Origin of the sequence: Cohnella abietis, from assembly GCF_004295585.1 — a bacterium.
In the GTDB taxonomy this organism is placed as follows: domain Bacteria; phylum Bacillota; class Bacilli; order Paenibacillales; family Paenibacillaceae; genus Cohnella; species Cohnella abietis.
On record NZ_AP019400.1, the window covers coordinates 4485489 to 4600831 of the forward strand.

At 45.3% G+C, this 115343-nt stretch carries 108 protein-coding genes, 1 other RNA gene and 1 other annotated feature (2 of these 110 cut by a window edge); of the genes, 11 read left to right on the forward strand and 98 right to left on the reverse strand.

Going from position 1 to position 115343, the window contains the following annotated elements; translation table 11 throughout:
- The 5 genes in view from KCTCHS21_RS19780 to KCTCHS21_RS19800 are tightly spaced (at most 4 nt apart) and all read right to left on the reverse strand, a layout consistent with a single transcriptional unit that may run on beyond the window.
- Positions 1-576, reverse strand: partial view of an ABC transporter substrate-binding protein gene (locus KCTCHS21_RS19780; RefSeq protein ID WP_232057891.1) — the 5' end (the start) only. The gene continues 990 nt to the left of window position 1, outside the view; the window shows 576 of its 1566 coding nt (coding positions 1-576); the start codon lies at positions 574-576; the stop codon falls past the left edge of the window.
- Complete coding sequence (locus tag KCTCHS21_RS19785; protein ID WP_130612283.1) at positions 573-1463, reverse strand: ABC transporter ATP-binding protein; 891 nt, start codon at positions 1461-1463, stop codon at positions 573-575. Before KCTCHS21_RS19785 ends, KCTCHS21_RS19780 begins: the two co-directional genes overlap by 4 nt.
- A 4-nt stretch (positions 1464-1467) precedes the next feature.
- On the reverse strand, positions 1468-4356 hold the full coding sequence (locus tag KCTCHS21_RS19790; protein WP_130612286.1) for an ABC transporter permease: 2889 nt from the start codon (positions 4354-4356) through the stop codon (positions 1468-1470).
- 3 nt (positions 4357-4359) lie between these two features.
- The gene (locus KCTCHS21_RS19795) at positions 4360-5484 is read right to left on the reverse strand and encodes an efflux RND transporter periplasmic adaptor subunit (protein WP_331871367.1); all 1125 of its coding nucleotides are present in this window, start codon (positions 5482-5484) and stop codon (positions 4360-4362) included.
- On the reverse strand, positions 5447-6220 hold the full coding sequence (locus KCTCHS21_RS19800) for an ABC transporter ATP-binding protein (protein WP_130612289.1): 774 nt from the start codon (positions 6218-6220) through the stop codon (positions 5447-5449). Before KCTCHS21_RS19800 ends, KCTCHS21_RS19795 begins: the two co-directional genes overlap by 38 nt.
- Before the next feature lie 231 nt (positions 6221-6451).
- Between KCTCHS21_RS19800 and KCTCHS21_RS19805 the strand changes: the two genes are divergently transcribed.
- Both KCTCHS21_RS19805 and nagZ read left to right on the forward strand, forming a co-directional pair.
- On the forward strand, positions 6452-8104 hold the full coding sequence (locus KCTCHS21_RS19805; protein WP_130612293.1) for a glutamine--tRNA ligase/YqeY domain fusion protein: 1653 nt from the start codon (positions 6452-6454) through the stop codon (positions 8102-8104).
- A gap of 134 nt (positions 8105-8238) precedes the next feature.
- Positions 8239-9558 (forward strand): beta-N-acetylhexosaminidase, encoded by a 1320-nt coding sequence (nagZ, locus tag KCTCHS21_RS19810; protein ID WP_232057892.1) that lies wholly within the window; start codon positions 8239-8241, stop codon positions 9556-9558.
- An 831-nt stretch (positions 9559-10389) separates the two neighbouring features.
- On the opposite strand, the gene KCTCHS21_RS19815 is transcribed toward nagZ, so the two are convergent.
- Both KCTCHS21_RS19815 and KCTCHS21_RS19820 read right to left on the reverse strand, forming a co-directional pair.
- Positions 10390-11508 (reverse strand): ABC transporter permease, encoded by a 1119-nt coding sequence (locus KCTCHS21_RS19815; RefSeq protein ID WP_232057893.1) that lies wholly within the window; start codon positions 11506-11508, stop codon positions 10390-10392.
- A 1-nt stretch (position 11509) separates the two neighbouring features.
- The gene (locus KCTCHS21_RS19820; protein ID WP_130612296.1) at positions 11510-12439 is read right to left on the reverse strand and encodes an ABC transporter ATP-binding protein; all 930 of its coding nucleotides are present in this window, start codon (positions 12437-12439) and stop codon (positions 11510-11512) included.
- A gap of 281 nt (positions 12440-12720) precedes the next feature.
- Between KCTCHS21_RS19820 and KCTCHS21_RS19825 the strand changes: the two genes are divergently transcribed.
- The gene (locus KCTCHS21_RS19825; RefSeq protein ID WP_130612299.1) at positions 12721-13680 is read left to right on the forward strand and encodes a DUF2167 domain-containing protein; all 960 of its coding nucleotides are present in this window, start codon (positions 12721-12723) and stop codon (positions 13678-13680) included.
- Between the two features lie 116 nt (positions 13681-13796).
- On the opposite strand, the gene pyrE is transcribed toward KCTCHS21_RS19825, so the two are convergent.
- The 9 genes from pyrE to lspA all read right to left on the reverse strand — a co-directional run bounded on the left by pyrE (position 13797) and on the right by lspA (position 24659).
- On the reverse strand, positions 13797-14444 hold the full coding sequence (pyrE, locus tag KCTCHS21_RS19830; RefSeq protein WP_130612302.1) for an orotate phosphoribosyltransferase: 648 nt from the start codon (positions 14442-14444) through the stop codon (positions 13797-13799).
- Complete coding sequence (pyrF, locus tag KCTCHS21_RS19835) at positions 14441-15181, reverse strand: orotidine-5'-phosphate decarboxylase (protein WP_408621720.1); 741 nt, start codon at positions 15179-15181, stop codon at positions 14441-14443. Before pyrF ends, pyrE begins: the two co-directional genes overlap by 4 nt.
- Positions 15182-15265: 84 nt before the next feature.
- The gene (carB, locus tag KCTCHS21_RS19840) at positions 15266-18484 is read right to left on the reverse strand and encodes a carbamoyl-phosphate synthase large subunit (protein ID WP_130612305.1); all 3219 of its coding nucleotides are present in this window, start codon (positions 18482-18484) and stop codon (positions 15266-15268) included.
- The gene (gene carA, locus KCTCHS21_RS19845; RefSeq protein WP_130612308.1) at positions 18471-19616 is read right to left on the reverse strand and encodes a glutamine-hydrolyzing carbamoyl-phosphate synthase small subunit; all 1146 of its coding nucleotides are present in this window, start codon (positions 19614-19616) and stop codon (positions 18471-18473) included. Before carA ends, carB begins: the two co-directional genes overlap by 14 nt.
- A 12-nt stretch (positions 19617-19628) precedes the next feature.
- Positions 19629-20936: a dihydroorotase gene (locus KCTCHS21_RS19850; RefSeq protein ID WP_130612311.1), complete on the reverse strand. Its 1308-nt coding sequence runs from the start codon at positions 20934-20936 to the stop codon at positions 19629-19631.
- 37 nt (positions 20937-20973) lie between these two features.
- Positions 20974-21534 (reverse strand): bifunctional pyr operon transcriptional regulator/uracil phosphoribosyltransferase PyrR, encoded by a 561-nt coding sequence (gene pyrR / locus KCTCHS21_RS19855; RefSeq protein ID WP_130612314.1) that lies wholly within the window; start codon positions 21532-21534, stop codon positions 20974-20976.
- A gap of 262 nt (positions 21535-21796) precedes the next feature.
- Entirely contained in the window at positions 21797-23050 is a 1254-nt protein-coding gene (locus KCTCHS21_RS19860) for an LL-diaminopimelate aminotransferase (RefSeq protein ID WP_130612317.1), read from the reverse strand.
- Between the two features lie 120 nt (positions 23051-23170).
- On the reverse strand, positions 23171-24163 hold the full coding sequence (locus tag KCTCHS21_RS19865; protein WP_130616605.1) for an RluA family pseudouridine synthase: 993 nt from the start codon (positions 24161-24163) through the stop codon (positions 23171-23173).
- Positions 24129-24659, reverse strand: a complete 531-nt coding sequence (gene lspA / locus KCTCHS21_RS19870) for a signal peptidase II (RefSeq protein WP_130612320.1) — start codon at positions 24657-24659, stop codon at positions 24129-24131. Before lspA ends, KCTCHS21_RS19865 begins: the two co-directional genes overlap by 35 nt.
- A 185-nt stretch (positions 24660-24844) precedes the next feature.
- On the opposite strand from lspA, the gene KCTCHS21_RS19875 reads away from it, so the two are divergent.
- Positions 24845-25579: a TraR/DksA C4-type zinc finger protein gene (locus KCTCHS21_RS19875; RefSeq protein WP_408621722.1), complete on the forward strand. Its 735-nt coding sequence runs from the start codon at positions 24845-24847 to the stop codon at positions 25577-25579.
- A 188-nt stretch (positions 25580-25767) separates the two neighbouring features.
- Here the strand turns inward: KCTCHS21_RS19875 and KCTCHS21_RS19880 are convergent, their stop codons facing one another.
- From KCTCHS21_RS19880 to KCTCHS21_RS19920, 9 genes are all read right to left on the reverse strand, one after another.
- Positions 25768-26217: a DUF5665 domain-containing protein gene (locus tag KCTCHS21_RS19880; protein WP_408621724.1), complete on the reverse strand. Its 450-nt coding sequence runs from the start codon at positions 26215-26217 to the stop codon at positions 25768-25770.
- Positions 26218-26336: 119 nt separating this feature from the next.
- On the reverse strand, positions 26337-29429 hold the full coding sequence (gene ileS / locus KCTCHS21_RS19885; RefSeq protein WP_130612326.1) for an isoleucine--tRNA ligase: 3093 nt from the start codon (positions 29427-29429) through the stop codon (positions 26337-26339).
- A gap of 87 nt (positions 29430-29516) precedes the next feature.
- Positions 29517-29816 (reverse strand) — a binding site (T-box leader).
- A gap of 117 nt (positions 29817-29933) precedes the next feature.
- Positions 29934-30419, reverse strand: a complete 486-nt coding sequence (locus tag KCTCHS21_RS19890; RefSeq protein ID WP_130612329.1) for a DivIVA domain-containing protein — start codon at positions 30417-30419, stop codon at positions 29934-29936.
- Between the two features lie 83 nt (positions 30420-30502).
- On the reverse strand, positions 30503-31288 hold the full coding sequence (locus tag KCTCHS21_RS19895) for a YlmH family RNA-binding protein (RefSeq protein ID WP_179952626.1): 786 nt from the start codon (positions 31286-31288) through the stop codon (positions 30503-30505).
- A 15-nt stretch (positions 31289-31303) separates the two neighbouring features.
- On the reverse strand, positions 31304-31570 hold the full coding sequence (locus tag KCTCHS21_RS19900) for a YggT family protein (protein ID WP_130612335.1): 267 nt from the start codon (positions 31568-31570) through the stop codon (positions 31304-31306).
- Between the two features lie 7 nt (positions 31571-31577).
- Positions 31578-32033, reverse strand: coding sequence for a cell division protein SepF (locus tag KCTCHS21_RS19905; protein WP_130612339.1), 456 nt, complete (start codon positions 32031-32033; stop codon positions 31578-31580).
- 2 nt (positions 32034-32035) lie between these two features.
- On the reverse strand, positions 32036-32734 hold the full coding sequence (locus tag KCTCHS21_RS19910; protein WP_130612342.1) for a YggS family pyridoxal phosphate-dependent enzyme: 699 nt from the start codon (positions 32732-32734) through the stop codon (positions 32036-32038).
- 13 nt (positions 32735-32747) lie between these two features.
- Entirely contained in the window at positions 32748-33575 is an 828-nt protein-coding gene (pgeF, locus tag KCTCHS21_RS19915; protein ID WP_130612345.1) for a peptidoglycan editing factor PgeF, read from the reverse strand.
- A 67-nt stretch (positions 33576-33642) separates the two neighbouring features.
- On the reverse strand, positions 33643-33918 hold the full coding sequence (locus tag KCTCHS21_RS19920; RefSeq protein WP_130612348.1) for a YlmC/YmxH family sporulation protein: 276 nt from the start codon (positions 33916-33918) through the stop codon (positions 33643-33645).
- Between the two features lie 610 nt (positions 33919-34528).
- On the opposite strand from KCTCHS21_RS19920, the gene KCTCHS21_RS19925 reads away from it, so the two are divergent.
- Positions 34529-35452 carry a transposase gene (locus tag KCTCHS21_RS19925; RefSeq protein ID WP_130612351.1) on the forward strand — a complete coding sequence of 308 codons (924 nt, stop codon included), beginning with the start codon at positions 34529-34531 and terminating at the stop codon, positions 35450-35452.
- Between the two features lie 584 nt (positions 35453-36036).
- A complete protein-coding gene (locus KCTCHS21_RS31210) occupies positions 36037-36210 on the forward strand; it encodes a hypothetical protein (protein WP_162309353.1) in 174 nt (57 codons plus the stop codon).
- Between the two features lie 365 nt (positions 36211-36575).
- Here KCTCHS21_RS31210 and sigG read toward each other — a convergent pair whose 3' ends face one another.
- The 27 genes from sigG to KCTCHS21_RS20060 all read right to left on the reverse strand — a co-directional run bounded on the left by sigG (position 36576) and on the right by KCTCHS21_RS20060 (position 66937).
- Positions 36576-37358 (reverse strand): RNA polymerase sporulation sigma factor SigG, encoded by a 783-nt coding sequence (gene sigG / locus KCTCHS21_RS19930; RefSeq protein ID WP_130612354.1) that lies wholly within the window; start codon positions 37356-37358, stop codon positions 36576-36578.
- 124 nt (positions 37359-37482) lie between these two features.
- The gene (sigE, locus tag KCTCHS21_RS19935; RefSeq protein WP_130612357.1) at positions 37483-38205 is read right to left on the reverse strand and encodes an RNA polymerase sporulation sigma factor SigE; all 723 of its coding nucleotides are present in this window, start codon (positions 38203-38205) and stop codon (positions 37483-37485) included.
- Between the two features lie 16 nt (positions 38206-38221).
- Positions 38222-39184 carry a sigma-E processing peptidase SpoIIGA gene (gene spoIIGA / locus KCTCHS21_RS19940; RefSeq protein ID WP_130612360.1) on the reverse strand — a complete coding sequence of 321 codons (963 nt, stop codon included), beginning with the start codon at positions 39182-39184 and terminating at the stop codon, positions 38222-38224.
- Between the two features lie 278 nt (positions 39185-39462).
- Positions 39463-40599 carry a cell division protein FtsZ gene (gene ftsZ / locus KCTCHS21_RS19945; protein ID WP_130612363.1) on the reverse strand — a complete coding sequence of 379 codons (1137 nt, stop codon included), beginning with the start codon at positions 40597-40599 and terminating at the stop codon, positions 39463-39465.
- 52 nt (positions 40600-40651) lie between these two features.
- Complete coding sequence (gene ftsA, locus KCTCHS21_RS19950) at positions 40652-41905, reverse strand: cell division protein FtsA (protein WP_130612366.1); 1254 nt, start codon at positions 41903-41905, stop codon at positions 40652-40654.
- 221 nt (positions 41906-42126) lie between these two features.
- Positions 42127-42876: a cell division protein FtsQ/DivIB gene (locus tag KCTCHS21_RS19955; protein WP_130612370.1), complete on the reverse strand. Its 750-nt coding sequence runs from the start codon at positions 42874-42876 to the stop codon at positions 42127-42129.
- Positions 42877-43068: 192 nt separating this feature from the next.
- On the reverse strand, positions 43069-44343 hold the full coding sequence (murA, locus tag KCTCHS21_RS19960) for a UDP-N-acetylglucosamine 1-carboxyvinyltransferase (protein WP_130612373.1): 1275 nt from the start codon (positions 44341-44343) through the stop codon (positions 43069-43071).
- Positions 44344-44359: 16 nt separating this feature from the next.
- The gene (murB, locus tag KCTCHS21_RS19965) at positions 44360-45265 is read right to left on the reverse strand and encodes a UDP-N-acetylmuramate dehydrogenase (protein ID WP_130612376.1); all 906 of its coding nucleotides are present in this window, start codon (positions 45263-45265) and stop codon (positions 44360-44362) included.
- A 154-nt stretch (positions 45266-45419) separates the two neighbouring features.
- Positions 45420-46529 carry an undecaprenyldiphospho-muramoylpentapeptide beta-N-acetylglucosaminyltransferase gene (gene murG, locus KCTCHS21_RS19970; RefSeq protein WP_130612379.1) on the reverse strand — a complete coding sequence of 370 codons (1110 nt, stop codon included), beginning with the start codon at positions 46527-46529 and terminating at the stop codon, positions 45420-45422.
- A gap of 5 nt (positions 46530-46534) precedes the next feature.
- The gene (gene spoVE / locus KCTCHS21_RS19975; RefSeq protein WP_130612382.1) at positions 46535-47632 is read right to left on the reverse strand and encodes a stage V sporulation protein E; all 1098 of its coding nucleotides are present in this window, start codon (positions 47630-47632) and stop codon (positions 46535-46537) included.
- Positions 47633-47677: 45 nt separating this feature from the next.
- Entirely contained in the window at positions 47678-49111 is a 1434-nt protein-coding gene (gene murD, locus KCTCHS21_RS19980) for a UDP-N-acetylmuramoyl-L-alanine--D-glutamate ligase (protein ID WP_130612386.1), read from the reverse strand.
- A 63-nt stretch (positions 49112-49174) separates the two neighbouring features.
- Entirely contained in the window at positions 49175-50137 is a 963-nt protein-coding gene (mraY, locus tag KCTCHS21_RS19985) for a phospho-N-acetylmuramoyl-pentapeptide-transferase (protein ID WP_130612389.1), read from the reverse strand.
- A gap of 4 nt (positions 50138-50141) precedes the next feature.
- Entirely contained in the window at positions 50142-51551 is a 1410-nt protein-coding gene (locus tag KCTCHS21_RS19990) for a UDP-N-acetylmuramoyl-tripeptide--D-alanyl-D-alanine ligase (protein WP_130612392.1), read from the reverse strand.
- Positions 51548-53035, reverse strand: a complete 1488-nt coding sequence (locus tag KCTCHS21_RS19995) for a UDP-N-acetylmuramoyl-L-alanyl-D-glutamate--2,6-diaminopimelate ligase (protein ID WP_130612395.1) — start codon at positions 53033-53035, stop codon at positions 51548-51550. Before KCTCHS21_RS19995 ends, KCTCHS21_RS19990 begins: the two co-directional genes overlap by 4 nt.
- Before the next feature lie 87 nt (positions 53036-53122).
- A complete protein-coding gene (locus KCTCHS21_RS20000; RefSeq protein ID WP_130612398.1) occupies positions 53123-55051 on the reverse strand; it encodes a stage V sporulation protein D in 1929 nt (642 codons plus the stop codon).
- A gap of 88 nt (positions 55052-55139) precedes the next feature.
- Positions 55140-57368, reverse strand: coding sequence for a penicillin-binding transpeptidase domain-containing protein (locus KCTCHS21_RS20005; RefSeq protein ID WP_130612401.1), 2229 nt, complete (start codon positions 57366-57368; stop codon positions 55140-55142).
- A 30-nt stretch (positions 57369-57398) separates the two neighbouring features.
- Positions 57399-57806, reverse strand: coding sequence for a cell division protein FtsL (gene ftsL2 / locus KCTCHS21_RS20010; RefSeq protein WP_130612404.1), 408 nt, complete (start codon positions 57804-57806; stop codon positions 57399-57401).
- A 50-nt stretch (positions 57807-57856) separates the two neighbouring features.
- A complete protein-coding gene (gene rsmH / locus KCTCHS21_RS20015; protein WP_130612407.1) occupies positions 57857-58810 on the reverse strand; it encodes a 16S rRNA (cytosine(1402)-N(4))-methyltransferase RsmH in 954 nt (317 codons plus the stop codon).
- A 74-nt stretch (positions 58811-58884) separates the two neighbouring features.
- Positions 58885-59322, reverse strand: coding sequence for a division/cell wall cluster transcriptional repressor MraZ (mraZ, locus tag KCTCHS21_RS20020; protein ID WP_130612410.1), 438 nt, complete (start codon positions 59320-59322; stop codon positions 58885-58887).
- A gap of 127 nt (positions 59323-59449) precedes the next feature.
- On the reverse strand, positions 59450-60607 hold the full coding sequence (locus KCTCHS21_RS20025) for a DUF4349 domain-containing protein (protein ID WP_157994082.1): 1158 nt from the start codon (positions 60605-60607) through the stop codon (positions 59450-59452).
- Between the two features lie 93 nt (positions 60608-60700).
- The gene (locus KCTCHS21_RS20030; RefSeq protein WP_130612416.1) at positions 60701-61036 is read right to left on the reverse strand and encodes an antibiotic biosynthesis monooxygenase; all 336 of its coding nucleotides are present in this window, start codon (positions 61034-61036) and stop codon (positions 60701-60703) included.
- Positions 61033-61482, reverse strand: a complete 450-nt coding sequence (locus KCTCHS21_RS20035; RefSeq protein ID WP_130612419.1) for an ankyrin repeat domain-containing protein — start codon at positions 61480-61482, stop codon at positions 61033-61035. The genes KCTCHS21_RS20030 and KCTCHS21_RS20035 overlap by 4 nt, the downstream gene beginning before the upstream one ends.
- A gap of 229 nt (positions 61483-61711) precedes the next feature.
- Positions 61712-62974: an adenosylhomocysteinase gene (locus KCTCHS21_RS20040; RefSeq protein WP_130612422.1), complete on the reverse strand. Its 1263-nt coding sequence runs from the start codon at positions 62972-62974 to the stop codon at positions 61712-61714.
- Positions 62975-62998: 24 nt separating this feature from the next.
- Complete coding sequence (gene bshC / locus KCTCHS21_RS20045) at positions 62999-64642, reverse strand: bacillithiol biosynthesis cysteine-adding enzyme BshC (protein WP_157994083.1); 1644 nt, start codon at positions 64640-64642, stop codon at positions 62999-63001.
- Positions 64643-64862: 220 nt separating this feature from the next.
- Entirely contained in the window at positions 64863-65252 is a 390-nt protein-coding gene (locus tag KCTCHS21_RS20050; protein WP_130612428.1) for a DUF3397 domain-containing protein, read from the reverse strand.
- Between the two features lie 22 nt (positions 65253-65274).
- On the reverse strand, positions 65275-66198 hold the full coding sequence (locus tag KCTCHS21_RS20055) for a ketopantoate reductase family protein (protein ID WP_130612431.1): 924 nt from the start codon (positions 66196-66198) through the stop codon (positions 65275-65277).
- 94 nt (positions 66199-66292) lie between these two features.
- A complete protein-coding gene (locus KCTCHS21_RS20060; RefSeq protein ID WP_130612434.1) occupies positions 66293-66937 on the reverse strand; it encodes an RsfA family transcriptional regulator in 645 nt (214 codons plus the stop codon).
- 300 nt (positions 66938-67237) lie between these two features.
- Here KCTCHS21_RS20060 and KCTCHS21_RS20065 point away from each other — a divergent pair, with 300 nt between their 5' ends.
- Positions 67238-67474, forward strand: coding sequence for a DUF2626 family protein (locus tag KCTCHS21_RS20065; protein ID WP_130612437.1), 237 nt, complete (start codon positions 67238-67240; stop codon positions 67472-67474).
- A gap of 98 nt (positions 67475-67572) precedes the next feature.
- Here the strand turns inward: KCTCHS21_RS20065 and KCTCHS21_RS20070 are convergent, their stop codons facing one another.
- Positions 67573-68748, reverse strand: a complete 1176-nt coding sequence (locus KCTCHS21_RS20070) for a class I SAM-dependent methyltransferase (protein WP_130612440.1) — start codon at positions 68746-68748, stop codon at positions 67573-67575.
- A 106-nt stretch (positions 68749-68854) separates the two neighbouring features.
- Here KCTCHS21_RS20070 and KCTCHS21_RS20075 point away from each other — a divergent pair, with 106 nt between their 5' ends.
- Positions 68855-69937 carry a coiled-coil domain-containing protein gene (locus KCTCHS21_RS20075; RefSeq protein WP_130612444.1) on the forward strand — a complete coding sequence of 361 codons (1083 nt, stop codon included), beginning with the start codon at positions 68855-68857 and terminating at the stop codon, positions 69935-69937.
- Here the strand turns inward: KCTCHS21_RS20075 and KCTCHS21_RS20080 are convergent.
- On the reverse strand, positions 69934-71235 hold the full coding sequence (locus tag KCTCHS21_RS20080; RefSeq protein WP_130612447.1) for an extracellular solute-binding protein: 1302 nt from the start codon (positions 71233-71235) through the stop codon (positions 69934-69936). The genes KCTCHS21_RS20075 and KCTCHS21_RS20080 overlap by 4 nt on opposite strands.
- 262 nt (positions 71236-71497) lie before the next feature.
- Positions 71498-72829, reverse strand: coding sequence for a PhoH family protein (locus tag KCTCHS21_RS20085; RefSeq protein ID WP_130612450.1), 1332 nt, complete (start codon positions 72827-72829; stop codon positions 71498-71500).
- 194 nt (positions 72830-73023) lie between these two features.
- Here KCTCHS21_RS20085 and KCTCHS21_RS20090 point away from each other — a divergent pair, with 194 nt between their 5' ends.
- Positions 73024-73581 carry a YhcN/YlaJ family sporulation lipoprotein gene (locus KCTCHS21_RS20090; RefSeq protein ID WP_232057894.1) on the forward strand — a complete coding sequence of 186 codons (558 nt, stop codon included), beginning with the start codon at positions 73024-73026 and terminating at the stop codon, positions 73579-73581.
- A 61-nt stretch (positions 73582-73642) separates the two neighbouring features.
- On the opposite strand, the gene KCTCHS21_RS20095 is transcribed toward KCTCHS21_RS20090, so the two are convergent.
- From KCTCHS21_RS20095 to KCTCHS21_RS20125, 7 genes are all read right to left on the reverse strand, one after another.
- Positions 73643-73828 carry a PNPOx family protein gene (locus KCTCHS21_RS20095; protein WP_130612453.1) on the reverse strand — a complete coding sequence of 62 codons (186 nt, stop codon included), beginning with the start codon at positions 73826-73828 and terminating at the stop codon, positions 73643-73645.
- Positions 73829-73905: 77 nt separating this feature from the next.
- Complete coding sequence (locus KCTCHS21_RS20100; protein ID WP_130612456.1) at positions 73906-75003, reverse strand: LCP family protein; 1098 nt, start codon at positions 75001-75003, stop codon at positions 73906-73908.
- Positions 75000-75305 (reverse strand): hypothetical protein, encoded by a 306-nt coding sequence (locus KCTCHS21_RS20105; protein ID WP_130612459.1) that lies wholly within the window; start codon positions 75303-75305, stop codon positions 75000-75002. The genes KCTCHS21_RS20100 and KCTCHS21_RS20105 overlap by 4 nt, the downstream gene beginning before the upstream one ends.
- Positions 75306-75370: 65 nt before the next feature.
- Positions 75371-75688 carry a YlaH-like family protein gene (locus tag KCTCHS21_RS20110; RefSeq protein WP_130612462.1) on the reverse strand — a complete coding sequence of 106 codons (318 nt, stop codon included), beginning with the start codon at positions 75686-75688 and terminating at the stop codon, positions 75371-75373.
- Between the two features lie 106 nt (positions 75689-75794).
- Positions 75795-77636: a translational GTPase TypA gene (typA, locus tag KCTCHS21_RS20115; RefSeq protein WP_130612465.1), complete on the reverse strand. Its 1842-nt coding sequence runs from the start codon at positions 77634-77636 to the stop codon at positions 75795-75797.
- A gap of 203 nt (positions 77637-77839) precedes the next feature.
- On the reverse strand, positions 77840-78322 hold the full coding sequence (locus KCTCHS21_RS20120; RefSeq protein WP_130612468.1) for a hypothetical protein: 483 nt from the start codon (positions 78320-78322) through the stop codon (positions 77840-77842).
- Between the two features lie 162 nt (positions 78323-78484).
- Positions 78485-79147, reverse strand: coding sequence for a TerC family protein (locus KCTCHS21_RS20125; protein ID WP_232057895.1), 663 nt, complete (start codon positions 79145-79147; stop codon positions 78485-78487).
- 124 nt (positions 79148-79271) lie between these two features.
- Here KCTCHS21_RS20125 and KCTCHS21_RS20130 point away from each other — a divergent pair, with 124 nt between their 5' ends.
- Positions 79272-80003, forward strand: coding sequence for a TerC family protein (locus tag KCTCHS21_RS20130; RefSeq protein WP_232057896.1), 732 nt, complete (start codon positions 79272-79274; stop codon positions 80001-80003).
- Between the two features lie 61 nt (positions 80004-80064).
- On the opposite strand, the gene thiI is transcribed toward KCTCHS21_RS20130, so the two are convergent.
- The 5 genes from thiI to KCTCHS21_RS20155 all read right to left on the reverse strand — a co-directional run bounded on the left by thiI (position 80065) and on the right by KCTCHS21_RS20155 (position 84156).
- The gene (gene thiI, locus KCTCHS21_RS20135) at positions 80065-81285 is read right to left on the reverse strand and encodes a tRNA uracil 4-sulfurtransferase ThiI (RefSeq protein WP_130612471.1); all 1221 of its coding nucleotides are present in this window, start codon (positions 81283-81285) and stop codon (positions 80065-80067) included.
- Positions 81286-82464, reverse strand: a complete 1179-nt coding sequence (locus KCTCHS21_RS20140; protein ID WP_130612474.1) for a cysteine desulfurase family protein — start codon at positions 82462-82464, stop codon at positions 81286-81288.
- 118 nt (positions 82465-82582) lie between these two features.
- On the reverse strand, positions 82583-83260 hold the full coding sequence (locus tag KCTCHS21_RS31960) for a lytic transglycosylase domain-containing protein (protein WP_269472721.1): 678 nt from the start codon (positions 83258-83260) through the stop codon (positions 82583-82585).
- 103 nt (positions 83261-83363) lie between these two features.
- On the reverse strand, positions 83364-83576 hold the full coding sequence (locus tag KCTCHS21_RS20150; RefSeq protein WP_130612477.1) for a DUF1540 domain-containing protein: 213 nt from the start codon (positions 83574-83576) through the stop codon (positions 83364-83366).
- A 79-nt stretch (positions 83577-83655) separates the two neighbouring features.
- Positions 83656-84156, reverse strand: a complete 501-nt coding sequence (locus KCTCHS21_RS20155) for a YpuI family protein (RefSeq protein ID WP_130612480.1) — start codon at positions 84154-84156, stop codon at positions 83656-83658.
- Positions 84157-84366: 210 nt separating this feature from the next.
- Here KCTCHS21_RS20155 and KCTCHS21_RS20160 point away from each other — a divergent pair, with 210 nt between their 5' ends.
- Positions 84367-86226, forward strand: coding sequence for a S8 family peptidase (locus tag KCTCHS21_RS20160; protein WP_232057897.1), 1860 nt, complete (start codon positions 84367-84369; stop codon positions 86224-86226).
- 116 nt (positions 86227-86342) lie between these two features.
- Here KCTCHS21_RS20160 and KCTCHS21_RS20165 read toward each other — a convergent pair whose 3' ends face one another.
- From KCTCHS21_RS20165 to addA, 31 genes are all read right to left on the reverse strand, one after another.
- The gene (locus tag KCTCHS21_RS20165) at positions 86343-87830 is read right to left on the reverse strand and encodes an amidase family protein (protein ID WP_130612486.1); all 1488 of its coding nucleotides are present in this window, start codon (positions 87828-87830) and stop codon (positions 86343-86345) included.
- Between the two features lie 434 nt (positions 87831-88264).
- Positions 88265-88679: RNase P RNA component class A (gene rnpB, locus KCTCHS21_RS20170), an RNA gene on the reverse strand.
- A 91-nt stretch (positions 88680-88770) separates the two neighbouring features.
- Positions 88771-89886, reverse strand: a complete 1116-nt coding sequence (locus KCTCHS21_RS20175) for a Nif3-like dinuclear metal center hexameric protein (protein ID WP_130612490.1) — start codon at positions 89884-89886, stop codon at positions 88771-88773.
- Entirely contained in the window at positions 89862-90677 is an 816-nt protein-coding gene (locus tag KCTCHS21_RS20180) for a tRNA (adenine(22)-N(1))-methyltransferase (RefSeq protein ID WP_232057898.1), read from the reverse strand. The genes KCTCHS21_RS20175 and KCTCHS21_RS20180 overlap by 25 nt, the downstream gene beginning before the upstream one ends.
- Positions 90678-90679: 2 nt before the next feature.
- Positions 90680-91513: a hypothetical protein gene (locus KCTCHS21_RS20185; RefSeq protein ID WP_130612493.1), complete on the reverse strand. Its 834-nt coding sequence runs from the start codon at positions 91511-91513 to the stop codon at positions 90680-90682.
- 81 nt (positions 91514-91594) lie between these two features.
- A complete protein-coding gene (gene rpoD, locus KCTCHS21_RS20190) occupies positions 91595-92740 on the reverse strand; it encodes an RNA polymerase sigma factor RpoD (protein ID WP_130612496.1) in 1146 nt (381 codons plus the stop codon).
- Between the two features lie 33 nt (positions 92741-92773).
- Positions 92774-94591: a DNA primase gene (dnaG, locus tag KCTCHS21_RS20195; RefSeq protein WP_232057899.1), complete on the reverse strand. Its 1818-nt coding sequence runs from the start codon at positions 94589-94591 to the stop codon at positions 92774-92776.
- Between the two features lie 105 nt (positions 94592-94696).
- Positions 94697-95167, reverse strand: coding sequence for a YaiI/YqxD family protein (locus KCTCHS21_RS20200; RefSeq protein WP_130612502.1), 471 nt, complete (start codon positions 95165-95167; stop codon positions 94697-94699).
- A 434-nt stretch (positions 95168-95601) separates the two neighbouring features.
- Positions 95602-96408, reverse strand: a complete 807-nt coding sequence (locus KCTCHS21_RS20205; RefSeq protein WP_130612505.1) for a pyruvate, water dikinase regulatory protein — start codon at positions 96406-96408, stop codon at positions 95602-95604.
- Positions 96409-96445: 37 nt separating this feature from the next.
- Positions 96446-98527 carry a glycine--tRNA ligase subunit beta gene (glyS, locus tag KCTCHS21_RS20210; RefSeq protein WP_130612508.1) on the reverse strand — a complete coding sequence of 694 codons (2082 nt, stop codon included), beginning with the start codon at positions 98525-98527 and terminating at the stop codon, positions 96446-96448.
- Positions 98520-99407: a glycine--tRNA ligase subunit alpha gene (gene glyQ / locus KCTCHS21_RS20215; protein ID WP_130612512.1), complete on the reverse strand. Its 888-nt coding sequence runs from the start codon at positions 99405-99407 to the stop codon at positions 98520-98522. The genes glyS and glyQ overlap by 8 nt, the downstream gene beginning before the upstream one ends.
- A gap of 335 nt (positions 99408-99742) precedes the next feature.
- Positions 99743-100555 (reverse strand): DNA repair protein RecO, encoded by an 813-nt coding sequence (recO, locus tag KCTCHS21_RS20220; protein ID WP_130612515.1) that lies wholly within the window; start codon positions 100553-100555, stop codon positions 99743-99745.
- A 6-nt stretch (positions 100556-100561) separates the two neighbouring features.
- A complete protein-coding gene (locus tag KCTCHS21_RS20225) occupies positions 100562-100711 on the reverse strand; it encodes a YqzL family protein (protein ID WP_130612518.1) in 150 nt (49 codons plus the stop codon).
- 100 nt (positions 100712-100811) lie between these two features.
- Positions 100812-101714 carry a GTPase Era gene (gene era, locus KCTCHS21_RS20230; protein WP_130612521.1) on the reverse strand — a complete coding sequence of 301 codons (903 nt, stop codon included), beginning with the start codon at positions 101712-101714 and terminating at the stop codon, positions 100812-100814.
- Positions 101715-101736: 22 nt separating this feature from the next.
- Positions 101737-102162 carry a cytidine deaminase gene (gene cdd / locus KCTCHS21_RS20235; RefSeq protein WP_232057900.1) on the reverse strand — a complete coding sequence of 142 codons (426 nt, stop codon included), beginning with the start codon at positions 102160-102162 and terminating at the stop codon, positions 101737-101739.
- A gap of 24 nt (positions 102163-102186) precedes the next feature.
- Entirely contained in the window at positions 102187-102561 is a 375-nt protein-coding gene (locus KCTCHS21_RS20240) for a diacylglycerol kinase family protein (RefSeq protein WP_130612524.1), read from the reverse strand.
- A complete protein-coding gene (gene ybeY, locus KCTCHS21_RS20245) occupies positions 102558-103094 on the reverse strand; it encodes an rRNA maturation RNase YbeY (protein WP_130612527.1) in 537 nt (178 codons plus the stop codon). Before ybeY ends, KCTCHS21_RS20240 begins: the two co-directional genes overlap by 4 nt.
- Positions 103091-105361, reverse strand: a complete 2271-nt coding sequence (locus KCTCHS21_RS20250) for an HD family phosphohydrolase (protein ID WP_130612530.1) — start codon at positions 105359-105361, stop codon at positions 103091-103093. The genes ybeY and KCTCHS21_RS20250 overlap by 4 nt, the downstream gene beginning before the upstream one ends.
- A 34-nt stretch (positions 105362-105395) precedes the next feature.
- The gene (locus KCTCHS21_RS20255; protein ID WP_130612534.1) at positions 105396-106358 is read right to left on the reverse strand and encodes a PhoH family protein; all 963 of its coding nucleotides are present in this window, start codon (positions 106356-106358) and stop codon (positions 105396-105398) included.
- 30 nt (positions 106359-106388) lie between these two features.
- Complete coding sequence (gene yqfD / locus KCTCHS21_RS20260) at positions 106389-107567, reverse strand: sporulation protein YqfD (protein ID WP_157994084.1); 1179 nt, start codon at positions 107565-107567, stop codon at positions 106389-106391.
- Between the two features lie 116 nt (positions 107568-107683).
- Complete coding sequence (yqfC, locus tag KCTCHS21_RS20265; protein WP_130612541.1) at positions 107684-107974, reverse strand: sporulation protein YqfC; 291 nt, start codon at positions 107972-107974, stop codon at positions 107684-107686.
- Between the two features lie 158 nt (positions 107975-108132).
- Positions 108133-108648: a YqfB family membrane protein gene (locus KCTCHS21_RS20270; protein WP_130612544.1), complete on the reverse strand. Its 516-nt coding sequence runs from the start codon at positions 108646-108648 to the stop codon at positions 108133-108135.
- A 96-nt stretch (positions 108649-108744) separates the two neighbouring features.
- Complete coding sequence (gene floA, locus KCTCHS21_RS20275) at positions 108745-109743, reverse strand: flotillin-like protein FloA (RefSeq protein ID WP_130612547.1); 999 nt, start codon at positions 109741-109743, stop codon at positions 108745-108747.
- A gap of 74 nt (positions 109744-109817) precedes the next feature.
- A complete protein-coding gene (locus KCTCHS21_RS20280; RefSeq protein WP_331872376.1) occupies positions 109818-111194 on the reverse strand; it encodes an NfeD family protein in 1377 nt (458 codons plus the stop codon).
- A gap of 150 nt (positions 111195-111344) precedes the next feature.
- On the reverse strand, positions 111345-111635 hold the full coding sequence (locus KCTCHS21_RS20285; RefSeq protein ID WP_130612553.1) for a hypothetical protein: 291 nt from the start codon (positions 111633-111635) through the stop codon (positions 111345-111347).
- 222 nt (positions 111636-111857) lie between these two features.
- Entirely contained in the window at positions 111858-112301 is a 444-nt protein-coding gene (locus KCTCHS21_RS20290; RefSeq protein ID WP_130612556.1) for a GatB/YqeY domain-containing protein, read from the reverse strand.
- 15 nt (positions 112302-112316) lie between these two features.
- Positions 112317-112490, reverse strand: coding sequence for a 30S ribosomal protein S21 (rpsU, locus tag KCTCHS21_RS20295; RefSeq protein ID WP_115990702.1), 174 nt, complete (start codon positions 112488-112490; stop codon positions 112317-112319).
- A gap of 139 nt (positions 112491-112629) precedes the next feature.
- Positions 112630-112983 (reverse strand): histidine triad nucleotide-binding protein, encoded by a 354-nt coding sequence (locus tag KCTCHS21_RS20300; RefSeq protein WP_130612558.1) that lies wholly within the window; start codon positions 112981-112983, stop codon positions 112630-112632.
- A 162-nt stretch (positions 112984-113145) separates the two neighbouring features.
- The gene (locus KCTCHS21_RS20305) at positions 113146-113574 is read right to left on the reverse strand and encodes a hypothetical protein (RefSeq protein ID WP_232057902.1); all 429 of its coding nucleotides are present in this window, start codon (positions 113572-113574) and stop codon (positions 113146-113148) included.
- Positions 113575-114360: 786 nt separating this feature from the next.
- A complete protein-coding gene (locus tag KCTCHS21_RS20310; RefSeq protein WP_130612560.1) occupies positions 114361-114975 on the reverse strand; it encodes a hypothetical protein in 615 nt (204 codons plus the stop codon).
- 48 nt (positions 114976-115023) lie between these two features.
- Positions 115024-115343: the 3' portion of a helicase-exonuclease AddAB subunit AddA gene (gene addA / locus KCTCHS21_RS20315; RefSeq protein ID WP_130616614.1), read on the reverse strand. 3625 nt of this gene lie beyond the right edge of the window; the window shows 320 of its 3945 coding nt (coding positions 3626-3945); its start codon lies beyond the right edge, outside the window — the gene reads right to left on this strand; the stop codon is at positions 115024-115026.

The window sequence follows — 115343 nt, forward strand, 5'->3', positions numbered from 1 at the left end:
AGGGGGCTCGACGCCTGCTTTGGTAAATAGCTTTTTATTATAATATAAGGCAGATGGACTAAAGGTTGGCGTTAAAGCATATAAAAATCCGTTACCCTCGTCTTTAATCCCTTCAACAACAGCAGGTACAAATTCATTTATATCCATCTTTTCATTTTTAAGCAATGGATCCAGCTGCTTCAATAGGTTATTAGAAACCAATTGACTCAGCATGCTCATATCAAAAATCATGACGTCTACGGGATTGGATCCAGTCATAATAGCTTTGACTTTTTCAAGCGGATTAGGCTGCTCTTGCTGCTTAGACTGATCGTCAAACTGCATTTCTGAGTAATCGATCGCCGGTACTACCTCGATATCAATTTTATCATGAGTCAGTTCAAACATATCAGTAAATTGCTGACGGAAATATTGCTCATCCTGCTTGCTTCCGTACATCGTTCCAATACGTAGTGTATGTCTTGTATCGGAGTTTCCTCCTTTACTTGTGTTACATGCCGCTAGTGTTGGAACTAATAAAGATAGTGTTAGACCTGTCATGACCCATTTGTGGATACGTTTGTTTGGCTTGCTCATGCGGACTGATCCCCCTCTAATGATTTCGGTTTTGTAATAACAATTTTGTCTCCATCAAACTCCATGCTTGCCTTGTCACCAATTGCTAATGCCTGCAAGTATTCTTTAGGAATCTGCAAGCGCCCTACCCGGTCTACGACGATATAAGCTTCGTGTATTTCCTCAGCGTTTTGACCCTCTGATAAAGGTAAGGATAGATCAAGATTCGGATTTCTTTTAATAAATTCAGTACTAGTTAAGCCATCACGTATGGCGACAACCCGGTCTACTTTTCCTGCAAGTGACAAGTCATGAGTAACAATAACGATTGTTAGCCCTAATTCCCGATTAAATCGGCGGAAAATATCCATGATAACATCCGATGTACGAGAATCAACTGAGCCTGTCGGCTCATCAGCTAGCAGAAGCTGTGGTTTGTTTGCAAGCGAGATTGCAATGGCTACCCGCTGTTGCTCGCCTCCTGACAGCTGCTGAAGCTTGTTGTGCATCCGATCCTTAAGACCAACCCACTCTAGCAATTGCTTAGCATATACGCGGTCCAGCTTGCCCGAGAACATCATGGGCATCTCAACATTCTCCAGCGCAGTTAAGAACGGTAGCAGATTGCGGGCATTATTCTGCCAGATAAATCCAACCGTATCGCGCTTGTACTTCACCAAATCCTCATCATTAACCTTGAGAAGATTCCAAGGTCCGACTTGCACCTGACCAGCGGAAGGGCGATCAAGCCCTCCCAGTATGTTCAGGAGCGTGGATTTCCCGCTTCCGCTGTTACCGATAATGGCCATCATCTCTCCGGGTTTAACGGACAAATTCAGTCCTTGAAGAGCTACAACCTCCAAGTCATCGGCTTTGTAAATTTTGACTAGACCTTCACAATGAATCATGGACTTATCGCTCCTCTCCGAGCTTCACAGCCTGATGAACCTTAAGTCGCCTAATATGTGTAACAAGGAGAGCAATACCAATACACATCATGACGGCAACAACGATATACAGCTTCATTGTATCTGCTGCATCGAATACAACACGGAACGGCGGAACCTGGTTCGCAGAATTATCTGTCGTCTGCAGGAAAGGAAGGAATAGAATACTAGTTAGCTTTCCAATTCCAATCCCAAGACCAATGGATAATCCAGCGGTAAAGACTTGCTCTAATAACAGCATGCCGGTCAATTGCTTACGCGAAAGTCCCATCGCTCGCAATATCCCGATTTGTACAACTCTCCTTGAAAGGTTAAAGAACCAGAAAAGGATATAACCCGCTAAGGTAACAATGATTGTAACCATGAAGCCTAAGCTCAGAATGCCGAACACGCCGCCTCTAGCAGGATGCTTGCTTTGTGTAACGAGCTCACTTCTCATGCTGTCGATAGATGCAATTTCAATTCCTTTATCTTGAAGCACCGGAATGATATCCGGAGTCTTCGCCCCTGGCTCCATCTTCAGCCACACATCATAAGGCATGATAGGAACTTGATCATAAATATAATCAAGGTTAGCAATCAGGAAAGGAGACTGATCGGGATACTGACCAGGCCAATAAGGGATAATATCGAGAATAATAAACTCAATTAATTGCTCCTGTATAACCGTAGATACCGTATCTCCACGCTTCAGATCAAATTTCTTTGCTACATTGGAGGATATAAGTGCCCCCTCTGAAACCTTGCCCATCCATTCCAAATATTTATAAGGACTCGTTGGGTACATATCCTTACGTAACCAACCTACACGAGCAAAATCGACGTTATCTATTCCTACTATTGTCGCTTGACCAGCGGTTTTACCTGAAATGGTGAGACTGCTTTTGGTTTGAAGCACTCGAGCCGCGTGCTCTACTCCAGGCAAAGTACGGAAAATCTCAAAAGGGGGCTCACTATAATTGATCTTAGTCGGTGTAGGACGCGATCCTTGCCCGCCACCTCCACCAGATCCACCGCCTGAACCACCATTACCGCCACCAGAACCACCACCCGAGCCGCCATTACCTGGTGATTTAGTCGGATTCTTATACTCCCCTTGCCCAATCCATACCGTTTTCACAATTACATCTGAACCATATTTGTACATCGTTCGCTCTTCAGAGTTTAATCCGATTGTACGAGCAGCAGAAGAATTATATACCCCTAGCCCTAACGTCAGAATAAGTAAAATCATGAGCGGGTAGTACGATTTAGAAGAACGTGAAAGCTGAGTAAGCGTCAAATAAAAGGAAACCGGCAAAATTTTCTTCCACATTAAGTTAAACAGCTTAAGCAGAAGTGGAAATAATCTTAAGAACACGAGTCCTGCTGCAAAAATACTGATTGCCGGTACAAAAAATAGAAACGGCTGTACATTTAACTGGTCGGTAGTTGCTCCTGTTGTGAATGACACCATCTGCCGTTCATTAAATAAATACCAACCGTAGCCTGCTACTCCTAACATGACTACATCTAAATACCATCTTTGCCAGAACGGCTTGCGATCTCCGCGTGCCAATTGACGTTTGTAATCCACGATAGAAGTACGTGTAAATACCAACGCCGGAATAACGGCAGCACCTATTGCAACGATTACAGCTGCAGCACCTGCATAGATGCTATCGGTAGAGAACCCTACCGGAATAGACTCACGGTCCACAAACTGTAGGAACCCGCTAGCCGAGCCGATACTCTTAGCCATGAACCATCCTATGAAAGGTCCAACCAATAGCGCAATGATGCCAAGCAATGAGCCTTCCAGCAAGAACAACATAAATACTTGTCTTGTACTCGCACCACGACTCCGTAATACCGCGATATCGGAGCGTTGCTTCTCTAGCGCCTGCTGAGAGTTCATCGTAATGAAGTAGAACACCATTGCGATCATAGGCGCTGCAAGCGTAAATAAAAGCGTCTGAAGCTGGATGCTTTGACGGCGGAAATCATTTAACATATCTGCAAATGATAGCTCCAAATGCGTGTCCTTAAGCTTCTTGTATACTTCAATATCGACACGGTTTAATTGGCTTGTGAGCGGAGAAAGCTGACTCGTCTTGATTTCGCGAAGATCGTAAGCTGAATACCAGCTAGCAGTTTGCATAGGGATTTTCAGCTTGCCAGTCAAATCCTCCACGAACGCAGAATCAGCGATATACATGTTACTCATTAGCCCTTCGAAGCCTTGATACCAATAAGGGCTATTTTCGTCGGTCGCTTTGAAAGAACCTACGATTTGTACTCTGAGAGTGAGATTAAGTCCTCCAGATATCGGATAGAGTAGTACATCTCCTACGTGCAAGTCATTACGGAATAGCGCTTCTTCCAGCATGACTGCTTGAAGTGTACCATCGGCCTCGGCGTGATCGGCAAACCACTTACCGCCAGCCATCTCTATTTGATCTTTCAGTCCGCTAAAGGCTGCAATCGTCAGCTTACGCGTCCGGCTTGCATCTACCTTCTGCGGATCCTCAGGAGACACCTCTGCGCTGCGCAATGACAAGCTGCGTTGGCTTGCTTCTAAAGGAAAGCCGATATTGCTATTTACATCTTCAAGGATATACTTATCGACTTTAGTAAAGCCGTCCATATCTGTCTTACCATCAGTAGACTGATATCGGATTAGCATAGATCCTGCTGGTAGCCCTTCGCTATTTTCCTTAAGCGATTGGGAAACAACACGTTTGAGGGCACCGTCGGCGTACATGGGGATACTCGTTGTAAAAGCGACTGCAACGAATAATCCTGCGAGTGTGCTAAGTGTCAGCCACCGCGTATTCCACATTTTGCGAAAGAGAAACCGAATAAGTGCATTCATCGTTTAGCGTCCTACGACTTTCTGTCCCGTTGTCAAACCATTCAAAATTTCCGCATCCGTTGATGTCTGTTGTCCGACCTCTACATCCACTTCTCTCTTACTGCCATCGGCTTCAGCGACCTGAACATAAGTTCTAGCACCAACAGTTCTTAAAGCTGCAAGTGGAATAACAATTGCGTTTTCCTTACGATTAACGATAACAGTAGCAGATAACCTAGTTCCCCTAGTTACCGTCTTTGGCAAAGCGCCTACATCGATTAGCATATATTTGCTTGGACTTTCGACGGAACCACCAGGTCCATTACCCCCATTTCCACCGTTGCCGCCATTACCACCATTTTCATTTTCAGTGGAAGGTAGTGGAAGCTGCTTAATCTTGCCTTTTAACTGGCCCGCATTGTTGATATCTACCCGGACCTCCATCCCCACAGTGACCTTCTCTAAGTCATCCTTTGAGAAGCTTGCAGTTACAACCAATTGACTAGGATCCGCTATAACACAGATAGTATCATACGCTTTAATCGCAGCGCCTTCTTGCACAGCTACGGCTACAACCGTACCACTGTATGGTGCTGTAAGTACGGCTTTATTGATATCTTCCTGCATATCAACAAGCGCCTGCTTCGCTTCCTCGAAAGCGAGCATTTTCTGTTCAAACTCTGTCGCTTCCATCTCATCTTTCTTACGCAACGTATCCTTCATCGTTAACTCGGTTTGCTTAAAAGCCAAAGTTTGATTGCGAAGTGTTTTCTTCATGTCATCGACATCAAGCTCGGCAATAGCCTGGCCAGCTTTAACTGTTTCTCCAGATTGTATGTATAATTTCTTGAGTCTCTTGCCTTCTAATGTAAAATATAAAGTTTTCTCTTGCGTAGACATGACCTTGCCTGACCCTTGTACTGTCGTTTCCAATGTCTTGGTTTCGACGTCGTATTTAGGCCTCTCAGAAATCTTCGGCAGCTCAATAGCTGACAAATCTTCCTCTTCCGGTTCGCTCGGGAGCAAGCTACATCCAGTTATGGCAACAGATAAAGCCAATACTGCAATAACCCCCGCACTCTTCCGGCTTCTTCGCCTCATACTCGTCTGATTACTTGACGAATACGCCATCCACCATTTCATAGACATGATCAGCTACCTCCATAATTGTAGGGTCGTGTGTAGTCATACAAATCGACACATTTTCATTAGCAACGATTTCCTTAAATACCTGCATAATCTGTGCGGCCATTTGGCTATCCAATTCCGCCGTCGGTTCATCAGCTAACAGCAGGCTGGGCTTATGGGCAATCGCTTTGGCAATCGCTACCCGCTGCTGCTCCCCCCCAGATAGCTCGAAGGGACGATGATGCATTCTTTTCGATAAGCCTACCAGATCAAGGCAGGAGGTAATTCTTGCTTTCCACTCCGCTCGAGGTGTTTTCGCCATTCTTAGCGACAGCTCGACATTCTCGTAGGCGGACAATAAAGGCAATAAAGCATACGCTTGGAAAATAAAACCAATATCCTTGCGACGCACCTCTGTGCGCTTATCGTCATTCCAAGTATGAAATGGACGTCCATTGAAATCAATTTCACCTTCAGTGGGCGTATCCAGTCCTCCCATTAGATTCATAAGCGTTGTTTTGCCTGAACCTGATCTGCCCCTGAGCATGACGAGCTGACTCGGAAACAGTTCTAGGTTTATCCCCTTTAATACGCGGATTTTCTGGCTGCCAACATCGAATGATCGTTCTACATTGCGAACAGTCAACAGCGGCTTCTGCACCGATTCCTTGATTACCGCTTCTGTCTTCTCCCCAGGAGCTTCAACTTTTTCACTGAGCTTTTCCGCAGTGGAGCCTCGACCCAACCAGGTCAACATTCCTTTTCCTCCCTTACCAATCTCTTCATTGATTATAACGAGAGATTATTAAGAAAAGTTACGGAAATATTAAACCTTTATCATTTTTTTAGGAGAAAAACATAATTCAAGCCGAAAAAACCTCCTATTCCCTCCAACATTTCAACATTTTTTGTTGAACCCTTTATAAGCATGATGATTTTTGTGTATTATGAAAGGATATACTTGCTACTGTGAGGAAGGTTGGTCCGATTGGAAACAAAGACGTCGTCATCGAATTTTATTAAGAGCATCGTAACCGAGGATATCGCTTCTGGTAAGGTCAAGGAAGTCATTACTCGCTTCCCACCAGAACCGAACGGCTACCTTCATATCGGTCATGCCAAATCAATTTGCCTTAATTTTGAGCTCGCAGCCGAGTTCAAGGGTAGAACTAATTTGCGTTTTGACGATACGAATCCTGTAAAAGAAGACATCGAATATGTAGAGTCAATTAAGGAAGATGTTAAGTGGCTTGGATTTGAGTGGGACGGTCTATTCTTCGCATCGAATTATTTCGGAGAAATGTACGATCGTGCTCTTATCCTCATCCGCAAAGGACTCGCATATGTCGATGACCAAACCGCGGATCAAATCCGCGAGACACGCGGAACGTTAACCGCTCCAGGACAAGAAAGTCCCTACCGTAATCGTTCCGTTGAGGAAAACTTAGAGCTGTTCCAGTCAATGAAGCAAGGGAATATCCCCGACGGTGGGAAAGTACTGCGCGCCAAGATCGATATGGCTTCTCCTAACGTGAACCTGAGAGATCCGATTCTATATCGGGTTGTTCACGCTCATCATCACAACACTGGTGATGAATGGTGTATCTATCCGATGTATGCCTTTGCTCATCCGCTTGAGGATGCTATTGAAGGTGTCACCCACTCCATCTGTACGCTGGAGTTTGAAGATCAACGTCCATTCTACGACTGGGTTGTTCGCGAGTGTGAGATGAAGTGGACCCCGCATCAATATGAGTTTGCTCGCCTTAACGTCACAAACACCGTGATGAGTAAAAGAAAGCTAAAGCAGCTTGTCGATGAGAAAGCTGTAGACGGCTGGGACGATCCCCGCATGCCGACAATATCCGGTTTACGCCGTAAGGGTTATACACCTGAAGCGATTCGTACCTTCTGTCGTGAGATCGGTGTAACTAAGAGCTACGGAATCGTCGACGAACGGATGCTGGAGCATTTTATTCGAGAAGATCTTAAGCTTAAAGCACTTCGCACAATGGCTGTGCTTCAGCCCTTGAAGGTTGTCATTACGAACTACCCAGAAGGACAAACAGAATGGCTCGAAGCGGAAAATAATTCAGAAAACCCAGAAATGGGCAATCGTCAAATTCCGTTCTCTAGGGAAATCTATATAGAACGTGACGATTTCATGGATAACCCACCGCCGAAATATTTCCGCCTGTTCCCTGGTAACGAGGTTCGCCTCAAGCATGCTTATTTCATAAAGTGTGAAAAAGTAATCCATGATGACAACGGAAATGCTATTGAATTACATTGCACTTACGATATTGAGACCAAGAGTGGCTCCGGATTTACCGGCCGCAAAGTAAAGGGTACCATTCATTGGGTGGACGCTTCCCATGCTGTTCCTGCACAATTCAGACTATACGAGCCGCTCATTACGGAGGAAGCCGATGATGACGGCAAATCTTTCTTAGAGCATGTGAATCCAAATTCACTTGAGGTTCTGGAAGGCTTTGTAGAGCCGGGGATGAAGGAAACAGCTGGCGGAGATAAGTTTCAATTTTTCCGTCACGGATACTTTAACGTCGATCCTAAGGATTCAACACCTGAGCACCCTGTTTTTAATCGTATCGTATCTTTGAAGAGCTCCTTTGTAATATAACGTTTAATAACAAGCATAAACTGCTGACGCCGTCCTTTCATGGCGCTCAACGTTTATGTTTGAGAATTAAGCTCCTGTTGCCCCTTTATCGGGAATGCAGGAGCCTTTTGTTAAATAAGGAGGTTTCAGCATAAATGAAGTCTAATGTCATGCGATATGTGGGCGGTCTCAGTGTAAGTCTGCTTCTTCTACTAAACATAGGCTGTGGTTTGACTGGAAAAGGGGGCGCCACTGAATCCTTACCGAATTCTTCAGCAAGCCCTACTGAATCTTCAACAACGACTCCTTCCGCTACTCCTTCCGCTACTCCTTCGACATCCCCAACAGTCCCATCTGCTAGCCCAAAGCCCTCGGATCAGGATGAGATCGGGCGCATAATTAAGAAGATGACCCTAGAGCAGAAGGTCGGTCAAATGATTTTGGCAGGCATTGATGGGACAACTATCGATAAAAATATGAAAAAAATGATCGACGAGCAACACGTAGGTGGCATTATTTTTTACAAAAACAATTTTTCCGGCCTGAATGGCTCGGTACAATTGGTAAATGAGCTAAAAGCAGCCAACAAGGGAAATCCCGCTCCGTTATTTATGAGTGTCGATCAAGAGGGCGGCAAGGTGAGTCGATTACCGAAGGACTTCGTAGCCATTCCTGATGCAGCCAAGGTTGGACGTACCGACAATGCAGAGCTTGCAAAGGAAATGGGCGAGCTTTTAGCCAAGGAGCTACAGCTAGTCGGCTTTAACGTTAATTTCGCCCCTGTGCTTGATATTAACAGTAACCCTAAAAACCCTGTCATCGGTACCCGATCTTTCGGCAATAATGCCAGTATTGTCACGAAAATGGGAATTGCAGAGATGAATGGATTAAGAGAAAACGGCACTATTGCCGTCGTCAAGCATTTTCCAGGTCACGGAGATACCGCTGTAGATTCTCATCTTGATTTGCCAATCGTTCAGAAGACAACAGCCCAGCTCGAGAAGCTCGAGTGGATTCCCTTTCGTGCAGCAATCGAAGATAAGGCTGACGCTGTTATGGTCGCACACATCCTTTTCCCTTTAATCGATCCAGATGCACCTGCTTCTTTGTCTAAAGTCATCATTAATGACCAGCTCCGCGGCACACTCGGATATGACGGAGTCGTCATTACAGATGACATGACTATGGGTGCCATTATCGATAACTACGGTATTGAGGATGCTGCGATTTTGTCCGTTCAGGCAGGAAGTGACATCATCCTTATTGCACACGGCTACAATAACACGAAGAAAGTGTTTAACAAGCTTCTTCAAGCCGTCGCCACAGGTAAAATAAAAGAAGCAAAAATCGACCAAAGCTTACGACGAATCCTAACGTTGAAACAGAAATACGACCTTTCTGATTCCCCCATTCCTGTCCCGGCCAAAGATGAACTACCGAACGACGCTATACGCCAATGGCTGAAGAAGCTTTAGAATAGAGGGAGTGGCCTTTCAGGTGCAGCCGAGACCACTCCTCTCGTTTCGCTCACCGTCTGGCCACTATCCCCTTCTCTCATGCACGACCACTATCCCCTTCACTCACGTATGACCATTATCCCCTTCGATCATGTATAGCCATTATCCCCTTCGCTCATGTATGGCCATTATCCCCTTCGCTCATGTATGACCACTATCCCTTTGGCTCACGTATGACCATTATCCCCTTCGCTCATGTTTGGCCACTATCCCCTTCGCTCATGTATGACCATTATCCCCTTCGCTCATGTATGGCCATTATCCCTTTGGCTCACGTATGACCATTATCCCCTTCGCTCATGTGCGACCATTATCCCTTTGTCTCAGTACTGTTCGCTTAATTTCCATCTACTGTGACTGAGCGAAGGGGATAATGGCTATAGGCTCAGACTTCTTGCATCATATCCATCTGCTACAACTGAGCGAAAGGGATAATGGCTATAGGCTTCAGACTTCTTGCATAATCTTGCATAAACTCCATCTACTACAACTGAGCGAAAGGGATATTGGATATAGGCTCAGACTTCTTGCATCATATCCATCTACTACAAATGAGCGAAAGGGATATTGGATATAGGCTCAGACCTCTCGCATCATTTCCACCTACTTCAACTGAGCGAAAGGGATATTGGATATAGGCTTCAGACTTCTTGCACACTTTCCACCTACTTCAACTTAGTGAAAGGGATAAGGATATAGGCTATGGAATTCCCACAGATCCTTATAATGAAGTAGCCCGGCAAAGAAAAGCTGCCCAGGGAAATTCCCACTGGACAGCTTTTCTTTACTTTAACGAGCTTCGACCTTACCTTTCCGGAATATTAGTGCTCCAATACCGAAAGCAATAACACCCCAAGCGCCTAATATAGCTATACCCGTCCAGAATTCGCTTGTTGCAATTCCACTACCGTACACCAGTCCATCCCTCATCCCATTAACGAAGTAAGTTAGAGGAAGTACATGCGACACGGGAACTAACCATTCCGGGAACCCACTGGTAGGAAAAAATACACCACTAAGGAACATCATCAAGAAGCTAGCAATATTTGCCATTCCCATATAAGCCTCTATCGACTTGCTGAATGATGAGAATAAGTAACCTATCGCATTAAAGGCCAGCGCGCCTATAAAGAAAGATACGACAAGTGTTGAGACATCCACATGTAGGTTCGCTCCGAATCCAAATACTCCGATTACAGTAAGAATAGTAATTTGAACGATACCGAGCACGAAACGGACTAGCATCCCCCCTATTCCGAAAAGGCCCATTTTTACCGGAGTCATCCGTAACCGCTTCAGCAATCCTTTACGGCGCATATCCACCATATCTACCATACCGAACAATCCACCTTGAGCAACTGATAATGCAATCATACCCGTAAGGAGAAAATCCACATAAGTTAAGTCCTCGCTACCATTGGAAACGGCATTCATATTTAACTTAAAAGTGGGTTGCACTTTAGCTACATCGAAGTTTGTTTGTTGAATAAATTGATCCAAGATACCTCTTATCGCTTGTGCATCAGCCCCATGCTCGTTTTCCTTGTTCACGACTAGTTCAACAGCTTTAATATCTTCCGTCTTTGGGAGGACAATAACGGCATCAACGTCTTTATCCTTTATCCATTTGTCGGCTTGCTCTGCGCTAACAGGCTGCTCTGATTTCCATTCAAACACAGGTACCTGGCGTAGATGTTCCTCCAGCATATTTGAGGTAGCATTGGACTGCTCTTTGACAACTGCAATTTTTGCTTTGAACTCGCTCGAGCCTCCACCGCCAAAAATAATCATGAATAAGACCATAAGAATAATGGGGAAGAAAAGATTCCAAAACCATACCTGCTTCTCTCGAAACATCATTTTGATTTGCGCGCCGAACAATTTACCTAATTGCTTCCCATTGCTCACCTTAGTCCCTCCACTCTTTACCGGTAAAGGCAATAAATACGTCTTCCAAGCTCATCTCGCGAATAGATACCTGTTCCACCCGATAGCCCTTTTCCTTGGTGAAGCCAAATAAACCATATAGAGTCTCCTCTGGCTGGATAGACCACAGTTTCAGTGCCATGCCTTCCCTAACTGTGCGTACAACTGTCGGCTGGGTTTGAGCGTGAAGCTCAGTCTGTATGGCAGCATCTTCACCATCAATGAACGAAAGACGAACTTCACGCTCTTTCGTCAGACGATCAATAAGCGCTGCAGGTGTATCTGTCGTTACGATACGGCCTTGGTCGACAATACATACCCGATCACTTAACTTCTCCGCTTCTTCCATGTAATGCGTTGTCAGTATTGTCGTTTTTCCGAGCTCTTTGAGCTTAAGTACAATATCCCAAATGTTACGTCTAGCCTGGGGATCTAACCCGGTCGTTGGCTCATCGAGAAAAATAATCTGGGGATCACTTATCATCGCAAGACCAATTGCCAGCCGCTGTCGTTGTCCGCCGGATAACGACTTCACTCTCTTGCTGCGGTTATCGTTCATGCTGATCATTTCTAGAACTTCATCTACCTTCTTTGGCCGCAGATAGAAAGAAGCGAACAAATCAAGATTTTCTTCGACGGTTAAAAGCTCAAATAAAGCGCTTGATTGTGGCTGAACACCAATCTGATATTTAATTTTATCTGCATCTGTATCCCAGTTCAGTCCATTGATGATAATCGTGCCGGCATCTGGAGCTATTAAACCTTCAATCATTTCCAAAGTTGTCGTTTTACCTGCTCCATTGGGCCCTATAATCGTAAATACTTCTCCCGCTTTCACTTCAAAGCTGATTTCTTCGACTGCTTTAACAGATCCGAATGATTTACGTAAGCCCTTTACTTCTAATAAGGACAAATGAATTCCTCTCCTTCAATTTTCCAATTAATCTATCTCAGCGATATTGTAGCTCAGATAGCTGCTATTCTCGACAGTCTAAAGCATGCTTTTGTACTCCGTCTCAAGGAGGAGAAGCATCGTTTATACGTCCGAGCTAATTCTACATCTTCCTCCAAAATTCTTCTTGAATCTTACATAAATGAAGGTTATAATCCACTTGGTTCTTCTAATATTTGGTTTTCCTGATATTTGGTTCTTGCTCTACTATTTCATTAATTATTCATTGGGAGAGAATTCATTTGGCTAAGCTTAATCGTCTTGTATTCGCGTTTGTTTTGGTTTTTGTTCTGATTGCACCAGCCTTAGCCTATGCAGAAAAGGAAGAAGTAGAAGAAATCAACGGGGAGAACCCCTACAATGCTGTCGTTGGCTCGGGGCAGACGGTGTCCATCGGAGCAATTGCCGATCTCACACTCGACCCTTCCATGGCCTATTTGGACGCCGAGAACACTAGAAAATTTCTAGACGATAATGGAAACATCTCCTCCGATAGTGACATAGGAGCTGTTTACCCCATGGATTCCAATTGGATTGTTTATTTTCAATATTTTGATGATGGTCACATTAAAGATGATGAGAAGGACAACATTGATGCTGACGCATTGCTAGAGAGTTATAAGAAAGGAACAGAAAATCAGAATAGCAAGCTTGAGAATCCCACTTATCACCTGTTCGTTGAAGGATGGGAACGTGCTCCAGATTACGATGAAGTCCAGCGGGCGTTAACCTGGACTTTACGAATGCATACAAGTAATAACGAGCCTTTATTAAATCAAAATGTCCGCATCCTTACCCGTGAGGGAAACATGTCAGTCATTCTTGTCACCGACCCTGGGCATCTACAAGAGGATGCAGCTTCCATGAAGCAATTGGTATTGGACAAGCTTAACATCAAACCTGGTCAACGTTATGAGGACTTTAATGAGTCTACAGACAAAAAGGCTAGTTACGGATTAACGGGTCTTATCCTCGGGGGAGCTGGCCTTGTCGTCGCCAAAAAGGCCGGGTTAATCGCTGTAATTGTCGTACTTGTCAAGAAATTCGGAATCGTTATCGTAGCTGCTGTCGCAGGCCTCTGGCGTTTCCTGAGAGGGAAATCGAACACTAAAAATAATGACAATAGAAATAATGAGCCATCGAATACTAGCCCTGACCAATCTCAGGATACCTCCGTTCCATCAGAATCAAATCGTATGTAGGTGATCTGCGACTAAATAAGAGGTCCTATTAGCGCTAATAAAGTCCATACATTATGATCGCACAAAAAAAGGTTGTCCCGTTGGTGTATAACACCTAAGGACAACCTTTTTATGTATTACTTGCCGAATGTTTGCGGGCTTTCCCGCCAAGCTTGCAATAGAGCAACATCTGTTTCACTGATAGCGCCACGACGAAGTGCTTCATCAACTAAAGCAGTATAGTTAGACAGTGTTTGAAGCTCTATTCCTTCTTCTCGGAAAGCTTCCGCCGCTGAAGCGAATTGGTAAGTGAAGATGGCCAGCACGCTTTGTACGTCACCACCTGCTTCGATAACCGCAAGAGCTGCCTTAAGCGAGCTTCCTCCAGTAGAAATCAAATCTTCGATGACTACTACCTTTTGACCTTCAGTAATAATACCTTCAATCTGATTTTGCTTGCCATGTCCCTTCGCCTTGTCGCGAATATATGCCATTGGAAGGTTCAGCTTCTGTGCTACCCATGCCGCATGGGGAATGCCAGCAGTTGAAGTACCCGCAATAACCTCCGTGTCAGGAAAATGGGTCCGGATCACCGTAGCGAAGCCTTCCGCAATAGCTTCCCGAATAGCCGGGTAGCTCATCGTTAAGCGATTGTCGCAATAGATAGGGGAAATGATTCCCGAGGTCCAAGTAAAGGGATCGTTAGGACGAAGATTAACTGCCCCGATTTCAAGCAGATTGCCAGCTATCGATGCTGGTAATTGTTCTACAGATATATTGCTCATTGTTCAATCATCTCCTTCAGAATGTTATCCAGCGCTTCCGCTGGGTTGTGAGAGGCTGTTATTGGGCGTCCAATGACGAGATAATCGGTACCCCCATCAACAGCGTCTCTAGGCGTTGTAATGCGCGATTGGTCCCCAACATCTGCTCCACGCGGACGAATTCCTGGTGTAACCGTAATAAACCCTGTACCGCACGCTGCCTTTATAGCAGCAACCTCTAGTGGGGAGGCAACTACGCCTTGCAGTCCTGCCTCGCGAGAAAGCCTCGCGTAATGAACAACGGCATCTTCAAGTTGACCTGTAATACCGATTTCTTTATTAAGAACGATTTGACTAGTGCTTGTCAACTGCGTCACAGCAATGACAAGAGGAGCATGCTGTGCATCTCCTGCTTCAACTGCCTCTCTGACACCTTCAGCTGCTGCATACATCATTGCGACGCCGCCAGCTCCGTGAACGTTAAACAGGTCAACGCCAAGTCTAGTAATACTACGTGCGCCACCGCGGACGGTATTAGGAATATCGTGCATCTTCAAATCGAGAAAGACTCGAAAGCCCCGTGACTTCAAATCTCGTACTATGGATGGACCAGCTGCATAGAACAGCTCCATTCCAACCTTCATCCAGCAGTCTCTGCCCTGTAATTGCTCTGCAAGTGCCAACGCCGCTGCTGCATCCGGTTTATCCAGAGCTACCATGATTTTGTTCGCTGCTTCCTTTAGCGTTAGTATTGGCACTATGAAGCCTCCCTCATTGACTCAAAGTTCATACAGAAGCCCGATCTCCATACGCTTCGCAGGAGATCGGGCAGTATTACGATTTTAGCTTTGGAATGCTGGCATAGGCTCACTGGAGAAGCGAAGTGCCTGTAGCATTTTTAACAATGCACTTACTGTATCTAATGAAGTCAAGCAGACGACTCCGTTCTCTACAGCTTCGCGGCGAATACGGAATCCATCACGCTCAGGCTCTTTACCCTTAGTAAGGGTATTGACCACGAACTGTGCTTGGCCTGTACGGATCAGGTCGACGATATTAGGCGAACCGTCAGACAGCTTATTCACACGACGAACCTTCAGTCCCGCTTTAAGGATGGCATCCGCCGTACCGCCAGTGGCGATCAGCTTGTAACCGAGATTGTAGAAGCCTCTAAGAATTTCAATAGCTTCGTCTTTATCCTTGTCAGCAACCGTAGCAATGATAGCTCCCGAGGTCGGAATTTTCATTCCGGAACCAATTAATCCTTTATACAAGGCTTTCGCGTACTGACGATCGCGTCCCATAACTTCACCCGTAGATTTCATCTCCGGAGTCAGCGTAGGGTCAACACGGCGCAGCTTGGCGAAGGAGAACACAGGAACTTTAACCGAAACGAACTCGTCTTCTGGCCACAAGCCCTCTTGATAACCTAGATCCTTCAGCTTGATACCAAGAATAGCTTGAGTTGCCAGGTTAGCCATAGGAATCCGAGTAACCTTGCTCAAGAAAGGTACTGTACGAGAAGAACGAGGGTTTACTTCGATTACATAAACCTTCTCTTGCCATACAACGAATTGAATATTGACTAATCCAATCGTCTTGAGCTCTTTAGCAATCTTGATCGTAATGTCAATTGCTTGCTGCTTAATATCATCGGATAGGGATTGCGGAGGATATACAGCGATGGAATCGCCTGAATGGACGCCCGCACGCTCTACATGCTCCATAATTCCCGGGATAACAACTGTTTCTCCGTCGCAGATCGCATCGACTTCAATTTCTTTACCTAGCATGTAGCGGTCGATAAGTACCGGATGCTCAGGGTTAATCGTGACTGCAATCTCCATGTAGGATAGCAACTCTTCATCGGAGTAAACAATCTCCATTGCGCGACCGCCAAGAACGTAAGACGGGCGGACAAGTACTGGGTAACCAAGCTTATCAGCAGCACCTACTGCCTCTTCAACTGTAGTAACCGTTGTACCTTTCGGCTGTGGAATGTCTAGCTTGCTTAACAAAGCTTCGAATTTCTTACGGTTCTCAGCTTCATCAATGCTTTCAAGTGAAGTACCTAGAATGCGTACGCCAGCTTTGGACAATGGTGCAGCCAAGTTGATCGCCGTTTGACCTCCGAATTGTACGATAACACCAATTGGCTTCTCTTGCTCTACAACATTCATAACGTCTTCGAAGAACAGCGGCTCGAAGTACAATCTATCTGAAGTACTGAAGTCTGTTGAAACAGTCTCCGGGTTGTTGTTAATAATGACGGCTTCATAACCCGCATTGCGGATTGCCCATACAGCATGTACCGTGGAGTAATCGAACTCGATCCCTTGTCCAATTCGGATAGGTCCAGAGCCCAGAACGATGATTTTCTCCTTCGTGCTCGGAAGAACCTCGTTCTCAGTCTCATAAGTCGAATAATAATATGGCGTAGTCGCTTCAAACTCAGCCGCGCAAGTATCAACCATCTTGTATACTGGCTTAATTCCTTGCTCTAGGCGGTGAGCGCGTACGTCAGATTCGATAGTGAGCGCACTGCCCGGATGTCCTTCGCTACGAAGCTCAGCAATTGCGCGATCCGTAAAACCATTACGTTTCGCAGCAAGCAATGTTTCAGCGGTAAGAACAGGCTCACGGCGGATAACATCCTCGAACTGAACAATCCGTTCGATCTTATCCAAGAACCACCAATCGATATTGGTTAGGTCTTGAATATGCTGCAATGTCCAACCACGGCGGAACGCTTCCGCTACTAAGAAGATACGCTCGTCGTCCGGTTTAACTAGTCGCGTAGTAAGAACTTCATCTATAAGCTCATTTGCGCCTTTCAGATAGAGGCGATGAACACCGATCTCAAGGGAGCGAACAGCCTTCTGGATCGATTCCTCGAACGTACGACCGATTGCCATAACCTCGCCAGTCGCTTTCATTTGCGTACCGAGCTTACGGTTAGCTGATGTAAATTTATCAAACGGCCAACGTGGAATCTTCGCTACCAGATAGTCTAATGTTGGCTCGAAGCAAGCGTATGTTTGTCCCGTTACAGGGTTAACAATTTCATCTAGCGTGTAACCAACGGCGATCTTAGCTGCCATCTTCGCAATCGGGTAGCCCGTTGCTTTGGAAGCAAGTGCCGACGAGCGGCTAACACGTGGATTAACTTCAATGACATAGTATTGATAGCTCTGTGGGTCCAGTGCGAACTGAACATTACAGCCGCCTTCGATGTTAAGTGCACGAATAATTTTCAACGAAGCCGAACGAAGCATTTGGTATTCACGATCAGATAGCGTCTGGCTTGGAGCCACAACTATGGAATCGCCTGTGTGAACGCCTACTGGATCGAAGTTTTCCATATTACAAACTACGATACAGTTATCGTTCGCATCACGCATAACCTCGTATTCCACTTCCTTCAGGCCAGCAATCGAATTCTCGATTAGACATTGACCGATCGGGCTATAACGAATTCCGTTAGTTACCGTCTCACGTAATTCTTCTTCGTTCGCTGCAATACCGCCGCCTGTTCCACCTAGTGTATAAGCAGGACGAACGATAACCGGGTAGCCAAGTCCATTAGCAAACTCGACCGCAGCTTCAACCGTTGTAACGATAACACTCTCCGGTACAGGCTGTTCTAGCTCACGCATAAGCTCACGGAACAAATCGCGATCTTCCGCGCGTTCGATTGCATCAAGCTGTGTTCCTAGAAGCTTTACATTTTCTTGCTCAAGAACTCCTGCACGGGCAAGCTCAACCGCCATGTTAAGTCCAGTTTGTCCACCTAGTGTAGGAAGCAAGCCGTCTGGACGCTCTTGACGAATAATTTGGGACACGAACTCTAGATTAATAGGCTCGATATATACTTTGTCCGCAATGTTCGTATCCGTCATGATCGTAGCAGGGTTGCTATTAATTAAGATAACTTCAATTCCTTCTTCTTTTAACGCTTGACAAGCTTGCGTACCGGCATAATCAAATTCTGCCGCTTGTCCGATGACAATAGGGCCGGAGCCGATTACGAGAATTTTCTTGAGGTCATTATTTCTGGGCATACTGCAGCTCTCCTCTCAGCGTCTCCGACAATTGTGCCTGGCGCGGCCGTTCAGGGTTGGCGATCTTATTATCACGAATCATTTCTAGAAAACGGTCGAACAGATAGCTGGAGTCATAAGGACCCGGAGCCGCTTCCGGATGATATTGCACCGAAAAGGCAGGGTAAGTCTTGTGCTTCAGTCCTTCGATCGTTTTGTCATTGTTGTTGATATGTGTCACTTCAAGCTCAGTTCCGACAACGGACTCTTCTTTAACCGTATATCCGTGATTCTGGGAAGTGATGAAGCAACGTCCGGATTCCAATTCCTTAACGGGATGGTTACCACCACGATGTCCAAACTTCAGCTTATCCGTGTCCGCACCACAAGCTAGTGCGAATAATTGATGGCCTAAGCAAATGCCGAAAATCGGATATTCTCCAAGCAGCGAACGGATTGTTTCAACGGCGTGCGGCACGTCTTTAGGATCTCCAGGGCCATTAGAAAGCTGGATACCATCTGGGTGCAACCGACGAATTTCATCTGCAGTCGTATCTTGAGGAACGACGACAACGTCACAACCACGCTTAGTCAATTCGCGCAAAATACCGCTCTTCGCGCCGTAATCAACGAGTACAATACGTTCCTTTTCGCCAGGGCTGGAAAATACGCTCTTTGTTGAAGTACGAGCTACTTGATCGCGAAGCAACGCACTTGTTCCAAGACGTTCCTTCAGCTCTTCTATCCGCTCATTACCCGTTGTAAGAATCCCCTTCATCGTACCGTGCTGACGGAGAATCCGAGTAAGCATACGAGTATCGATGTCGCTAATGCCGACAATGCCGTATTCCTTAAGTAACTGATCAATTGTATATTGTGCCCTCCAATTGCTTGGCACTGTCTCATGGCGACGAACCACGAAACCGTGTATATAAGGACGAATGCTTTCGAAATCATCACGGTTAATTCCATAGTTCCCAATCAAAGGAAATGTCATCGTCACGATTTGCCCACAATAGGATGGATCGGACAATACTTCCTGATAGCCTGTAATTCCAGTGTTAAATACTACTTCTCCAACAGATCCGCCCTCAGCGCCAAAGCCCTGACCGGTGAATAACGTACCGTCTTCTAACAATAATCTTGCTTGCATCCCAATCACTCCTTAGCGGTTAATGCCGTTCTCTTCTGTCCAAACAATCTTGCCATTAACCATTGTTAATGTTGGCCAGCCATATAGCTTCCATCCGGTGAATGGAGTGTTACGGCCTTTCGTGAGAAACGTTGCAGGGTCTACTTCCCGCTCGTTCTCCAAATCAATAAGGATAAGATCCGCCGGTGCACCTACTTCCATCGTTCCATAAGGAAGACGGAAAACTCTAGCTGGGTCGCTAGTCATTCTGCGTAACAGGAAGTCCAGACTCCAGCGTCCTGTACGAACGAATTTCGTATATAGCAACGGAAACGCCGTTTCAAACCCAACGATTCCGAATGGCGCTCTCTCCATCCCCCGTGCCTTCTCCTCTTCACTATGAGGAGCATGGTCGGTTACGATAATATCGATCGTTCCATCCTCAAGTCCTTGGATACAAGCTTCCACGTCTTTAGGCGTACGCAGAGGAGGATTCATTTTCCAATTGGCATCCATGCTATCCGGTATATGTTCATCAGAAAGTAGCAAGTGATGTGGACATACTTCAGAAGTAACCTTAACTCCAACTGATTTGCCGAGTTTAATTAATCTAACAGACTGCTCAGTGCTCACATGACAGATATGATAATGTACGCCAGTTGCTTCCGAGAGAAGAATGTCACGGCCTACATGGATGGCCTCGGACTCGTTAGGAATACCTTTAAGTCCATGCTTGCGAGAGAACGCGCCTTCCGATACTGCCGCACCTACGACCAGCGTGTCATCCTCACAATGCGCGATAATCGGCATGTCGAGCGACTTAGCCAGCGCCATTGCGTCTTTCATCATTTGTGCGTTTTGTACGCCGACACCATCATCGGTAAATCCAATCGCTCCCGCTTCCTTCAATGCAGCAAAATCTGTTAAATCGCGGCCGAGCTCGTTTTTTGTAATTGCAGCATAAGGAAGCACTCTTACAACGCCTTCTGTTGCCGCTTTATCGAGCACGAGGTTAATGGTTTCAGGAGTATCCATAACCGGACGCGTGTTAGGCATAGGAGCAATAACCGTAAATCCGCCTTTAGCAGCCGATTCTGTTCCGCTTGCGATCGTTTCCTTGTATTCAAAGCCAGGCTCACGTAGATGTACGTGCATATCAATAAGGCCTGGTGAGATCAGCTTCCCCTGAGCGTCAATGATTTTTGCTCCTGCTGTATCGGGCAATTCAATTCCGTAATGCCACTCAGCGATTAAGCCATTGTCCACTCGTACGTGTGCTATTTCCGCTTCACCTGTATCTGCACTAAGCTTCTTTGCGTTAATAATCCAGGTAGTCGACATTCTCTTTGGCCTCCTCTTCTGTTGTTTAATTAAGATGTTATCGTCCGATTTCCGCTTCACGCGGATGCAGGATCATGACACAATCGTTGTCGTCAATTTCGCTTAACGAAACATCTATCTGTTCGTGCCGAGAGGTCGGCACATTCTTGCCAACATAATCTGGGCGAATCGGCAGCTCGCGATGACCCCTGTCAACAAGTACAGCCAATTGTATGGATTGAGGTCTTCCACAGTCCATAAGAGCATCTAGCGCTGCACGAATCGTTCGTCCGGTATACAGCACATCGTCTACGAGTATGATTCGTTTATCTTTTACCAAAAGTGATAATTCTCCACCCGGTATGACTCGGATATCTTCTTCCGAATAAGGACGATCATCTCTGTATCCTGTTATATCCAGCTCTCCGACCGAAATCGGGTGCCCTTCAATATCCAGAATTCGCTCTGCTAAACGATGAGCAATATAAATACCTCTAGTACGAATGCCTATTAGGACACAGCCCTGAATACCTTTGTTCTTCTCAACCATTTCGTGAGCGATCCGGGTAAGGGCTCGTCGCATAGCGGATTCATCCATGATGACGCGGGAGTCTGACATATCAACCCCTCCTTCATGCGATAATTGCACATAAAAAACCTCCCTGCGTGTACGCAAGGAGGAATCAGTCAGATGAGGATATTCTCAGATTCGCACAACATGTCCATAACAGCAATACATTACGACATGTTAGGTCAAATAACCCGAGATATATGTCAACTCTGCGCCACCTTGCCAGTCTCTCAGGACTGAGTTAAAGGTACCCGTTCATTAACAATTATTATCCCATGTTCGACAGGAAGTGTCAAGGAAATCTGGCCTGTTAAAATTCAAACTTTACATCAGTCAGCCGTCTCTTAATTTCGTCGATGACGCGCGCCTCTTCCGCTTCGCCTTCAGCGATGAACGTTACGGAGAAACGGACAAATTTACCAGCATCCTCCCAAGGCACGGTGGAGATGAGCTTCTCACGAATTAAATATTGCGAGAAGTCTTCAGCAGACTCAAAGCGCTGTCCACCTACGATCCCTTTAGGAGCCTCAACGTATAAGAAGAAGGAGCCTTTAGGTTTCTCAGCACTAAACCCGATTTCGTTAAGAGCTGCAACGAGCTTATTGTGCCGGCGGGAATACTTCTCCGAGATAGCTTCAGTAATTGCCGGATTGTCGAGGCCATATGCCGCAGCTTTCTGGATAGCAATAAATTGTCCGGAGTCACTGTTATCCTTGACATCCCCAAAGGCTTTAACAATTAATGGGTTACCAGCAATAAAACCAATTCTCCAACCCGTCATATTAAATGACTTGGACAAGGAATGCAGCTCAACGCCTACATCCTTCGCTCCTGGCACTGACAGAAAGCTGAATGGCTTAACACCATCATAAGTAAGTGCCGAGTAAGGTGCATCGTGCACGACGACTACACTGTATTTTTTCGCCCATACAATGACCTTCTCGAAAAATTCAACCGTAGCCACAGCTCCAGTAGGATTGTTCGGATAGTTCAGGTACAGAAGCTTAGCACGTTTAGCAATATCTTCAGGAATCGCATCAATGTTGGGAAGGAAATTATTTTCCTTCGTCAGCTTGATGTTATACACTTCTCCACCGAGATATTTTGTGTGGGTTCCCAATACCGGATATCCAGGCACAGTCATGATCGTTACATCACCGGGATTGATAAACACTGTCGGAAGCATGGCCAGAGCAGGCTTTGCGCCGATCGTGTGAAGAACATCTGTCTCCGCATCAATTCCATCAACAGAAAATACATTTTTCAGATACCTAGCTGCAGCTTCCTTGAATTCAGGAATACCATTGTCAGCGTAACCGCGATTTTCTGGCTTAGCCGCTTCTTCTGCAAGCTTGGCCAAGATGCCAGCGTCCGCCATCTCGTCAGGCTCACCAACACCCATGTCGATCAATTCAACATCTGGATGTGCTTTTTTCGCCGCAGCTTTAGCTCTTTTAATTTTTTCGAACTTGTAAATATTCGTATCCTTGCCATAGTCCGCTCCACCGATGCGGCTTGCGAATTGATTCTGAATAAAGGTCGCCTGATATTTTTCTACACTCACGTTACGACACTCCCTTAAGTCCAATAGTATTACATACTATGACTTAAAAATCCGCTATCCTCCATGGATTTTTACGCAGATCATTTGCAGAAATCATCGCCGCTAGTCTAGAAACAATATTTAGCGTGTTCTAAGAATATCTAGTGAATGCTGCATGTCTTCCGGAATCGGGGTTGTAAATTCTAAATACTCCCCTGTGCGCGGATGTTTAAAGCCTAGCACCTCTGCATGCAGAGCCTGCCCTTTCATCCCCAACGTTCGCCCGCTCTTGCCTCCGTACACGGGATCGCCCACCAAAGGAAAGCCAATATATTTCATATGTACTCGAATTTGATGCGTCCTGCCCGTTTCAAGCTTCAATTCAAGCAATGTGTATTCATCGAATCGTTCCAGAACGGCAAAATGGGTAACGGAATGCTTGCTGTTCTTTTCGGTAACGACGTAAAGCTTCCGGTCATGATTAGCCCGCCCGATTGGCGCATCTATAGTCCCTTTGTCATGATGCATAACGCCATATACCAATGCAAAATATTTCCGGGTAACGGTGTGCTCCTTAAGCTGCTCAGCAAGCGATGCGTGAGCCAAATCATTCTTAGCTACCATCAATAGCCCAGAAGTATCTTTGTCAATCCGATGCACGATACCGGGTCTCATTACACCATTAATGCCCGAGAGATCCTTGCAATGGTAAAGTAATGCATTAACGACTGTGCCATTCGGATGACCGACTGCAGGGTGAACGACCATTCCTCGCGGTTTGTTGATGACGATAACGTCACTGTCCTCGTACACAACTTCTAGAGGTATATTTTCTGGCTGTGCCTCTAGCGGCTCCGGCTCTGGCATAACAACGACAATCTGGTCGCCTTCAGCAAGCTTGGAGTTCGCCTTCACTTGATTCCCATTGACACTAATAGCACCTATGCGAATCCATTCTTGTACTTGGGAACGGGAAACAGATTGATCCGCCAATTCCTCAGCAATATGCTTGTCCGCTCTTACTCCAGCTTGATGCTCCTCTACGATCCATCCAACCTGGTTACTCTCGCCTTCTTCAATCGAACTTAATGCCAAATCCTCAGACGGTTGGTTGTTCTTGCTGTTGTTCTCCATTGTCATGCGGTTTATTCTCCTGTTTCATAGTCAGTAACGCATCCAAAATAACTAACCCTACTCCAATACATATTGCGGAGTCAGCAAGGTTAAAGATCGGGAATGTATACGAACCAAAATTAAATTGCAGAAAGTCTACGACTTCGCCAAAAAGCGCACGATCCAAAAAGTTTCCAATAGCACCGCCTAGAATCATCGCAAGCGAAAACATTAGCAATGCACTTCCTGTGCGATAAGAACGGTGTAAGTACCACAGAATTCCAACTACTACGACAACGGTAATGATGAGGAAAAACCACCGTTGCTCCTGTAGCATACCGAAGGCCGCACCTCTGTTGCGAATGTGAGTAATGATAAAGAAATCTCCCAATACCGGAATTCTTTCCGTATTGAGCTCAACCGTACGATCAATTATTTTTTTACTCACATAATCGATCAGAAATACGACAATTGCTACTACATAATAGGCCCATACCGGCCAAATACGACGTTGCATCGGCTTTTTCCGCCCTTCATCTGTTTCTCCTGCGTGTTGATTTTATCACATTGCGCTAAGGAGCGTCCATGAACTGCAAGTAAATTACGACAGAATCTCCAAACTTGCCCGCACCATGTCATACGTAAAACGAGCCAAACTCGAGAAAACTACATCCAGTCAGAAAGATGAAGGGAGTGGACATCTTGCCTATTCCGTTAGATCAAGAAAGAATTCAGGCGCTTAGACGCCGTTTGCTACAGGAGCGAAGCGACTTAGAAGAGCGTGTTAAAGGTAACGGGCACTTTGGCTTAGCTGCGTCATTTCGTGATTCAACTGGAGAGCTTTCCGGTATTGATAATCACCCTGCAGATGCGGGAACGGAAATGTTCGAGCGTAGCAAAGACTTGGCTTTATTGGAAAAGGAGGCGTTCCGACTAGAGCGTGTTGATGCTGCGCTGGAACGAATGGATACTGGTGAATATGGACATTGTGTAACCTGCGGCAAATTCATTCCATTAGATCGATTAGATGCTCTTCCCACAGCGATCTATTGCTTGGAGCATGAGCCAAGGCAAGAGCCCTCTAACAACAGACCTATCGAAGAGGAATTTCTTTCGCCCCCGTTCGGACGCACTAGTCTAGACGAGCGCGATGATCAGAATGGCTTTGATGGCGAGGACGCATGGCAAATTGTAGAGTCCTGGGGAAGCTCTAACAGCCCTGCTATGGCAGAAGGAAATAACATCGACAGCTATGATTCCATGAGTATCGAGGCCGATGAAAACGATGGATTCGTCGAGTCCCTTGAAAGTTTTCTCGCAACCGATATTACTGGCCATAATGTCACGGTCGTCCGTAATCGCGCTTATCGCCATTATATGGCAAGTAACGAAGGTGACCACCTTCTTGAGCCTGATGAGCTTGTGGATGAGCAGTGAAATTAGCCGTTTGAGCTTTTCGGATGATGCAGCCGGGTCGAAGTAAATATTTTTCTCGAAAAAGCTTGTGATCGCCTCTTGAAGCCCATTGCCACCTTCATCAGGGCAATGGGTGGAGAGGACTCGACTTGAGAGATATTTATTTGCGTAGATTCGGATTATATTGAGCATTCATTTGTTATTTGTTATCAATAGGGATTAATTTCAAGCTGCCGCTGAACGATCCGAACAATATCCGCAATGTAATCGCCCACAATAGGCAAATTAAGTGCCCCGAGGAACTGCAGTAAATAAACAATTGTCGCCGCAAAAAAGGTAAATCCTAACGCAATACCAACACCACGCGAAAGTCCAGAAAGGAAATTTTTCCAAATTAGCTGCCATGGTCGTTGCATTAAATTTACATATTCCTTTAGCTGGGCCTTCTCCATATCAACGGAAAGACGTTCAAGCTTTTTCGTCAAAAATCCTAACGTCCCTCGTAATTCTTCCGCTTCTTCTGCCAGCCGATCTGTCGACTCTATTGTAGCTTCGGGAGACAGCTTTACTTTCACTTGATTGTGCTTATCTTTATTGTGCTTATCTTGATTTGAATTATCGCCCATATGTGCACATCCCTTCAGGCGTCCTTTCCTCAATATACCACAATTTCCCTCATACAAAACGAGCTCCCCCCGTGCAGCTAATTAAATGCTGACTACTGGGAAAGAGCTCGTCTTATTACTCTCTTTATTAAGTTAACTTGTTACAGGCTAAATTATGCTTCTGTAACGATAGCAATTCCGATGGACTTCTCACCGGCTTGCACCGTTTCCATACCTTCTGCTTGACCGAAGGAAACATGATTAACTAGAACATTTTCCTTCAATACATTATCGAATGCTAGAAGAGCCTTCTCTAGCTCAGCATCAACATCAAGCACAAGATCAACACGCTTCTCGATTGGTAAGTCCAGCTTCTTGCGAGTATCCTGTACTGCACGGATGACTTCACGAACCCAGCCCTCCTGCTCAAGCTCTGGTGTAATTTCAGTGTTAAGCGCAACCGTCACCCCACCGCCAGAAGCAGCTGCAAAGCCCATTTTCGCTTCCTTCTCAACCAGAATTTCTTCCAGCTCAATCGTTAGCGTTTCACCTTCTGCGGAAGTGAAGCTATATTGACCCGTTTTGACAATGTTGCGAGTTTCTTCATTAGTCAAAGTCTTAAACGCACTTTGAATCGGCCCAACGTATTTGCCGTATTTTTTCCCTGCAACCTTAAGATTAAGCTTGAGGTTAAAATTAACGAACCCACTATCATCGTTAACGACACAAATTTTCTTAACATTGATTTCATCCTTGATGATATCATCGTAGCCCGCTAGATCGAATTCCCCGCTTAAGGAAACAAGCAGCTCAGACAGCGGTTGGCGTGTTTTAAGGCTTGCTTCATTGCGGATATTCCGTGCAAGCTCAACCATATTTTTTGCCGTTGCCATATCGCGCTCAAGCTCCACATCAATAGCTGATTGATCCGCTTTCGGATAATCCGCTAGATGTACACTTCCTTCTCCGCCTAGGTTGTTATAAATATCCTCAGAGACGAACGGTACATAAGGAGCAATTAACTTGGATAGGGTCAAGAGAACCTCACCAAGCGTTTGGTAAGCAGATAGCTTAACGTCAGTGAGCCCGCTTCCCCAGAAACGATCACGCGAGCGTCGAACGTACCAGTTGGACAGCTCATCAACAAAAACCTCGATTGCTCTAGCAGGATTCAAGAAATCGTTAGCTTCCAACCCACGCACAACTTCGTTGATCAAAGAATTCAATCGAGATAAAATCCAACGATCCAGCTTGTTGTCCGATTTAATTTTGGCATGCTCTGAAGCTACATAACCATCAATCGTTGCATATAAAGCATAGAAAGCATGTGTATTAACTAACGTATCGACGATTTTGGATTTTCCTTCAGCAACAATTCCTTTGGAAAACCTTTTGCTGTTCCACGGAGCACTATCTGCAAGCAACGACCAACGGAATGCATCTGTACCGAACTCGTTGATGATTTCCCAAGGATCAATAACATTCCCCTTGGATTTACTCATCTTCTGACCGCTCTCATCAAGTACATGGCCTGTTGAGATTACTGATTTATATGGAGCTTTACCGTTATAAAGCGTGGATACCGCTAGCAAGCTGAAAAACCATCCACGAGTCTGATCGATACCTTCACAAATAAAATCAGCTGGATACTGCTGTTCGAATTTCTTTTCATCCCCAAAAGGATGGAAGTATTGTGCGAACGGCATAGAGCCACTGTCGAACCAAACATCAATAACCTCAGATGCACGGTTCATCACACCACCACAGCCGCAACGTAAATGAATAGCATCTACGTATGGCTTATGCAACTCGATATCTTCCGAAACTTCGCCAATGGCGAGCGCACGAAGCTCAGCTATGCTATGAGGTGCTTTCTCTGTTCCACACGATTCACAGGTCCACACATTTAGCGGTGTGCCCCAATAGCGATTCCGACTAATGTTCCAGTCAACTAGATCCTCAAGGAACTTGCCGAAGCGTCCATCGCGAAGATGCTCAGGGTACCATTTAATTGTTTTGTTATTTTCAATTAATTGATCTTTAACTGCGGTTGTTTTGATGAACCAGCTCTCCGTTGCGTAATAGAGAAGCGGTGTTTTGCAGCGCCAACAGAACGGGTAGCTATGCTCCACTTTTTCTTTGTGGTACAGCAGGCCACGCTCGGATAGCATTTTGACAATATCAATGTCGCAATCCTTGACGAAACGTCCTGCCAAATCCGTTACTTCTGCAATATATTTACCGGCGTTATCAACAACCATAAGCATCGGAATGTCGTGCAAGCGCGCTACGCGATAATCGTCTTCCCCGTGAGCCGGAGAAATGTGAACGATACCCGTTCCGCTTGAATCAGTGACGTAATCCGCGTCTATGACTCGGTATGCGTTTTCTACCTTCACGTAGGGGAATAACGGCTCATATACCGCACCGACTAGCTCATGTCCTTTTACAGTGCTTAGCGTCTCGTATTCACCCTTCATGACCTTCTCAGCCAATGCTGCAGCGACAATATAAACTTCGCCTTCTTGAAGGACCCTAACATAGTCCAGCTTCGGGTTCACCGCAAGTGCTACGTTCGCAGGAAGTGTCCAAGGTGTTGTCGTCCAAGCAAGAATGTATTCTCCGCTATCCTTCAGCTTGAATTTAGCAGTAGCCGTCAAATCCTTAACGTCCTCGTAGCCCTGCGCAACTTCATGCGAACTTAGCGTCGTCTGGCAATCTGGACAATATGGACTTACCCGATGTCCACGGTACAGCAGACCCTTATCATGAATTGTCGCAAGAACATGCCATACGCTTTGGATATAATTATTGTCCAAAGTAATGTACGGATCATCCATGTCAATCCAATAAGCTATACCTTCCGACAGTTCCTTCCATTGTCGCTCATACTCAAACACGCTTTCCTTACATTTCGTTATAAATGGCTCAATGCCATAATTCTCAATCTCTTGCTTGCCCGAAATGCCAAGCTGCTTCTCAACGCCAAGCTCGACCGGCAATCCATGCGTATCCCAACCGGCTTTACGAACGACGCGGTAACCCGACATCGTCTTGTAGCGACCGACGAAATCCTTCATGACACGACCGAGAACGTGACCGATGTGTGGTTTGCCATTAGCAGTCGGCGGTCCTTCGTAGAAAACGAAATTCGGCTTGCCCTCACGATTTTCGATTGATTTACGGAACGTACCGTCCTTCTTCCATTCGTCTAAAATGCGCTGCTCGCGCGATCTTGCTTTTTCTTTAACGTCGACTCTTTGCATATTCCCTCTTCCTCTCTCCTGACCAAGTAAAAACGACTTCGCCGTCCTTTGGACGACGATAGTTTAAAATAAAAAAACCCATCCCTGGAAAGGGACGAGGTTAGCTCGCGTTACCACCCTTGTTCCGTCTAAGTTTTCCTAAAGAAAGCTAGACGACAACTCGAAACGCAAAGAAAGCTAAAGGCTTAAGCCTGTTTCGCAACTATGCGTGTTCCCTTTAACGGTGGACATCCGGCACTGCTTAGTATCTACTTGATTTAAGTAATCAAGGGGTTCAGCAGCGCATCTCGGGGACGATATTCAGCACATTCCTCATGTTGGCTCGCAGCAATCGCCAACTCTCTGGATTTCAGATACATGCTTACTGCTTCCCGTCTGCGACATTCATATGGATTAATCTTATATCCCTGTTATACTTTTTGCCGAAGCATTTGTCAAACCCACTTTTTCATGTAAACAAAAAAAGGACCCTCTCAGGACCTTTTTTTGACTTGCTTGGAGAGATTAGGCTTCAATACCTCTTGGCTCACGGTTATCCAAGGAATCCCAACCATCTTGTGTTAGAAGCTCCATTTGCGTCTCAATCAATGCACGGAAACGCGCACGGTAAATGGTTGCCTGCTTTTTCAATTCCTCTACTTCCAAAGCTACCTTACGGGACTTGGAAAGAGCATCGTTGATAATGCGGTCGGCATTTTTCTCCGCTTCCTTAACAATTAACTGGGCTTCCTTCTTCGCGTTGCCCCTTAGTTCATCTGCAGCTTCCTGTGCGACAATAATGGTTTTGCTTAACGTTTCCTCGATATTTGAGAAATGGCCAAGCTTGTCTTGCGAAGCGGCGACCTGGTTTTGCAATTCCTTATTCTCGCGAATAATGGCTTCGTAATCCTTGATAATCTGGTCAAGAAATTCATTGACCTGATCTTCGTCGTAACCGCGCAACCTGCGGCTGAATTCTTTGTTATGGATGTCCAATGGAGTAAGTGGCATTGGCGCACCTCCTAGAGTCTAATAACCACGTAGCTTGTTCATTGACTGAATTCGACGCAAGCTGTGGAAATCCTCCTAGACTTCTACACAAATTTACCGACTCGCACTCGAACTCTGCCACTTTTTGACACGCCTTCCACTTCGAGCACCTTAAATCGACCAAAACCCTTCATCGAAACCATGTCACCTTCCCTCAATTGAAAAGAGGGATCCTCTACCGGCTTCCAACTGACTCGGCAACGGCCTGCTTTAATCGGAGCAACAATTTTCGTTCTACTCAATCTGAAGACATCGCTAGCTACGCCGTCAAGACGCATAGAAGCAACAGAGAGCACTTGCTCCACAAGCTCCACTTTAACCTCTCGGAGGTCAGCCAGCGGCCTCACAGACACATTCACGTCTATACGGTGAGCTTGCTTCATATGCCCCAGTAAGAAATTGCCAATATCTTCAGCAATAAGAGCATGGCAGCCTGACTCACTAACGTGTAAATCCCCGATTTTATCTCGTTTAATACCAAGTCCGAGTAAAGCACCTAAATAATCTCCGTGATCCAACTCCGAAATTCGGCGGTCATCCGAAGAAATATCCAAGATTACTATACCCATATCGATATCATCCAGCACCTTATAATCCGGTGCTACTATAGCTCGTTGACGTTCAGCCTTTTCGCTACCGCCGTTAAGTAGAACCTGTGCATCTGGATGGCGATTTGCAAGTGTAAATAAAATATGCGCTTGGCGTGGATCGAGAAAATCGGTCCGCTTCGTCTCATGACGTTCAGCGGCACGTTCGACCCACTCCCAAGCGCGATCCACAAATGCTTTTTCATCCGGATGAAAATGCTCGTATATTTCTTTATGAGACATAATGCACCTTCAATCTTAGAAAACGATGTTCAGAACTGCGATTAGCCCTTGAGCAAGGAACCCTAATGCAAAGAAAGCAATAATCGGCGATATGTCTAACATTCCGCCAATTGGTGGAATTATCCGTCTGAAAGGCTTTAAGTAAGGCTCAACTAGCTTACCGAGAAGCTCTCCTACGAAGCTTTCTTTAACGGTAGGCAACCAGGACATAAGTACGTAAATAATTAACATGTAGCGATAGATGGTATACAAGATCCAAATATATTCTTCTATTTGTTCCAACCTGGTGTCACCTCATTTTGGCGTAGTCATCGGCTTCCTCTTTTAGCATTTCCGTTATCGTTCCCGACACTTCCACCGAATCCGGCGTGCAGAGGAAGATGTCTGAGCCAAGCTTAGAGATATTACCTCCAAGCGCATAAACGGTACCGCTTAAAAAGTCTACGATTCTTATTGCTTGATCTCTTCTTACACGCTGCAAATTCACAATGACAGAACGACGCGATTTTAATTGATCCGCGATTTCCTGTGCCTCATCGTATGAGCGCGGCTCAGTTAGAACGACTCGAGCATTTTTCTGCGAATGAATGCTTACAACATTGTTCTTTCCTGATTGTTTACGTGAATCAAACGTAGGGGTTTCAATTTCTTGTTCCTCTTGCCCAGCCAGTCGCTCACGTTCTTGCTCCTGCTCTTGTTCCTCCTGCAAACCTAAATAATTCAAGAAGCGATTCATAACACCCATAACTATCCCTCCTCCATCTCTTCTTTCCCTACCAATACCGTTCCCAAACGCACCGAAGTCGCTCCTTCTTCAATCGCGACCTCAAAATCATTTGACATTCCCATTGAAAGCTCTAACATTGGCTCATCAAGAATGGACAACTCATTTAGCTTGTCTCTAAGGTGTCGAAGCGCACGGAAGATTGTTCTTGTTGACTCTGGCTCACTTTCATAAGGAGCCATAGTCATTAATCCAATAGGCCGAATCCTGTCATAACGCTTGATATCAAGAATGAATTGCTCGACATTTTCTGGGACCAAGCCCTGCTTTGACTGTTCGCCAGATACATTCACTTGCAAGAAACAAGGAACTTGTATATCAAGCATCTGTGCACGGTTATGAATGGCTTCAGCTAAAGAAAGACGATCTAAGGAATGAATGTAATCAAATTTTCCGATGACATCCTTTACCTTGTTTGTTTGCAGGGAGCCTATGTAGTGAAAAACAGCTTGCTCCTTTAACGCTTCCCATTTCGTTTTAGCATTCGGCCAACGGTTTTCTCCGATGTGGGATATGCCTTCTCTCACAACAGCCTGAGCCGTTTCAAGCGAAACGTACTTTGTGACTGCAATTATCTGTATGTCTTCACGTTTTCTGCCGCTTCTTAAACAAGCTTGCTCCAGCCGATTTTCTACGTCTCGTAGACGGCTCTGTAATGTCACGAAACGATCACCTCTATTTCCTGCCTAGCCAGCTCATCATTCGTCCTGCTACACCATTTTCCTTACGGTGGGAAAAGAACAGATCTGTACGACAACTAGTACACCATGATGACATTTCGATGCGGCTCGGCAAAATTCCTGCTTTTATCATAAGATGTCGGTTTAAATGTTTCAAGTCAAGGAGCGCACGGTCACTTTGTGCCTGTGGCTTTATAATCTCAGAAGCATCTATTGTTTGCTCACTTGTCGAAAAAGAGTCCAACAATGGGCGCACATTTTTCAGCACGGATTCATCCACTTCATAACAACAACCACCTATAGACGGACCAATAGCCGCCAGTAAATTCTGTGGCTGAACTCCATAAACTGCTTTCATTTTCTCAACGGTTTTGACTGCAATTTCAGAAACTGTACCCTTCCAACCAGCATGGGCTAGTCCCATACTATCGGTTACAGGATCATAGAAGTACAGAGGAACGCAATCAGCGTAATACATCGCCAGCAGCACATTCGATTCGTTCGTTATTAACGCATCTGTATGTTGTATGGCACTTTCTCTGTTCGCCCGGCCTCTCCCTATGTCCTCAAGGGTTACGACGTGCACTTCATTGCTATGGACCTGCTCCGCACATGTGAATGCTTCAAAAGACCAGTCCAGCTGTTCCATGACGTTTCTGCGGTTGCTTATTACACCGTCGGGATCATCCCCAACGTGAAGTGCCGTGTTATCAGATTGCCTTGTTGTAAAACCTGCGGTTACACCATTCAGCTCGCACCAAGATTGTAGCAATAACAGTGATGAAGATTTTTCATTGTTTAGTTGCAATTGAAACGGTTCCAAGAGCTTACACCCCCGTTCCCAGTTTACCATAGCTTAGCAATAATCGGAAGAAAGGCGCCGTAGCGCACTATCTTCCGGAATGTTCCCCATCCTCAAGGCGATATACCTTAGCATCGTCCAGTCTAACCAACACAACGTCCGTGCCTATTTTCACAATATTCCTCCACGGAATCACAACATCGTTACCCCCACCGAACATTCCAAATAAACGGGTAGATGTCGGTACCACGATGGAGTCAATTCTACCTTGACGTAAATCCAGCTCCAAATCACTTACTTGACCCAGCTTCTTACCGTCAACAATATTGATAACATCCTTCGTCTGAAAATCCGAAATCTTCATTCCCTCGCCCCCAATCACCCGGGCACTCGTACCCTATTACTAAATATATGAGCCAGTTTCGAAAAATGTACGAAGTTACCCAGCCCCTCAGCAACAATATATTAGCCACCATACCCAATTCACTTTATTAGCCCATTTGTAACTCCAGTGTATTATCTTCGTCCATTATCCCTGTCGCTCAGCAGATCCCTATTTTTCACCCCTTACAAGCACTATTCCCATCGCTCAGCAGAACCCTATTTTTTCCCCTTACAACCACTATCCCTGTCACTCAGCAGAATCCTATTTTTTACCCTTACAACCGCTATCCCCGTCACTCAGCAGAATCCTATTTTTCAACCCTTACAACCACTATCCCCATCACTCAGCAGAACCCTGTTTTTTACCCTTACAACCACTATCCCCGTCGCTCAGCAGAACCCTGTTTTTTACCCTTACAACCACTATCCCCGTCGCTCAGCAGAACTTCACAGCTCGTTCCTTATGCTAAATCCCCCTGTCATTTAGTCAAAAATATGAATAAAAACCCAACTAAAAAACTTGATCTTTTAACAAATTTTATGTAAAATAAAAACAGAACACATGTTCCCGTTAGGTGGTGGAGTTATTAATGAGCGATCTTATGACGTTTGAACTATTTACTCAGTCATTTGCTAGTGAGGATACTTGTATTCAAGCCTTATTTATTGCCCGATGGCCTGACGGATATTGTTGTCCTCGTTGCCTTCATAGGCAATTCTGTATAATTCGTTCTAGAAGATTACCGTTATATCAATGCAACTCTTGTCATTTTCAAACTTCATTGATAGCTGGCACGGTTCTCTCAGGAAGCCGGACTCCTCTTAGACTATGGTTTCAGGCCTTATTTTTACACGCACGCCCCCAAGGCATTAGCGCTAAACAATTAGCCTCTACCATCGGCACAACGTACAAAACAGCCTGGCTCATATGTCACAAAATTCGTCATGCTATGTCCTGCTCAGAATCCCAAGTGTTACTTAACGGACTAGTTCGTATTAATTGGGGGGTCTATGGACAACCTCATAATCCAACTATATTTCGTCATCCTCAAGAGCACCCCCTGCTTGCCGGCGCCTCAATTAGCAAAGACGAGGAAATGATAAATTTAGTTATTAAACAAGTACCAGATGAACATTTAATCTATGATCGCATCACTTCATCGGGCACTCATGCTTTTAGAAATCGATACGTTGACCCTTCAGCAAAAGAAGTCTTCGTTGTTAATTTGAAGTTTAGTCGGGATAGGTACAGACCATTAATTCAAATGTGCGAGCAAGCCTCCCAATGGATTAATAACACATTCAATGGAATAGGACCTAAACATCTGCAATCTTATCTAGATCAGTTTTGTTTCGGATTCAATAATTTGAAGCTGAAAACAAATATTTTTGAATACCTTGTGCAGCTTTGTGCAAATACCCCAACGTTAAATTACCCTTCATTGATTTGTCGAGAAAATAACTCCATAAAACATAAACAAGAGTATACCGGACTTCTCCAAAAGGTAAGTTGATTTCTTCGAATAACTTATTGTTAGTCCTACCGGTAGTTAAACGAAAAATTTCTGATAATAATCGCATTTCATCCTACCCGTCTAATTATTGCGGTTGCGGTTGCGGTTGCGGTTGCGGTTGCGGTTGCGGTTGCGGTTGCGGTTGCGGTTGCGGTTGCGATTGCTCACGGTCTGCTTGCCATCTGAATTATATTCGTTAGTTGCTAGGTTCGTAAGGTCAATTATTTATCACTGAACATTGGAATCATAACGGTTCCTATAGCCCCATCTAGTTTGGCTGTGGTTGCTATGACTCGGTATCTTTTAGCTGTATTGTTTCGCTTGAGTTTAGTGTGTCTCAATCTCGTTTGACTGGACATGGTATTACTCGATCTCTTTTAGCTGTGTTGTTTCGCTTGAGCTTGGTATGTCTTTATCTCGTTTGACTGGACATGGTATGACTCGATCTCTTTTAGTTGTGTTGTTTCGCTTGAGCTTGGTATGTCTTTATCTCATTTGACTGAACATGGTATGAGTCGGTCTCTTTTAGCTGCGTTGCTTCACTTGAGTTTGATATACCTCAATCTCATTTGATCGGACATGGTATGAGTTGGTCTCTTTTAGCTGCGTTATTATTTCGCTTGAGATTGGTATTCTCTGCTCTCGTTACTGGGATTGTTTCGTTTGATTTGATTCCGTATGAACGGTTTAGCATCGCTTGGATTTGTATGGCTGTTATTTTCTGTCTACGCGAAAGCATTTTACTTCCAATGGACTGAGTGAAGGGGATAATGGCTGTAGGGGCTGTGTAACCCTCTTATAGGCAGGGAGGGCTAGAGGGAGATAACACGAGACAGAGAGCCGGGAGACCAAAGGGCTAGGCGGTAGAGGGACAAATGAGCTGGGAGACCCGAGGACAAGGGAACAGTGCGACTGAGGAATCGGGAGACCAGTGGGCAAAGGAAGCAAGGTGCAAGGCGGTAAGGTGCATGGTGACGGCAGAGAGGCAGGGGGAGCGGCGCACACTCGAAAGAGCATGTTGGGCAACGAGACGGGAGCCGAACGAAGCTGAGCGAGGGGGATAGTGGCCATAGGGGGTAAAAAAGAGGATGAAAGCTATCTTCACCCTCTTATTGATGCTGTTTTAAGTTTTTACGTGCTTTTGCATTTGCTGAATGGCTGATTTCTCTAACCTTGAAACCTGAGCTTGTGAAATACCTATCTCATCCGCTACCTCCATTTGGGTTTTTCCTTCAAAAAACCGCATGGAAAGTATCATTTTTTCACGATCGTTGAGCTTCCTCATCGCTTCGCGCAAGGCTATTTCTTCGATCCACTGAGCATCCTTGTTTCGTTCATCACTGATTTGATCCATTACGAAAATCGGGTCTCCGCCATCATGATAGATTGGCTCGAATAAGGATACCGGATCTTGAATAGCGTCCAAAGCGAATACGATATCTTCCTTGGGCACATTCAAAACTTGGGAAATTTCTAGAATAGTGGGCTCTCTAGAATGCTGGTTTGTTAGCTGGTCCCTTACCTGTAACGCCTTATAGGCGATATCACGTAAGCTGCGGGAAACTCGAATGGGATTATTGTCCCTCAAGTAACGACGGATTTCACCTATAATCATAGGTACAGCATAAGTTGAAAATCGAACATTTTGGCCTAAATCAAAATTATCAATTGCTTTCATCAAACCAATACAACCGACTTGAAATAAATCGTCAACAAATTCCCCACGGTTATTAAAGCGTTGTATGACACTTAGGACCAAGCGTAAATTACCGTTTACTAACTTTTCTCTGGCGGAGAGCTCTCCTCGAGTTTGCAGTGCAAGGAATAATTCTCTCATTTCGGCATTGGTTAGAACGGGCAGCTTTGAGGTGTCCACTCCACAAATTTCAACTTTATTGCGGGTCAAGGCAATTCCTCCCGGGGAGCAGCATTAATGTAAAGTATCTCCGGGGAAGGGTTTTTTATTCCGCTTTTTGAGACTTCTGGTACAAGAGGGAAAAGTGTGAAATGTACGAATTTTCGCGCAACTTCTACACCATTTTATTAAATTCCTTACGCAGCCGCTTAATAATACGTTTTTCTAGCCTTGAAATGTAGGATTGGGATATACCAAGTAAGTCAGCTACATCCTTCTGTGTCTTTTCCTCCCCATCCGCAAGACCAAATCTTAATTCCATAATAGTCCGTTCTCTTTCACTTAGCTTATCAAGTGCCTTGTGCAACAATTTACGGTCGACCTGTTCTTCAATGTTACGATATATGGTGTCGTTCTCGGTGCCTAACACGTCAGAGAGCAAAAGCTCATTACCATCCCAATCGATGTTTAACGGCTCATCAAATGAAACCTCAGTTCGAGTTTTACTATTTCTACGCAAATACATTAAAATTTCATTCTCGATACACCGAGAAGCATAAGTTGCTAATTTAATCTTTTTTTCAGGGTCAAAGGTGTTAACTGCTTTAATTAGTCCTATTGCCCCAATTGAGACAAGGTCTTCGATATGAATACCTGTATTTTCGAATTTACGGGCGATATAAACAACGAGCCTTAAATTCCTTTCAATAAGCATAGCACGAATTGCTGCGTCTCCTGTTGAGAGCCTCTCAAGCAAATATTCTTCCTCTTCTCGGCTAAGCGGCGGAGGCAAAGCCTCGCTTCCTCCGATGTAGTAGACCTCTTCGCTTTTCCACCCAAACCAGAATAACAGGCGATAAAAAGATAACTGGGACTTTAATTTCATGTTAACGAACATTTCTGCTAACCTCCTGTCACGCAGGCTGAGATGGAGCCGACGATACAGGCTCGGCTTTTGCCATATCCGGATGGACAATGGCTTGATAAGTTCCTTCGGAAGACAAAGTGCCTCCATCTAAACCAATGAGAACCCGGCTCACTCGAAGGGGGGTATGTCCTTCCCGAGATAACAGCACAATATCGGGTTTTATGGCCAACATAAGACGAGTGTTGCCATTAATGGCACGATAGGGAATAAGTCTAAGTCGATTTCCCCAAGGGTAACCTTCGGTATGATCTGTATCCATTTCAGCGATAAGCTTATCTGGAGGCTCAGCCTTTAACCGCTCGGACCAGCCTGTTGGCAATTCAGCTTTCCAAATAGCAGCTTCCATTATCATGACGGGAATGCGGGTCAAAGGGTCGTATAAACGGTTTCCAGTATCCAGTAGAGCTCTAACAGCCCAGCTACCACTTTCCACCTTGATTTCAATGTCCCAAAACAGTTGCTCCAGCTCCTGCCGCCTTACACGGGTTTCCGATGTACTCTTAAACAACCAAAATGACAGCGAAAGGGCTACTATGTACAAGCCCAGTTGCATTTGCCAGTCGAGAATAAGGCCACCATCTGCCGTATATTGCATCCCCCTCCATGGCGAGTCTGCGGATTTCAGTAAGTAGCTTAGCCCAATTACCCCTCCTAGCGTGGCGAAATTCACCAAATAAAAGGCTCCAAAATTACGAATGAAGGCTAATGGACCGCCATACCCGAGCGCAAGCAACACCATTATGAGGGAAATTAAAACCTTGGCGCCGAAAGAATACATGTACGGAAAGTGAGCCCAAAACATCGCAGCCGCATAAAATGCACCTAAAAATGCTCCTGCAAACAGGCGACTACGCGACGGTCGAAGATGGCGTACTTTTGCTGTTGCTAGCAGTACCATTCCATCAACAGCCAGATTGTTAAAGAACACCAGATCAACATAAACGATCATATGATTACCCCCCACCCTAAGTCGCCCGTAAACTCTCTAATTGCACAGGCCGGGATGGATGAACCTAGTATAATCGCTTTGATATTCGGAGTCTGTCTAATCTTGCCGACCTTCAAAACCTTTTTTTGTCGATATAAGTAAGCCAAATCTATCACTAAGAGGTTATTCAGAAATGGATAAGCGTGAATACTTATACTTACTGAATAACACAAAAAAACCCCGATTCCACAGCTGGGAATCGGAGTTTAGCAAAAGATGTTATTAATCATTTATTAAATCTAACGTTCTCCACGAGGACGATTTCGTAAAAATGCTGGAATGTCCAGTTGATCACTTGATAGATTTTGATTACCGAAAGGGCGCAGATTTCCTGCTTGACGAGTTTCTCCAGAGCTTGAGCTTGTTGCTGTCTCTGAGGAAATAGGTGGAGCAATAGGTGCGGCAGTACGACGAGTTGGGCCTTTATGTTCAAACCCGGTAGCAATTACGGTAACTTTAATTTCATCCTTCAAGTTATCGTCAATGATAGCACCGAAAATCATATTAACTTCCGGATCAGAAGCAGAAATAACAATTTCCGCAGCTTCATTGACTTCATAGAGGGATAAGTTAGAGCCGCCAGTAATATTCATAATAACACCACGAGCGCCTTCAATGGATGTTTCCAATAATGGGCTCATGATTGCTTTACGCGCTGCTTCCATCGCACGATTCTCACCAGATGCCATTCCAATACCCATTAACGCTGATCCACGTTCAGACATAATTGTCTTAACGTCCGCAAAGTCAAGGTTTATCAAGCCTGGAACGGCAATTAGATCGGATATGCCTTGTACAGCTTGACGTAGAACGTTGTCAGCTTCCCTGAAGGCTTCAAGCATAGGCGTTTTCTTATCTACGATTTCCAATAGTCGATCATTAGGAATAACGATAAGAGTATCCACTTTCTCCTTCAGTGCTTCAATGCCAAGCTCTGCTTGTGCAGACCGTTTACGTCCTTCGAAAGTAAAGGGCCGCGTAACAACTCCAACGGTAAGAGCTCCACATTCTTTGGCCAGCTCGGCAATAACAGGAGCTGCTCCAGTCCCTGTACCGCCACCCATACCAGCAGTAACGAATACCATGTCCGCTGAACGAAGTGTATTCGTAATAAACTCACGAGACTCCTCAGCAGCCTTTTTACCTACATCCGGATTAGCCCCCGCACCGAGTCCTCGAGTAAGCTTGTCCCCAATCTGCAGCTTTTGTTCGGATTTCGTTAAATGCAATGCTTGCGCATCTGTATTAACAGTAATAAACTCGACACCTTTAACGCCGTTCTCGATCATTCGATTTACAGCATTGCTACCGCCGCCACCAACTCCGATGACTTTGATTTTTGCAAGTGGTTCCATCTCAAAATCAAACTCCAACATAATTTATTTACTCCTCCTTGCTTCGCATGAATGGTTCCTAATAAGCGGCGGCTTAAATGAATTCCTTGAACATGTTTTTGAACCATTCAACTATGCCAGGTTTGGATGCCGTACTCGCACTCGTACTCCCACTAGCTTTGGCTTTAGGAGAGCGTTTGGTTCCAACTGCGCCGCGTGTTCGAACGTATTTGGTTACATATTGAATCATGCCAACACCACTGCTGAAAGAAGGGTCTCTTACACCGATGTAATCTGGCACAGCAATTCTAACATTGGATTCCAACTCAATATGAGCCAATGGAAGAACGCTAGGTAAAGAAACAGATCCACCAGTTAGAACGTACCCATTAATTTTTTCAAGATATCCCAGTCTTTTCACTTCTTGACGGATCATCTGAAAAATTTCTTGCATACGAGGCTCAATAATGTTGGCTAAATCTAATTGGGAGAATTCCTTCTCCATATTACTGCCAACCCTCATCACCTTAAACTTCTGGTCATCTGCAGAATCCTCCGTACGGGCACACCCATACTTCAGCTTAATTTTTTCCGCATGTTCCGTCTGGGTCTTAAGTCCGTAACAAATATCGCTAGTCACGTAATCTCCACCGATCGGGAGCGTAGAAACCGCTGCAAGACTTCCTCCCTCGAAGATTGCAAGTGTAGTAGATCCTGCACCAATATCGGCAAGAACCGTACCCATCTGCTTCTCGTCTTTGGTTAAAGCCATCATTCCTGATGCTAGAGACATAAGGATAAGGCCAGAAATACGTAGACCCGCCTTCTCAACACATCTCATCAAGTTATGTACAGCTGCTTTAGTACCTGTAATAATCGTGCATTCGACTTCGAGTCGGACGCCAATCATGCCGCGCGGATCTTGAATATCCGCCAGCCCGTCTACTAAAAATTGCTTAGGAACAAGTCCGATGATCTCTCGTTCAGGTGGTAAGGCAACCACTTTGGCAGCTTGTAAAACACGTTCAATATCTTCCTCGCCAATCTCTCGATCTTCGTTGGAAACAGCGACGACTCCGTGATTACTTTGCAATGCAATATGATTGCCGGAAATCCCGACGTAAACCTCGCTAATTCCAATGCCGACCATGCGCTCTGCATGATCAACGGCATTACGGATGGACTGCACGGTTTGGTCAATATCTACAATGGCGCCTTTACGGATTCCATCGGAATCTGCAGATCCTACGCCAATGATGTTAATGGCCCCGTTGCTAATCTCCCCGATAATCACCCGGATTTTCGATGTTCCTATATCCAGGCTGACAATGAGGTCATTGTTACTCAAACGGTGGCACCTCCCGTATTGATGAAAGTGGCTGCGTACAAGGGATGCTTCCTCTACTTATTCCACATCCACGAGGTTTTCCCTCTTTTTTCAACATTTTTTTTAGTAGCTTATTATATTTGATGAAAGGCTCTCAATAATTATCCCCTTTTCACCCGTATATGAAAGTTTAGCATTCTTTTTGTGTATTGAGTAGTGTCCTTTTCCTTAGTTTTATCGGCTTATTGAATTACATCTGTTACATTTTCTGCTGAATACGGCAAATAAGTGTCTGCTTCCAACATAATAATCTTACCAGGCTCCCGATTTTGCACAATATCACTAAGATAGGTAATTTTATCCGGCAACCTTTCTACCGTTGTTACGACCTCAAAACGGGAACGGGTAAAGAGCTTAATCCGGTTAGGGTACGCCGCTGAAGGAGCAGGATGAATTTCCGATAAATCTGCAAGAAGATAGGCTGGAAGCTCATTTAACACTGCGCAAAGTGCATTTAAGATAGGATCATTCGGCTTCCACCCAGAAAGTATTGGCTTATCCAGCAAATGGCCTTCTGGTATTGTTAATGACAATCCATTAGAAAGTATTGCAAGCACCTTACCATCTGCTGCAAGCTGCACAGCTACTTGTGGATATTCCTTAACCTCTACACGAAGCACACTTGGAAATTTTTTCGTTATTTTTACACTCTCAATAGGTTTTAGCGAGCTTACTCTTTTCTTTAGCTTCCCCGTACCCGGTACAAAGAAAGAGTCGCCTGGAGCTACCCCTAGAGCCTTCGTCACTTCTTCTTTGGTTAAATAAACCATACCCGTTACTTGAATTTCCGAAAATTTAGCTAGCGGGGAACGGAAAAACAACACGATAAGAACAATAATCAGGAGAGCAATTAATATTCTAAGCCATTTTTTTTCACGTCGAGTTTTCGGAACCTTATCTTCCCGTTTAAGTGCAGGTATTCGTTCGGTCATTATCCGCCCCCCTCTCTTCTATCTACCTAAACTACTTTATTCCTCGAGCCTACTTACTGTAGGGCACCTCTCGCGAGGTGTGACGGTGCGTGATAGCTTTCAACCTCGTACGAACTCTATCAAGTCTTGTCCCTATTATTTAATAAAAAAGCCCCGCGCGGAAGAAAGCTTCTGCGGCGGGACGTATCACCGTTAGCTATAAACCCTGCTCTTGTTAACCTCGCGGGTAATATTCCCACCAACCTGTTGGAACATCTCTTCTATTCGATCATATCCACGGTCAATATGGTGCACCTGCTCCACAATTGTGCGGCCTTGAGCGGCCAATCCCGCAATGACAAGCGCTGCCCCTGCTCGCAGATCGGTTGCTTCGACTGTTGCACCGTAAAGCTGAGGAACTCCTCGAATAAAAGCATTGTTCAAGTCGACCCGTATATCGGCACCCATACGGCACAATTCATCGACATGCTTAAATCTACCTTCAAAAATCGTTTCCTTCATCACACTTACACCATCCGCTAACGCTAAAAGCGTCATGACCTGAGCTTGCAGATCGGTCGGAAACGCTGGGTATGGTGAAGTTACAATACGGTCAACCGCAAGTGGGCGATGTAACCCACCTACATTTATTATATCATTGCCTACCTCAATTTGAACACCTGCGCGTCGTAGAACGTGAATGAGAGAAGTCAGGTGTCCAGGCTGTGTGTTTTCTAAGGTAACTTCTCCTCGAGTTGCGGCAGCGGCGACCATAACAGTGCCGGTAACAATTCGATCTGGAATAACCTCAAATTCACAGCCGTACAACGAGCTCACTCCGTCTATCGTAATCGTATCGGTGCCAGCCCCTTTTACCTGTGCACCCATCTGATTAAGGAATTGCTGCAGATCCTGTATTTCAGGCTCTCTTGCTGCTCCAATGATTGTTGTCCGGCCTTGAGCCAAAACAGCAGCCATCATCATATTTTCTGTAGCTCCGACACTAGGGAAATCCAAGCTAATTTCGGCTCCAATGAGACGACGGGCAGAGCAAACGATTCTGCTGCCCTTTTCTTCTATATTCGCACCAAGTGCCGCAAGACCGCGAAGATGTAAGTCAATCTTTCTTTCACCGATAGCACATCCTCCAGGCTGATAAAGCTGAACTTCTCCGAAACGCGCTAGAAGTGGCCCCATCAAGAACACCGAGGAACGCATTTTACGCATCAGCGTCTCCGGAATGTGAGAGGATGTTGCGACTGACGTATCAACCGTCACCACCGTATCCTGATGTCGGGCTTTACACCCGAGATCCCGCAAAATGTCCAGCATGACCTCAATATCAAGCAGCCGGGGAACATTTCGGATTGTCACTTTTCCTTCCGAGAGCAAGCTGGCGGCCAAAATCGGCAAAGCGGCATTTTTGGCGCCGTGGATACGAATGGTGCCCGAAAGCGGATGTCCGCCTTCAATCACCAAATTGTCCAAGGGTTTCACCTCCGGGTTACCGCTCACCCAACATGAGAACCTCCGGCACTAATAATATTCCATAGGTTTGTTCAATCTTTTGTTGAACTCGTCGCATGAGGGTGAGGACGTCCTCAGCCGTTGCACCACCGTGATTAACGATAAAGTTAGCGTGTAATTCAGAAACTTCAGCAGCACCCTCCCGTAACCCCTTCAATCCCGCCGCTTCTATTAGCCGTGCTGCGTGATCATTAGGTGGATTGCGAAAAACACTGCCCGCACAAGCCATTTGAAGCGGTTGAGTACGCAGTCTGCGGTCCTTAAAAGAAGCAAGCGCCGCCGCGATTTCCATGCGGTCTCCGTTAGCCAAACGGAATACCGCACGAGTAACAATACCCCGCCGTTCATGTAAAATGGAGTGCCGATAGGAGAATCCCATCTCCTCATTCCCGAGTACTGCCCGACTACCGTCTTCCCAGATAATGTCGGCTGACTGTAGGATACGTGAAATGTCCGAACTATGCGCACCAGCATTCATGTATACGGCACCGCCAACCGTTCCAGGAATTCCTCCCGCGAATTCCAGACCAGTTAGCCCTTGCTTGCCGGACATGACCGACAGCTTGATAAACGAATACGATGCGCCCGCGATCACCGTTTCGCCCTCAAAACGTACTTCGTCGAAACCGTCACCTAGCTTAATGACAGCTCCTCGAACCCCTTTATCGGACACCAAAGTATTGGAGCCCCGACCGAGCACACACCAGGGTACACCATGGCGATGCAGCAAAGATAACGATGCTGCAAGCTCTTCCTCAGTTCCTGGGATTAGAAATAGATCCGCAGGTCCGCCGATTTTCCAAGTCGTATATCCAGCGAGCGGCTCATTTAAGCGCACATGGCCGATTCGTGCTTGTTCTAGCTCAGCGACCAACTGTTGCATGGCTTTATCCTCCTTGCAAGTCCTTCAGGGCTGCACGTTGCCGTCGTTACTGGTGCTTTAAGAGCGACAGTCACGATCACGCAGTATCTTATGACAACTGGGCGGGGGTGGTGACAAATGCCCACTAGCAAGCTATCTGAAGGACAAGATGAATTTATCTTTTCCGGTTAACCCGAGTAATCTGATCATATATCGCACTAGCTGCTCCCGGCATCCCTAATTCACGTGAGGCATGCGCCATCAAGCTTCTTCGAGCGCTATCGCCCATAATCGCATTAATATGACTATATAATAGCCCGCCTGTTAAATCTCTTTCTAGAATCATCTCAGCGGCTCCTGCATCTGCAAGGCTTCGAGCGTTCGGCTCCTGATGATTATTCGTCACATTGGGCGAAGGAATCAGAATCGATGGAATACCTAGCGAAGTAATTTCCGCAAGAGAAGAAGCTCCAGCGCGGCTGACGACAAGCGATGCGGCTGAAAGAACCTCAGGCATATTGTTAATATAAGGAACGACGTGCACTCGTTTGGCAATCGTAGAAGGCAGCTGCTTCATTTGCAAGGAAGTAGCTTCGTAAAATCTGTCACCTGTCACGAACACAAAATGAACCTGAGGCAAATTTGACACCATCGGCATCATCTCTGTCAGTGCATCATTGAGTGCTTTAGCTCCCCGACTTCCACCTACGATGAGAACAAAAGGCGTACCTGGATTAAGCCCTAAAGAGGCAAAGCCTCTGTCACGCTCAGCATGAACGACTGCTGACGCGCAGGGATTCCCTGCGTGTATAACATTGGAGCAACGATCAAAGTACTTCACTGACTCAGCAAAGCTTACCGCAACTGCATCCACGTAGCGACTTAAAAACTTATTTGTAAGCCCCGGTATCACATTTTGCTCGTGGATTAGTGTTGGAATACCAAGCTTTGAGGCTGCGTATACAACTGGTCCACATACATATCCTCCAGTACCTACAACGATATCTGGTTTAAATTTTCTGAGTAACTGCTTAGAGCGACGAACACCTTGAACAAATCTTACGACAGTCTTCACGTTCTCCCAAGAAAGAGAACGACGGAAGCCTGTAATCGTAACATCCTCGAAGGCAATTCCTTGCTCCGGCACGATTCTGCTTTCTAATCCGCGACTCGTCCCGATGTATAGTAGAGACGAACCGGGTTGTCTTTCCGTTACCTCGCGACCTATAGCTAACGCGGGGTATATATGCCCTCCCGTGCCTCCTCCGGTCAACACAACACGCATAAACGTCACCTCGAATAACGGGATAAATTAAGTAAAATGCCAAGCGCCGTCAACAACAATGTCAACGAAGACCCTCCATAGCTAACGAGAGGCAAAGTGACACCCGTAACCGGCATCAAGCCAATAACGACACCAATATTGATTAAAACCTGGACTGCAAATATACCAACGATTCCAGTAGCCAGCAAGCTTCCAAACGGATCTGAAAGTGTAATAGCCGTTCTCATTCCTCGCCAAATAAGTAGCAAAAATAATAGAATGAGCAAGGCCCCGCCGATAAAGCCAAGCTCTTCGGCAAGAATAGAAAAAATAAAATCCGTCTGCGGTTCCGGTAAATAATTATATTTCTGACGGCTCATTCCTAGTCCAAGACCGACCAGCCCTCCCGGACCTATGGCATAAAGAGATTGAATAGACTGGTATCCGGCGCCAAGCGGGTCTTGCCAAGGATCTAAAAATGCCGTTATTCGCTGTAGTCGATAAGGGGCAGCTGCTATTAGCCCAACTAGGCCAAAGACACCTATCAAAGCTAATCCCCCAAGATGGGCGAGTCTCGCGCCCGCAACATAGATGGCCAGCAAAGATGCGCCAATCATCACAGTGCCTGTACCTAAGTCCGGCTGAATCATAATAAGCGCGAACGCCGCTCCGATAATGCTCAACGGTGGAAGTAGACCCTTTGTAAAATGGGTAATCTGATTTTGTCTTTCTGATAGCAGCTTCGCCAAAAATAAAATCATCGCTAGCTTCATAAACTCCGATGGCTGAATACCAAATGAACCGATGCCCAGCCAGCTGCGGGCTCCGCCCCTGACTACGCCAAGGCCTGGTATTAGAACGATAACGAGCATTCCAAAGCAGACAAGTAAAGCTGGTCCCGCCCATTTCTTCCAGAAGGTATAATCTACATTCATCGTAATGAACATAGCTACCAGACCTAAGACAGCGAACACCAATTGCCTTTTCACATAGTAATAGGAATCTCCATAATCATGAAAAGCTGCGACAGCGCTAGCGCTATACACCATGACCACGCCAATGGCCAGTATACCAAGTGTAGCGGCGATCATCCAAACATCAGGAACGGAACGAGTTTTGGCCATGAACCGGGCACCTCACGGTAAGCAGAAGTGGGGACAAGCCCCCTTCTACAACGTATGCGCCGATTGCTTAAAAATGCGACCCCGATCCTCATAGGAAGAGAACATATCCCAGCTAGCACACGCAGGAGACAGGAGAACGATGTCTCCAGGCTCAGCCATGGCTGCTGCTTCCTCTACGGCACGGCGAAGCGTAAGCTCAGCGTTATCTATAGGTTCGACGACTTTAACGTTCGTTAAACCAGATAAAGCTGCTACTCTGCCAATCTTCTCTCTTGTTTCGCCAATTGCCGTTAAGCCCTTGAGCCTATCTCGGAAAATCGGCAGAAGCTCCATGTAGTCAGAGCCCCGGTCCAATCCACCTGCGATAAGGATCAGAGGGGATGGCAAGGATAAAATCGACATTATCGTCGCTACCGGATTAGTTGCTTTGGAATCGTTGTAAAACTTTACACCGTTGAAGGTTCCAACATATTCCAAACGGTGCTCCACACCGCGGAAATTGCGTAGCGGCTCAACCAGCTTCTCCGGCTCAGCCCCAGCTGCTAGAGCAATCGCAATTGCTGCTAACGCATTCGCTGTATTATGACGCCCCAGAATGCCTAGCTCATCGACACGAATAATTCTCTGCTCTATTCCTTCTGGACTGCGATGGATGATCCATCTCTCAAGCTCGATTTCGCCTTCTTCAGGACGAACGGCCTGGTAGGGAGGATCAACCATAACACCTTGCGTCAATAATCGCGTTAAAGAAAAAGGTAACAAGCTGGCCTTAAACCTTTTCGCCAAACGTCGGCAGGTTTCATCGTCCTCATTGTAGATAGCCACATCTTCAATCGTCTGGTTTTCAAACATTTTCGCCTTAGATTCGACATAATCCTCAATGGAACCGTGGTAGTCCAAATGAGTCTCCGCAACATTAAGCAAGCATGCGACACTCGGTCGAAATCCAGAGGTTCCCTTTAACTGAAAGCTGCTTAATTCCGCGACAAGCCAGCCTTCCGGCGACACTTCACTAACAGCTTCACTTAGAGGCCGCCCAATATTACCTGCAACAAGCGGTTTAAGTCCAGCAGCCTCCAGCAGCACTCCCGTTAAAGTCGTCGTAGTCGTTTTACCGTTGGAGCCAGTAATACCGATAATTGGAGCCAAGGAAATTTGGCCCGCAACCTCCACCTCGCTTACTACCTCAACCCCAAGCTGCTGTGCGACAACGATCGGTTCTGCCGTATAGGGAATGCCCGGGTTCTTGACTAATAACGCCGTCTCACGAGTAACAAGCCCTTCTGGATGGCCTCCGCACACAACAGAAATGCCCAAAGCCGATAGTTCATCAGCTTCAGGGCATAGATCTCTTGCCTTCATATCGTTAACAACGACGTCAGCGCCAATGCTATGAAACAGCTTGGCAGCTGCAACGCCGCTTCTTGCCAAGCCGAGAACGACGACATGCCGCCCTCGGTAGGATGTAAGTTGCATCATCACGTTATAGCCCCTTTTTCGAGGCGACAAATCGTAACGCAAGCGTTATATTATTTGCCGCGCTTAGCTTACCTTATATAAGAGTAACCCGACTCCTGCTAACAGTAAACCCGCAAGCCAGAAAGTCGTAACAACCCGCCACTCCGACCACCCCGAAAGCTCGAAGTGATGATGGATCGGACTCATTTTGAAAACCCGCTTACCACGTGTTTTGAATGAGGCAACTTGAATGATAACAGATAGCATCTCGATGACGAATACACCGCCAATAATAACGAGCAGCAGCTCTGTTTTCGTTAGAATAGCGACGGCAGCAATACCGCCTCCAAGACCGAGTGAGCCCGTATCTCCCATGAAGATCTTTGCAGGATGCGCATTATAAACAAGGAAGCCTAGAACCGCGCCCACGACTGCTGCGCTAAATACGGCTGCTTGTGGCTGCGTAGCCTCCACTGCGATAACAGCAAATGCTCCAAATGCCAAGGCGCTTGTCCCGGACAACAGCCCATCAAGACCGTCCGTGAAATTAACTGCATTAGTCGAGCCCAGAAACATCACAACAACTAATAGGTAATACGACCAGCCAAGATCGAAAGACCAGTCTGTGCCTGGGACACTAATGACGGTGCTGTGATCCATATGATACAGAATAAAGCAAAAAATGGCAGAAAACAACAATTGTCCAATTAGCTTCTGCTTCGCGGTCAAGCCAAGCGAGCGTTTAAAGACGATTTTAATATAATCATCCAAAAATCCGACAAGACCGAATCCCATGCATGCTGTTAGCAATGCCCAGTATTCTGGTCCTTGATCTGCAAACTTCAAGAAGGCGAGAACTAGAGCAACTAAAATAATAATGCCGCCCATCGTTGGTGTGCCAGTCTTCTTCAAATGGGATTCAGGTCCATCTACTCTTACCTGCTGTCCAAATTTGAGCCTTCGCAGGAGTGGAATAAATAAAGGTCCGAATAAAACTGAAAGTACAAAGGAAACTCCTAATGTCCAAAAAATTAATGTATAGTCCATTCCGTTACTCCTTGGCTCCTTTCTGCAGTATGGATACGATTTCTTCTAATCGCATTCCTCTGGATGCTTTAACGAGTACTAAATCTTCAGCTTCCGAATGCTCGAGTAAATATTCGGCTAACGAGTCCTTATCTGGAAAATGCAGCACATTACCTTCACGGAACCCAAGTGTCGCTTCCCGATAGGTTTGCTCCGACAAGGGACCAAATAGGAGAACGTAGTCTGTCTTCGATTCATTTAGATAACGCCCGATTTCTCCATGAAGCTCAACCTCATCCGTTCCTAGCTCAAGCATATCGCCCAGCACGATCCACTTGCGGCGATAGCCTGATAGCTCAGCAACGAGATTAATAGCCGCCTTAACGGATGTCGGGCTAGCATTATAAGCATCGTTGAGAATCGTTGCTCCATTCTTCGCTGCACTCCGTTCGATACGCATGCCCGTTAGCTTGGTGGATTTGAGCCCTTCACCAATGCTGGCGAACGATATATCGAACAATCGCCCAACTGCAACAGCGGCAAGAGCATTCACCGCATTATGCCTACCCGGCACTGGCAGCGTGTAGCTCGTATCCGCATCCCCTGCCACGGAGAACTGTGTTCCTTCAGCTGTAACCCTAATATAGCGGGCTATCCAGTCATTATCCGAATTTTCACCAAAGGTAATTAATTTTATCTCTTTATCAAGGTTCAACGCAGCAAGCTCTTCAGCTAACAGCGGCTCATCACCATAATAGACGAGTTGGCCTCCCGGCTTCAACCCGTCTGTAATTTCGAGCTTTGCACGAGCAATATTTCTTCGAGACCCAAGGTGGAGCAAGTGGGATTCTCCGATATTCGTAACAATTGCCACGTCAGGCTTCGCCAAAGAGGATAACAAAGAAATTTCCCCTCGTCCGCTCATCCCCATTTCCAGTATGAGTATTTCTGTGTTACTTGCTGCACTCAAAATGGTAAGCGGCAGACCGATATGATTGTTATAATTTCCTTCTGTTTTATGTACAAGAAAACTTGTCGACAAAACGGAGGTAATTAAGTCCTTAGTTGTTGTTTTTCCATTGCTCCCTGTGACTGCCACAACTTTAGCCTTTAAGCCATTATTAAGATAACCAACAGATAGAGCTTGTAAAGCATTTAACGTATTATCCACTAAAATAAAAGGTATATCGATATCTGTTGGAGTGGGGATGCTGGCATTCCACAAAGCTGCAGCTGCCCCGGCATCCACTGCCTTTTGAACATAATCGTGCCCGTCGAACCGCTCTCCCTGTATAGGTACGAACAATTGTCCCGGCAATATTGTACGTGTATCGGTTGAAACGCCCGTTAATATGTTGTCACTCTCGTCAGAATAGCTGCGAATTCCTTCCGCGCCACTCCATTCGGCTACTTCGCGAACCGTTGCCTGCATCACTGGCTTCGACTCCTTATCGCTTCGCCTGCTATGAGACGATCATCAAAATCATGGGTAACCGCACCTATTATTTGATAGGTTTCGTGACCCTTCCCCGCAATCAATACTACATCGCCAGAGCTTGCCATATCAATCGCTTTTTTAATCGCTTCGCGCCTATTAGGCTCTAGCTCGTATCGGTCAGATGACAGGCCCGCTTCCTTTATGCCCACTTCGATATCGCTTAAGATAGCAAGCGGATTTTCTTTACGAGGATTGTCGCTAGTAACAATTATTCTATTAGCTAGCTCGGACGCGATTCGGCCCATAATGGGACGCTTTGTCGTATCGCGATCTCCTCCACAACCGAACACACAAATGACATCGCCAGTAGCTATCTCATTAACGGTTTTCAGAACATTTTCCAGTCCGTCAGGAGTATGAGCATAATCAACGATAACGGCGTAAGGCTGCCCTTCATTCACAAGCTCCACTCGTCCTGGCACTCCGGCAATCTTCTCTAGACTTTTAATAGCCCCATCCAAATCGATGCCTTCACACAATGCTGCCCCTAAAGCAGCTAAAGCATTATATACATTGAATTTACCAACTAACCTCAGGCTGACCTGACGCCTACCTAGGAAGGAATCTAATACAAAAGAAGTTCCACTAGCTGTTATCTTGACATTAGAAGCTCTAAGATCGGCTTGCTTATCAATTCCATAGGTCATAACCTCAGAAGCTGTATACTTCGCCAAACGGGTAGAAGCTTCGTCGTCATTATTGAGTACTGCAAAAGTTCGCTCTAAAGGATTATTGGAGTATGTATTGCCAAGTCTTGAAAATAAAAGTCCTTTTGCTGCTTCATAAGCTTCCATTGTCCCGTGATAGTCAAGGTGGTCTTGTGTGAGATTTGTAAAAACAGCTGTTCTGAAGCTACAGCCTTTGACTCTTCCTTGATCTAGTGCGTGGGAAGATACCTCCATGACACAGCGCTCGGTACCAGCAGAAACCATTGAATGAAAGATTTGCTCTAGCTCAAGCACATCTGGTGTCGTTCCCGACATAGGAAAGCTCTTACCCCCGTAACGGGTTTCAATTGTACCAATAACCCCTGCAGATACTCCTGCATCAGACCAAATCTGCTCAATTAAATAACATACCGTCGTTTTGCCATTTGTGCCTGTAACCCCGATTGGGTGAAGCTTATGAGACGGTCTACCATAGTAAAAATCAGCGATTAACGCAAGAGCTTGCCGAGTATCCGGCACAATGAGCTGCTTGGCTGATACAGGCAGCTCATGAGTCGTAACTAGGGCTATAGCTCCTCTTTCCAGAGCTTGAGCCGCATAATCATGTCCATCTACTGTATGCCCAGGCAAACAGAAGAACAAGCAGCCAGGAACAACCTTACGCGAATCGACTTCCAAGCTTTCAATGCCTACGTGTGGATCGCCGATTATTCGAGCTAGCAATAGCTGCTGGGATAGTTCAAGTAAGTTCATAAGAAACCGGCCTCCTATCGACCTCATCTACAATGTACACTCATTATCGTCCAATATATCCTCATCATTCAAGGGGAAAAACTAACTTTAGTCCCCTGCTCCTAAATAAATACGGATGACCGAACCTTGATCAACCCGCGTCCCTGCTGCGGGGGCTTGACGTACAACGGTCGTCCCGCTTCCAGAACTTGCTAAATGAAAGTTGGAATTCATGTCCTCATAGATGTCAGATACTGTCTTACCTACTAGATTCGGCACCGTAACAACCCGTGGCTCTCCGCTGCCATATTTATATTCCTTCTCCACTTGATCAGTCGAAGGCTTAACCCCCATGAAAGGTAAGGCATCTGCCATAATATTATGCACAATCGGCGCTGCGACAACCCCCCCGAACTGAATACCTTGTGGATTATCAACGGCAACATAAACGATTAGCTGAGGATCATTGGCAGGCGCAAACCCGATGAAGGACACGATATGCTCATCCTTCGAGTATCTGCCATTGATAACCTTCTGAGCTGTCCCCGTTTTCCCTCCAACTCTATAGCCGTCAAGAAAGGCATTACGCCCTGTCCCTTGTGCAACTACCTTCTCCAGTGCCTCTCTTACTTTCTTGGACGTTTCCGGTGAAATAACCTGCCTGACAAGCTCAGGCTTCGTTTCTTCTAATATCATTCCGGTATTCGGCTGAATCCAAGATTTAGAGACAAAGGGCTTAAACAATTTCCCCCCATTAATCGCGGCCGATACGGCAGTAATTTGCTGTATAGGAGTAACGGAAACCCCTTGACCGAAAGCGGTCGTGGCAAGCTCCACAGGTCCGACCTGCTTAGGCTTAAACATAATCCCGTTCTCTTCACCCTTCAGATCGATTCCGGTTTTCTTACCGAATCCGAAATCATAAATATACGAGAAAAGCTTATCCTTCCCTAACCTCTGCCCAAGCGTTACAAACCCTGGGTTACAGGAGTTTTCAACTACCTCTAGGAAGGTTTGGCTACCATGCCCACCCTTCTTCCAGCAGCGCAGCTTTGCTCCTGCCACTTCTATAGACCCAGGATCATAGAAGTGCTCCTGCTCTAAATTAACTTTTCCTTCCTGCAAGGCAGCTGCAAGTGTAATGATCTTAAAGGTTGAACCCGGCTCATAGGTCATCCATATTGGAAGATTCCTATTATACACCTCAGAAGATACTTCTTGATACTTGTCAGGCTGGAAGGTCGGGCGACTTCCCATGGCGTAGATTTCCCCCGTGTTCGGATTCATTGCTATAGCAATGACACTCTTCGCTTGGTATTGAAGCATAGCTTGGTCAAGCTCACGCTCCACTATGGATTGAATCGTCTGATCAATAGTCAATTGCAAATTCAAACCATCCTGCGGTGGAACAAAATTATCAGAGGATTGCGGCATCTTCCTGCCTGCCGCGTCAGAGAGATAGGAGACGCTTCCTCTTAATCCCGTTAATCTTTCGTTGTATTGCAGCTCCAAGCCCGTCAATCCCTGATTATAGCTACCTGTGAAGCCAAGCACATGCGACGCCAAATTCGCATAAGGATAGTAGCGTTTATTATCCTCTGAAACAACGATTCCTGGGAGTGCTAGCTTGCGAATTTCCTGGGCTTTCTCCGTTGTAAGCTTTCGACCTCCGGGCTTGAGCTCTACATTAGCCTTCCGTTTGGTTAAAAGCTTATATAGCTGATCTTCAGACATGCCTAGTGGCACAGACAGCTTGTGAGCCGTTCCCCGGGCGTCTTCAATCTGCACCGGGATCGCCATGATCGTCGGTGAGCTAACGTTATAAGCAAGCCTAGTTCCATTACGATCTACAATTTCTCCCCGCATCGCTTGAAACGGTATATCACGTCTCCAGGAGTCCTCGGCCTTCTTCGTAATTTCCCCGCCTATCCATAGCTGCACATAACCAAGCCTTAACACCAATGCACTGAAGGCAATTACCGCAATTATTAATGCGAAGTAGAGCCTCTTCCGAACCGTTACCTGTGATACCTTCAAAATGAAAAACCCCCTTTACCGGGAACATCTGAACGTGCTTTCGCCTAGTTTCAGATTATTCTCGGGACAAGTGGGTTAGAACAAGCTCTCAGCCCCCAGGGGGGGCAAGCTTTAGTTGAAGAATCCATTTCCCGTCCGTTTTAACTGCTTTTTGACTTACGACATAGCCCTCGCCCTCAACCGTACAGACAACCTTTAGGAGAGAGCACATCTTTAACGCATCTCGCAGTGACAATCCCTTCAAATCAGGAACGTTGCCAGGTGTTGTATCTGTTAGCAGGTATATTTGCTGCGAAGCTGGGATAACACTCCCTTCCTGCGGCAATTGCTGCAGCACCTTGTCGCCTTTACCAAGGACACCAACAGGAAAGGACCGTTCCTTAAGCAGCTCACGCGCCTGCACAACAGTCATACCAGTCACTTTAGGTACTGTGTCTGTCACCTCAACACCCTTAGCAGGAGTTGGAGATGGCGACTCTGCAGAGCCACCCCCCTCGGCTGGAGAAAGCTTAGGCTCAATGCCCAGGCGGAGTAAAGACTTACCCATAATATCCTTGAATATCGGACCAGCTACCGAGCCACCTCCGGCATTATCGACTTGCGGCTCATCCACTACGACATAAAGGACAATCTTTGGTTTTTCTACTGGTGCATAACCAATGAAAGAAACAACGTATCGATTTGTAGAATACCCCTCACTCTTACTCTTGCCGCTTTTTGTTACCTTTTGTGCCGTCCCCGTCTTTCCAGCAATGCGATAACCTGGAATAAAAGCGATATGCCCCGTACCGATTTGTTGATCACTAATTACTGTTTCTAAATATTCGCCAACTTTACGGGATGACTCTTCCGAGATAACCTGACGAACGACCTTAGGCGCGGTTATTGTTTTCTCTCCTGTATTCGTGTCAGTAATGGACTTTACAATGTGAGGCTCCATTAATTTACCACCATTAGCAACAGCAGCTACTGCCGCAACCTGTTGAATTGGAGTAACCAACACCTTACCTTGTCCAAAGGTTGCCGTAGCAACCTCCGAAGGGAAGTCGAGGCTGTAGGGTAAAGACACCTCATTAGGAAGATCTATTCCCGTCTTCTGACCAAAACCGAAATTATTAATATATTTAATTAATCTCTCTTTACCAAGCATCTCGTAGCCTAGCTTAACGAACGCCACATTACTAGAATGCTTTAGACCATCAAGGTAAGTGATTTCTCCATTTACCCCCCAGCCTCTACCACCATTGTGGTCTTTAACAGGTTTATCCTTAGAGCTATACTTTATTGAACCGGATTTATAGATGTCATTAGGCTTAAACAAGCCCTCCTCCACCGCTCCAGCCAAAGTCACGATTTTGAAGGTCGAGCCAGGCTCATACACAGACTGAATCGCATGATTTCTGAACGAGTTCTCATACTTTTTATCTCCATACGAATTCGGATTAAAATCAGGCATGCTAGACATTCCTAAAATTTCCATCGTATCCGGATCTGCAGCAATCGCAGTAATACTGATAGGCTTGTATTTCAGATAAGCCGTTCTCAGCGCATCTTCGATATAAAATTGAATTTCTTTATCAATTGTCAATGTAACATTCTTACCATCCACAGGCTGCTTATATTCTACCTGCCCATCAGGTAACTGCGTTCTAGCACCATCCTTCTGGTACTTGATAAACCCAGGCAGTCCATTCAAATCGTCGTTGAACTTTTTTTCCAAGCCTAATATCCCCTGGCCCTCTTTATTCTCGTAACCGAGAATGTGAGAAGCAAGCATCCCATTAGGATAATAACGTTTCTTCTCATTCATAAAATATAGACCGACGTCACTATTATTAGTTAATTTACGAAGCTCTTCTCGGAATTTATCTAATCGATCCTTTACTTCTTTATCTACCTTCCAGCCTTCTGGACGAACCTCCGCTTGGACAAGATAAGTAATCCCATCATCTTTCTTTGCGGTAATAATTGTTCGCAGCCTCTCTTCAGACGTACCTAATACAATGTGGAGTTTAGACACAATACGATCTGTCAGCTTCCATTCGGGGTTCTTGGCTTCTAAAGCAGCAATTTGTTTAGGTCCTAGTGCAATCGTATAAGCTCTAGCATCTGCTGCCAGTACATTGCCTGAACGATCTAAGATCATACCCCGCTCCTGCGGGAGAAATTCACTTGTGATCCAAGTTTTCATAGCTTGTTCTGACCAGAAGTCGGCCTTCACGACTTGAACCCAATATACTCGAAAAATTAAACCAATAAAAAGGAGGGAAAATATCCCTCCCATGAGCAGCGTCCGCAGTTTTATTCGTTTAGTCATAGCTATGACCTCTTTTTTTCCCGATCCCGCTTATGGCTTTATAGCCACTTCATTTGGATCGTCTTTTGAAACTACAATCTTCTCGGAGACCGGGACATAACCCAACGCTGTCGCTTTTTTCTTGATTGTGTCAAGATCGCTCAGCTTTTCTACTTCTCTTTGCAGCTCTTTAGTTTGAACCGTTGCCTGTTCATAGGTTTTATTTTTCGTTTGGATTTGTCCATTTATTTGGTAGATTTGTGCGTAACGATAAATAATAAAACCTGCAACCATAACAACTACTGCAATAGTTACAAGGTAAATAAGCTTCTCTCCAAGAGGAATAGGGCGGCGGCTTGGGACTTTATTTTTCCCCATATTATTATTGCGTATGGGTGGTTGAACCTTTTGTTCCTCTACGCGCTCCGGACGAAGCGCCAAGTTGCCGTAATATGCCATTTGTTCCCTGTACCCCTCTCTCTTCTAATCTCTATTTGAAACTCATCCTATTAGAGTTTTTCTGCGATTCTTAATTTGGAAGACCTTGCCCGAGGATTAATTTCCAGTTCCTGTTCTGTAGGCAATATCGGCTTGCGAGGTGTCAGCTTCAGCCTTCCCTCTCCACCACCGCACACGCATAAAGGAAAATCCGTTGGGCAGCTACAGCGTGCAACTTCCTTAGCAAAGGCCGTCTTACATATACGATCCTCCAGAGAGTGGAACGTAATTACGGCTACTCTTCCACCAGGGCTTAAACAATCAATCGTTTGTTCCAGTGCATCATTGAAAGCTCCAAGCTCATCATTCACTGCAATTCTTAATGCTTGAAAAGAACGTTTAGCTGGATGAGGACCCGTACGCCGAGTCGCCGCTGGGATCGATAATTTAATTAGCTCAGCTAGCTCACCTGTTTTTTCTATCGGAGCCTTAGTGCGCGCTTTAACGATATTCGCCGCTATTTTGCGAGCAAATTTCTCTTCACCGAAATCCCTCAGAATATTAGAGATTTCTCGCTCATCCCACTCATTCACAATTTCTTTGGCTGTTAGGGATTGCTCACGATCCATTCTCATATCCAATTCGGCATCCAGGTTATAGCTAAAGCCACGATCAGCTTCATCCAACTGCGGGCTAGATACTCCAAGATCGAACAGAATGCCATCGACTTGGGGAACACCATTATTCTCTGGAACTCCTGCTTCGCGAAGCGCCATTTTCAGATGCCGGAAATTACTTTTCACCAAAGTGACGACATCGCCATAAGCAGCTAATCGCTCACGCGCATTGGCGAGGGCGGCCTCATCCTGATCTAAAGCGATCAACCTACCTTGTGGTCCGAGCTGTGAAGCGATGAGCTCACTATGTCCCGCACCACCTAGTGTACAATCGACATATATTCCGTCTGGACGTATGTTCAAGCCTTTAACTGATTCCTCTTTCAATACGGTTACATGATGAAACATATTTACTGCCTCCCGGCACCCTCAAATGGGCCCGTCTTTTCTTTTTATGTATAGTTCTATAAGTTGTAAACAAGCTAAAAGTTAAAATCAAAATCGACCAGCTTCTCAGCGATTTCGTTAAAGGAGTCCTCAGACTGCTGAGAATATGCCTCCCATGTCGCTTTGTCCCATATTTCTACCCTACTTGATACTCCAATGACTGTGCATTCCTTATCCAGCTTGGCATAAGCACGTAAGTGAGTCGGTACGTTTACCCTTCCCTGTTTATCCCACTCACATTCGGAAGCACCAGAGAAAAGTAGTCTTGAGAAAGCTCTTGCGTTGGCAGCCATGGAGGGCAACGTTTTAATTTTCTGTTCAAGCTGTGCCCACTCTTCGCGCGGATAAACAAATAAGCAATTGTCTAATCCACGAGTGACAATGAAATCGGTGCCCAGAGCTTCGCGAAATTTCACCGGAATAATAATGCGTCCCTTATCGTCGATGCTATGCTGAAATTCGCCTAAAAACATAAGCTCCTTGCACCTCCCCCATTTCACACCACTTTCCACCACTTTAAACCACTTATGTTGATATTCGCGCCACAAAATAAAAATCCTGCTACATAAGCAGGATTTTAATAAAATTTATTTTACGAGATTAACGATCCTCGACTTTAGGCTCTTGCTCTTCTGAATGCATTTTGTTATCCGCTGAAGTTTCTGGCACCTCTGATCCAGCCTCGTTTAAGGTGATATCCCTTCTATTCCATGCTTTTCTTCTCTCTTCTGAGGTTTCCCGCATTGTCGCTTTACGCTTTCGCACGAAATAGAACGTTGGGATTCCAATGACTGCAACAACAATTATCAGGGGAAGTATTGCGGCAACAACAACGACTAGCCCTTCACCAAATTGTCTTAAAGCTTTAGTACTACCTGATAAGGCATCGGACAAGCGTTGACCAAAGCTTTTTCCATTGTCTGTTTTTTCTTCTGCAATTTCTGTTAAGCCTGTTGGCTGGTAGAGACGCAGGTTGATTGTGGAGAAGGAAACATTCTGATCTAGAAACCGAATTCGTCCTTTAATTTGCTCGATCTCCTCTTGGATTTGCGCAAGCTGGTTAGAGAACTTAACTAGATCATCCGTTTTCGTTGCTTTGTCCATAAAGCCTAGCATTCGAGACTCAACGACTTGCTTCGCTTTAAGACGAGCATCGAGATCCACGAATTCCTCTGTCACATCGCTTCCCTCAACCTCGCGCTCGAACTTTAAGCTTTTTATTTTCTGTAATTTCTCAAGGAAGGGAGAGAAGCCTTCGGATGGCACTTTAATGACGTATGTCGCACCAACCTCATCTTTATTCCGGCTATCCGAAAACTGCAGCACATACGCTCCGCCTAAATGAATGAGATTAAGCAACTCTTCCTCCACCGTCTTAAAATTCTCCACCTTCATAACTAGGCTCGCCCGATAAATAACCTTACGGCCATAGCCTGCATTCGCATCCGCAATCGGACCTATTCCTCCTAACGCTGTACTTGGACTGGCAGAGCTTGAATAGGCTCCCTTAACCGCTACTGCCCCAGACGATTCTGACGGAGCTTCATTGGCAGTGTTCGCCGTTAAGAGTGACTTGGTTTGATAAGAATCTGTTCGACTCAATTTATCCATTGCGTTGCTATCTGACTCTACTCCTCTTTCCGTAAATGAGGATGCATTTTCATTGCCGCTCCCGCTGCATGCTGTCAAACCTAACAGTAAAGCAGCCATTAGTAACAAAATACTGCTTCGTACCATTCGAACCAAGTTCCCCATCATCGCCATTTCCCCCTTTTGCTATCTGACAGCATAGACGCAAATAAAAAGGGAAATGTTTCCTGAAATGATATTAAATCAAGAATTAAGCAATTTCTAATTGGATTCTAATGAGACAGCTGGCAAATGTGAGACAATAACCTCATGGAGTGTAATTTTATTAGCGATGACCATCTCGCTATTGTCTCCCTCCTTACGTTCGGCATGTGCATGACTGAACGAATCGCTTTGTACCCATGCATCGAATGCCTTTTTGTTGTCCCAAGTCGTACAAACCTGATATTCCTCGTGGTCCTCTAGACTCTCAGTTTGGAGTAGCTCCATTCTTACAAAGCCAGGAAATGTATGCACATTTTTCGGTGTCTTAAATCGTTCCCTAATGAAGCCTCCATACCCGAGCTTAACCTGAATCGTATTGGTTACTATGATCATAGACTAGCCCTCCTTACTAAATTCCCAAAGCTGTTTGCTTCTAATTGTGCTAAATACTCATATACAGACTTGGCTCTCGCACCGCCTATTGCAGCATGTCGGATGAGCGGTATTTCATGTGGGCCGAGTGCATCAGCCATATAAGGGAACTGCTTGATCATAAGCTTCACAATCTCTAACTGACCAAGCATTGCCGCCGTAAAAATATCCAGTCGCGCACCTCGTCGCAATAAATACTCTGCGATATCTCGCCGACCCACGTGAGCAGCAGCTCCCAGGCCAGTTTCCCAGTCTGAGCCACCCCAATTCATCGATGCGTGCAGCAAGCCCGGCTCGTAATCCAGCATTTCTTCTACTTTCTGAAGATCCACATGGGCCGCGCTTATAAACTCACATACAAGCTCAGTCTCAATGGACGCGAACGGCTTACGTGATATTAAATTCATCCTTTCAGCTCCTCCCTGTTTTTTTGTTGAAAATCCTAGCTATATCCGGATGCTTAATTTATATCTTGCAGCACCATAACGTTCACTTAGTGAGAATCATTTTCAATTAGAACTTTACATGATAATGAGAATCATTGTCAATATTTTTTGGAAATAAAAAAAAGAACGCGTATTCCATCGAATGTTAACGATGGAATACACGTTCTCAATTATTTTATTAGTAGGCTTATTAGTGCGATGCCCAGCTGTCTAAGTAAGCTTTCTGATCTTCTGACAATGTATCAATCTGAATACCGAGGGATTGCAGCTTCGTACGAGCGACTAGCTCATCAAGCTCGTAAGGGACATTAACAACCTTGCTTCCGATATTCTCATAATTTTCGTTAACGTATCTGAGTGCAATGGCTTGAAGCGCGAATGTCATATCCATGATCTCAGCCGGATGTCCGTCTCCTGCAGCCAGGTTAACTAGACGTCCCTCAGCAAGAACATATATTTTACGTCCATCCTTCAAGACATACTCTTCGATATTTTTACGGACGACACGCTTGGAGACGGACAATGCTGCCAGCTCCACCAGATTAACCTCGATATCGAAGTGTCCCGCATTGGAAAGGATAGCTCCATCCTTCATATTAGCAATGTGCTCTCCGCGAATGACGTCCTTGTTGCCTGTCACTGTTACGAAGAATTCGCCAACTTTCGCCGCTTCCTCCATCGACAGAACAGTAAAGCCATCCATATAGGCTTCTACAGCGCGAATGGCGTCGATCTCAGTAACGACAACGTTTGCTCCAAGACCTTTAGCTCTCATAGCAACACCTTTACCGCACCAGCCATATCCATTTACTACGACTGTTTTTCCTGCAACAACAAGGTTAGTTGTCCGGTTAATTCCATCCCATACGGATTGACCAGTACCATAGCGATTGTCGAACAAGTATTTACAGAAGGCATCGTTAACAGCTACCATAGGGAATTTCAGAGAGCCGTCCTTTTCCATAGCTTTAAGACGCAAAATCCCTGTTGTCGTTTCCTCTGCCCCGCCCCGAACTTTAGCGAGTAGATCTTGCCGCTCTGAATGGAGAATCGACACAAGATCTCCTCCATCATCGATAATAAGGTCCGGCTTTGTTTCCAAAGCTTTGACCATTAAGTCTTTATATTCCTGCGGCTCTGGATTGTATTTGGCGTATACTGCAATTCCGTCCTCTACAAGAGCAGCACATACATCATCTTGAGTGGATAGCGGATTACTTCCGGTAATGACAACCTCTGCGCCGCCAGCTTGAACGACTTTAGCTAAATAGGCTGTTTTTGCTTCCAAGTGAAGCGATATCGCAACACGTAACCCTTTGAACGGCTGGTCACGCTCAAATTCCTTACGTATTTGGTTTAGAACCGGCATGTGGGCCTGCACCCAATCAATTTTCAGCTTGCCTTCTGGTGCTAATGAAGGGTCACGCACAATGCTAGTTAGTGCCGTTTTCATATCCTAATTCCTCCAAGTTGTTTTCTAACCGTTAGTCTTGCCTTCTACCAATCGTTGCCCGCCAGTTATCTCGTAGGGCACTTCCATCCAACGTGTGAGCCATTCCGTACCGAAACGATTCCAGAAATGTACGGTTCCATATACTCTCTCTTGGGGTTTATCCAATGGCTTGAGAGACTGATGGATGCGATCCCATTGACGAACTGATGCCTCGTGCTGCTTGGCAATCGCATCTACTGAGCGTGACTCTAAATAAGCCATTTGCTCCAATATTTTGTCTCGGTTTTTCTCAGCCAAAGTCGCCAGACCGGACTGAAGAGATGACACTGTAGCCATGATTGGCTCATATAAATCTATGAATTGCTGCTTAACGAGCTGGAATTTCAAATCTAAATTCCATTCATCCTGCTTACCTAGCCACTCTGATTTTCTATTCTCCCAGTCGCTCATTGCTTCTTCTGCAGTTAGTGAGAATTTATCTAGGAGCTTCGTAACGTTATCTTCTAAATAAGTAAAGGATTGACGAGGCACTAACAGCGGCATAGACATGCCGAACTCTTGAAACGCAGGATTAAGAATCGCCCAATAAGCCAACTCAGAAGGACCCAGAACGACTGCTAACACAGGGAGTAGAAAATCCTGCATAAGAGGACGTGATAGCGCATTTGTACTCAACCGATCAGGACAATGGTCGGTGTGCTCCAGCATTTGATCGAGAGTGAAGGAAACATTGCCCCTACGATCGATAAAGCGATCGCCTTCTCTATGCAGCAGCAGCCTACCCCGATCATGGTTAAGAAACAGGTTAGCCCCGCCTGTAGCCGTCTCTGCCTGCAGCTCGAAGCCACGGCTCTGAACCTGACTCTCGCCAGCTTTCAGTGCAGTCTCTAGCTCAGAGTTCCTTACAATAAGCTCACGGAACATCGGCCCTTCTAGTGTACGCAGGTTGGAATCATCTGCATCTAGCAGAACCAATCCCTGACTGCCGAACCAATCTGCCAGCAAACGTGCGAACGCCAAGCTTAAAGAAGGGGCATCCGTAACGTGGCTTTGTAGACGTTCCAGCAAGGCAGGCTTGAATTCGGTATCCGGTAATTGGGCGGCTAGCTCCTGCAAGGCCGTTTCCCAATGCTGCATCGTCAATGAAGTCCTGCTAACAGCAAGCCGAGGTCCTTCCGGACGTTCAATCCGAATTCGTCGAACCCCGCCCTCAGAGGTTTGTATATTTACATGATTCGCTTCATCGAAATCATGATCCTCACCTGCAATCCAGAATACAGGCACGACGGGTCTTCCTAATCTTTTTTCCGCTTCACGAGCGGTTTGCACAACCGATAGTGCCTTGTAAAAAATGAGCAAAGCACCGCCGAACAGGCCGGCTTGCTGGCCCCCGACGACGACTAGACAATTCGCTTGATCTAGCTTATCTAGAGATTTAGCCGATTCGGCGTAATAAGGAAGCTTTTCTTGGTAAGCTCTTAATGCTTTTGTTACCTGCTGCAAATCTGCGCGCGACGAAATTGTTTCGTCTAGGTTTGCAGCTCTTTCCACCCAATCGTCATCTTGGGAAGGATGTTTACCAAATAATTCGTTGACGTCAGAGTCACCTAATCTGTAACGCTCCGCTATGGAGGTACGATTGGGCTCTGTGAGAAATGAGATGTTCAAAGGGAGAATTCCCCCCGATCTGTCGTTGTGTTATCAATTTGATTGTACACAACAGCAGATAGCTCGTCAAAAGTTTTACATCCAAAAATGATTACTTATTGGTATAGATTTAAAATAATAATAAAGGGTTAGAGGAATAGAGGGAGATTTTGCATCGTATTTGCTCAAGTATACGTCCATGGTCTTCGCAATGCTTGGGCTATCGGTCACATAAAAGGAACTAGCCGGAAGGAAAGAACAGCTCCAGCAGCGTAAGTGGAATATAGAGAAAGGCTAAACCGAAAAAAGATATTCTCCATATGGCCCTAGTCACCTTGTTTATATCCACTTTCCCATTCATGCGGTTCTGCGCGTTTCCAATCAAGCCTGCACCTATTAGCATCAATAAGAAAATGAAGAAAAGCCCAAATCCTGTATTCAGGCGCAAATTAATTAACATTGCAATGTATCCTATCAAAAATACATTTGTTACATCCATCGCAAGACGAATAGCACGCTTCCTATCTCCCCGACGATAATAAGATACGAAGTAGACAAGAAGGAACGGAATAAAAGGAATGGTGGCCAGATACGCATACGACTGTGCTAGCGATTTCCATATGGGGCCCATCGTTTATACCCCTTCCCTAAAATTAATTGATGGCTTTGATAAGGGCTGTAACCGCTTCATTCCAAGGCGCTTGCTTGCCTTGTTGGGTTGCTATCCTACAAATCGCGCCGTTAATATATTCAATCTCAGTTTCTTTATGTAGGACAACGTCTTGCAGCATGGAGGATTCATTATGACTGGTTGCAGAGCACACATTCAATACTGTATCCCATAGTTCAGCTTCAGATTGCTTGCCCAAGCCATAGTCTCTTAATATGTCCAACGTTTCATCGAACAAAGCCTTCATTAGCTCTAAGCGAGCAGCTGATTTGGTTAGCTCGCCGTTGCGAATACGCATGATTGCAGTAAGCGGATTAATAATGGCGTTGATTAACAGCTTCCGCAAAATAGCTTCTCCCAACTCTTTCGACAAAAAAGCGGAAAATCCTGCCTGTTTCAATGATTGTTCAAGGAATGATAATAGATGTGGATCAATATCACTATTATCACTTAAACGAGTTTCACCGTGCCCAGTATGGCGCACAGTCGTCGCGTCTAGTCGATGTGCTCCTTCTGTTGTAACGGCTACAATCAATCTTCTTCCAGGCAAAGCCTGCTCCAGCAGCTCCACATGTCCCACTCCATTCTGGAAAAGAACAAGCGCTCCACCTACCGGAATGATAGAGGCTAGCTTTGTAAGTAGCTCCGAAGTAAGTGCTGTTTGCTTAACAGCGAGGAGGACAACTCTATTGTCCGAAGAAGTTACCTCTTCTAGCGAACAAGCATGAATTGTAACGCTGTTTAACGAATTTCCAGTATGATCCTCTATCGTAATTCCAACACTATTCACAAGGGCTGCCTGGCTATCAGTTCGCGTCCACAGAACACAGCTGCATCCGGAAGCTTTGAGCTTGCCGGCGAGCAGCAGTCCTAAAGATCCTCCGCCCAATACTGCAATTGTAGTCATCTTAAAAATCCTCTTCTCGCTTTTTCTATTACCATACCAAAGCAAAACCCGCGAGGATAGTCCCCCGCGGGCTTTGCTTACTACTTAAGCCAAGCTATTCAATACGTTCAAGATTCCCATTAGCATCCATCTTAAATCTCGCACGATCCTCGTCTACTTCCTCAGATAGGAAAGCTAGCCGACGTGCACGATCCATAATGCGAATAAGCGCCTTGTAATCGTCGTTCACAACTCGATAATCCGTTTGCACTTCATTAACCTCTTTAGATAAGCGTTCATTTAATTCACGGAATTCACTCAACCGATCATCTTTATCTTTTAATTCCTTTTCTAGGTGACGGATTTGTCGGCTCATTTCCTGTACAGTGCCTTTCCATTGGCGCAAATAGCGAATAATCGCTTCCAAAGACATGGATTCCGCAGATAATAGCTCCGCTTTCACACCGTCTCCTTCTTCGACTACTAGACGATCCGCTGCAGAGATCGTGGAAATACCTTGTTTTTTAAGATAATTCCTTTTTTGGCGTTGTTGCTTTGCCATTCCGATAGCGTCGTCGTATTTTTTGCGAACACAACTATTCCATCGAAAACCGCAAGCTGCAGAAGTACGGGCAATTCGTTGCCCCACTTCCTCAAATGCGGACAATTGGGTACTGCCTTCACGGATGTGGCGTAGGGTAACCTCAGCCAATATCAAATCATCATCCGGACTCCATGCGTCTTGTCTGACAGCCGTCATGGGTGCCTTTCCTCCTTAGGTATCACGTATATTTTGTTGCTTTCTTCATTTCTATGCCCGTAGTAGAATTCATAGAATCTATCGGATACTTCTATTTATATCCATTTTCCGTTTCACTATACCTTTATGTACCAAATCAGTGTGCCTAAAAGCCGAATACATAGTTAGTTGCAGGGTGGGAATATTATAAAAACATTAAAAGTTTGCCGTTTCGTCACGACTTGTTTGTTTACACCCTTTTGTTCAAACGGTATAATATGCTTTAGAAATCGTCTTATGTGTATGAGAGGGGAATTTAACATGGCACGTATGTTTAGGGTGCTCGGCTTCTGGACACTGGTAATTGCCCTAATGGCGTTTGCAGGCGACATGTACGAATTTGCATTGTTGTTCTTTATGCAAACCGCTGTTTTCTTCTTGCTTGGGTATTTGAATTTTACTGAAAAAACGTATCTCTTGATGTTCTGGGGATATATGGTGCTGGCATTCCTTGGATTCACTTATTGGTCCGTGTTCGAAATGGGCATACCGGTATAGGGATAGGATTGTGGTCACTACGTACATAACCAAATGAATTAAAAAGCAAGCAAAGAGGCTATCCCATGTCGATTAAAGACTTGGTGACAGCCTCTTTTTTATTGCTTAATTAATATTTGTACTTTAAACAGCTCACTCATCCCATCCGAGAGCAGAAGCTGACGTATCGCTCGATTCCGCCGAGCAATAGGATGAAATGGGTCCGAAATGGTGTGTGAGCTAAGCTTATCCAATATTCCAGACTTCACAAGAAAATTTTTCTGATTAACATATTCTATCTCTTTCCAGCCACTCTTCTGAGCGGTTTGACGGATATGGCTGAAGTTGACATGGGAAGTCAAGTCCTGCTCCCCAGGCACTAAGTAAGGGTCACTATGCGCTCGATGCTTATAATAACAGAGCAATGTACCCTCCATCCGATGCGGAGATATTAATTCCTCTGTTTCATCACCATAATCAATAAGCACCATCATAGCTCGATCCAATCGACCTGTGAGGTTATTAATCCAATTCATTGCATCCAAATTCACTTCAACCGTTTGATTGTTAGACAATAAGTGCCCTTCTTCTTGAATCCAATTGTTCAATTGAGCACTTATAGGCTCCAGCAAGCAGGAAACCAAACCTTTTCCTTCCTCCCAAGTGACCCCCCATTCCAATATGAGCTCGCCCCTCCTAACAAGCCGATGCGTTGGAAATGCATCTAATAGCTCATTAGCTACAATAATTGCGGGTTGCTCACATTGAAGTAGATCTTCCGCCTCCTCAGTCGTTACTACACGTGCTTTTCCCGTCTGTATATATTCATCTAATTCCTCAATTGCCAATCTTCGATGCTCAGGATTTCCTTCAACAAGGGCTAACGTAAACCCCTTTTCTTGATCCTGCATTTTCCCATCCCTGTCACTCGCCAAATACCACACATCCATCATTTGCCGAGCCAAACGCCCAGTACCTCCACCCCATTCAAAAACTGCTATACGTTCATCATTAGGAAAATAGTATCCAGCAAGCCTTACTAGCTCTTCTCCAAGCTGCTCGCCCATCATTTCACCGACATAAGAGCTAGTATAGAAGTCACCTTCACGACCAACTCGAGAAAATCCTGCACGGTAATAACCAAATTCGGGATGATAGAGACAAAGCGTCATATACTGATGAAAGGGAATAGCGGGCAAGTCCCTACCATCGTCTAGTCGTCCGGTCTCGAGACTGGCTAGAATCTTATTTCTTATGATGGCGGTTAAAGGCGATTCTGTTAAATCAGCTTTCAATACGTCCCACACCTTCCCCGCGCTCGTTTGTCATATTATAATAGCATAGGGTCAATTGACCATGCCTTCCATGATTGCACTGCATTACCGAAAGGAGGGACCTCCTATGCGTCGCCTGATAACGGCTATGCTGGTGGCTTCCATATTGCTACTAACACTCTCTCGGACAGTAGCTATATTGCCTGTATACGCAGAACCTTTGCCTGAAGAAACAAGAAAATTATTAGAAAAGAGCTTGTCTGTAGTAGAGCTAGACAGAGAAATTGAGCGTATTTCTGGACTTAAAGGAAAAACCCAAAATCATATTGAGAAAAGCGAGAAACAGCTTGCTGAGCAAGAAATAGCCATTGCTGTTCAGAGAGAAAAAGCAGGTCGCGTGCTGCGCTCCTATTATATGGGCTATAAGGATTTCTGGCTATCCTCTCTCTTGTCCGCAAGCTCCCTTCCTAATCTTATTCGCGTCTGGGAGACGATGGATATGATTCTAGAGGCTGATCATAGCACGATGGGAGATTATGCCGAAAATTATAAAATACTAAAAAAGGGCTATGAACAATTAAAGCATGAAAAAAATGATCTCTCAGCCGTAGAGCTAGATCTCATCGCCCAACGGGAGCGCATTCTTACTTTGCAAAAAGAGTTAGATCAAGCACTTGCAACAAGCGATGACGAGAAAATGCTGCAACGTCTTATGGATGAGCTACAAGCCTATTGGAAAAACGTCGGTTTATATGAGGTTAAACAGCATTTCCGGGCACTGGCAAATGCCATGAAAAACCTGCCTGATTTCGTCAAGAAAACGCCTGGCATCATTCAATCTAATGGATTAAAAACAAAGCTTACAATAACGGACAGTCAACTAAACGAGTTTTTACGAGGAGAGGACAGCCGCTTTAATGATTTTGCTTTCAAATTCGACAATGGTCTCTTAACGATGGAAGGCAACAATGGAAATATTACGGTCAAAATTCAAGGAAGATATACGATAGAAAATGAGCCTGAAAATGCAATCCGTTTCCACGTGGACACTTTAATCTTTAATGGTTTGGCGTTACCAGACACAACAAGAGCAGATTTGGAGAGAGAGTATGACCTAGGCTTCTACCCGCAAAAGCTTATTAAATATGTGAAGGCTCAAAGCGTGGAAATGGAAGATGGCAAGCTCATTGTCCAGCTCAAGATTGGCTAGCTATGCCATTCTTCTTTCCAATTTTCTAATGTCAAATTTCCCTTTGCAAGCCTGCGCCACAGATTTCCCAATACATTAAGCTGATCAGCCATATCCGGTCCCATATAAAGCGGAGATTGGTTAGGAAAGGATTTACCTGCTCTTCCGGGCAGAAGGTTAGACAATTTACTGTCGCTATCGTAGATAGATCTGTAGACAGGAAGCTTTCTCTGCTTCTCCATATTATGTAGTTGGATCTGATCACTCGTCATCTCGGCAATCCATTTATAAGCCGCCTCCTCCTCCTTGGTATTCGCGGAAATAACAAAGCTATTTCCGCGTGGCCATACAAAGGGAAGCTTCCATGCTTGATGGTCGATCTCAATCTTTGCTTCATTGACAAGCCAAGGCTCAGCTTCCCAGGTAGCGGCTAAAGAATAGGGGACAATTGCAGCAAGTGTTGTGCCGTCATTTAATAATCTGGCAGCTTCTCCAGCATTGCTAGTGAAACTCACCCCAGCCCTTTGCTGTTCAATCAATGACAATGCCTGTTTAACGGCTATATTATCCAATGGACTGCTTTCATCGGACCACCACTCATCGCTTCTTTCACCTGTGGCGTTCTCTAGCCATGCAAGAAGCGCTAGTGGATCGTTAGGATCAATCGTTAGCCATGAGATTGCTCCTTCCTGCTCTGCGCTTCTAGCTGACAATGTAACCCATTGCTCGAGTGTCAGAGGAAGTGTAACATCTTCTCCGAGCCACTTGTGTAACACGTCTGTATTCCACGCGATTACGAATGGATCCATATCATGTGGAACACCCCACAAATAGTCGTTCCATTTAAGCGGTGCAAGTAACGCATCGAATTGCTCGGCCAAAGCTTTCCCTACGAATGCAGAATCAGCAGGAAGTAAATAGCCTGAAACAGCAAATTCCTTTACCCACTCGTTGGACAGGAGCATAACGTCAGCACTTTCCTCCATTTGAGAGGACTTCCTATATATCGAATAAGACTGCTCCGGATCAATTCTGAGCAAGTCTACAGTCATATCCTTATTATTAAGTAAAAATTGTTTGTTCTGATCAGCCAGCGCATTAAACTCCTGCTCCCCCAAAGCAACCCCGACGGTTATGTGCGAGATTTCTTCTGCGACTGCAGGTTCTTCGCTCGCAAAAGGCTCTCCCTTTGTTACGGGAGCAACGGGAGATTCAGGAGAAGGAGTATATTTAGGAGAAGGCGCATCTGCCCAAGGTGAAATTACCAAAGCAGTAATGCAAAGTAAAACGAACACCAAGGCCGATTTACGACGTGCCACATCGTCACCTTTTTCATTATTAACGTTATTATTTATGATAACAGGACAATGCGAGCCTGTCTCCCTTTTTTAGAAAGCGCTTTTATTGGCTTATAATACTAAAGACTTACTATTAGTAGAAATTCTAAACTACTGTACCTCAGATTCTAAAAGAAATTGCCGGAGCGGATAGGATACCGCCCCGGCTGCAAACTGAATATATGACGTCCCAGGAGGGATTCGAACCCCCGTCCAACACCTTAAAGCTTGGGGTTTGCTATATTTACAATCTCTCTGTTGCCAATTGCGCTAAGCGAGAGCGCTCACCCTTCTCCAAGGTGACATGCCCACTAATGCCCTCTGCCTTAAAGCGTTCTACCAAGTATGTGAGACCATTGCTCTGGGAGTCGAGGTACGGATGATCAATTTGCTCAGGATCTCCGAGCAGTACAATTTTGCTATTTTCCCCAACGCGAGAAACAATTGTTTTCACTTCATGCTTACTTAAATTTTGCGCCTCATCGATGATGATAAATTGACCGGGGATGGAACGGCCCCGAATGTAGGTTAGGGCTTCTACCTGTATGCTCCCCATGCCCATTAATATTTTATCAAGATCGCCAGACTTTTTCGTATCAAATAAAAATTCTAAATTATCATAAATGGGCTGCATCCATGGGCGCAGCTTTTCTTCCTTTTCCCCTGGTAAATAACCAATATCCTTGCCCATAGGGACGACAGGACGAGCGATAAGGAGTTTCTTGAACTTATGCTCATCTTCCACCTTCATCAAGCCCGCAGCAAGTGTAATGAGCGTCTTACCTGTTCCAGCACGTCCCGTTAATGTAACTAATGGAATATCATCATTGAGTAACAGCTCCAACGCCATTCGCTGCTGTGCGTTCCGTGCTGTTATGCCCCAGATCGGATCATTGCTCATATGCAGTGGCTCTAACCGTTGTCCATCGGAAGTAACCTTTAAGAGTGCAGACTTAGATGTTCCCATTTCATCCCGCAGTATAACGAATTCATTAGGGTTTAAGGTGGTCTTAATACCCAATTGATTGACAATAAGGAATCTTGTTGAATAAAAATCATCAATAATGGAAGGATGGACATGCAGCGTTAAATGTCCTGTATATTGGTCCGATACCGAAGCAGTCTGATCTGAAAGATAATCCTGAGCAATGATACCGAGTACGTCCGCCTTTACTCGAACAAGTACATCTTTACTTACGATGATGACGGGGCGTGGATCGCCACTCTCCTGTTCTTCTATATGATAATTCAGCGCCACTGCAAGTATTCTGTTGTCATTGGTCATATCGCCAAACATTTCCTGCACTTTCACGAAGCGGCGATGATTCATTTCCACCTTTAATAACCCACCATTAGGAAGCGTCACCCCATTATGCAGTTGACCTAATGCTCTCATACTATCCAGCTCTCGGGAAATATTACGTGCATTCCGCCCGATTTCATCGGCCAGTCGCTTCTTAGAGTCAATCTCTTCCAATACTACAGAGGGAATAATAACCTCATTGTCTTCAAAAGAAAACAAGGAGAGCGGATCATGCAAGAGCACATTCGTATCGAGTACGTAAATTTTTCGCATGTTTGTTCCCTCCACAATCGGACATTTTTTGAGTTTGGGCTAAAGTGTAATGTTTTTCCTTATAACCTTTTACATAGTGCATGGATGTCAGGGAACAATAATTTCATCGAACGCTTTCTCCTATGATAGCCAAGAGAAGTCAACTTTTTCTCGGCTAATGTGGGCATCCCTCCAAGCCAGGGTGGTGAACTTCATTGAAGCAATATAGAATTATCGCTTACGGAACCACATTGCTCTTATTGTTGACTTTAACAATGGGCTCCGCAGGCTGTAGTAAAAAGCACTCAGCACCAATGCCAACTGATAACCATCTCAAGACACAAGCAATACATGGTACCTCCAAAAAAATCGACAATCCGAAGAAGGTAGCTGCTCATCTAGAGATGCTGGCTCGTGGCGTTAATGGTGTCAAGGACGCCAACTGCGTCATATTCGGTAAGTATGCCATTGTAGGCATAGATGTCGATGAAAAAATGGAAAGATCTCGTGTCGGTACAATCAAATATTCGGTAGCAGAGGCTTTCCGTAAAGACCCTTACGGAATCGATGCCGTTGTCACTGCAGATATTGATCTTTCCCAAAGACTTCGGGAAATGAGAGCTGACATTAGACACGGCCGCCCACTTGCTGGATTTGCGGAAGAGCTTGCCGATATTGTAGGGCGAGTTATCCCCCAAATTCCTCGTAACATTATGCCACCGAGTACCCCCGAGAACACGGGAACTAGCTCTTTGAACAAACTCAAGAAGTAAAAAGGTGTAGCTTAATCAACAAGATTAGTGCTTCATAGGTGCCAAAAAGCCCAGTGAAAAATCACTGGGCTTTCTCATTGCCTTCGAACACTTGAGTATCCAAGCAGTCTACGGCTCTTATATTATTGGTTTTCTCATACTCAGGAAGCATGGACAGACGAGTGCCATAGTACATAGCAATTCTCACTTCTGTATTAAACTGCGAACGACTATCAATGTAAACAAGAGCGGTATTCGTTCCTGCCACCAGCAGCCCCCCTAAGTGGATTACTGGCTTTATTATATCATAAGGATCGAATTTGAGACAGTGTTAGAATACCCTTACTAAGAAGCAACCGGTGTGCTTTCCGGTGTAGTAACATGACGGCCTTCCGAGCTGAGCTCTTCTTTCAACGCTTGCTTAGCCTCTTCTAGCTTCTCTTTGTCTAAATAAACATAAGGACTCTTCCATGTGCCAGCCAAAGGAATAAAGCGAATATCTGAACGGTTAATACCAAAGTATGTTTTGATCATATTCTCAATTTGCACACTAGGGATATCAGTTCTCATATTGTTTCCAACAGCATTTAAGATTTCATCAATTTTCGTCACAGTACCGAAGGATTTCAAACGATCCGTAATGGCACCGAGCACTTGGCTTTGTCTTTCATTACGCTCAAAATCGCTTGATTCTGCTGTACCACGATTAGATTTACGATAGCGGACGAAACCAAGAGCTTGTTCACCATCAAGCTTTTGCTCACCCTTTTTAAGGTTGATGTCTGTATTATCTACCGTATCAACATATCGCATGTCCTTGTTAACGTAAACGTTAACTCCTCCGAGTGCATCAACAACATCTACGAAGCCATGAAAATCAATGACAGCTGTGTAGTTAATCGGGACCTCGAAAAACTTAGACAGCATCTCACGTGTTTCGTCACGCGCATAGCCTAGAATTTTATTCTTATCGTCCCCTAAGCTATCGTCTTTACGTGCTTTAGAATAGAAAGCAGCGTAATAGCCGTTCGCTTTGTGCTTCTTATAGCCATCCAGCTGAAAGTCGCTATCACGAGGAATAGAAATTACCGTCGCCGTTTTACTCTTAGGATTAAAAGCAGCAACCATCATAACATCGGTATTCATACTCCCTGTCTCAGATCGAGTATCCAGACCGAGAAGTACAAGGGCAATTGGCTTAACCTGTGCACGTTCTTCCTTCGGAATGACATTGCTCTTAGGATCCGGATCAGCTATTTTTTCTATATTTTCTTTACCAACGTTATATAAGTACCCTAAGTAAATGGCTAACGCTACAATAACTAAGCCAATAAAAATGAAAACAGCTCGTCCCCAACGAAATTTTTTACCCGGCTTCTTCGTTTTTTTAGGGGCTGTGCTGCGACGGGAATTTCTCCCCTCTAACGGTGTATCGTGACTCAAACGCTTTCCTCCTCGTCCTCAGTGTCGGAAACATGATAGGAGTGACCGAACATATCCCGATTTAATTGCTCAACGGCTTCTCGGTCAAACCATACAGTACGAGTGGATCCATCTGTCTTGCAATAAGTCACATGAACTTTCCCCGCATCCTCCGAAGTGACATCAAATGACGTCAGCTCGTGGTCATCCGACAAAATTTGCGCAAAAAAGAGAAGTGTCTCCCTTGCCGCCTCATCGTCAGGTCGGGCGGAGGAAACCCACTTCATCTGCAGCCAATAAAACAAAGCATCCATTAACGACATAACCGCTTCCCCCTCCAAGTAAAACAGCAATTAATTAGATGGGTACCAGTAAAAACAATACTAGCTTATTGAGAATCTGCTGAATTCACACGAGGTGAACCGTTCTTCTTATTATCGCGGTATGCTTTGCGTTTGTCGTAAAACTGTCTCATCCGAAGAAGAAGCATCATTCCTACCGCTACAGCCATGCACTGTATAATAGGTAATTTGTCGAGCTGGAGCAAGAGCAGAATGAAACAGCCAAGCGCCAGAACAACATGAACGAGTATTTCCTTGAGAATTGGAAGCTTACCTGTTCTGAATACGGCATTAAAAATATAAATCGTACAGGCGACGATGAGCAGATAGGAAATCACTATGTGATCATGGAACCACTGCTGCATAGAAAACACTCCTTCACGATATAACGTATGAGCAAACTACAAAGTTGCAAGTTAAGTATAAAGAAATTGGCCGTCCGAGGGACGGCTAATTTCTTTTGTTATTCGATTAAACTCCAGCTTCAGCTGTACGACGTTGCTTTTCCGAACGCTCGCGCTCACTTTTGTTCAGGAACTTTTTACGAAGGCGAATGCTCTTAGGAGTAATCTCACAAAGCTCGTCGTCGTTCAAATATTCCAAAGCTTCTTCCAGAGACATCAGGCGCGGAGACTTCAGCTTTACTGTTTCCTCTTTGTTAGCTGTACGAATGTTGTTCAAAGCTTTTTCTTTACAAATGTTAACGACAATATCATTATCGCGAGTATGCTCGCCTACAATCATACCTTCGTAAACATCAAGTCCCGGCTCCAAGAAAAGAATACCGCGATCTTCTACAGACATCATTCCATACATCGTTGTTTTACCGGATTCGCTCGCGATAAGCACGCCTTGATGACGTCCGCCAACCTGTCCACCGATCATTGGTCCATAGCTGTCGAACGCATGGTTCATAACGCCATAACCACGAGTCAATGTAAGGAAGTTCGTGCGGTAACCGATCAAGCCACGAGCAGGAATCAAGAACTCAAGACGAACTTGGCCTGTTCCATTGTTGATCATGTTAACCATTTCCGCTTTACGCGTTCCTAGGCTTTCCATGACCGCTCCCATGCTCTCTTCCGGCACGTCAATTAGCAAGCGCTCGATAGGCTCACTCTTCACACCGTCAACCATCTTAAGAATAACCTCAGGCTTAGATACTTGAATCTCGAAGCCTTCACGACGCATATTCTCAATCAGAATTCCTAGATGCAATTCACCACGACCACTAACAACAAACGCATCTGGGCTATCGGTTTCTTCTACACGCAAGCTCACATCTGTTTCGATTTCTTTGAACAGACGCTCACGTAGCTTACGGGATGTTACCCATTTACCTTCACGGCCTACAAACGGGCTATTATTAACTAGGAAAGTCATTTGCAGTGTAGGCTCATCAATAGCCAGTACTGGCAAAGCTTCCGGATTAGCTGGATCAGCAATCGTTTCACCGATATTGATTTCTCTTAGACCCGCAATAGCAACAATGTCACCAGCTGCAGCTTCTTCAACTTCTATCCGCTTCAGACCTTGGAATCCGAACAGCTTCTCAATACGTGCTTGCTTGATCTGGCCTTCACGGTTAATAACCGCAACGACTTGACCTTGGCTAATACGACCGCGATTAACACGACCGATCGCAATACGTCCCATATATTCATTATAATCAAGCAAAGTTACCAGGAATTGTAAAGGCTCATCCGGATTTTCCTTCGGAGACGGGATGTGCTCAAGAATCATCTCATACAAAGGCTCCATTGTCGTTTGCAGATCATCAGGGGTATTACCAGCAATACCATTCAAACCGGAAGCATATACTACCGGGAATTCTAGCTGCTCATCAGTAGCTTCAAGCTCGATGAACAATTCAAGCACTTCATCCACCACTTCAGCTGGACGAGCTGCGGGACGGTCAATTTTGTTCAAAACAACTACAGGAGTCAATCCTTGCTGTAGTGCTTTACGAAGTACGAATTTAGTTTGGGGCATACAGCCCTCGAAAGCATCAACAACCAGAAGAACACCGTCAACCATCTTCATAATCCGCTCAACTTCACCACCGAAGTCGGCATGTCCTGGTGTATCCACAATGTTAATCAAATTATCTTTATACTGTACTGCAGTGTTTTTCGCCAAAATAGTAATACCACGTTCCCGCTCCAAATCATTGGAGTCCATAGCACGATCTTGAAGCTGCTCGTTGTCACGGAAAGTTCCAGACTGACGTAGCAATTGGTCAACAAGGGTCGTCTTCCCGTGGTCAACGTGGGCAATAATAGCGATATTACGAATACGGTCTCTTGAATGCATAATTCCACTCCTCATTTATCTGTGAACCCTAATTATAGGGTTCTCTAAATCCACAAAACAAAACGTCGACACGAGGCCGACGTTAATTTGCATCACCGGTACGTTTGACATAGCGCTAGTACAACAACTCTCGCCAGTCTCCATCCCTTCTATTATACGCTACAATTAATCAAAAGCCAACTATAAGTTAAAAAATCACAGCACTACCACGTACGAGGCCGACGTAGAACGAGCCACACCCCAACACCGATGAGAGCAGCAGCCAATAAGTATATTCCCCATGTCCAAAGCAACGTCATAAAGAACGCGACAAGGGATAATACTGCAAGCCCGACAGCCGTTGTCCATAACTGCTTGGAGCGGCTATAGCCGAATACGTAAAATTCATAAAGTCCAACCGCAACTGCAAAAGGAAATAGCGGCCATAAGTATTTCATTAATCCCCATCCAAACCAATTACCGATTAACAGTAATACTGAAACGACCGTCAAGATTCCGGCTGGAATCAAAGCTGCTGAAGGCAGCATACGACCAAAATAGAGCACATGCAGCAACACGCCAGGAATTAAAATAAACAGCGGCCAAAACACAGCACCGATGTAAGCAAACACACCCAGCTTACCCAAAAGAATAATCAACCCCACAGCCACGATTCCAATTCCGACTGCGGCGGATTGTCTGTTCACGATGGATCCCCCACTTCATCCCATACTCTTAATGCCCATACCCTAATGGGTTGTGACATCTTTTTCTTTAGTTTAATGTAAGTTGAAGGAAAAAACTAGTTCGTGCATGCAAAATTTTACCTAAAGTTTAATAATGATTATTTTTTAATATTGAAATGAAAACTATGAACGACGTCGAAGGATGAGTGCTGCAACCAGAAGTAACATGACCATAATGATGGGAAATAACCTGTCGAATTCGGAAGGTAACATGTGAATGTATTTCTTTAATCCCGCATCTCCAAGCATCATCTCGGACGCCGTATAGCCTAGCAACCCGCCACCTAGGTAAAGTAAGCCAGGAAATCGATCTAGCACTCTGATAATAAAGGAGCTACCCCAAATAATAATCGGGATGCTCATTACAATTCCTATTATTAGCATAGCCGTATCTCCACCTGCGATTGCTGCAACTGCTAGCACATTGTCAAGACTCATCACGAAATCCGCTACCACAATGGTCCATACCGCTCCTGCAAGCGTAGATGCCGCCTTGTTATCATGGGACTTTTCCTTATTGTCTAACAATAGCTGCAAGGCAATAACGAACAGCAATATCGCTCCTGCGGTCTGAAGGAACGGGATATGTAGCAGTTTGATAGCACCTAATGTTAATACACATCTTAATACTATAGCGAAAATAGCCCCCCACCAGACTGCCCTTCTCCTTTGGTTCGGTGGCAGCCTACGTCCTGCCATTGCAATAACAATGGCATTATCACCACTTAAAAGTAAATTAATCATTATGATTTCCAGGAAGACAAGCAGAGTTTCCATCGTTCCCATACAAACACCCCCTCTTACCAGTTTTATGTACAAGCTGAAGAGGATATGAATGTAGGAACATTTTTGAATCTATTTTAAAAAGTTTACGTATTACCCTTTTATTAAAGCTTGTGGAGGGATTAACGTGGAATTGTTTGGCTGGGATTTACTGAGCATAGACTTCTGGTCTCTGTTGCTAACAATCGTATTTATTGATCTATTACTCGCTGGTGACAACGCTATTGTCATTGGTCTCGCGGCAAGAAATTTACCAAAGCATTTACAGAGAAGAGCTGTCGTTTGGGGAACTGCTGGGGCAGTCATCATTCGTATCGTTGCTACTATGCTCGTCGTCTCCCTTCTCAAAATCCCATTCCTGCTTGCAATTGGTGGCGTATTACTCATCTGGATTGCATACAAGCTGCTCGTCCAAGAGGACGCACATGGAGATATTAAAGCAGGCTCAACACTATGGGCTGCTATACGAACAATAGTCATAGCAGATGCAGCTATGGGGCTGGATAATGTAATTGCAGTAGCTGGTGCGGCTCATGGAGATTATTTTCTTGTCGTACTTGGACTTCTGATAAGCATTCCTATTGTTGTGTGGGGAAGCACCTTGTTCATCAAAATTATCGGGAAATATCCATGGATTATTTACTTGGGCTCCGGTGTTCTGGCATTTACTGCTGCCAAGATGATTACTCATGAAGGTGAGTTTAAGGGATTTTTCGATAGCAACCCTGAATTTACTTGGATATTCTTAGCCATTATGGTTGTGCTCGTTATTGTAGCCGGAGTTTGGACAAACGCTATCAGAGCACGCAAAATTCAGCGTAATAAACAGAAGCCTGTTCTTTCGACTAAGCATAAATAGTTAAGTACACAAAAAGCCATGAGCCGCATTAACCTGCGCTTCATGGCTTTTTATTTTATACTCAGAACCACTCGTCTTCCTTTTGTTCAGCTTTTTGCGAAATTCCTTCTTCTCTTAAAATTAATGTCTCAGTTTCCTGTACGGCTTTATCGACCAACTGATCCATCTCTTCCCCTAAATGAGCCTCTATCCGCTCAACTAGATCCAAATCCGGATTAATTGCCGGGTTTTTAGGCACGAACAAGGTACAGCAATCCTCGAAGGGCAGTATGGATGTCTCAAATGTGCCGATGGTTTCTGCATATTTAATAATATCTATCTTGTCCATCATTACTAGCGGGCGAAGCAAAGGCAGTGCTGCTGCACGGCCAATTACATTCATACTTCCAAGTGTCTGGCTTGCCACTTGTCCAAGGCTATCACCGGTTACAATAGCGAGCGCCCCTGTTTGCTCAGCAAGCTTTTCCGTTATTCTAAGCATATATCTTCTCATCAGCGTAATGATCAAGCTATCGTGACCCGTTTGAGTTAGCTTTGTTTGTACTTCCGTGAATGGAACGAGATGGATCTTTATTTTACCACTATAATAGGCCAATCTTTGCGCAAGTGTAATGACCTTTTCTTTGGCTTGCTCACTTGTGAACGGATAGCTATGAAAATGGACAGCCTCCAGAACAAGTCCCTTCCTCATCGCCATCCACCCGGCTACAGGGCTGTCAATCCCTCCGGAGAGCAGAAGCATCGCTTTCCCATTCATGCCCAGTGGGAAGCCTCCTGCAGCCTTCTCGACTTCACAGTACAAATAAGTATTTTCATGCTGAATATCAATCTTCAGCTCCACTTCAGGATTGCGTACGTTAACCTTCAGGTCAGGAGTATTCCGTAGAACATGAGAACCTACTAGATGATTCATTTCCACGGAATCATGCGGGAATTGCTTCCATGCGCGCTTCACCGATACTTTGAATGTCTTAGGGGCTGGTGTTAATCCACTTATAAGCTCAAGTGCACTGTCACGAATCGCATCTAGGCTCTGCTCTGCTTTTACTACAGGACTGAATGAAAGAACGCCGAATATATCCTTTACTCTGTCCCCAACAAGCCCGTAGCTTTCTCCATTGAGACGGATGTACAATCGACCAAGCGTTTTCTCATATGTAAGCGCTGGGAATGATTTTAAAGCCGTCTTAATTTGATAAGCAAGCAGACTTTCGAATCGATGTCTATTTTTCCCTTTGATCGTTATTTCTCCGAAACGTACCATAATGAGTTCGTATTCCATTTACTGCTTCCTCTCTAACGGCTTTAGCTTGGCTACAGCCATCTTAAGCCTTTCCCCTAATATTTCGATATCTTCCTTTGAATGCTCATCGCCAAAGCTAATACGAATGCTTCCAGATGCTCGATCTGCATCAAAGCCCATAGCCAGAAGTACCCGGCTTGGCTTCAGACTCTTGGAGGAGCAGGCTGATTGGGTAGACACCTGTATGCCATGCTTCTCGAGCATATGAACAATGACTTCTGGCTTCATCCCTGGATAGGACAAATTCACGATATGAGGTGCATAATCATTTTCATTAAATTGTTTATCTGAGGAGGAGAGTCCATTCAATACTAACTCAGGAATTCGACTAACGAGTTCAAGCAGCTGTCGTCTCATCTCGTACATTCGTTGCCTTCTGTTTTCCCTGCTCTCTATCGTCAATCTTAGTGCCTGTGACATAGCTACGATTCCGGGGACATTAAGCGTGCCTGATCGAATGCCCTGCTCTTGATCTCCACCGCTTTGCAGAGGAGCAAGCTCGACTCCCTCTTTAACAAGAAGGAACCCCATTCCTTTAGGTCCACCAAACTTATGCGCCGAGCCGGTATACAAATGTACGCCCGAGCCCGCCCAATCAAATGGCACCTTGCCTATCGCTTGAACCCCGTCCACATGAAATCTTACATGAGAATGCTTTGAGATTATCTTCCCAATCTCTTGAATGGGTTGAATGACACCCGTTTCATTGTTAACCTGCATAATACTAACGAGCACAGTGTCCTTCCGAATGGCTTGCGCCACATCATCTGGATTTACTCTGCCCAGATGATCGACTGGAAGTATTGTCACTTGGATTCCCATCGTTTCAAGCTGACGAACTGATTGATACACCGATGCGTGCTCAATTGCAGTCGTAATAATATGTTTGGATACCCTTGTTACTTTATATATCGAGCCTTTAATGGCCAAATTATTACTTTCTGTTCCACCCGAAGTAAAAACAATCTCCTTCGAGGAAGCCCCCATTCTTGCAGCGATGCTTGTGCGAGCCCTTTCCACTAGCTTCATCGCTTCAGCGCCGGCTTGATGTAAGGCGGATGCATTCGCATAATGAAGCTTCATCAGCTCGCTCATCGTATCAATAACCGTTGGCAGCATTGGGGTTGATGCACAATGATCATAATAATAAGTTTTCATTTCTAATTCCCCATTCTTCTATCTAAGGAATGTATTTAATCATTCCATAATAAAGGGACCAATAACGGGAGTCATGCTCCCGTCTTGATCCCCTTCATCCTTATGCTATCTTACTGATCTAAGCGCCCCAACGACTGGATGCATCCAGAACCTTACGAATATAATTCTGCGTTTCAGTTGGCAGCTTCTGTAGATTCAACGCAATATCCTGATCATTGGCGATACCAAGTCGATCCACACGCCCTGGTCCTGCGTTATAGGCAGCTAATGCTGTCGAAACATTACCTTCATATTTCCGCAATAAATAGGAGAGGAACCTTGTTCCTCCATCGATATTCTGGGCTGGATCGAACGAATCCGATACTCCAAGACCTCGCGCCGTATCATCCATTAATTGCATAAGTCCTTTGGCGCCTGCCGAAGAAACAGCATTGGGATTAAACGATGACTCCGATTGGACTACGCCTTTAATCAGAGCCGGATCGACACCATACTTGGCTCCTGCGGCGGAGATGAGATCATCGTAGGCCGAGGACGAACCGCTATCGCTGGTCAATGCTCCTCTCCAAGAAGCAGTTGGCACGGACAATCCAGAAACCTTCATGGAATTAGTTGTTTCTCCACTCGTTGATTCCTGCAATGAGCTTGTATTTAATTGGCTTAGTAATATATCAAAAAGTCCCGTTGAATCACTTGCCGATACGTTCGTCGCTTTGTTACTTAAAGGATTTAATTCCGTCATCCATTGCGTCAAAAGCATTTGCTTTAATAATCTTGGATCCGTCGTTACATTCACGTCGGTTATCTCCCGGTAGTCAAATTGTAAGCTTTCTTTATTGTACAATAACTACCGCAGTCCGACTAGTCCCGACAAGGAATTGTTCTTCCGTTCTTTAGACCTATTTATTGTCCTTAGGCTGGAAGGTCAAGCAGCAAGTAACTGATGAGGTTTTGGCAACATCTTGATGAGTGAAAAATTCATCGGAAAATTCCTCATTCCAATTGTTCTCAGCATGCGAATCCACTTCAATAGTTATTTCTTGGGCTCCACATTGATTTCCCTGATTCCAGAAGGAACAATTACTGACACTGCAAGCTACACCTTTCGGCAATCAAATCACCCCCCTGTCTATTGTGCACCCTGAATAGACAGGTATGCAGACAGAGGGGTGGAGTTTTTAGACATAATTGTTATTTGGACTGACTTTGCATCCGACGCTGAGTCAGATAATCACTTTCGTAATAAGACAAATCATCTCGCAGCTCCTCATAAAGACGAGAAATGCTAAGAATGATGTCTCTCGCTGGACGAATAGGCTTTATACGGAAGCGAATAGCATCTTGACCTGTATATGCGTATCGTCCATCCTCTGAATAACATTCATTTTTAGGATAAAAGAAGGCATTCACGCCATTATGATACACTTCATACAGTGCGCGTTCAGCGAGGTCATTGTCCAAGTTCGGACGGCGTAGGATCGCTCCTAGCTTCTCGTAAGCAACCTCGGAGAATACAAGCAAATGACGTAAATCGGACAGCAATCCGCTATAAAATGCTGAACTATCGGGATTGTCTGCTTGAACCAGTTGTTCAAGTGCGTGATTATTAAGAAATTGTTCAATCGGATCAATAGCTGCCTTTAATTTCTCACGACTGGATTCTGCGAGCGCTTTAATATTAATAGCTGGCATAAATTGTTCCCCTTTCCATTGTACAGAAGCATAACCTTATGGCATTTTATGGGTATCAAGATAAATAGTCCCGCTTTGACCCGCGAAACCTTCCTCATAGTAACATAAATCGGAATGAAACGGTACTGGCAAGTATATTTTTCTCATCTCGCCTCATCCTAATGACATAAGCTTCCCTTGTTATAGGGAATGAAAAAGGAGAGGTGTGCCTTGCGTCGGAATGTTTTGCTAGGAGCTTTATTTACCTTCGCTGTCGTTTTGTTTGCCATTCCTCTTCTGCCACCTAGTTTGAAAAATGTACATCATGCTCCACCTAAGGCACTTGAAGTACATCCGGCTAAGAAAGAAGCTATTTACAAGCAGCAAACCATACAACAGGATATGGCAGCTACAGAGCGATTAGCTAGATCACAGGTAACACGGGATATGAAACAGTTTTTGAACAATAAAGATTCTAACAAAGATGCTCTGCGGAAATTCAAGGAGCTGTTAAACATTCACCCAGAGCTTCTATGGGTAGAATGGGTCGACGGTCAGAAAAAAAATACTGTTGGTAAAATCAAAAATGAATTAAGCGGTATTTCTAAGCATTATCTTGCAGAAGCTCGCAAATCGGTTGTCCAAGGTAGCAGCTACTCCTCCCCTATTTTTACCTATGGTGGGAAAAGTTATTTCGTATTGTCGCAAGCACATACCTCTAAGCCTAAGCAAAGCATTGTAGCACTTGTGTCGACGGAAATCATTCAAGCCGTTGAACGGCACCAGAAGAGAAATCTTCGTATAATCCCTTACCCTCCTGAAGGGCGATATCGCATAGAATCTGTCACTCCAGGCTCAAATCAAGAAACAACTGTTCGAACTGGCGAAGATAACGGAAATGCTAGCCATTACTCTATTGATGAAATCGTTGTAAAATTCCGTCAGCCCTTGACCGCTAAGCAACTGCTGCAGCTTCGTAAAGAGCTTAATTTATCGGTTGTGCGCCACACAGGAAAAACTTATGTATTTCGTTCGACGAAGCATGAAACCAGTCATTTGAAAGCTTATTTCATCGACAAGTGGAACCCTGAATTTGTAGAACCTCACTACCTGTACATGACTAACGAATCGGAAGGAACATCAGCTACAGACAGTAAAATCATAGTGCCTAACGATACACTCTATTCTGAATATCAATGGAATTTGCCAGAAATAACTACAGAAACCGGATGGAATGTTACGAAGGGAAGTAAGGATGTTATCGTTGCTGTATTGGATACAGGAGTGCAAGCGGATCATCCTGATTTGAAGGGGCGACTCGTTAAAGGCGTAAACATTGTTGATCCCTCTAGTGCACCTGAGGATGATGTTGGTCATGGTACTCATGTTGCTGGAATAATTGCGGCCAATGTTAATAATAAGGAAGGTGTAGCAGGTATGACCTGGTTTACTAAAATAATGCCAGTTAAAGTACTCGACAGCTCTGGTGCTGGCTCCACCTATTCCGTCGCTCAAGGAATAATATGGGCTACTGATCATGGCGCAAATATTATTAATATGAGCTTGGGTAATTATGCTGAGGCCGAGTTTCTGCATGATGCTCTGAAATATGCTTATGAACACGGCGTTGTTTTAGTTGCGGCAAGCGGGAATGATAATACAGATCGCCCAGGTTATCCTGCCGCTTACCCTGAGGTTTTCGCCGTGTCAGCAACAGATCAGAACGAAATGCGAGCAGAGTATTCTAATTACGGCGATTACATTGATGTTGCTGCTCCAGGGTCTTCTATTCCTAGCACCTATCCCGGAAGCAGGTATGCCGCCCTATCTGGAACGTCCATGGCTTGCCCTCACGTATCAGCCCTTGCTTCACTCGTTAAAGCTGCCAACCCGAAGCTAAGCAATATCGAGATTATGGACTTACTTCGTCGCACCTCACGAGATTTGGGGAAAAGCGGTAAAGATAAAGATTTTGGTTACGGACAGATTGATGTTAGATCAGCATTGCTATCCGCTAACGGAATAAATACCTCTTTACAGCTGTACCCGCAGCAGGTTCGTCGAGAGCTAAGTCAGTTGAATAAAAAATAAAGTCTTAGACTGCAGTTGATTTATTTCAACAATCTTTACCTGTTAACGTAGTAATCCCCGCATACATGACGGTATGCGGGGATTATTACGTTATTTTGTAGCTTGATATACGATATTTAGAACAAGAATTCACCTAGATCTGGCGGACGACGGAAAAGTGTTGCCTGCTCAAAACTATAAGCGAGGCTGATTAGCGTGGGCTCACTGAAAGCCTTCCCGGAAAAGACAATACCAAATGGACCCTGCGTCGAATCGCCATCCGCATCAATTGTTCCTTTTGCTGAATAACCGGCGGGCACCGTAATAAGGGGATACCCTAATCGGGCAGCAATGTACATGCCATCAATATCACCGGGTAACATTAATGCATCTAAGCCGTGTTGATCGAGTGCATAATCAATCCCTTGCGTTACAGCCGAATGGTTATATTCTTGACGTTTAAATTGATAGGTTATATTGGTTAAAACATTTTGTTCCGAGCGAATCAGATTGTCTTGGCCAAACTTCAATGCGGAAGCAGCGTGTTTCTGATTATAATCAATCAGATCTTGAATAGAATGCACAGGCATATCCGAGTTCAACTTCGATAAATACCGATTCAGACCTGTTTTGAATTCGTAGCAGATAACATCATTGTTCCATGGATGCTGTTCCACATGGAGGTCCACAGGATCGATAACTGTAGCACCTTGCTCACGCAGAACTTCGATGGCGGATTCCATGATGGAAAGTCTTTCTTCATCCAACGACCGATAGTAATGTCTGGGAATCCCAATACGAGCTTTACGCAGAAAGTCTCGGTCGAGATAAGCTGTGTAGTCATGAAAAGTACGATGCGGGCTAGTCCGTGTTGCCTTATCGTTTTCGTCAATCCCAACGATTGCCCCCAGTAGAATCGCTGCATCAGTCACTGTCTTGGAAATGGGTCCTGGTGTATCCTGACTTATGGAGATCGGGATAATGCCGCTGCGGCTAGTTAGCCCTACAGTAGGCTTTATTCCAACAAGAAAATGTTGGTTGGCCGGCCCAATTATCGAACCCGCGGTTTCTGTCCCGATCGCTACTGCTGCCAGGCTTGCCGCTACGGCTGCAGCCGATCCTGAGCTTGATCCACTGACGAAGAGCTTACCAGGTCCATATGGATTCAATACATACCCGCCTCTGGAGCTGTATCCAGCTGGCATACGGTTGGACATGAAATTCGACCACTCGGTCATATTGGCTTTACCTAGAATAACTGCGCCGGCAGCGCGGAGCTTTGCGACTATGAACGAATCTTTAGAAGCAAACGACTCAGCCAATGCGATTGAACCAGCGCTCGTATGCATTCGGTCATGCGTATCGATGTTATCCTTGAGCAGGAGTGGAATTCCGTGCAGCGGCCCCCTACTACCTATTGTATTTCTCTCAAGGTCAAGATTCCTTGCTATTTCAAGCGCATCTGGATTGATCTCTAATACGGCATTGACAAGAGGATTATACTTATGAATGCGTTCGATATATGCAAGCACGAGAGCTTCGGATGTACATTCACCTGAAGACATTGCCTTTTGCATGCCCACCAAATCGACTTCCTGAATCCACTCTTGTAAGTTAATACTCATATATTAAGATACCCCGTTATTGGAAAATTTTTGGACAACAGTAATATGGTAACATGCTGCCTTGCCAAGGGTATAGGGAGAGTTTGATTAGAAAAGAAAGTATCCCATCGCGCATGCACGAGGGAAATGTGCGTCCTAGCTAAACCGTATCATGCTTATTATCAATAAATTGACTACTTATTTGTTCTTACGAATTCCAGCGGCGCTATTGGGGGAAATATGGGAGGAGCGGTGCTACTTTACTGGATATAAGATGTGTGGAGTTCTTTAAAAAATAAAACCATTAGATTTTGATCAAATAAGAGTTACTGAGTTGGTAAGCCATATGTTGCTCAATCCATTTCGGAGTAACCTCCGACATAAACGTCGATATAAAAAAGAAGCTGCCCATAAGTTACCTTATGGGACAGCCCCTCGTTTAATTTCGTAGTAAGCCGGAAAGTTTGCCGTAAGCCGGGTTCTGTACTTCCGGTGGTAGTAACGGGCAGCTTGCGCTTACCCTCCCACGATGGAAGCGACAATCATCTTTCTAGGCCGTACATTGCTATACGGCTCAAGCGACCAACCCGAACGCACCCCGGGCTAGGGCTGAGACTCTCACGAGCCTCCGCGTTCTCCTCGGTCTTGCTCCAAATGGGGTTTACCAGGGGCAAAGTCACCAGTGCCCCTCGTGGTCTCTTACACCACGGTTCCATCCTTGCCTGATCTGCGTAAGCAGCCATCGGCGGTCCATTTCTGTGGCCCTGTCCTTCAGCTCGCGCTGACTGGACGTTATCCAGCATCCTGCCCTGTGGAGCCCGGACTTTCCTCTCGTGGCGCGAAGCCACCAGCGATTGTCTGTCAAACTTTCCGGTTTGCAACGACTAGTATAACTCGAATTGTCCTCGCTGACAACGTAAATGAATGGAGTCTATGTCAGAGTTCATACTTTTTGGTAAAATTATCGTAGTTGAAAGGGCTCCGTATCTACCTTTGAAGCAAATACTTCCGTTGCATATCCCTTAGCTTTAAGCTGCTCTGCAAGCCATTCAGCGGCTTTCGGCTTCATTATTTTCTCAGCATGATGCCCAGGATCGATAATCGTTAAACCCGCTGCCAATGCGTCCTGCGCGGAATGAAAATCAATATCTCCCGTAACAAGTACATCTGCTCCGGCAAATGTGGCATGACGAATATATTTTGCTCCTGCTCCACCCAGCACAGCCACTTTACGTACCTGTCTTGATCCGTCACCTACCATTCGCACGAATGGAACATCAAAGGCCGCTTTAACACGTTCGGCAAATTGGTCCAAGCTTTCCGCTTCCGGTAGGGTACCAACTCTGCCTAGCCCAAAGGAGCGACCCTTCAGATCCAAGGCATACAAATCATAAGCTACCTCCTCGTAAGGATGAGCCTTCAGCATAGCAGCTATTACTTTCTTTCGAGAACTAAGCGGGACAATTGTCTCAAGCCTTACTTCCTTCACCTGCGTTAGCTTGCCCTGCTTACCAACAAACGGATCACTGCCCTCCTGAGGCAAAAATGTACCCGTACCTTCGCTATTGAAGCTACAATGGCTATAATTCCCTATCCATCCAGCACCTGCTGAGAACATAGCGGTTCGCACAATCTCATGATGCGTTTCAGGCACAAACACAACAAGCTTAAATAGCTTGTCTGTATGTATTTCCTCTAATATGCCTCGTCCCGTAAGCTCAAGTGCTTCTGCCATCCAATCATTGATTCCGCCTTCTGCGGTATCCAAATTCGTGTGCGATATATATACAGCAATGTCTTTACGCAGTAAGCTAGCAGCTAATGCTCCTGCTGGAGTGTCTGTCCGAAGATGTGCTAGAGGCCTGTATATAACGGCATGGTGTGCAATAATGAGTTCAGCTCCCAAAGTAGCTGCCTCGTCCACCACTGCAGGTGTAACATCCAATGTGACGAGCACACGCTTAATTTCTTTAGCGACTGAACCAACCTGCAAACCAATTTTGTCATCGGGAACTGCATAATGCTTAGGTGCAAGTCGCTCCATTAATTGGATTATCGTTTCTCCACGGGCAAACATGACAACACCTCCCGGATTTCTCGCACGTCCTCTTCCCATTCTCTCGCTTTCTCAGCAGCTTCTGAAGCAGTAGCATGGCTCAATTGCAATATAACTCTTTCCCGCTTAGCAATCTCCTGCTCCCACTTAAGATGGAATGCTTCCGTCGGCTCTCTGAGCAGCAGTGGACCCATCTCGTATAATAACGCTGATGAAATCTTTAATAAGCTTGGGGCAAGTATGGCCTCATCATATAATCGCTTCTGCTCTGCTTGAGCTAATCCACTGTCCGTTTCTAGAGTCGCACGCATAAGCGTGTATATAACTCCGTCCTCTTCAAGGAGGATTTCTCGATCTATTACGTAATCATGCTTTACTAACCATTGCCGAACTGCATCTTCAGCGACATGAGGGGAGAGCACAAGCGTTGTGACACCCTTCAGCTGCTCTTTACCTTGCTCCAAAATTCTTGCCATCAGGCTTCCACCCATGCCTGCAATAGTCACTGTATCCACTTCACCCGGTTCGAGTACGGACAGCCCGTCTCCTATACGTACAGAAATGATATCCCCCAAGTCAGCTTCGGATACTTGGCGTTTGGCAGCCTCTACAGGTCCATCATGCACATCACCTGCAACTGCATAGCTAATTTTCCCCGTCTTGGCTAGAAAAACCGGCAGCAACGCATGGTCTGTCCCGATATCAGCAAAACGAGCTCCCTCAGGAACCCACTCAGCCAATGCAGACAAGCGACGGGACAATTTCATTTCTACTCCATCAATATTCTTACTTAACTCATTATTGTTTTTCATTGTTAAGCAACCCATTCCATCCATTGTTTTCTTAGTCGAAACATTGCTACTCCGGCAATTACAATTTTGAAAAGTATTTCTATTTGAATCCAATTCGTCTGAATTCCATACAGAGCTGAGTAAACCTCAGGCATAAACCATAACACTAACGCAGAAGCAAAGAAAACCGCCCCAACAGACTTAAAGCGAACATGAAGATACCAGCTCAGCCAAGCAAACAACAACGCCGCTGGTATCCAAAATACTTGAACCTCGAATAGAGAGGGATTAGGAACATGTCTAGCCAGTAGCAAAGCATAGAACACGACAACCGCCATCCAACCAAACCAGTGAAGCAAAGGGACTCTCATTAATATACCTATGCCTATCCACACTAGCGAGCAGAATCCAAGCAGCAGCATAGGACCTATACCGCCCATCCAGCCATTTAACTGCACAATACCGAATCCTGCCCCAATCAGGAATACCATTCCTATGCCTAATGATAACAACCCTCGAAGCGGATTATTATGCCTTTGCTTGCCACCGTATGCGATAAAAGCCATTGTAACAGCGCCTGTTAAACCTATTTGCAATGATACTGGAAACGCGCTAAAATGAAGTACAACAAAACAAATCAAGGTAAAAATTCCAAAAGTAAGGAACCATTGCTTGCGCGATGCTTGACCAATTTTCTTAATTGTTGTCTCCATAAAGCCTTTCGGCCGCTCATTCAAATCATCTAAATATAGGTTTTCCAGGAAATCGCAATACTTCCCCGGCAGTAGCTTGCTGCGGCGCCAAGATTCAATTTCTTTAACGACTAAATTGCGCTTCTCTTCATCCAAAGCAGCCATGCCGACGATCCCCCTTATTCGATTGAAAAAAAAGACCTTCAGCCATTACGGCAAAGGCCTCTATCATCCAAATACTATTTATTATTCTAAAAAGTCTTTCAATCGTTTACTGCGACTCGGGTGGCGGAGCTTACGTAACGCTTTAGCCTCGATTTGACGGATACGCTCACGTGTTACGCCGAATACTTTACCGACCTCTTCAAGCGTACGAGTACGTCCATCATCCAATCCAAAACGCAAACGAAGAACATTTTCTTCACGCTCAGTGAGCGTGTCCAGAACATCCTCCAACTGCTCCTTGAGAAGCTCATACGCGGCAGCATCTGCTGGAGCCAACGCTTCCTGATCTTCGATAAAGTCCCCTAAATGGGAATCATCTTCTTCACCGATAGGCGTTTCTAATGAGACAGGCTCTTGAGCAATTTTCATGATTTCTCTAACTTTATCTACACTTAACTCCATCTGTTCAGCAATTTCTTCAGGTGTAGGCTCTCTACCCAATTCCTGCAGCAGCTGTCTAGATACTCGAATAAGTTTATTTATTGTCTCGACCATATGAACAGGGATCCGTATCGTTCTCGCTTGATCCGCGATAGCCCGTGTAATCGCCTGTCTTATCCACCATGTGGCATAAGTACTGAATTTGAATCCTTTATCATGATCGAATTTTTCGACCGCTTTAAGAAGACCCATATTCCCTTCCTGAATAAGATCCAGGAACAGCATACCCCGTCCAACGTAACGCTTCGCGATACTGACGACTAGACGAAGGTTGGCTTCTGCCAGCCTTTTTTTGGCTTCTTCGCCATCAGGTCCGCCAATTTCAATCTTCTTGGCTAGTTCAACCTCATCATCTGCACCAAGCAACGGCACTCGTCCGATTTCTTTAAGGTACATTCTCACGGGGTCATTAATTTTGATACCTGGTGGAAGCGAGAGATCGTCGTCGAAATTAAATTCGTCACGCTCTTCCTCTTCACCATTGTTATGACCGTGTGGTCTCTCGCGTCCCAGTTCATCGTGGTCATTGGAAACCTCGATACCGATATCCGCCAGCTGCTCGAAAAATTCGTCAATTTGCTCGGGGTCCTGATCAAATGGAGACAGCTTCTCCATGATGTCTTTATAGGTCAAGGAAGATTTCTTCTTACCTTGTTCGATCAGCTGAGCCTTAACCTGTTCTAGTGTCGCTTCCGTTTCCAATCCGGTGTGTTGATCGTTTGCCATTGCCGACTCCCTCCTCCCTGATCAGCCTGCGTATTACAATTGCTTACGCTGCTTTTCCAGGGATAAAATCTCTTTCAAAATTTGTGCCGCCTGTAATTTGTCTCCGGCTCGATCTGCACGGCGCATCTCTTCGTACTTCTGCTCAATAGAACCCTTTGATTCAGAAGCTCTTTCAATCGTGCGCAGAAAATCTTCCAATTCCTTCTCGCCATATGGGACTTCAATCAAAGCGATGGCACTGGCAGAACGTTCTAAACGGTCATCTTGCAGTACCGTAACGAATCGGCCTATATCAGGATCATTGCCTTGAGCGTAATAAGCATATAAATAAGCAGCTAAAGCCGCGTGATCCTCAATTAGAAAACGTTCGCCAAGCCTTTGCTGTACAAGGAGTGCCGTTTCTTTATCCTGCATCATCCAAGAAAGCAGCTGACGTTCCGCATTCACGTTTGCCGCACCAAGTGGCGGGTTCTTCGAGGTAGATCTGTTTTCATTCCATACATTATTCCACGATCCGGCTGGAATATCCCCTACGTTTCCCAATTTCTCCTGCTGTCTGAATTCGAGGCTTTCCTGCTTGAGTGTATCTAAGGATACACCAAACTCCTGAGCTAGCTCTTTAAGCAATAACTCGCGTTCCGTAGGGGAATCTTTCCTTGCTACGATTCTAACCGCATCGCGCAAGTAGCGAATCTTCCCATCTTCTTCTAGGAGTATATGGGATTTCCTTAAATATATAAGCTGAAATTTGACTGCGGAAACCGCCCCGTCAATGAATTCCCGAACAAAAGGCTCTGGTCCGTATGAAGATATATATTCATCTGGATCCATTCGATTAGGAAGTATGCTTACCCTTACACGGAAACCTGCCTCTTCTAACAAAGGTATGCTTTTATGTGCAGCAGCTTGTCCTGCATCATCTCCGTCATAGCATAGTATAACCTCGTCCGCAAAACGTTTAAGCATTGCTGCATGCTCTCCAGTTAGTGCTGTCCCCATCGTAGCTACCCCGTTATGAATACCAGCGGACCATGCTTTGATGACATCAACATAACCTTCGAATAATACAACCTGCCTTGCTCGGCGTATAGCCGGTCGAGCTTCATGCAATCGGTACAACGTTCGGCTCTTATTAAAAAGAGGGGTTTCTGGAGAATTAAGATATTTAGGCTGTCCGTCCGACATTAGTCGTCCCGCAAAAGCTATTGTATTTCCACTTGTATCATGAATCGGGAAAATAACCCTATCACGAAAGCGATCCACATAACCTTCTGCATCCTGTCTGCGAGACAGTAATCCGCCTGCCTCCATCTCAGCTAAGCTATAGCCTTTCCGTTCTAACGCTTGCGTAAGCGTGTCCCATCTAGCTGGAGCATAACCGATCCCAAAATGCTCAATTAAAGCATCATTAAAGCCACGTGAATGTAAGTATTCTCTTGCAAGCTTTGCCACTTCCATATTTTTCAGAAGATAATGATACAGTTTCAAGCTGTAATCGTGAGCTTCATGTAAAGTTTGCTTTTCTTTCTGGAAGGCAGAGGGCTCCTCAGTATTAGCAGTCGTCCACGTAATGGGAATGCCAGCTTCTTCTGCTAGCGCTTTGACTGCCTCAGGGAACGTTTCCCCTTCCATCTCCATCACAAACTTTATTACATTACCACCTTTGCCACAGCCATAACAATGAAAAATTTGTTTCTCCGGTGTGACCGTAAACGATGGTGTTTTTTCGGAATGAAAGGGACAGAGACCCTTCAAGTATTTGCCGTTTTTGGTCAGATGAACATATTTGCCTACGGTATCCGAAATTTCATGGCGACGCAGCACTTCATCAATAACCGTTTGGGGTATCATTCCGTAATTCATTAAAGCCACCTTATCTTCCCAGTGCAGAGGAACCGAACACATACCTCAGAGTGATTATCCACTCAATCGTTTTCTTGCACCTATTACATTTCGCTAAAGGTCGGGAATCTCCTGCAACCCTCGCAGCAGAGTTGTCAGTTTTTGTTGAAATCGGTCACGATCCTCATTGGTGAACGCCTTCGGGCCTTTAGTACGCGTACCACCTCGACGCAGACGCGCCGAAAAATGACGTTGCTCCAATAAGCCTTCGATGTCGGATTCCCGAATTTGCTTACCTCTCGGCGTTAATACAGCAGCACCCTTCGCTAGCCCCAGTGCAGCCAATCCATAATCGCCAGTAACAAGAATATCTTGCTTGGTCAGAACATTAGCGATATACAAATCTGCTGCTTGATCACTTGCGTCGACAGTAACTACTTCTACAGATGGCTCCGGTACCAGGACATGAGCATGACTCGAGACAAGCAGCGCTGTTGCTCCGCAGCTCCTCACCGTTCTGGCAATTTCCGTCTTAACCGGACAAGCATCGCCATCAACTACTACCCGATGACGTAGGACTGTCATCGACATCACCACACGATTCAACTAAAGTTTGCCGTAATATTATATACGCTAACTGTAATCAAAATCCTGCATTACCCTTATCAATTTTTATGTTCCCCATTTCATTGCCTTTGAAACTTACTCAGCAGTCGCAAAAGAGAATATTCTCATCATATTCCTTATATTTATACGTATTTAAAGGATTTTAAGTTACATTCGCCTTCATTTCATGCACATTTATACATTTTTCGACAAAAATATTTATATTTCATCATACAGAAAAACGATAAAAACAGCTTGTTTAGCAATAATCGTTCATAAAATGATCACAAAATGATCTGTTATATGAGTCTTTAGATCTATTATAGATCATTTGTCCTATATTTATAAGTAACTAGCATCGTAAAAAGAGAACCTCTCGGTTCTCCCCCTACCTCGTACACATCTATAGATGTCTACCGTTGAAAATGCTCGAGAATTAAGCTAGCCGTTTCCTCTACTGCTTTATTGGATACATCAATAACAATGCATCCAATTTTCTCCATCACATTTCTCGCATGATCCAATTCCTTAAGAATTCGCTCGGAAGTAGCATATGGAGCTGAATCTGGTAATCCTAGCGCCTTTAATCTTTCCTTACGAATTGCATTTAGCGAATCAGGATTAATCGTAAGACCGATTACCTTGTGGGCAGGGATCAGATAAAGCTCCTTCGGAGGTACAAGCTCCGGAACAAGCGGTACGTTAGCCACCTTGAAGGTTTTGTGTGCTAATACCATCGACAGCGGTGTTTTTGAAGTTCTAGACACACCTGCTAGTACGATATCAGCTTTGAGGATACCGGAAACGTCCCTTGCATCATCGTAACGAACAGCAAATTCTACAGCTTCTACCTTGCGAAAATAATCAGCATTAAGAACATGATTTAAGCCAGGTTCATGACGCGACTCAAGACCAAGCGTGCCCTCAAGAGTTCCGATTAGCGGACCAAGCAAGTCGACTGCCTTCAAATTCATCTGGCTTGCCTGATCCACCATATAATCGCGGAGGAACGGAATGACCAGCGTATAGAGCACAATACTGTTCTCCGTTTGCGCGGAGCTAAGAATGGAATCTATACCTTCTCGGCTTTGGATAAAGGCTGCTCGCCGAATGTGCACGGACAATGGATGGAACTGGGCTGCTGCAGCTCGAACTGCAAGCTCTCCTGTATCCCCTGCTGAATCAGATACTACGTATACAGTCACGCTAACTTGAGACATAGGGACATGCTCCTTCCGGCTGATTTCCTTACAATGCTCACCCTGACAGCTTAGAGAAATCAGCGAATTGCTTAACGTCATCTGCAATTAGCGTCAATACAGCCAAACGGTTACGTTTAATCGCCTCATCATCAGCCATAACCATAACAGCTTCGAAGAAGGCTGCTACTGGACCGCTTAAGGAAGAAAGCGCCGCAAGCACTGCTGTCATATCCGCTTGAGCACTAGCATTCAGGAATTCGCCATGCGCATTCTGCCAAGCCACATAAAGCTGATTTTCCGCATCATCTGCGAATAGCTTCACGTCTACTTGCTTAGAGTCTGATTTTGCAGCAAGATTACATACCCGATTAAATGCTTCAACCGCAGGACGGAACTCCGCTTTGCTGCTTTCTGTGCTTACAGCTTGTAAAGCGTGGGCCCGTAGAACTGTACGGCGAACATCTTGCGCTCCCGCTCCCAGAACAGCATCCACAACATCATATCGAATGGACTGTTCTGACAATACGTTTTTGATCCGCAAGGCAAAAAATTCTTGCATATCCTTAATAATATCGTAGGCTTCACGTTTCAATCCTCTTGCTCCATGAACTTCCAAAGCAATTTGGAATAAATCCGTCAATGTAATATCCAATTCATGCGTAAGCAATGTACTAACGATTCCTGCTGCTTGACGACGAAGAGCATACGGATCCTGAGAGCCTGTCGGAATAATTCCAATTGAGAAGCATCCAGCTATCGTATCCAGCTTGTCGGCAATACCAACGATTGCTCCAACTAATGAAGCGGCAGGACGGTCACCCGCATTACGTGGAGAATAGTGCTCATTGATGCCGCGAGCAACACTTTCACGCTCGCCAGCTTTACGAGCATAATCTTCTCCCATAATTCCTTGCAGCTCTGGAAACTCGTAGACCATTTGTGAAACAAGATCGAATTTGCATATGTCGGCAATACGGCTAACATCGGCAAGATTCGCTTCGTCCAAACGCAATTGCTGAGCAATTCGGTCTGCCACAATGCGAATACGACGGACTTTGTCACCTATGCTACCTAATTCCTCGTGATATACGATATTTTCAAGCTTAGCCAATGCATCATTTATAACTAGCTTCTTATCTTCTTCATAGAAAAATTTAGCATCGGATAATCTTGCGCGAAGCACCTTCTCGTTCCCTCTGGAAACTACGTCCAAAGAAACTTGGTCTCCGTTTCGCACGGTTACAAAATGGGGAAGCAAACGGCCTGATTTATCGAATACTGGAAAATAACGCTGATGCTCACGCATAGAAGTGATGAGCACCTCTTGTGGAATTTCCAGGAAGGATGGATCGAAAGAGCCCGAAAGCACTGTAGGTGTTTCGACTAGAAAGAGTACCTCTTCCAATAAATCGTCCTTAATCGCTATATCCCAATCTTTTTCAGCTGCTAAGCTTTGAATCCCTGTGAGAATAGCCGCCTTACGTTGTTCTACATCGACAATTACTTGCTGAGCAAGCAAACGTTCAACATATACACTAGGCTCCTCTACAACGGTTTCTGTACCTAGGAAACGGTGTCCTCGTGTCACGTTACCCGTTGCTACGTCGGTAATTTCAAATGGCACAACCTCCGTACCATGCAATGCCACAAGCCAGCGAATCGGACGTACATAACGCAGCTCATAATTTCCCCATCTCATATTTTTAGGGAAAGTCAAAGAGGTAACTAGAGCAGGCAGTGCTTCAGGAAGAAGGCTTACTGTTTCCACACCTAAAGAGCTCTTCTTAGCAAAAATATACTCAACATTAGCAACTTCACGAATGAAAAGGGAATCAGGATCTACAGATTGACTACGCGCAAAACCAAGTGCTGGCTTGCTCCAAGCCCCGTTCTCATCATAAGCGATTTTGCGGGAGGGACCTTTAACTTCCTCTGAGATATCCTCTTGTTTGTCCGCTAAATCTTTCACGATAACCGTCAAACGGCGAGGTGTAGCAAAAGCTTCAACTTCTTTGAACGTCAGGCGGCTTTCCGTCAGCCACTTCTCTGTCTTTTCCTTTAATTGTTCCATAGCTCCACGGACAAATCGAGCAGGAACCTCTTCCAAACCAATTTCCAGCAACAGGTCCTTAGCCATTGTTAACCGCCCCTTTCTTCAGCAGCGGGAATTCAAGCCGCTCCCGTTCCTGTAAATAAGTAGCCGCGACCTGGCGTGCCAGGTTACGTACACGCGCCATAAAGCCCGTACGCTCCGTTACGCTAATCGCCCCTCTTGCATCTAGCAAATTAAACGTGTGGGAGCATTTCAACACATAATCATAGGCAGGGAATACGAGGTTAGCTTCCATAGCCCGTTTAGCCTCGCCCTCATAAGTTGAGAACAGCTGGAACAGCATTGCCGTATCTGAAATCTCGAATGTATATTTGGAATGCTCGTATTCCGGCTGCTTAAATACGTCACCGTAAGCTACACCGTTTACCCACTCCAGATCAAATACATTTTCCTTATCCTGAATGTAAGATGCTAATCTTTCCATACCGTACGTAATTTCTACCGCCACTGGATGGCAATCGATACCACCTACCTGCTGGAAATACGTAAACTGTGTAATTTCCATACCGTCTAGCCATACTTCCCAGCCGAGTCCCCAAGCACCGAGAGTTGGAGCTTCCCAGTTATCTTCAACAAAACGAATATCGTGATGAAGAGGGTCAAGTCCAAGCTTCTTCAAGCTTTCAAGATAAAGCTCCTGAATGTTATCAGGCGAAGGCTTCATAATAACTTGAAATTGATGATGCTGGTAAAGACGGTTAGGATTTTCCCCATAGCGTCCATCCGCTGGACGTCTAGACGGTTCAACATAAGCAACATTCCAAGGCTCTGGACCGATTGTGCGTAGGAAAGTCATCGGGTTCATCGTACCCGCGCCCTTTTCCGTATCATACGGCTGTACAACGATGCAATTCTGATCAGCCCAAAACTGCTGTAGGGTTAACGTCATTTGCTGAAAGTTCATTCGTAATCGCTCCTTTTGATCTTCTCTTCAGTATTATGAACAACTAAAAAACCCCCGTCCCACGTCTGCCTTCGCAGACATAGGGACGGGAGCTGAAAATTCCCGCGGTTCCACCCTACTTGGCTGTCCTTGCCGATTCAGCTAACATGCCGAATTCGCCGGAAAGGATAACCCTCCTCATTCTTACCGATCTCTCCAGAGCGCCCTTCACCAATTCGTATCTCCAGGCTTTCACTATCCCCGGCTCGCTGAAACTGCTAACGATAATTGGCTACTTTCTCCTTCATAGAGAAAAATCATTATGATGACATTCTAAACTACCGCAACGCGCACTGTCAAACCATTCCGTCCCCAGCCTCGGTTTCCGATAAGGGCTCCGGCCGTTTCATTCGCTCGCCTAGCATATCACCATACTTTTCCCATTGATCTAAGAAGCTCCGGGACTTTAGGTTTAAGTTAATATAAGTATCTATCCAACGTCTCAGCACCAGCTGCAGCTGACGTTTGGAGCTTTCCTTGACCATAATATTACCTAAGCGCCGCATATCTAGATTAGAGAACACACGCAGCAGCTTCCATACGATTTCGTCCAACTCAATTGCTGTAGGATCTCGATGTCTACATGATGTACATAGTGCCCCGCCAGCATTACAACTGAAACGGAAAGGCCCCTGCTGCCTTCCACAGCTCGCGCATTCGTCTAATAAGGGAGCATAGCCGGCAGCAATAACTACCTTCATCTCGTATAGACGCAGCACGATCTGCGGATCCTTGCCTTCTACAAGCGCGTTTTGGCAAGCTTTGAGCTGATGAAACAAATTCGCCGCAGCCTCATCGTCGTTAATGCTCCGCTCCGTCAATTCAGCAGCATAGGCGGCATAAGCAGGACCCTCTAGACCTTCGCGGAGCTCTCGAAATGACTCGATAATCTCACCACTGTTTAATGTGCCGAGTGTACCTGCTTTGTAATAGGAGTAATCACCATATGTAAATAATTGAGCAAGCGCACCATAACGACTCTTTAGCTTTTTGGCTCCGCGCACGATAATGCCCTGCTTCCCATAAGATGGTGTAAGCAGGGTAATGATTTTATTTCCTTCTCCATAATCGGTGCTGCGAATAACTAAACCTTCTACCCGATATAACATCGGCTCTCATTCCTCGTCCGCAGCATTACCCTCTTCTGCTTCTAAGCCGGCATTTAACCCAAGCTCGGAAGCCGCAAGATTGTTTACTTCTTTATAAAGCAGATAAGCCTCGACATCGCCGGTTTGTGTAAATACCTGCCACGTAAAATCCCGCACAACGCCTCATCCTCTCCGGGAGAAAATGAACTGCACTTTCTACGGATTAGCATGTCACGGAGACAGTTGTGCTATGCTTGACACTTTTTACGACCCGCCATTAATCGTTGCGATATCCCAACGTTTTCAAGATTGAATCGCGATTACGCCAATCCTTATTGACCTTTACCCACAATTCAAGGAATATTTTGGAGCCAAGCAGACGTTCCATATCCTGTCGTGCCAGCTTGCCCACTTCCTTCAAGAGCGCACCATTTTTGCCGATAATAATCCCTTTCTGGGAATCTCTCTCTACGAAGATAACCGCACCAATATTAACGAGACCATTGTCCGCCACACTCATGCTTTCAATTTCAACAGCAATGGAATGGGGAATTTCCTCACGAGTCAAATGCAGTAGCTTCTCACGAATTAATTCTGCGCATACGAATTGCTCAGGATGATCCGTAACCTGATCAGCAGGGTAATACATAGGACCTTCCGCCAAATACTTAGACACTTGCTCTAACAATGCATTCACATTGTTGCCTTGAAGCGCCGATACCGGTACAATTTCCGTAAAATCCATTAGCTTCCGATACTTATCAATAATAGGTAGCAGCGCTTCCGGATGAATCTTATCTATTTTATTAAGAACGAGAAAGACTGGCGTATCTCTAACCTTCTTAAGCTGTTCAATAATATAACGGTCTCCGCCTCCGACCGGCTCTGTTACGTCCGTCAGAAAGAGAATAGCTTCCACTTCGTTAAAGGCGCTTTCCGCTGCCTTAAGCATGTAGTTACCAAGCTTTGAATTGGGCTTCGTAATACCTGGCGTATCGAGAAAAACAATCTGCACATCATCCGTCGTATAAACACCGTGGATTTTGTTACGTGTCGTCTGTGGTTTGTCAGACATAATAGCAATTTTCTGACCGATTACTTGGTTCATTAGCGTCGATTTGCCCGCATTCGGACGACCAACGATGGCTACAAACCCTGACTTGAAGCCTTTCTTCTGCATAACCTAATCTCCTTCAGTACAATCAATTATTCAAATCCTGTGAAGTAAAGGCACCCGGAAGGAGCTCTGAAACCGTAGTTACGCGATACTCACCCTTCATATTACCTAAAACAACAGGCATATCCGGCTTACAGAGCTCTACGAGCACTTGGCGGCATACGCCGCATGGTGTAATCGGTTGCTCTGTTTCGCCGATAACCGCAATAGCTTGAAACTCGCCCTGCCTACATCCATCTGCTATAGCACTGTACAAAGCAGTCCGCTCCGCACAGTTAGTTGGGCTGTAAGCCGCGTTCTCTACATTACAGCCATAATGCAGCTGCCCTTGCGAATCAAGTAGTACGGCACCTACAGAGAAGCCAGAATAGGGCACATAAGCACGCTTCCGCGCCTCTTTGGCCGCGTCTAAGAGCTGCTCTATCGTTAAAGAAATATCTTTAATACCCACTAAGCTTCCCTCCGAGTCGGCTAACTATTGAAAACAGGCTTCCCATAGTGGCGGGCCTAGAACAATTATTCCCACTGCTACAGCGAATAAAGACATGACCAATACTGCTCCAGATGCTGTATCCTTAGCCGCTTTAGCAAGAGGATGCAGGTCGGGAGATGCCAAATCGACTGTTCGCTCAATTGCCGTGTTAAATAGCTCCGAAACCCATACACCAGCAATTGCTGCTAAAATCCATAGCCAATCCATTCTAGCCACTTGTAACCAAGCCGAAAGCAAAATAACTATAGCTGCTGCAAAAAAATGAAATTTCATGTGGCGTTCACGCCGTAAAGCCCCTATGATGCCTGTGAGAGCGTAACGGAAGGATTGAACCTCACGCGAACGCCAGCCGCTCACCGGGTTAACCCCGCTTCCTTCAGCACCTCTTCCTGCTTAGCGAACATTTCCTTCTCTTGCTCTGCATCATCATGATCGTAGCCTAGCAGATGAAGGAAGCCGTGAACGAACAAAAATCCGAGCTCACGCTCTAGGCTATGCCCGTATTCTTGCGCTTGAGCTTCCGCTCTAGGTACAGAAATTACAATATCGCCAAGTAGGTTTGCGAAAGGATTCGAAGCCTTGTCCTCATCCTTCCACTCCTCATCGCCTTCTTCAGATGCCTCATATTCATCCTCGTAATGAATTTCCGGTTCTTCTCCCTCGAGCAGAGAAAATGACAATACATCGGTCGGCTTGTCCAATCCGCGATATTGGCGATTCAATTCCCGAATTCCTTCATCATCCGTCAAAGTGAGCGTAACGACCCCTACGGTTATTTCTTCTTTAGGTCCCGCGATTTGCAGCAGCTTCTCCAGCAAATCAATCCATTGCTCTTCGCGAGCACCTGCTCCGCCATCTCGTTCGTCGATCCACTCTATACTTAAAGTCATACTTTAATCTCCTTTGCTTCTTTCATTTTTTTCAATTCCTTGTCGTCCGGATACTCAATTCTGGAATGGAACATCCCAATAACCGTTTCCTTAAGCGTCTCTGCGACTTTATCTAGCTCTCTTAGTGTAATATCACATTCATTGAATTGATTATCGTCCAACCTGTCCTTAATAATCTTTCCGATGATTTCCTCAATTTGCACTACTGTAGGGTGGTTAAGTGATCTAACCGCCGCTTCCACGCAGTCAGCAATACCAACGATTGCGGCTTCCTTAGACTGCGCCTTGGGACCGGGATAACGATAGTCATCCTCTGTAAACTGATTTTCCAATTGTTGCTCCTGAGCTTGCTTCACGGCCTTAAAATAGAAATATTTAAGAAAGGTTGTCCCATGATGCTGCTCAGCAATGTCCCTTATTGGCTTTGGTAGCTTATGCGCTCTTAGCATTTCGGCGCCATCCTTGGCGTGCGCGATAATAATAGATGCACTAACCTTCGGATCAAGCTTATCGTGTGGATTTCCCGCAGAATTCTGATTCTCGATAAAATAAAGCGGTCTTTTCGTTTTACCAACATCATGATAGAAAGAGCCTACACGACATAGTAGCCCGTTCGCCCCAACTGATTCCGCAGCTGCCTCCGATAGATTCCCTACCATTAGACTGTGATGATAGGTTCCTGGCGTTTCGGTCAGAAGCTTCCTCAGCAAAGGATGATTCGGATTAGAAAGCTCCACGAGCTTTAACGCAGACAAAATACCAAATGTAATTTCAAAGAAAGGCATTATCCCAATAACTAGCACGGCAGTTAGCAAGCCACTTGAAAGCATGAATATAACGGCCTGCATTAAATCTAAGCGTGTGTTAGGCTCCGGGTCTACAAGCATTAGCGCAAGCACGGCGACTGAACCAAACAAGCTTACCATAATTCCCGCCTTCAGAATGGACGAGCGCTGGCTTGCACGATGAATGGCTAGCACAGCAGTGAAGGAGACTACAGCTGCTATAAAGCCATAATGAAAATCAAACACATGCTTTTGATCTACATTTAGAATAATGCTGGCGAGTAAAGTGAATAAGAAACCACTCACTAGGCCAAGATGCAGGTCAAGGAGCAGTGTAACCAACATGCTCCCCATTGCTATAGGAGCTAGATAGCCAATAAACGACCATTGCTCAGTATGTGTTAATGCGACCAGGTGAATAAATAGTAGGTTTAACGCGAATATAATAAGCATCATTAGCCAATGAACATTGGTTCTCTTCTTTGCCGTAGAGGCACTCGATGTTAATTCCCCATAACCATATAAAGCTAAAGTGAAAAAAACAGCAAATAGAAGAACACCTAGCTGAGGTAAATAAGATTTGCGTTCCTTGAGCAGTCCAAGGGAGTCTAGCTTATTGTATAAGTTTTCTGTAATAACCTGACCCTTTTTAACAACAATGTCACCCTGCTTAATGAGAACTGGGGGCGTATTTTGCTTAGCCTCGACTTTAGCGGTTTCAGTAGCCAGCTTGTCATAGAATTTGTTCGGCTGAATGGCCAGCCTAGCGAGCTCTTGAACAATTTCCCTCTGAGTCTTAAAAGAAAGTGAGCTCGCATTAACGAGTTCAGCTACCTTCGTTCTAGCTGTCTCCGCTTCTGTCAAAGACTCGCTAGTTAGCTTGCGTACAACCTCTCGTCCAACGGCTCGCATTTCCAGAAGCTGATCTGCTGTTAATCTCGGAATTTTGTAGTAAGTTTCCTCAGGTATTGAATATTTCTGTGCGAGGACTACCTTCTCCATCTCCGCAAGCAGCTCTGCTGAATATGTTTCCGAGCCTTTGTTCGTGCTAACAAAATTACTAATGTATTGATCTACACGCTCAGGGATAACACGGCGAAAAATATCTACTTTATCCGCTTCTGTAATCTGATCGTCTAGATTAAGCTGCTCAATTCTGGTGAAAATCTCATTAATAAGTGGCTCGTACTTCAGAGCAACGATCGAATAGATGGGACCTATCTTGTCCGCAGCTTCATCTTGAGCCTGCAAGGTCGCTTTATCATCTATCTCCTGACGTGGTGCTTTAATATCCCTATCGCTCTTACCATTCAGTTTAAGGTCATAGGTTTCTGGAACAAGCCTTGGTGCGATACTAAAATAGAACAAAAATACAAAGAGCAGGAGCAGAAGCCAGCGCATCGCTGCGCTATTCTTCCATCCTGCCGCTGCCCTTGATAAGGTAAGCGGGTGGCTAGGCGGGCCGCTATTATTCCGACTCATCTGGCTCTCCCCTTCCCTATAGTTATAGTCTTAATTATTCGCTGTTAGCGTTGTAGGCCTGTATAATCTTTTGCACGAGTGCATGCCGGACTACATCCTGATCTGTGAAAAATACCATGCCTATTTCCTCAATCTCACGTAAAATGCGTTCAGCTTCGATTAATCCGGACTTCTTACCTTTAGGTAAATCGATTTGAGTCACATCACCCGTAATAATCATACGTGAGCTAAAGCCCAGCCGGGTTAAAAACATTTTCATTTGCTCGGGAGTCGTATTCTGAGCCTCGTCCAAAATAACGAATGAATCGTCCAACGTCCTTCCACGCATGTAAGCTAACGGAGCGATTTCGATTTGTCCACGCTCCATCGCCTTTGCTACGCCTTCTAGACCTAAAGCGTCGTTTAACGCATCATATAACGGGCGCAGATAAGGATCAACCTTTTCCTGAAGATCGCCAGGCAAGAACCCAAGGCTTTCTCCCGCTTCAACTGCAGGACGAGTGAGAAGAATACGTTTCACTTTACCTTCTTTCAAAGCGGCTACTGCGCACATAACAGCCAAATACGTCTTTCCTGTGCCAGCAGGCCCGATTCCGAATACAATATCTTTTTTCCTAATCGTGGTTACATAATGCCTCTGACCGAGTGTCTTCGGAATGACGGGTTTCCCGCGGAAGGTAGAAGTAATTTCTCCCTTAAACAAAGAAAGCAATTCATCCGCCTTCATCTCTCGAGACAATTCAAGCGCATAACGAACATCACGCTCGTTAAGCTGTAACCCTCCTTGGATAAGCTGAAGCAGGGTGTCAAACAATTGCTGCAAGGAACGCACTTCTTCTGCAGGTCCTTCAATGTATATTTCTGCATCCCTCGAATGAATAAGAGATACTGTTTCCTTCTCAATTAGGCGCAGGAACTTGTCCTGCGGACCGAACAGGGCTAAGCTTTCAGCCGCATTGCGCAGCGGGATTGTCGTATATTCTTTCAGCTCAGTCAAAAAGCCTCATTCCCCCTAAACAATGTTTGCTTATCCTATTGGACGTTCGACCTCGATAGATTGTTCCACTTCAAAAAGAACAGTTAACAATACTTTACCATTCTCGGTATGTTCATGCAAAATGTTTTCGGCTTTGATTGTTGCTTCTTTTCCGCATTTCGTCAATAATTCCGCTCTTGCCTGTGCTAATCCTGCATCCTTTGCCTCAGCGGGGGTAAGCTTTTTCTCTATTTCTACAACTTCTGACTCATGCTCCTTCATTGTTCCAAACGGCAGTACTCGCTTCCATAATTGTGCTCTTTTTATACTTGTATAGGTTTGCGAGCCTTCATAATCTTGACCTCGATAGCCTGAAATTTGCAGAGCACGATTGCCGATAAGTAAGTAATTACGCTCCTGATAGACGCCGGTGAGATTTTTGGTTTTGGTAGTTAGCGGAGACGCTATGCGATATTCATGCCAGACAAGGCCCATGACCTTCCCCTTGGATACTACAGCTTTATTATGTACGGCATCACCAAGAATGCCAGAAATCAAAACATCTCCCTTGCGGACCCGATCATTCCGCTCAACCTTCGGACGTCCATTTTCAGCTATGATACGTGTAATTACCGCATCTGTCTTGGCAACGAGGTCCCTAGGCCCCTCTAATGGCTTCTTATCTGGCTTAATGGAGTCGATTACAGTAATCGTAATGGATGTCCCCTTCTTATCCACTCCCACCCATGCAGCTTCAGGGAGAAGAAGCGACAATCGCTGCGAGATAGTTGCTGCGTTCTGCATCCGAAACGACCACTGATAGGGAAATATGCCTTCAGCCTTAGCTGCTAGCAATATTTTTTCTTCCGGAATGGCAGAATTCCCTTCGATGCGCACATTCCAAACCATAGTAGAGAGAAGAAATAGAGCGATTATGAAAAAAAGGATTCCTCCGGCGAAGGTTTTTCTCCTTGATAAGCGCGCAAGACGGAAGGGCAGCCCGTGACGGGAAAGGATTCGTGTCCGGCTTCCGTTATGGCGCAGCAAGGGACGCAAACGAAAAAAATCGGGAATAGATACCCCGAAGGTTAATTCCCCTTTCGGCGAGAATGAAATATTCCAAAGCGTAATTCGCTCATTCATCACCGCATTTAGAAATTTCTCCGCTTCTCCCCCTATAAGCTTGACCCACACGTAACCTCGCAGCATCGCTAACCATGTACCCTTCATTCCTGTTCTCTCCTCCCAGCATTGGGCTTGTCCCTGCAGTAAAATGGCTTCGCCGTCCATAGGACGGCGAGCAGTGTGTTATATCATGCGATTAAATGAGTAGGTATCCATTAGCCTTATGGCTTTTGTTTGGGGTGCAGCTGGACCCCTAATATTTTCCCTTCGACGAACACTTCCTCTGATCCGATATTCCGAATAATCAAATCTTGACCCGTCACTTCCATTTCCCCATTATCCATTGCCAATCTCAGGGACTCTGGAGAAAAATAAAGCACGCCGCGGTGATTTTCAACCGTTAACTGAAGGCCCCCGATCATTGTGATGCGCGGCAAGTCCAGCACCACATCCTGCGGCAGGTCGAGAATCGTTGCGGTCCATTTGCGCAGCTTCCGACTTACACGCATCATTGGGCGGTCCTCCCTCCTATGGGGTAAACATATGCGCAACCTACGCAATTTATGAAGCCAACTAAGGGCAAGCTGCTGAAAGGTAGCTGCTGCAACAAAAAAAACGAGCCCCTAAGGACTCGCTGATGGGATACTATTTCATTAAACTTGATACATTCCTAGCGGCGAAAAGGTTTCCTCGCACGAGGGGGACCAAGAATCTCCGCCCAAACAATTGCACGCGTTAAATCTTCTTTAGTGACTCCTAGTGTGTTAGAGCTCACAGCACGAGATGGGACTGGTTTACTCGTATTTACAGAGGATCTGGCTCTAGTTGACTGTTGTGGCAAATAATCCTCCACCTTGTGCTCCACTTCAGGAAGAGTGATTGACCGCACTGGTTGAAGCTCCCGCTCTAGTCTCAAAGCCGCCTCACTCCGAGCCGGATGCTGAGCTTGCCGCTGTGGAGCCGGTAAACGGGTGTCTACGGGCTCACCATGCGAGGTCTCAACTACCGGAGGTCTGGTCTCCCCTGGCCGCCTAGGCCGTTGCTGACCGTCTCCTCCGAAGTCTGGCATCCGGTTAGGAGGCTTATTCTCCAGTGGAGATTTACGGAAAAACAACGAATAGATAATCCCCACAATTACAATGACAAAATAAAAATTGTTAGAGATGAATGAAATTAAATCGTCCACATTTCACACTCCTTGCTAGGTTCGAAATGATCTGAGCAGCTAGTAGCCTTACAGATCAATTCGTCAACCTTGGTAAAAAGCTTGTCCTGTCAAAGCTTACGCCTTCTGGTGTCCATCTCCACTAGACGAATCAGTGTTCTTGCCGATGGATCCCCTCATTTGCGTATCCGCTTCTATGTTTTTCAAGTTCATATAATCCATAACACCTAGCTTACCTGATTTTAATGCTTCAGCCATCGCAAGCGGCACCTCAGACTCTGCTTCAACAACCTTCGCTTGCATCTCAACAACGCGGGCTTTCATCTCTTGCTCATGAGCAACAGCCATTGCACGACGTTCCTCTGCTTTAGCTTGTGCAATTCTTTTATCAGCTTCCGCTTGTTCTGTTTGCAAATGTGCACCGATATTTTTCCCAACATCAACGTCTGCAATATCAATGGACAAAATTTCAAATGCTGTTCCAGCATCCAAGCCTTTGCTTAGTACAGTTTTGGAGATAAGATCAGGATTCTCAAGAACATCCTTATGAGAATCTGCTCCCCCGTTCGTACTTACGATACCCTCAGCAACACGTGCAAGAATTGTTTCTTCACCAGCACCACCGACAAGACGGTCAATGTTGGCACGTACCGTTACACGAGCTTTAACCTTAACTTCAATCCCGTTTTTAGCAACTGCAGAAACGACAGGTGTTTCGATAACCTTGGGATTAACACTCATTTGTACCGCTTGTAGCACGTCGCGTCCTGCTAGATCAATTGCTGCCGCTCTTTCGAAAACAAGTGGAATATCTGCACGCTGTGCGGCGATAAGAGCATTAACAACACGGTCAACATTACCGCCTGCAAGGAAGTGACTCTCTAGCTGGTTAATATTCAAGCCCAGCCCAGCTTTAGTTGCTTTAATCAAAGGATTTACGATTCTGCTAGGAACGACACGACGTAGACGCATAGCCACTAGTGTAATAATGCCCACTCGAACTCCTGAAGCTATTGCAGAAATCCATAGCATGAAAGGGAAAAAACTCATAAATACACTAACCGCAATAACTACTACTGCAATAATAACTAAAAACTGAACGTCAACGTTTTCCATTTTGTACCTCCGACAGGTTATTGGGTTAAACAACTAAGCTTTTACTACCACATAAGTTAATTCGCTATTCCTGCTTATATTTCCTTTACAAGAATGCGAGTTCCATCTACTGAGATTACCTGTACCGACTTACCTTTTTCAACAAATTCGCCAGAAGTTATGACGTCAAGTCTTTGTCCATCAAATTCCGCTAAGCCGGAAGGACGCAGCATAGATAACGTCTGTCCTTCTTGCCCGACCCATTTGTCACGAGAAACCTGTGGAACATAGCCCTTCTCGGCTGTAAGCTGCTCGCTCAGAATAAATCGATTCCATATTCCCTTTTTGCGGAAAATATAGGCGAAAATAATGACCACGGCTAGGGCAACAAGTGATGCGATTCCCAATGACCTTAGAGCATTACCTGTGTCATAAGCGCCCATTGTAATTCCGGTAATAACTCCGGCTGTCCCAAGTATGCCCAGGATACCAAAGCTAGGAACGAACATCTCTAAGACGAGAAGAATGATCCCGATAATAAACAGAACAATGGCTTCCATCCCCGCAAACCCCGCGATCGACTGTCCAAAGAAATACAAACCGAAAGCAATCAAGCCTGTTATTCCCGGCGCTCCAAATCCCGGAACTAGCAATTCAATGACTATGCCTGCGATACCAATAATAAGGAGTAGCGTGGCAATGCCAGGGCTCGTTACGAACTCCGAAACTCTTTCGGCAAGTGAAGGTTTTAATTCGACGACAGTCCGTTCAGATAAGCCTTTCCATGCAATGACTTCCGTCACTGATTTGGCAACCGTATCTGCATAACCAACCTTCAGAGCCTTATCTGCCGATAAAGATAGGATTTGACCTTTTCCGATCTTTTCTCCTATTTCCTTAAGCTCGATTTCAGCATTAGGATCTACCATCTTGATGGCAATAGCTGGATTACGTCCATTCAGCCCAGCAGCGCTTTCCATCTCTGCGCTCCAGAAGGAAACATACTTCGGGTTTTCTACTGCATTACCCTCTTCATCCACAATCATCGCCGCCCCGATAGTTGTACCCGGAGCCATAGCGATATCATTCGCATTCAGGGCAAGATATGCTCCCGCAGAAGCTGCTTTACCACTAACGAAAGCAACTGTTGGAACGGTTGACTCTCGAATAAGCTTCCCTATATCCTCGGCAGACTTCAATCTTCCACCGGGAGTATCGATATCCAACACGATGAGCGATGCTTTAGCTTCTTCTGCCTCCTTCATGACACGTTCCAGAAAGGAGAGCAATCCACTTTCAACCGTCTGCTTCACCGGAATGACATATACATGTCCCCCCGTTGGCGGCGTTTCAGCTGCGCGAGCGCTTTCAGTGACTGCTCCGAGAACGGGAATTCCTATAAGCATAAGCAGCAAGGCAAGCCTTACTATCTTAATCCAACCAGAAACCCTTTTACGGTTTGGATCCTTCACACCCAAGTTTATTCCTCCTCTAATTTTTCTTTCCACATTAAGATATACTACGTTTCGACACACCTTAGGTTTCATAATACCTTAATTATGCCCTAATTACCCCCATTTTTGAAAAATGGGGGCAATTGAAGTGATGCTGAGCACCTTGGTTTAAAGATAGCTTACTGCACCTTTTATCATGTTGAGTGGAGCGGTAGCTATAGAATTTATGCTTACAGTGTCTCGAGCTACATCCCCGCGCACGCCTTGAATGGTGTAATAACCATATAATGTATGGCTATTACCTCCTAAACCACGTTGAATGGCGCAATAGCTATAGAATGTATGCTTAAATGCATCCCCAGCCGCGTTGAATGGAGTAATAACCATATAATGTATGGCTACTGCTTCCCAAACCACGTTGAATGGAGCAATAGCTATAGAATGTATGCTTAAATGCATCCCCAGCCGCGTTGAATGGAGCAATAGCTATAATTTCCAAGCTTACTACGTTCCGAGCCCACCACTGACCTGCCCTCCAAAGTATGCTCCCTCACCGTTCGCACAGTCTCTCCAACACTTCTGGGTTTGAGTGTATTAATGCGCAGCGAAAGCAGCCACATCAACTTCTAAACAAAGCAAAAAGCACCTCCCGTTAAGGAGATGCCTGTCGTTCACGTCGGATTATTGCAGAGATTGCTGGACAATTGCGTTGACGAGCTTACCATCAGCAAGGCCCTTCACCTTGGGCATAAGTGCACCCATTAATTTCCCCAGGTCGGCTTTAGAAGAAGCACCGGTTTCTTGCATGGTCTGTGCTACAATAGCTTTGACTTCTTCTTCAGTTAGCTGTTGTGGAAGATATTCGGAGATAATCTCAATTTCTGCAGTGACATTACTTACTAAATCTTCTCGATCCCCTCGTTTGAAATCCTCGAGGGAATCGCGTCGCTGCTTGAGTTCACGGCTCAATATATTAAGCGTCTCGTTTTCTTCAAGCGGGCGGCGCAGCTCGATTTCTTGGTTTTTGATTGAAGCACGAACCATGCGAATGGTCTGAAGGCGGAATTTATTCCCATCCCTCATCGCTTGCTTCATATCTTCATTCAAACGTTCCGCGAGATTCATGAGTGCGGATTCCTCCTAGAACTTCCGTTTACGCGCAGCTTCGGACTTCAACTTCCGCTTCACGCTTGGTTTCTCGTAATGTTTACGCTTCTTCACTTCTGCGAGAACGCCGTCTTTGGCAATGGAACGCTTAAAGCGGCGGAGTGCAGCGTCGATTGTTTCATTTTTTCTTACTTTCGTTTCTGCCACCTGTTTTCCCTCCCTCCGCAATAGACCACAACACGGTTATCAAACTATATTATATGTGATGAGTAAAGGGGGTGTCAACTTTAGTATTCCGGAAAATCCGATTAAATTGACACTACTTTTTTCCTTCGTCTCAAATCAACTAACTAATCGCTTTATTGCTTAATGGGGCTAGCTTTTCACCGCCGAGAATATTGAAATGCAGGTGAAACACCGTTTGCCCCGCATCGCTTCCACAATTGTTTATGATTCTGTAGCCATTTTCCGCAAGTCCAGCTTCCCGTGCAACTTGCTGTGCCACTAATAAAGCATGTCCAAGCACACTACGGTCTTCAGCCTCACATTCATTCATTGACGCAATATGCTTCTTCGGAATAACTAATAAATGTACTGGTGCTTGTGGTTGAATATCATGAAAGGCGACCACTAAGTCGTCCTCATAAACTTTGCGTGAAGGTATTGTGCCTTGAACAATTTTGCAAAAAATGCAATCCATAATCGGAAGCACCCCTTAGTATCGTTTATTAGTATCATAACTTATTCACGCCTGCTTCGTCCAACCTTGTCTCTTCTCAATTGATTATCCATGTGAATAGCAACTCATAAAAAATACTGTCTCAAAAGTTTTATCACCTTTGAGACAGCTTAGTTTCATTTTTCACCAATAATAGGGTAAAAGTGCCAGTCCAGCCAATCCCGCTAAAGGTAGAACAAGTCGATTAAACCTTCTTGGACGATACGGATAAAACGGACCAACTGGGGGGTACAGCGGCGGATGCGGGAAGAAGCCTCGCATTTGATCGACTGCGCCTGGAACTGCTAAGCAAATCCATTCATCATCAACATGCTCTACAATCCCGTCATAACAAAATCCATCTGCAGCCTGTACCTCCACGTACCGATGCATATGAGATTCGCAAAATGCTTTTGTTACTTTTTTAGCCACGACGGGATACGTTGCAGGTTTAACCGGCATAGGTACTGCTTCTTCAACGGGTTGAACGACGGGCTGAGTGACAGCTTGATTCGGCTGCTTAGTTACGTGGTGGTTTTGCGGTGCTGTTTGAGCCGGTTTTGTTTTCTCCATGAGCATTCCCTCCTTGGGCGCCTTTTCCACAGCATATGCAAATATGGGCGAATGGCTACTTCAAGGAGGTAATATATTTGGGCTCCATTCAATGAGCCAATCTTTAGAGTTATGCGGCTGAGAAAGGGCATGATTGGCGGTAGATGTACGATATTTTCGAGTAACTGGGTTGTGAAAGGCATGCTTGGTTCGTATTGCACGAGATTTTCGAGCAACGGGGTTGTGAATGGCCATGATTGGTTGGTGTTGCTCGATATTCTCGAGTAACAGGGTTGTGAAAGGGCATGATTGGCGGGAGATGTACGATATTTTCGAGCAACGGGGTTGTGAACGGGCATGATTGGCGGGAGATGTACGATATTTTCGAGCAACGGGGTTGTGAAAGGGCACGATTGGTTGGAGATGCACGAGATTTTCAAGTAACTGGGTTGTGAAAGGGAGGGATTAGTGGGAGATGTACGATATTTTCGAGTAACCGGGTTGTGAAAGGCATGATTGGCGGGAGATGTACGATATTTTCGAGCAACGGGATTGTGAAAGGGCACGATTGGTGGGGGTTGTTCGAAATTGTCGAGCAACGCGGCTGTAGAAGGGCACGATTGGTGGGGGTTGTTCGAAATTTTCGAGCAACGGAATTGTGAAAGGGCATGATTGGTTAGTGTTGTTCGAAATTGTCGAGCAACGCGACAAAGAAAAGCTTCCCCCTCATTCGATGATGAAAGAGAGGGATATATCTCCTATAGAAACGACCCCGTAAGTTGATTACTTAGGGAAAGTTCCTTGTATTTATAGCTTAGCAGCGAGTTGCTGAAGACCTTGGCTTGCTTCGTTGACAACAGCTACCCATTCGCCCATCGTTATCATTTGACGGTAGCCAGCTTCACCTAGAATAGGTCGAAAACGCTTGAGGGTTTCATCCATCTGCGCAACTCCATCACGAATGAGCGTCAATGCAGCAATCTCATCCCCAGTTAGAGGTCCCTCATGCTCCCCGATATTAGACATAGGGCCATTTTCACCTATAATGACTTTCATTGCCTCTACTACGGGCTTACCGGCTTCTTCCTTTTTCTTGGATTGCCCCGGAGTCAAGTACGCCGCCTCGATTAGCAATTCAACTGTTTCGCCTGAAGCCATTGCTGCTTCTCCCAGCTGCCTTACTGCATGTAGCCGATCGCTTTCAGATTTAGCATTAAGTAGTCCCTCTGCCCCATCGTGGAGCCGCTTAGCAAATAGTGAAGCATAGTTGTATTGCTCAGACAACCTTTGCCCTTGATCTGTCGTGTGTGTCTGCTGTGCTAATAAATATTTTGAATAAGATAAAATGACGAACGTTGATAACACTGTAATGATAATGTATAAAACAGGTATTGTGTAAGAACGCTTTTTATTTTCCGACATGCCTTTCCCCCGCAATCAAATAATAGCTCTTATTTTCCCCTTGCCCAATTACTTCAGACGTACGGTTTCCCCACCGTCAAAGAAATAGACGTAAGCCTCTTTAACAGGAATACCCATAATATGTCCAATAGCCTCGCTGTATCTCTCTACCTGGAACCGGTGCTTCTCCGCTGCATCCAAAGCACTGGAGCCTTTAAGCACATCCGTTTTGTAATCTATAAGCACGAGCCCTTCATCCTCAGCGAATAAGCAATCTATTACCCCTTGAATGATGACCGTTTCCTCAGACGACGCTTCGATTAAACCAGGATAGACCCGGTCTGCTTCAAGACCATAAGTAAAGGGAATTTCCCTCCACACCCTAGATG

Excerpts from the sequence above, each read along its gene's own strand:
- KCTCHS21_RS20310 (WP_130612560.1), bottom strand. The coding sequence starts at position 114,975 with ATGTCGGAAAATAAAAAGCGTTCTTACACAATACCTGTTTTATACATT.
- KCTCHS21_RS20030 (WP_130612416.1), bottom strand. The coding sequence starts at position 61,036 with ATGATCATAGTAACCAATACGATTCAGGTTAAGCTCGGGTATGGAGGC.
- KCTCHS21_RS20185 (WP_130612493.1), bottom strand. The coding sequence starts at position 91,513 with ATGGCTGCTTTGGATGAAGAGAAGCGCAATTTAGTCGTTAAAGAAATT.
- KCTCHS21_RS20025 (WP_157994082.1), bottom strand. The coding sequence starts at position 60,607 with ATGATGGGGAACTTGGTTCGAATGGTACGAAGCAGTATTTTGTTACTA.
- KCTCHS21_RS19890 (WP_130612329.1), bottom strand. The coding sequence starts at position 30,419 with ATGCCACTTACTCCATTGGACATCCATAACAAAGAATTCAGCCGCAGG.
- KCTCHS21_RS20200 (WP_130612502.1), bottom strand. The coding sequence starts at position 95,167 with ATGACAGTCCTACGTCATCGGGTAGTAGTTGATGGCGATGCTTGTCCG.
- KCTCHS21_RS20250 (WP_130612530.1), bottom strand. The coding sequence starts at position 105,361 with ATGAGTCGGAATAATAGCGGCCCGCCTAGCCACCCGCTTACCTTATCA.
- glyQ (WP_130612512.1), bottom strand. The coding sequence starts at position 99,407 with ATGAACTTTCAGCAAATGACGTTAACCCTACAGCAGTTTTGGGCTGAT.
- KCTCHS21_RS19865 (WP_130616605.1), bottom strand. The coding sequence starts at position 24,163 with ATGGAGAACAACAGCAAGAACAACCAACCGTCTGAGGATTTGGCATTA.
- KCTCHS21_RS19925 (WP_130612351.1), top strand. The coding sequence starts at position 34,529 with ATGAGCGATCTTATGACGTTTGAACTATTTACTCAGTCATTTGCTAGT.
- KCTCHS21_RS20055 (WP_130612431.1), bottom strand. The coding sequence starts at position 66,198 with ATGACTACAATTGCAGTATTGGGCGGAGGATCTTTAGGACTGCTGCTC.
- yqfC (WP_130612541.1), bottom strand. The coding sequence starts at position 107,974 with ATGATGCGTGTAAGTCGGAAGCTGCGCAAATGGACCGCAACGATTCTC.
- murD (WP_130612386.1), bottom strand. The coding sequence starts at position 49,111 with ATGATGCAACTTACATCCTACCGAGGGCGGCATGTCGTCGTTCTCGGC.
- KCTCHS21_RS20180 (WP_232057898.1), bottom strand. The coding sequence starts at position 90,677 with ATGAAAAACAATAATGAGTTAAGTAAGAATATTGATGGAGTAGAAATG.
- typA (WP_130612465.1), bottom strand. The coding sequence starts at position 77,636 with ATGCATTCAAGAGACCGTATTCGTAATATCGCTATTATTGCCCACGTT.
- pyrR (WP_130612314.1), bottom strand. The coding sequence starts at position 21,534 with ATGTCAGACTCCCGCGTCATCATGGATGAATCCGCTATGCGACGAGCC.
- KCTCHS21_RS20285 (WP_130612553.1), bottom strand. The coding sequence starts at position 111,635 with ATGCATTTAAGCATACATTCTATAGCTATTGCTCCATTCAACGTGGTT.
- lspA (WP_130612320.1), bottom strand. The coding sequence starts at position 24,659 with ATGCAACGTCGTATTTGGCCGGTATGGGCCTATTATGTAGTAGCAATT.
- KCTCHS21_RS20290 (WP_130612556.1), bottom strand. The coding sequence starts at position 112,301 with ATGAATCTCGCGGAACGTTTGAATGAAGATATGAAGCAAGCGATGAGG.
- KCTCHS21_RS20165 (WP_130612486.1), bottom strand. The coding sequence starts at position 87,830 with ATGAGTATTAACTTACAAGAGTGGATTCAGGAAGTCGATTTGGTGGGC.
- pyrE (WP_130612302.1), bottom strand. The coding sequence starts at position 14,444 with ATGAGCAATATATCTGTAGAACAATTACCAGCATCGATAGCTGGCAAT.
- ileS (WP_130612326.1), bottom strand. The coding sequence starts at position 29,429 with ATGCAAAGAGTCGACGTTAAAGAAAAAGCAAGATCGCGCGAGCAGCGC.
- KCTCHS21_RS19905 (WP_130612339.1), bottom strand. The coding sequence starts at position 32,033 with ATGGGTGTTATGAATCGCTTCTTGAATTATTTAGGTTTGCAGGAGGAA.
- KCTCHS21_RS20050 (WP_130612428.1), bottom strand. The coding sequence starts at position 65,252 with ATGGGCCCCATATGGAAATCGCTAGCACAGTCGTATGCGTATCTGGCC.
- KCTCHS21_RS19955 (WP_130612370.1), bottom strand. The coding sequence starts at position 42,876 with ATGACCGAACGAATACCTGCACTTAAACGGGAAGATAAGGTTCCGAAA.
- nagZ (WP_232057892.1), top strand. The coding sequence starts at position 8,239 with ATGAAGTCTAATGTCATGCGATATGTGGGCGGTCTCAGTGTAAGTCTG.
- mraZ (WP_130612410.1), bottom strand. The coding sequence starts at position 59,322 with ATGTTTTTAGGCGAATTTCAGCATAGCATCGACGATAAGGGACGCATT.
- carB (WP_130612305.1), bottom strand. The coding sequence starts at position 18,484 with ATGCCCAGAAATAATGACCTCAAGAAAATTCTCGTAATCGGCTCCGGC.
- dnaG (WP_232057899.1), bottom strand. The coding sequence starts at position 94,591 with ATGATACCCCAAACGGTTATTGATGAAGTGCTGCGTCGCCATGAAATT.
- ftsZ (WP_130612363.1), bottom strand. The coding sequence starts at position 40,599 with ATGTTGGAGTTTGATTTTGAGATGGAACCACTTGCAAAAATCAAAGTC.
- KCTCHS21_RS20065 (WP_130612437.1), top strand. The coding sequence starts at position 67,238 with ATGGCACGTATGTTTAGGGTGCTCGGCTTCTGGACACTGGTAATTGCC.
- KCTCHS21_RS20140 (WP_130612474.1), bottom strand. The coding sequence starts at position 82,464 with ATGAAAACTTATTATTATGATCATTGTGCATCAACCCCAATGCTGCCA.
- thiI (WP_130612471.1), bottom strand. The coding sequence starts at position 81,285 with ATGGAATACGAACTCATTATGGTACGTTTCGGAGAAATAACGATCAAA.
- KCTCHS21_RS20205 (WP_130612505.1), bottom strand. The coding sequence starts at position 96,408 with ATGTCTCAAGTTAGCGTGACTGTATACGTAGTATCTGATTCAGCAGGG.
- KCTCHS21_RS19920 (WP_130612348.1), bottom strand. The coding sequence starts at position 33,918 with ATGAAGATTTCGGATTTTCAGACGAAGGATGTTATCAATATTGTTGAC.
- rsmH (WP_130612407.1), bottom strand. The coding sequence starts at position 58,810 with ATGTTTCATCATGTAACCGTATTGAAAGAGGAATCAGTTAAAGGCTTG.
- KCTCHS21_RS19800 (WP_130612289.1), bottom strand. The coding sequence starts at position 6,220 with ATGTTGACCTGGTTGGGTCGAGGCTCCACTGCGGAAAAGCTCAGTGAA.
- KCTCHS21_RS19785 (WP_130612283.1), bottom strand. The coding sequence starts at position 1,463 with ATGATTCATTGTGAAGGTCTAGTCAAAATTTACAAAGCCGATGACTTG.
- KCTCHS21_RS20005 (WP_130612401.1), bottom strand. The coding sequence starts at position 57,368 with ATGACTAAACGAATAAAACTGCGGACGCTGCTCATGGGAGGGATATTT.
- floA (WP_130612547.1), bottom strand. The coding sequence starts at position 109,743 with ATGGAAAACGTTGACGTTCAGTTTTTAGTTATTATTGCAGTAGTAGTT.
- mraY (WP_130612389.1), bottom strand. The coding sequence starts at position 50,137 with ATGGACTATACATTAATTTTTTGGACATTAGGAGTTTCCTTTGTACTT.
- KCTCHS21_RS20155 (WP_130612480.1), bottom strand. The coding sequence starts at position 84,156 with ATGCCAGCTATTAATATTAAAGCGCTCGCAGAATCCAGTCGTGAGAAA.
- KCTCHS21_RS20060 (WP_130612434.1), bottom strand. The coding sequence starts at position 66,937 with ATGACGGCTGTCAGACAAGACGCATGGAGTCCGGATGATGATTTGATA.
- recO (WP_130612515.1), bottom strand. The coding sequence starts at position 100,555 with ATGTTATATCGGGTAGAAGGTTTAGTTATTCGCAGCACCGATTATGGA.
- KCTCHS21_RS20075 (WP_130612444.1), top strand. The coding sequence starts at position 68,855 with ATGCGTCGCCTGATAACGGCTATGCTGGTGGCTTCCATATTGCTACTA.
- KCTCHS21_RS20300 (WP_130612558.1), bottom strand. The coding sequence starts at position 112,983 with ATGGATTGCATTTTTTGCAAAATTGTTCAAGGCACAATACCTTCACGC.
- KCTCHS21_RS19995 (WP_130612395.1), bottom strand. The coding sequence starts at position 53,035 with ATGAACTTACTTGAACTATCCCAGCAGCTATTGCTAGCTCGAATAATC.
- KCTCHS21_RS19895 (WP_179952626.1), bottom strand. The coding sequence starts at position 31,288 with ATGTCTCATAAAGAAATATACGAGCATTTTCATCCGGATGAAAAAGCA.
- rpoD (WP_130612496.1), bottom strand. The coding sequence starts at position 92,740 with ATGGCAAACGATCAACACACCGGATTGGAAACGGAAGCGACACTAGAA.
- sigE (WP_130612357.1), bottom strand. The coding sequence starts at position 38,205 with ATGTTCGTTAACATGAAATTAAAGTCCCAGTTATCTTTTTATCGCCTG.
- murB (WP_130612376.1), bottom strand. The coding sequence starts at position 45,265 with ATGCAACAGTTGGTCGCTGAGCTAGAACAAGCACGAATCGGCCATGTG.
- KCTCHS21_RS20085 (WP_130612450.1), bottom strand. The coding sequence starts at position 72,829 with ATGCGAAAAATTTACGTACTCGATACGAATGTGCTCTTGCATGATCCG.
- ftsL2 (WP_130612404.1), bottom strand. The coding sequence starts at position 57,806 with ATGGCATATTACGGCAACTTGGCGCTTCGTCCGGAGCGCGTAGAGGAA.
- KCTCHS21_RS20305 (WP_232057902.1), bottom strand. The coding sequence starts at position 113,574 with ATGGAGAAAACAAAACCGGCTCAAACAGCACCGCAAAACCACCACGTA.
- spoIIGA (WP_130612360.1), bottom strand. The coding sequence starts at position 39,184 with ATGATCGTTTATGTTGATCTGGTGTTCTTTAACAATCTGGCTGTTGAT.
- carA (WP_130612308.1), bottom strand. The coding sequence starts at position 19,616 with ATGCAAGCAAGATTATTGTTAGAAGACGGTACGTTATTCACCGGTCAG.
- glyS (WP_130612508.1), bottom strand. The coding sequence starts at position 98,527 with ATGGCTAAGGACCTGTTGCTGGAAATTGGTTTGGAAGAGGTTCCTGCT.
- KCTCHS21_RS19790 (WP_130612286.1), bottom strand. The coding sequence starts at position 4,356 with ATGAATGCACTTATTCGGTTTCTCTTTCGCAAAATGTGGAATACGCGG.
- ybeY (WP_130612527.1), bottom strand. The coding sequence starts at position 103,094 with ATGACTTTAAGTATAGAGTGGATCGACGAACGAGATGGCGGAGCAGGT.
- KCTCHS21_RS20105 (WP_130612459.1), bottom strand. The coding sequence starts at position 75,305 with ATGTCGTTAATGGATGCTTTGTTTTATTGGCTGCAGATGAAGTGGGTT.
- era (WP_130612521.1), bottom strand. The coding sequence starts at position 101,714 with ATGCAGAAGAAAGGCTTCAAGTCAGGGTTTGTAGCCATCGTTGGTCGT.
- KCTCHS21_RS20125 (WP_232057895.1), bottom strand. The coding sequence starts at position 79,147 with ATGGGAACGATGGAAACTCTGCTTGTCTTCCTGGAAATCATAATGATT.
- KCTCHS21_RS19795 (WP_331871367.1), bottom strand. The coding sequence starts at position 5,484 with ATGTCTATGAAATGGTGGATGGCGTATTCGTCAAGTAATCAGACGAGT.
- murG (WP_130612379.1), bottom strand. The coding sequence starts at position 46,529 with ATGCGTGTTGTGTTGACCGGAGGAGGCACGGGAGGGCATATATACCCC.
- KCTCHS21_RS20035 (WP_130612419.1), bottom strand. The coding sequence starts at position 61,482 with ATGAATTTAATATCACGTAAGCCGTTCGCGTCCATTGAGACTGAGCTT.
- yqfD (WP_157994084.1), bottom strand. The coding sequence starts at position 107,567 with ATGAAGGGTACATGGTTAGCGATGCTGCGAGGTTACGTGTGGGTCAAG.
- spoVE (WP_130612382.1), bottom strand. The coding sequence starts at position 47,632 with ATGGCCAAAACTCGTTCCGTTCCTGATGTTTGGATGATCGCCGCTACA.
- KCTCHS21_RS20175 (WP_130612490.1), bottom strand. The coding sequence starts at position 89,886 with ATGTTTGCCCGTGGAGAAACGATAATCCAATTAATGGAGCGACTTGCA.
- KCTCHS21_RS20110 (WP_130612462.1), bottom strand. The coding sequence starts at position 75,688 with ATGCAGCAGTGGTTCCATGATCACATAGTGATTTCCTATCTGCTCATC.
- KCTCHS21_RS19850 (WP_130612311.1), bottom strand. The coding sequence starts at position 20,936 with ATGTCGACTACCTGGATTATTAACGCAAAGAAGCTTAGTGCAGATACA.
- KCTCHS21_RS31210 (WP_162309353.1), top strand. The coding sequence starts at position 36,037 with ATGAGTTGGTCTCTTTTAGCTGCGTTATTATTTCGCTTGAGATTGGTA.
- KCTCHS21_RS20040 (WP_130612422.1), bottom strand. The coding sequence starts at position 62,974 with ATGAAAACGGCACTAACTAGCATTGTGCGTGACCCTTCATTAGCACCA.